Source organism: Gilliamella sp. B3127 (assembly GCF_026536935.1).
GTDB classification, from domain to species: domain Bacteria; phylum Pseudomonadota; class Gammaproteobacteria; order Enterobacterales; family Orbaceae; genus Gilliamella; species Gilliamella apicola_E.
This window is the reverse complement of the sequence record NZ_JAFNNI010000002.1, coordinates 170,526-285,868: the sequence shown is the minus strand read 5'-3', so window position 1 is coordinate 285,868 and position 115,343 is coordinate 170,526. Positions and strand designations below refer to the sequence as shown.

General features: G+C 34.7%; 103 protein-coding genes, 1 pseudogene and 2 riboswitches (2 of these 106 cut by a window edge). Of the genes and pseudogenes, 65 read left to right on the top strand and 39 right to left on the bottom strand.

The genetic code is table 11. The features are described from left to right. Together proP and dld are read left to right on the top strand one after the other, a co-directional pair. On the top strand, positions 1 to 313 hold the final stretch of the coding sequence (proP, locus tag J3U00_RS04410; RefSeq protein ID WP_267331695.1) for a glycine betaine/L-proline transporter ProP. 1,166 nt of this gene lie to the left of the window's left edge; only the last 313 of its 1,479 coding nucleotides appear in the window; the start codon falls outside the window, past its left edge; the stop codon is at positions 311 to 313. A 797-nt stretch (positions 314 to 1,110) separates the two neighbouring features. Continuing rightward, entirely contained in the window at positions 1,111 to 2,817 is a 1,707-nt protein-coding gene (dld, locus tag J3U00_RS04405; protein ID WP_267331694.1) for a D-lactate dehydrogenase, read from the top strand. A gap of 58 nt (positions 2,818 to 2,875) precedes the next feature. Here the strand turns inward: dld and mutS are convergent, their stop codons facing one another. After that, the gene (gene mutS / locus J3U00_RS04400; protein ID WP_267331693.1) at positions 2,876 to 5,428 is read right to left on the bottom strand and encodes a DNA mismatch repair protein MutS; all 2,553 of its coding nucleotides are present in this window, start codon (positions 5,426 to 5,428) and stop codon (positions 2,876 to 2,878) included. Between the two features lie 567 nt (positions 5,429 to 5,995). Here mutS and gapA point away from each other — a divergent pair. After that, positions 5,996 to 6,994: a glyceraldehyde-3-phosphate dehydrogenase gene (gene gapA / locus J3U00_RS04395; protein WP_065563148.1), complete on the top strand. Its 999-nt coding sequence runs from the start codon at positions 5,996 to 5,998 to the stop codon at positions 6,992 to 6,994. 135 nt (positions 6,995 to 7,129) lie between these two features. Here the strand turns inward: gapA and J3U00_RS04390 are convergent, their stop codons facing one another. The 3 genes from J3U00_RS04390 to yjgA form a co-directional block, all read right to left on the bottom strand. Further along, entirely contained in the window at positions 7,130 to 7,339 is a 210-nt protein-coding gene (locus J3U00_RS04390; RefSeq protein ID WP_025315032.1) for a cold shock domain-containing protein, read from the bottom strand. A gap of 391 nt (positions 7,340 to 7,730) precedes the next feature. Further along, a complete protein-coding gene (gene ppa, locus J3U00_RS04385) occupies positions 7,731 to 8,255 on the bottom strand; it encodes an inorganic diphosphatase (RefSeq protein ID WP_065563147.1) in 525 nt (174 codons plus the stop codon). A gap of 69 nt (positions 8,256 to 8,324) precedes the next feature. Then, entirely contained in the window at positions 8,325 to 8,861 is a 537-nt protein-coding gene (gene yjgA / locus J3U00_RS04380) for a ribosome biogenesis factor YjgA (RefSeq protein ID WP_065563146.1), read from the bottom strand. A 77-nt stretch (positions 8,862 to 8,938) separates the two neighbouring features. On the opposite strand from yjgA, the gene pmbA reads away from it, so the two are divergent. From pmbA to recG, 6 genes are all read left to right on the top strand, one after another. Continuing rightward, positions 8,939 to 10,291 carry a metalloprotease PmbA gene (gene pmbA / locus J3U00_RS04375; protein WP_267331692.1) on the top strand — a complete coding sequence of 451 codons (1,353 nt, stop codon included), beginning with the start codon at positions 8,939 to 8,941 and terminating at the stop codon, positions 10,289 to 10,291. Positions 10,292 to 10,297: 6 nt separating this feature from the next. Further along, positions 10,298 to 12,034: a SulP family inorganic anion transporter gene (locus J3U00_RS04370; RefSeq protein ID WP_267331691.1), complete on the top strand. Its 1,737-nt coding sequence runs from the start codon at positions 10,298 to 10,300 to the stop codon at positions 12,032 to 12,034. A gap of 35 nt (positions 12,035 to 12,069) precedes the next feature. Further along, on the top strand, positions 12,070 to 13,284 hold the full coding sequence (locus tag J3U00_RS04365) for a CinA family nicotinamide mononucleotide deamidase-related protein (RefSeq protein ID WP_267331690.1): 1,215 nt from the start codon (positions 12,070 to 12,072) through the stop codon (positions 13,282 to 13,284). 173 nt (positions 13,285 to 13,457) lie between these two features. Further along, complete coding sequence (gene rpoZ, locus J3U00_RS04360) at positions 13,458 to 13,748, top strand: DNA-directed RNA polymerase subunit omega (protein ID WP_065563143.1); 291 nt, start codon at positions 13,458 to 13,460, stop codon at positions 13,746 to 13,748. A gap of 19 nt (positions 13,749 to 13,767) precedes the next feature. Beyond that, complete coding sequence (gene spoT, locus J3U00_RS04355) at positions 13,768 to 15,876, top strand: bifunctional GTP diphosphokinase/guanosine-3',5'-bis pyrophosphate 3'-pyrophosphohydrolase (protein WP_267331689.1); 2,109 nt, start codon at positions 13,768 to 13,770, stop codon at positions 15,874 to 15,876. A 5-nt stretch (positions 15,877 to 15,881) separates the two neighbouring features. Continuing rightward, on the top strand, positions 15,882 to 17,975 hold the full coding sequence (gene recG, locus J3U00_RS04350; protein ID WP_267331688.1) for an ATP-dependent DNA helicase RecG: 2,094 nt from the start codon (positions 15,882 to 15,884) through the stop codon (positions 17,973 to 17,975). A 127-nt stretch (positions 17,976 to 18,102) separates the two neighbouring features. Here recG and ulaG read toward each other — a convergent pair whose 3' ends face one another. Both ulaG and ulaR read right to left on the bottom strand, forming a co-directional pair. Then, positions 18,103 to 19,170 carry an L-ascorbate 6-phosphate lactonase gene (gene ulaG / locus J3U00_RS04345; RefSeq protein ID WP_065733831.1) on the bottom strand — a complete coding sequence of 356 codons (1,068 nt, stop codon included), beginning with the start codon at positions 19,168 to 19,170 and terminating at the stop codon, positions 18,103 to 18,105. A 27-nt stretch (positions 19,171 to 19,197) separates the two neighbouring features. Next, complete coding sequence (ulaR, locus tag J3U00_RS04340) at positions 19,198 to 19,959, bottom strand: HTH-type transcriptional regulator UlaR (protein ID WP_065563139.1); 762 nt, start codon at positions 19,957 to 19,959, stop codon at positions 19,198 to 19,200. Between the two features lie 440 nt (positions 19,960 to 20,399). Between ulaR and J3U00_RS04335 the strand changes: the two genes are divergently transcribed. From J3U00_RS04335 to uvrD, 12 genes are all read left to right on the top strand, one after another. Continuing rightward, entirely contained in the window at positions 20,400 to 22,166 is a 1,767-nt protein-coding gene (locus J3U00_RS04335) for a PTS ascorbate-specific subunit IIBC (RefSeq protein ID WP_065733832.1), read from the top strand. Positions 22,167 to 22,201: 35 nt separating this feature from the next. Then, a complete protein-coding gene (locus J3U00_RS04330) occupies positions 22,202 to 22,675 on the top strand; it encodes a PTS sugar transporter subunit IIA (RefSeq protein WP_065563137.1) in 474 nt (157 codons plus the stop codon). A gap of 3 nt (positions 22,676 to 22,678) precedes the next feature. Continuing rightward, the gene (locus J3U00_RS04325; protein WP_065563136.1) at positions 22,679 to 23,371 is read left to right on the top strand and encodes an L-ribulose-5-phosphate 4-epimerase; all 693 of its coding nucleotides are present in this window, start codon (positions 22,679 to 22,681) and stop codon (positions 23,369 to 23,371) included. A gap of 20 nt (positions 23,372 to 23,391) precedes the next feature. After that, positions 23,392 to 24,036, top strand: a complete 645-nt coding sequence (locus J3U00_RS04320) for a 3-keto-L-gulonate-6-phosphate decarboxylase UlaD (protein WP_267331687.1) — start codon at positions 23,392 to 23,394, stop codon at positions 24,034 to 24,036. 65 nt (positions 24,037 to 24,101) lie between these two features. Next, the gene (locus tag J3U00_RS04315; protein WP_267331686.1) at positions 24,102 to 24,992 is read left to right on the top strand and encodes an L-ribulose-5-phosphate 3-epimerase; all 891 of its coding nucleotides are present in this window, start codon (positions 24,102 to 24,104) and stop codon (positions 24,990 to 24,992) included. A gap of 249 nt (positions 24,993 to 25,241) precedes the next feature. Further along, positions 25,242 to 25,382, top strand: a complete 141-nt coding sequence (lptM, locus tag J3U00_RS11645; protein WP_141673954.1) for an LPS translocon maturation chaperone LptM — start codon at positions 25,242 to 25,244, stop codon at positions 25,380 to 25,382. Positions 25,383 to 25,394: 12 nt separating this feature from the next. Continuing rightward, positions 25,395 to 26,648, top strand: a complete 1,254-nt coding sequence (gene lysA, locus J3U00_RS04310; protein WP_267331685.1) for a diaminopimelate decarboxylase — start codon at positions 25,395 to 25,397, stop codon at positions 26,646 to 26,648. A 106-nt stretch (positions 26,649 to 26,754) separates the two neighbouring features. Next, the gene (dapF, locus tag J3U00_RS04305) at positions 26,755 to 27,579 is read left to right on the top strand and encodes a diaminopimelate epimerase (RefSeq protein WP_065563132.1); all 825 of its coding nucleotides are present in this window, start codon (positions 26,755 to 26,757) and stop codon (positions 27,577 to 27,579) included. Positions 27,580 to 27,627: 48 nt separating this feature from the next. Further along, positions 27,628 to 28,362: a DUF484 family protein gene (locus J3U00_RS04300; protein ID WP_267331684.1), complete on the top strand. Its 735-nt coding sequence runs from the start codon at positions 27,628 to 27,630 to the stop codon at positions 28,360 to 28,362. Between the two features lie 9 nt (positions 28,363 to 28,371). After that, a complete protein-coding gene (xerC, locus tag J3U00_RS04295; RefSeq protein ID WP_267331683.1) occupies positions 28,372 to 29,295 on the top strand; it encodes a tyrosine recombinase XerC in 924 nt (307 codons plus the stop codon). After that, positions 29,295 to 30,008, top strand: coding sequence for a 5-amino-6-(5-phospho-D-ribitylamino)uracil phosphatase YigB (gene yigB, locus J3U00_RS04290; protein WP_267331682.1), 714 nt, complete (start codon positions 29,295 to 29,297; stop codon positions 30,006 to 30,008). Before xerC ends, yigB begins: the two co-directional genes overlap by 1 nt. A gap of 181 nt (positions 30,009 to 30,189) precedes the next feature. Further along, positions 30,190 to 32,418, top strand: coding sequence for a DNA helicase II (gene uvrD, locus J3U00_RS04285; protein ID WP_267331681.1), 2,229 nt, complete (start codon positions 30,190 to 30,192; stop codon positions 32,416 to 32,418). Positions 32,419 to 32,481: 63 nt separating this feature from the next. Here uvrD and cyaY read toward each other — a convergent pair whose 3' ends face one another. The 6 genes from cyaY to J3U00_RS04255 all read right to left on the bottom strand — a co-directional run bounded on the left by cyaY (position 32,482) and on the right by J3U00_RS04255 (position 35,718). After that, complete coding sequence (gene cyaY, locus J3U00_RS04280) at positions 32,482 to 32,790, bottom strand: iron donor protein CyaY (RefSeq protein ID WP_267331680.1); 309 nt, start codon at positions 32,788 to 32,790, stop codon at positions 32,482 to 32,484. A 91-nt stretch (positions 32,791 to 32,881) separates the two neighbouring features. Then, positions 32,882 to 33,400 carry a surface-adhesin E family protein gene (locus J3U00_RS04275; protein ID WP_267331679.1) on the bottom strand — a complete coding sequence of 173 codons (519 nt, stop codon included), beginning with the start codon at positions 33,398 to 33,400 and terminating at the stop codon, positions 32,882 to 32,884. Continuing rightward, positions 33,401 to 34,171, bottom strand: a complete 771-nt coding sequence (locus J3U00_RS04270) for a hypothetical protein (protein WP_267331678.1) — start codon at positions 34,169 to 34,171, stop codon at positions 33,401 to 33,403. Positions 34,172 to 34,250: 79 nt separating this feature from the next. After that, a complete protein-coding gene (locus J3U00_RS04265) occupies positions 34,251 to 34,865 on the bottom strand; it encodes a thiamine diphosphokinase (RefSeq protein WP_267331677.1) in 615 nt (204 codons plus the stop codon). A gap of 21 nt (positions 34,866 to 34,886) precedes the next feature. Further along, complete coding sequence (rimI, locus tag J3U00_RS04260) at positions 34,887 to 35,342, bottom strand: ribosomal protein S18-alanine N-acetyltransferase (RefSeq protein WP_267331676.1); 456 nt, start codon at positions 35,340 to 35,342, stop codon at positions 34,887 to 34,889. Beyond that, a complete protein-coding gene (locus tag J3U00_RS04255) occupies positions 35,317 to 35,718 on the bottom strand; it encodes a DNA polymerase III subunit psi (RefSeq protein WP_267331675.1) in 402 nt (133 codons plus the stop codon). Before J3U00_RS04255 ends, rimI begins: the two co-directional genes overlap by 26 nt. 93 nt (positions 35,719 to 35,811) lie before the next feature. Here J3U00_RS04255 and rsmC point away from each other — a divergent pair, with 93 nt between their 5' ends. Then, positions 35,812 to 36,846 carry a 16S rRNA (guanine(1207)-N(2))-methyltransferase RsmC gene (gene rsmC / locus J3U00_RS04250; protein ID WP_416379886.1) on the top strand — a complete coding sequence of 345 codons (1,035 nt, stop codon included), beginning with the start codon at positions 35,812 to 35,814 and terminating at the stop codon, positions 36,844 to 36,846. A gap of 41 nt (positions 36,847 to 36,887) precedes the next feature. Here rsmC and hemN read toward each other — a convergent pair whose 3' ends face one another. Beyond that, a complete protein-coding gene (gene hemN, locus J3U00_RS04245; protein ID WP_416379885.1) occupies positions 36,888 to 38,255 on the bottom strand; it encodes an oxygen-independent coproporphyrinogen III oxidase in 1,368 nt (455 codons plus the stop codon). A 243-nt stretch (positions 38,256 to 38,498) separates the two neighbouring features. Further along, positions 38,499 to 38,963, bottom strand: a complete 465-nt coding sequence (gene yihI / locus J3U00_RS04240) for a Der GTPase-activating protein YihI (RefSeq protein WP_267331673.1) — start codon at positions 38,961 to 38,963, stop codon at positions 38,499 to 38,501. Positions 38,964 to 39,125: 162 nt separating this feature from the next. On the opposite strand from yihI, the gene coaA reads away from it, so the two are divergent. The 8 genes from coaA (at position 39,126) to pbpC (ending at position 51,616) form a co-directional block, all read left to right on the top strand. Next, complete coding sequence (coaA, locus tag J3U00_RS04235; RefSeq protein ID WP_267330625.1) at positions 39,126 to 40,061, top strand: type I pantothenate kinase; 936 nt, start codon at positions 39,126 to 39,128, stop codon at positions 40,059 to 40,061. 16 nt (positions 40,062 to 40,077) lie between these two features. Further along, positions 40,078 to 40,533: a DUF1090 family protein gene (locus J3U00_RS04230; protein WP_267331672.1), complete on the top strand. Its 456-nt coding sequence runs from the start codon at positions 40,078 to 40,080 to the stop codon at positions 40,531 to 40,533. Between the two features lie 146 nt (positions 40,534 to 40,679). Next, positions 40,680 to 40,724, top strand: a riboswitch (PreQ1 riboswitch). Between the two features lie 4 nt (positions 40,725 to 40,728). Further along, a complete protein-coding gene (gene queF / locus J3U00_RS04225; protein WP_065563118.1) occupies positions 40,729 to 41,202 on the top strand; it encodes a preQ(1) synthase in 474 nt (157 codons plus the stop codon). A gap of 16 nt (positions 41,203 to 41,218) precedes the next feature. Further along, positions 41,219 to 41,899, top strand: a complete 681-nt coding sequence (queC, locus tag J3U00_RS04220) for a 7-cyano-7-deazaguanine synthase QueC (RefSeq protein WP_267331848.1) — start codon at positions 41,219 to 41,221, stop codon at positions 41,897 to 41,899. Between the two features lie 21 nt (positions 41,900 to 41,920). Next, positions 41,921 to 43,081 (top strand): acyltransferase family protein, encoded by a 1,161-nt coding sequence (locus J3U00_RS04215; protein WP_267331671.1) that lies wholly within the window; start codon positions 41,921 to 41,923, stop codon positions 43,079 to 43,081. A gap of 117 nt (positions 43,082 to 43,198) precedes the next feature. Next, on the top strand, positions 43,199 to 43,873 hold the full coding sequence (locus J3U00_RS04210; RefSeq protein ID WP_267331670.1) for a 7-cyano-7-deazaguanine/7-aminomethyl-7-deazaguanine transporter: 675 nt from the start codon (positions 43,199 to 43,201) through the stop codon (positions 43,871 to 43,873). Positions 43,874 to 44,133: 260 nt separating this feature from the next. After that, a complete protein-coding gene (locus J3U00_RS04205) occupies positions 44,134 to 49,224 on the top strand; it encodes an alpha-2-macroglobulin family protein (protein WP_267331669.1) in 5,091 nt (1,696 codons plus the stop codon). Between the two features lie 94 nt (positions 49,225 to 49,318). After that, positions 49,319 to 51,616 carry a penicillin-binding protein 1C gene (gene pbpC / locus J3U00_RS04200; RefSeq protein ID WP_370632588.1) on the top strand — a complete coding sequence of 766 codons (2,298 nt, stop codon included), beginning with the start codon at positions 49,319 to 49,321 and terminating at the stop codon, positions 51,614 to 51,616. Positions 51,617 to 51,897: 281 nt separating this feature from the next. Here pbpC and J3U00_RS04195 read toward each other — a convergent pair whose 3' ends face one another. The 3 genes from J3U00_RS04195 to dtnK are packed head-to-tail and all read right to left on the bottom strand — an operon-like array spanning position 51,898 to position 54,953. Further along, positions 51,898 to 52,659 carry a DeoR/GlpR family DNA-binding transcription regulator gene (locus tag J3U00_RS04195; RefSeq protein WP_141677452.1) on the bottom strand — a complete coding sequence of 254 codons (762 nt, stop codon included), beginning with the start codon at positions 52,657 to 52,659 and terminating at the stop codon, positions 51,898 to 51,900. Between the two features lie 23 nt (positions 52,660 to 52,682). Next, complete coding sequence (gene pdxA, locus J3U00_RS04190) at positions 52,683 to 53,666, bottom strand: 4-hydroxythreonine-4-phosphate dehydrogenase PdxA (RefSeq protein ID WP_267331668.1); 984 nt, start codon at positions 53,664 to 53,666, stop codon at positions 52,683 to 52,685. A gap of 12 nt (positions 53,667 to 53,678) precedes the next feature. Continuing rightward, positions 53,679 to 54,953, bottom strand: a complete 1,275-nt coding sequence (gene dtnK / locus J3U00_RS04185; RefSeq protein ID WP_267331667.1) for a D-threonate kinase — start codon at positions 54,951 to 54,953, stop codon at positions 53,679 to 53,681. Between the two features lie 227 nt (positions 54,954 to 55,180). Here dtnK and J3U00_RS04180 point away from each other — a divergent pair, with 227 nt between their 5' ends. The 11 genes from J3U00_RS04180 to pmrB all read left to right on the top strand — a co-directional run bounded on the left by J3U00_RS04180 (position 55,181) and on the right by pmrB (position 65,423). Beyond that, positions 55,181 to 56,317 (top strand): iron-containing alcohol dehydrogenase, encoded by a 1,137-nt coding sequence (locus J3U00_RS04180; protein ID WP_267331666.1) that lies wholly within the window; start codon positions 55,181 to 55,183, stop codon positions 56,315 to 56,317. Positions 56,318 to 56,344: 27 nt separating this feature from the next. After that, positions 56,345 to 57,223, top strand: a complete 879-nt coding sequence (locus tag J3U00_RS04175; RefSeq protein WP_267331665.1) for a dihydrodipicolinate synthase family protein — start codon at positions 56,345 to 56,347, stop codon at positions 57,221 to 57,223. A 43-nt stretch (positions 57,224 to 57,266) separates the two neighbouring features. After that, on the top strand, positions 57,267 to 58,670 hold the full coding sequence (locus J3U00_RS04170) for a sodium:solute symporter family protein (protein ID WP_267330616.1): 1,404 nt from the start codon (positions 57,267 to 57,269) through the stop codon (positions 58,668 to 58,670). 12 nt (positions 58,671 to 58,682) lie between these two features. Next, positions 58,683 to 59,879, top strand: a complete 1,197-nt coding sequence (locus tag J3U00_RS04165) for a sialidase family protein (RefSeq protein ID WP_267330615.1) — start codon at positions 58,683 to 58,685, stop codon at positions 59,877 to 59,879. 53 nt (positions 59,880 to 59,932) lie between these two features. Then, positions 59,933 to 60,397 (top strand): YhcH/YjgK/YiaL family protein, encoded by a 465-nt coding sequence (locus tag J3U00_RS04160; RefSeq protein WP_267330614.1) that lies wholly within the window; start codon positions 59,933 to 59,935, stop codon positions 60,395 to 60,397. Positions 60,398 to 60,627: 230 nt separating this feature from the next. Then, positions 60,628 to 61,455, top strand: a complete 828-nt coding sequence (locus tag J3U00_RS04155; RefSeq protein WP_267331664.1) for an ABC transporter substrate-binding protein — start codon at positions 60,628 to 60,630, stop codon at positions 61,453 to 61,455. Positions 61,456 to 61,458: 3 nt separating this feature from the next. Continuing rightward, positions 61,459 to 62,178, top strand: a complete 720-nt coding sequence (locus J3U00_RS04150; protein WP_065733860.1) for an amino acid ABC transporter permease — start codon at positions 61,459 to 61,461, stop codon at positions 62,176 to 62,178. 6 nt (positions 62,179 to 62,184) lie between these two features. Next, on the top strand, positions 62,185 to 62,877 hold the full coding sequence (locus J3U00_RS04145; RefSeq protein ID WP_065561858.1) for an amino acid ABC transporter permease: 693 nt from the start codon (positions 62,185 to 62,187) through the stop codon (positions 62,875 to 62,877). A gap of 105 nt (positions 62,878 to 62,982) precedes the next feature. Next, a complete protein-coding gene (locus tag J3U00_RS04140) occupies positions 62,983 to 63,507 on the top strand; it encodes a phosphatase PAP2 family protein (RefSeq protein WP_267331663.1) in 525 nt (174 codons plus the stop codon). 122 nt (positions 63,508 to 63,629) lie between these two features. Further along, positions 63,630 to 64,292, top strand: coding sequence for a two-component system response regulator PmrA (gene pmrA / locus J3U00_RS04135; protein WP_267331662.1), 663 nt, complete (start codon positions 63,630 to 63,632; stop codon positions 64,290 to 64,292). Positions 64,293 to 64,325: 33 nt separating this feature from the next. Further along, positions 64,326 to 65,423 carry a two-component system sensor histidine kinase PmrB gene (gene pmrB / locus J3U00_RS04130; RefSeq protein WP_267331661.1) on the top strand — a complete coding sequence of 366 codons (1,098 nt, stop codon included), beginning with the start codon at positions 64,326 to 64,328 and terminating at the stop codon, positions 65,421 to 65,423. Here pmrB and J3U00_RS04125 read toward each other — a convergent pair. Next, positions 65,395 to 66,015, bottom strand: a complete 621-nt coding sequence (locus tag J3U00_RS04125) for a YrbL family protein (protein ID WP_267331660.1) — start codon at positions 66,013 to 66,015, stop codon at positions 65,395 to 65,397. The genes pmrB and J3U00_RS04125 overlap by 29 nt on opposite strands. 275 nt (positions 66,016 to 66,290) lie before the next feature. Between J3U00_RS04125 and rplM the strand changes: the two genes are divergently transcribed. From rplM to J3U00_RS04085, 8 genes are all read left to right on the top strand, one after another. Then, on the top strand, positions 66,291 to 66,719 hold the full coding sequence (rplM, locus tag J3U00_RS04120) for a 50S ribosomal protein L13 (RefSeq protein WP_034901369.1): 429 nt from the start codon (positions 66,291 to 66,293) through the stop codon (positions 66,717 to 66,719). 11 nt (positions 66,720 to 66,730) lie between these two features. Then, positions 66,731 to 67,123, top strand: a complete 393-nt coding sequence (gene rpsI, locus J3U00_RS04115) for a 30S ribosomal protein S9 (RefSeq protein WP_065561853.1) — start codon at positions 66,731 to 66,733, stop codon at positions 67,121 to 67,123. 302 nt (positions 67,124 to 67,425) lie between these two features. Then, on the top strand, positions 67,426 to 68,058 hold the full coding sequence (locus tag J3U00_RS04110; protein WP_267331659.1) for a glutathione S-transferase N-terminal domain-containing protein: 633 nt from the start codon (positions 67,426 to 67,428) through the stop codon (positions 68,056 to 68,058). A 48-nt stretch (positions 68,059 to 68,106) separates the two neighbouring features. Further along, a complete protein-coding gene (locus tag J3U00_RS04105) occupies positions 68,107 to 68,511 on the top strand; it encodes a ClpXP protease specificity-enhancing factor (protein WP_267331658.1) in 405 nt (134 codons plus the stop codon). A gap of 371 nt (positions 68,512 to 68,882) precedes the next feature. Then, a complete protein-coding gene (locus J3U00_RS04100) occupies positions 68,883 to 69,800 on the top strand; it encodes an inorganic triphosphatase (protein ID WP_267331657.1) in 918 nt (305 codons plus the stop codon). Positions 69,801 to 71,159: 1,359 nt separating this feature from the next. Beyond that, positions 71,160 to 73,616, top strand: a complete 2,457-nt coding sequence (locus tag J3U00_RS04095) for an autotransporter outer membrane beta-barrel domain-containing protein (protein WP_267331656.1) — start codon at positions 71,160 to 71,162, stop codon at positions 73,614 to 73,616. A gap of 254 nt (positions 73,617 to 73,870) precedes the next feature. Continuing rightward, positions 73,871 to 76,711: a bifunctional [glutamate--ammonia ligase]-adenylyl-L-tyrosine phosphorylase/[glutamate--ammonia-ligase] adenylyltransferase gene (gene glnE / locus J3U00_RS04090; RefSeq protein ID WP_267331655.1), complete on the top strand. Its 2,841-nt coding sequence runs from the start codon at positions 73,871 to 73,873 to the stop codon at positions 76,709 to 76,711. Between the two features lie 75 nt (positions 76,712 to 76,786). Beyond that, positions 76,787 to 78,955 (top strand): extracellular solute-binding protein, encoded by a 2,169-nt coding sequence (locus J3U00_RS04085; protein ID WP_267331654.1) that lies wholly within the window; start codon positions 76,787 to 76,789, stop codon positions 78,953 to 78,955. 31 nt (positions 78,956 to 78,986) lie between these two features. On the opposite strand, the gene J3U00_RS04080 is transcribed toward J3U00_RS04085, so the two are convergent. From J3U00_RS04080 to yeiP, 4 genes are all read right to left on the bottom strand, one after another. Beyond that, a complete protein-coding gene (locus tag J3U00_RS04080; protein ID WP_267331653.1) occupies positions 78,987 to 80,213 on the bottom strand; it encodes an MFS transporter in 1,227 nt (408 codons plus the stop codon). A 13-nt stretch (positions 80,214 to 80,226) separates the two neighbouring features. After that, entirely contained in the window at positions 80,227 to 81,054 is an 828-nt protein-coding gene (locus J3U00_RS04075) for an MBL fold metallo-hydrolase (protein ID WP_267331652.1), read from the bottom strand. A 231-nt stretch (positions 81,055 to 81,285) separates the two neighbouring features. After that, a complete protein-coding gene (gene ttcA, locus J3U00_RS04070; RefSeq protein ID WP_267331651.1) occupies positions 81,286 to 82,182 on the bottom strand; it encodes a tRNA 2-thiocytidine(32) synthetase TtcA in 897 nt (298 codons plus the stop codon). A gap of 14 nt (positions 82,183 to 82,196) precedes the next feature. Then, the gene (gene yeiP / locus J3U00_RS04065; protein ID WP_267331650.1) at positions 82,197 to 82,769 is read right to left on the bottom strand and encodes an elongation factor P-like protein YeiP; all 573 of its coding nucleotides are present in this window, start codon (positions 82,767 to 82,769) and stop codon (positions 82,197 to 82,199) included. A gap of 103 nt (positions 82,770 to 82,872) precedes the next feature. Here yeiP and J3U00_RS04060 point away from each other — a divergent pair, with 103 nt between their 5' ends. Continuing rightward, the gene (locus tag J3U00_RS04060) at positions 82,873 to 83,139 is read left to right on the top strand and encodes a YkgJ family cysteine cluster protein (RefSeq protein ID WP_220225864.1); all 267 of its coding nucleotides are present in this window, start codon (positions 82,873 to 82,875) and stop codon (positions 83,137 to 83,139) included. Positions 83,140 to 83,316: 177 nt separating this feature from the next. Further along, entirely contained in the window at positions 83,317 to 84,780 is a 1,464-nt protein-coding gene (locus J3U00_RS04055) for an amino acid permease (protein WP_255561404.1), read from the top strand. 121 nt (positions 84,781 to 84,901) lie between these two features. Here the strand turns inward: J3U00_RS04055 and infA are convergent, their stop codons facing one another. The 5 genes from infA to leuS all read right to left on the bottom strand — a co-directional run bounded on the left by infA (position 84,902) and on the right by leuS (position 90,109). Continuing rightward, positions 84,902 to 85,120 carry a translation initiation factor IF-1 gene (infA, locus tag J3U00_RS04050; RefSeq protein WP_025315083.1) on the bottom strand — a complete coding sequence of 73 codons (219 nt, stop codon included), beginning with the start codon at positions 85,118 to 85,120 and terminating at the stop codon, positions 84,902 to 84,904. A 218-nt stretch (positions 85,121 to 85,338) separates the two neighbouring features. Then, positions 85,339 to 85,995, bottom strand: coding sequence for a nicotinate-nucleotide adenylyltransferase (gene nadD / locus J3U00_RS04045; RefSeq protein WP_267331649.1), 657 nt, complete (start codon positions 85,993 to 85,995; stop codon positions 85,339 to 85,341). After that, entirely contained in the window at positions 85,989 to 86,993 is a 1,005-nt protein-coding gene (gene holA, locus J3U00_RS04040) for a DNA polymerase III subunit delta (RefSeq protein ID WP_267331648.1), read from the bottom strand. Before holA ends, nadD begins: the two co-directional genes overlap by 7 nt. A gap of 2 nt (positions 86,994 to 86,995) precedes the next feature. Continuing rightward, the gene (lptE, locus tag J3U00_RS04035) at positions 86,996 to 87,490 is read right to left on the bottom strand and encodes an LPS assembly lipoprotein LptE (RefSeq protein ID WP_267331647.1); all 495 of its coding nucleotides are present in this window, start codon (positions 87,488 to 87,490) and stop codon (positions 86,996 to 86,998) included. Between the two features lie 36 nt (positions 87,491 to 87,526). Then, a complete protein-coding gene (gene leuS / locus J3U00_RS04030) occupies positions 87,527 to 90,109 on the bottom strand; it encodes a leucine--tRNA ligase (protein WP_267331646.1) in 2,583 nt (860 codons plus the stop codon). Between the two features lie 235 nt (positions 90,110 to 90,344). On the opposite strand from leuS, the gene J3U00_RS04025 reads away from it, so the two are divergent. Together J3U00_RS04025 and J3U00_RS04020 are read left to right on the top strand one after the other, a co-directional pair. After that, positions 90,345 to 90,974, top strand: coding sequence for a hypothetical protein (locus tag J3U00_RS04025; protein ID WP_267331645.1), 630 nt, complete (start codon positions 90,345 to 90,347; stop codon positions 90,972 to 90,974). Positions 90,975 to 91,448: 474 nt separating this feature from the next. Next, entirely contained in the window at positions 91,449 to 92,075 is a 627-nt protein-coding gene (locus J3U00_RS04020) for a hypothetical protein (RefSeq protein WP_267331644.1), read from the top strand. A gap of 161 nt (positions 92,076 to 92,236) precedes the next feature. On the opposite strand, the pseudogene bamD reads toward J3U00_RS04020, so the two are convergent. After that, positions 92,237 to 92,959, bottom strand: a pseudogene (bamD, locus tag J3U00_RS04015) (outer membrane protein assembly factor BamD); the annotation flags it as partial. Positions 92,960 to 93,051: 92 nt separating this feature from the next. Here bamD and rluD point away from each other — a divergent pair. Continuing rightward, the gene (gene rluD / locus J3U00_RS04010; protein ID WP_267331643.1) at positions 93,052 to 94,026 is read left to right on the top strand and encodes a 23S rRNA pseudouridine(1911/1915/1917) synthase RluD; all 975 of its coding nucleotides are present in this window, start codon (positions 93,052 to 93,054) and stop codon (positions 94,024 to 94,026) included. Positions 94,027 to 94,035: 9 nt separating this feature from the next. Then, positions 94,036 to 94,788: a peptidoglycan editing factor PgeF gene (gene pgeF, locus J3U00_RS04005; protein WP_416379884.1), complete on the top strand. Its 753-nt coding sequence runs from the start codon at positions 94,036 to 94,038 to the stop codon at positions 94,786 to 94,788. A gap of 36 nt (positions 94,789 to 94,824) precedes the next feature. On the opposite strand, the gene J3U00_RS04000 is transcribed toward pgeF, so the two are convergent. Both J3U00_RS04000 and queD read right to left on the bottom strand, forming a co-directional pair. Further along, complete coding sequence (locus tag J3U00_RS04000; protein WP_267331641.1) at positions 94,825 to 95,439, bottom strand: 7-carboxy-7-deazaguanine synthase QueE; 615 nt, start codon at positions 95,437 to 95,439, stop codon at positions 94,825 to 94,827. Further along, positions 95,436 to 95,864, bottom strand: coding sequence for a 6-carboxytetrahydropterin synthase QueD (gene queD, locus J3U00_RS03995; RefSeq protein WP_267331640.1), 429 nt, complete (start codon positions 95,862 to 95,864; stop codon positions 95,436 to 95,438). Before queD ends, J3U00_RS04000 begins: the two co-directional genes overlap by 4 nt. A gap of 2 nt (positions 95,865 to 95,866) precedes the next feature. Then, a riboswitch (PreQ1 riboswitch) is annotated at positions 95,867 to 95,912 on the bottom strand. A gap of 269 nt (positions 95,913 to 96,181) precedes the next feature. Between queD and clpB the strand changes: the two genes are divergently transcribed. Together clpB and J3U00_RS03985 are read left to right on the top strand one after the other, a co-directional pair. Beyond that, the gene (gene clpB, locus J3U00_RS03990; protein WP_065733886.1) at positions 96,182 to 98,752 is read left to right on the top strand and encodes an ATP-dependent chaperone ClpB; all 2,571 of its coding nucleotides are present in this window, start codon (positions 96,182 to 96,184) and stop codon (positions 98,750 to 98,752) included. Between the two features lie 454 nt (positions 98,753 to 99,206). Further along, entirely contained in the window at positions 99,207 to 100,004 is a 798-nt protein-coding gene (locus tag J3U00_RS03985; RefSeq protein WP_220225876.1) for a Cof-type HAD-IIB family hydrolase, read from the top strand. A 115-nt stretch (positions 100,005 to 100,119) separates the two neighbouring features. On the opposite strand, the gene J3U00_RS03980 is transcribed toward J3U00_RS03985, so the two are convergent. From J3U00_RS03980 to J3U00_RS03960, 5 genes are read right to left on the bottom strand one after another with little or no spacing between them, the layout of a single operon-like run. Then, entirely contained in the window at positions 100,120 to 101,472 is a 1,353-nt protein-coding gene (locus tag J3U00_RS03980) for an FAD-binding oxidoreductase (RefSeq protein ID WP_267331639.1), read from the bottom strand. 13 nt (positions 101,473 to 101,485) lie between these two features. After that, positions 101,486 to 102,157 carry a methionine ABC transporter permease gene (locus J3U00_RS03975; RefSeq protein WP_065562588.1) on the bottom strand — a complete coding sequence of 224 codons (672 nt, stop codon included), beginning with the start codon at positions 102,155 to 102,157 and terminating at the stop codon, positions 101,486 to 101,488. Beyond that, the gene (locus tag J3U00_RS03970; protein ID WP_220225878.1) at positions 102,157 to 103,170 is read right to left on the bottom strand and encodes a methionine ABC transporter ATP-binding protein; all 1,014 of its coding nucleotides are present in this window, start codon (positions 103,168 to 103,170) and stop codon (positions 102,157 to 102,159) included. The genes J3U00_RS03975 and J3U00_RS03970 overlap by 1 nt, the downstream gene beginning before the upstream one ends. Before the next feature lie 2 nt (positions 103,171 to 103,172). After that, entirely contained in the window at positions 103,173 to 103,985 is an 813-nt protein-coding gene (locus tag J3U00_RS03965) for a MetQ/NlpA family ABC transporter substrate-binding protein (protein WP_065733890.1), read from the bottom strand. Next, positions 103,970 to 105,145 (bottom strand): pyridoxal phosphate-dependent aminotransferase, encoded by a 1,176-nt coding sequence (locus J3U00_RS03960; RefSeq protein WP_267331638.1) that lies wholly within the window; start codon positions 105,143 to 105,145, stop codon positions 103,970 to 103,972. The genes J3U00_RS03965 and J3U00_RS03960 overlap by 16 nt, the downstream gene beginning before the upstream one ends. A gap of 647 nt (positions 105,146 to 105,792) precedes the next feature. Between J3U00_RS03960 and J3U00_RS03955 the strand changes: the two genes are divergently transcribed. Continuing rightward, positions 105,793 to 106,122: a Grx4 family monothiol glutaredoxin gene (locus J3U00_RS03955; RefSeq protein ID WP_065563338.1), complete on the top strand. Its 330-nt coding sequence runs from the start codon at positions 105,793 to 105,795 to the stop codon at positions 106,120 to 106,122. 46 nt (positions 106,123 to 106,168) lie between these two features. Here J3U00_RS03955 and rnt read toward each other — a convergent pair whose 3' ends face one another. After that, entirely contained in the window at positions 106,169 to 106,816 is a 648-nt protein-coding gene (rnt, locus tag J3U00_RS03950) for a ribonuclease T (protein WP_416379883.1), read from the bottom strand. Positions 106,817 to 106,924: 108 nt separating this feature from the next. After that, positions 106,925 to 107,677 carry a tetratricopeptide repeat protein gene (locus tag J3U00_RS03945; RefSeq protein ID WP_267331636.1) on the bottom strand — a complete coding sequence of 251 codons (753 nt, stop codon included), beginning with the start codon at positions 107,675 to 107,677 and terminating at the stop codon, positions 106,925 to 106,927. A gap of 434 nt (positions 107,678 to 108,111) precedes the next feature. On the opposite strand from J3U00_RS03945, the gene J3U00_RS03940 reads away from it, so the two are divergent. The 7 genes from J3U00_RS03940 to cysZ all read left to right on the top strand — a co-directional run bounded on the left by J3U00_RS03940 (position 108,112) and on the right by cysZ (position 114,793). Continuing rightward, the gene (locus tag J3U00_RS03940; protein WP_267331635.1) at positions 108,112 to 108,870 is read left to right on the top strand and encodes a Nif3-like dinuclear metal center hexameric protein; all 759 of its coding nucleotides are present in this window, start codon (positions 108,112 to 108,114) and stop codon (positions 108,868 to 108,870) included. Positions 108,871 to 108,966: 96 nt separating this feature from the next. Further along, positions 108,967 to 109,845, top strand: a complete 879-nt coding sequence (gene dapA, locus J3U00_RS03935) for a 4-hydroxy-tetrahydrodipicolinate synthase (protein WP_065563334.1) — start codon at positions 108,967 to 108,969, stop codon at positions 109,843 to 109,845. A 34-nt stretch (positions 109,846 to 109,879) separates the two neighbouring features. Then, entirely contained in the window at positions 109,880 to 110,629 is a 750-nt protein-coding gene (gene bamC / locus J3U00_RS03930) for an outer membrane protein assembly factor BamC (protein ID WP_267331634.1), read from the top strand. A gap of 238 nt (positions 110,630 to 110,867) precedes the next feature. After that, positions 110,868 to 111,578 carry a phosphoribosylaminoimidazolesuccinocarboxamide synthase gene (gene purC, locus J3U00_RS03925; protein ID WP_065733895.1) on the top strand — a complete coding sequence of 237 codons (711 nt, stop codon included), beginning with the start codon at positions 110,868 to 110,870 and terminating at the stop codon, positions 111,576 to 111,578. Next, the gene (locus J3U00_RS03920) at positions 111,578 to 112,033 is read left to right on the top strand and encodes a DUF441 domain-containing protein (RefSeq protein ID WP_065563331.1); all 456 of its coding nucleotides are present in this window, start codon (positions 111,578 to 111,580) and stop codon (positions 112,031 to 112,033) included. Before purC ends, J3U00_RS03920 begins: the two co-directional genes overlap by 1 nt. 3 nt (positions 112,034 to 112,036) lie before the next feature. Beyond that, positions 112,037 to 113,902, top strand: coding sequence for a tRNA(Met) cytidine acetyltransferase TmcA domain-containing protein (locus tag J3U00_RS03915; RefSeq protein WP_267331633.1), 1,866 nt, complete (start codon positions 112,037 to 112,039; stop codon positions 113,900 to 113,902). A 105-nt stretch (positions 113,903 to 114,007) separates the two neighbouring features. Beyond that, positions 114,008 to 114,793 carry a sulfate transporter CysZ gene (gene cysZ, locus J3U00_RS03910; protein WP_267331632.1) on the top strand — a complete coding sequence of 262 codons (786 nt, stop codon included), beginning with the start codon at positions 114,008 to 114,010 and terminating at the stop codon, positions 114,791 to 114,793. A 1-nt stretch (position 114,794) separates the two neighbouring features. Here cysZ and J3U00_RS03905 read toward each other — a convergent pair whose 3' ends face one another. Together J3U00_RS03905 and dapE are read right to left on the bottom strand one after the other, a co-directional pair. After that, on the bottom strand, positions 114,795 to 114,980 hold the full coding sequence (locus J3U00_RS03905) for a YpfN family protein (protein WP_065563328.1): 186 nt from the start codon (positions 114,978 to 114,980) through the stop codon (positions 114,795 to 114,797). Between the two features lie 48 nt (positions 114,981 to 115,028). Then, a protein-coding gene (gene dapE / locus J3U00_RS03900; protein ID WP_220225888.1) for a succinyl-diaminopimelate desuccinylase crosses the window boundary here: on the bottom strand, positions 115,029 to 115,343 show its end. Its footprint extends 813 nt past the window's final position; the window shows 315 of its 1,128 coding nt (coding positions 814-1,128); its start codon lies off the right edge, out of view — the gene reads right to left on this strand; it ends in the stop codon at positions 115,029 to 115,031.

Here is a 115,343-nt window from a genome sequence, read left to right as displayed (position 1 = left end):
CATTATTATTGCCGGGGTAACACCAACATTTGTGGCATGGCTTGTTGAATCAAGTGGTAATTTATATATGCCCGCTTACAATTTAATGTTAACAGGATTCATTGGTGTGATTACTGGGCTTGCTATGCATGAAACTGCAAATAAACCTTTACACGGCACTAATCCAACCGCAGCCAATCGAGACGAAGCGCAATCACTTCTATCTGAACATTTTAATTCCATTGAAGAGGAAGTTGAAGATATCGATGAGCAGATCGAGGCGCTACAAAATAAGCGACAAGAACTTGTCGATCAACATCCTAAATTGGATTAGTTAACTTTTTCCATCGCCTAAAATTAGTTTATAAAAGTTGAGGAAAGGGTGCTAAAGCTATTAAGCGCCCAACGTTTTACTCACTATTGGCTAAAATTGTTTAATATAAAATTATATTTTATACTGGATCGATTTTTTTACTTAGTAACGGCAAAGGAATGTTTAAAGTCACTTTTGAGCAATTTATTTATTTAAGGATTGTGGAATTAATCTTCGTATTGTTTTTTATAATGATTAATATACTCAATACTTTTGATGCCTATTTAAAAAAAAGAGAAAGTCAAAAGCGAAAGACGCCGAAAAAAATATTCAAAACCGATGTTCCATTAATTAAGTCTGTACAAGAATTTAAAAAATTAAAAAAGAGTAAATATCAACGCCACAAATTTAGTTTTCTGTGGAAGTGTTTCTATCGAATAAAGGATTTCTTTAGAAAAAAAAGTTGAGGAGCGGGGTTTTTGAAATATTAAAATCGCTCATTTTTATATCTTTTCTAATATCAAACCATGGTCATTTTATATAACTTTTTTTATTCTAAGCAAGTCTATTTTTAACTGGCTGTTCATCATTTTTTTATAAGCATGTTATTGAGAATTTATTCTAAAAACGTTAACTTTTTCGTCTGGAAAATAGGTTAACTATTTTTTCCTTTTTTTTGATTATTTTTAGCTTTTTGTGTCAGTTTTGATATTTAGCGCTATAAAGTTTACTCCCCTCTTTTCAATAGATTATATTGGTTATAATATACCCAAAATTGGTTGAATTTACTTATAATAATTCAAAGAAGGGAAGATAAAATGGTTGCAAATAGTACATCAGATCTGATAACAAAATTAAAAAATATTGTTGGTGATAAATATACCTTAACTGATCCAAATCGGACTTTACCTTATCGTCAAGGTGCGCGTTTTGGTGTAGGTGATGCATTAGCTGTTGTTATTCCAGGCACGCTTTTAGAACAGTGGGAAGTTTTAAAGGCTTGTGTTGAGGCGGATGTGATTGTCATTACACAGTCTGCCAATACGGGATTAACTGGTGGTTCTACTCCTGATGGTAATGATTATGACCGGCCAATTGTTATTGTTAGTACTCGTCGATTAGATGGGATTCAAGTGATTGAAAATGGTGATCAGGTGGTCTGTTTACCGGGTAGTACGTTATTCCATTTAGAAAAAGAGTTAAAGAAATATCACCGTGGTCCTCATTCTGTGATTGGCTCGTCTTGTATAGGTGCTTCGGTTTTAGGTGGCGTTTGCAACAATTCTGGCGGTGCTTTGATTCAACGTGGTCCTGCTTATACGCAAATGGCGGTATTTGCCCAGTTGGATGAGCAAGGTCAGCTACATTTAGTCAACCATTTAGGGATTGAATTGGGTGACACACCAGAAGCAATTTTAGAAAATTTACAAAAACGTGCTTATACCGATAACGATGTTAACCCTAATGCTGGTTTAGGCCATGATCACCATTATTGTGATCATGTACGACAAATCGATGCTGATACACCCGCTCGATATAATGCCGATCCAAGTCGTCATTATGAAGCGTCAGGTAGTGCTGGTCGATTGATGGTTTTTGCGGTGCGGTTAGATACTTTTCCTTTAGAAGAAAAGACCGCGGTATTTTATATTGGATCTAATGATACCAACGAGCTGGATGATATTCGTCGTCATATTTTAGGAACTTTTAAGCATCTGCCAATTTCAGGTGAATATATTCATCGTGATGCGTTTGATATTGCAGCGGTATATGGCAAACATCTATTTTTAGCTATTCAGAAATTGGGTACCGATACGATCCCTCGTTTGTATGCATTTAAGAATGTTGTCGATCGTATTGTGAGAAAAATTCCTTTCTTCCCTAACAGTTTTTCTGATTGGTTTGCGGTGAATGTGTGTAAGTTGTTACCTAAGCATTTGCCAAAATCGATGCGTGATTATCGTGATCGCTATGAGCATCATCTCATTTTGAAAATGTCTGATGACGGCATTGCCGAAGCTGAGGCATTTTTGAAGGAGTATTTTGCAGATAGTGAGAAACGTAGTGGTAGTTATTTCCGTTGTAATGATAAGGAAGCTGAGGCCGCTATGTTACACCGCTTTGCAACAGCCGGTGCTGCTACGGTTTATCGTAATGTTCATACTAAGACTGTTGAGGATTTGGTCGCTCTTGATATTGCTTTGCGTCGTAATGATAAGGAGTGGTTCGAAACGTTACCAGAAAGTATTAGTCAGCATTTTATTCATAAGCTGTATTATGGCCACTTTTTCTGTTCAGTGTTCCATCAAGACTATTTGGCCAAAAAAGGGACTGACTGTACTAAGATGAAAGAGGAGATGTTGGCGATACTTGATCAGCGTGGAGCACAATATCCGGCCGAACATAATGTTGGTCATTTGTATCATGCTAATTCTGATTTGAAAAATTTCTATCACGAGTTAGATCCAACTAATAGCTTTAATCCGGGTATTGGTAAAACATCTAAAAAGAAATTTTGGAAATGATTTGGAAACTAAACTGAACATTAAAACCGCCATTATTGAATTAATGGCGGTTTTTTATTTAGAGTAATTTTTTTAGTTGATAGATTGCTTCTAACGCTTGTTTTGGCGTTAATGCATCTGGATCGAGCTGTTGTAGAGCTAGCTCGACTTCTGATGGTTCAGTATCACTGATCAAGGTCAGTTGTGAGCTTTCAATATGGCTGTCAGCTGTTGAGAGAACTTCTAGCTCTTTTAGCTTCTGTTTGGCTCGTTTTAATATCGTTTTAGGCACACCGGCTAATCCTGCCACAGCTATACCAAAACTTTTGCTCGCTGCACCTTCGGATACTTCATGAATGAAAGCGACAGTATTGTCGTGTTCAATCGCGTCAAAATGGATGTTGTAGACACCTTGTATCTGTTGAGGTAGTTGCGTTAGTTCAAAATAGTGGGTTGCAAATAGTGTCATTGCTTTGATTTCGTTAGCCAAATTTTCAGCACACGCCCAAGCTAATGAGAGACCATCATAGGTTGATGTTCCTCGGCCAATTTCGTCCATTAAAACTAAGCTATTTGGTGTAGCGTTATGCATAATGTTGGCGGTTTCGGTCATTTCAACCATAAATGTCGAACGCCCAGATGCTAAATCGTCAGACGCGCCAATACGGGTAAAGATACGATCAACAGGGCCTATTATTGCTTTCGAAGCTGGGACAAAGCTACCAATGTAAGCAAGTAAGACGATCAACGCTGCTTGGCGCATGTAGGTGCTTTTTCCGCCCATATTAGGGCCAGTGATAATTAGCATTCTTCTATCTGATGATAGTGAGAGTGAGTTGGCGATAAATGGCTTTTGTAATACTTGCTCGATCACAACGTGCCGTCCATCTTTGATTTCAATCCCGGTTTTGTTGGTTAATGTTGGGCATTGGTAGTTGAGCGTTAGGGCTCGTTCAGCAAGATTCGTCAGTACATCAAGCTCGGCAATCGCATCCGCGCTGGTTTGCATATTAGCTAATTCTGGCATAAGTAGGTCGAACAGTTGTTCATAAAGCTGTTTCTCTAGTGCTAATGCACGACCTTTAGACGTTAAGACTTTGTCTTCGTACTCTTTTAACTCAGGAATGATGTAGCGTTCAACATTTTTAAGTGTTTGTCTTCGTGTGTAGTGCATTGGCGCTAGGTGGCTTTGACCTCGGCTAATTTGGATGTAGTAACCATGTACCGCATTAAAACCTACTTTTAAGGTGTCAATTCCTAAGGTTTCACGTTCTCGAATTTCAAGTTGTTCTAAGTAGTTAGTTGCACCATCTGCTAAATTGCGTAGTTCATCTAATTCTTGATGATAACCGGCAGCAATTACGCCTCCGTCTCGAATAATAACGGGTGGGGCTTCGACTATTGCACGATTTAAGATATCAGCAATTTGGTCAAAATGGTTAATTTTGGCGCGTAATGCAATTAGTGATGGCGCGTTGAATTCGGATAGCTGTTGTTGAAGCGTTGGCAATAGGTTATAGGCATCGCGTAGGCGAGCGAAATCTCGCGGGCGAGCACTTCTCAATGCTAATCTTGCTAAAATTCGTTCAAGATCACCAATCTGTTTTAATAGCGGTTGTAGGTCGGTGATATGGTTTTGCAGTTCTTGAATTGCTAGCTGTCGGTTTTGTAATATTGCTAGATTACGGATTGGCGAATGCAGCCAGCGTTTAAGCATTCGACTACCCATTGCAGTTTGGGTTTTATCTAAGATATCAGCTACAGTATGTTCTGTTCCACCTGATAGGTTTTCGGTAATTTCTAAGTTTCTGCGAGTGGATGCATCGAGCACGACAAAATCAACTGGCGATTCTTTAACTATTGAGCGAATATGTGGCATGGCTGTGCGTTGGGTATCTTTTACGTATTGTAATAAACAGCCTGCTGCACATAATGCATAATGGCACTCTTCTACCCCATATCCAATTAAATCATTAGTTCCAAATTGTAAATTGAGTTGTTGTTTGGCGGTTTCGAGATCGAAGTCCCAAATTGGTCGCCGTCTTAATCCGTGACGATTTTCAATTAGGTTCATTGATTGAAAATCTTCAGGGTAGAGTAACTCAACTGGGTTAGTTCGCTGTAATTCTGCTTGGATAGCTTCTGGATTATCGCATTCAAATACAAAAAAACGGCCTGAACTTATGTCTAAAGTGGCGTAACCAAAGTGCTCTTTTTGTTGCCATATGCACGCGAGTAAGTTGTCTTTGCGATCTTCTAATAGTGATTCATCACTCACTGTGCCTGGTGTAACAATTCGAACAATTTTACGTTCAACGGGGCCTTTGCTGGTTGCAGGATCACCTATTTGTTCACAAATTGCTACTGATTCGCCAAGCGATATAAGTTTAGCTAAGTAGCTTTCAACTGCATGATAAGGCACGCCAGCCATAGGAATTGGCTGTCCATTTGATGAGCCTCGTTTAGTCAGCGATATATCTAAGAGTTGCGAACCACGTTTGGCATCATCATAAAACATCTCATAAAAATCACCCATTCGATAAAACAGTAAAATATCCGGATTTTCAGCTTTCAATTTTAGGTATTGTCGCATCATTGGTGTGTGGTCGGTGAGGTTGTCGTATTCGGTCATATTATTAATTCTTTTTTATCTAAAACTCTGGCGATTATTATCTCTAACCTTGCTTGTATTTTGTACAATCTTCGATTTTGCTCTTTAAGTAACCCTGTTTTTAAAATGCTAAAAATTGGTTCAACTTATTATTTTATTCGATATTGTATATTTTGGGGTGATTGTATCATTTTATATGATGTAATGAAAATGAGCTGATTGTTTGTAAATAATAAAAACAATGAATAATGTAGAGTTTAAAGCGATGATTATATTTCATCTATCAACTTTTTAAGTCAATCGATATTATCGCTTTTGAGGTTGAAGTGAGTTTAAGTCATTATCAATAAAATGAGTGTTAGTGCATTATCATCCTTGATTTAAAATAAGTTTATATTGAAAATAAAATTAGCTTTTTGATTTATAATATGCCTATTTAGGCTGGCTATCATCGGATGATAATTAAGATGGTTTTCTGTTAAATTTATTCTTACCAATTATTTTAATTCAGCTTGAATAAACCACAAAAATTTGGTAGTTTATTGCCAATTATTTTATCATTTAACACAAATAAAGAAGGTAATTGTTATGACAATCAAAGTAGGTATTAATGGTTTTGGCCGTATCGGTCGTATTGTTTTCCGTGCTGCACAAAAACGTTCTGACATCGAAATTGTTGCAATCAACGATTTATTAGACGTTGATTATATGGCTTATATGCTTAAATATGATTCAACTCACGGTCGTTTTGACGGTACTGTTGAAGTTAAAGACGGTAAATTAATCGTTAATGGTAAAACAATCCGCGTTACTGCTGAAAGAGATCCTGCGAACTTAAAATGGAATGAAGTAGGTGTTGATGTTGTAGCTGAAGCAACTGGTTTATTCTTAACTGATGAAACTGCTCGTAAACATATCCAAGCTGGTGCTAAAAAAGTTGTTTTAACTGGTCCTTCAAAAGATAGCACACCAATGTTTGTAATGGGTGTTAATGATAAAGATTATGCTGGTCAAGATATCGTTTCTAACGCATCTTGTACTACTAACTGTTTAGCGCCTTTAGCTAAAGTAGTTAATGATAACTTCGGTATCGTTGAAGCGTTAATGACTACAGTTCACGCAACTACAGCAACTCAAAAAACTGTTGATGGTCCTTCTCATAAAGACTGGCGTGGTGGTCGTGGTGCTGCTCAAAACATCATCCCTTCATCAACTGGTGCTGCTAAAGCTGTAGGTAAAGTTATCCCTGAATTAAATGGTAAATTAACTGGTATGGCTTTCCGCGTTCCAACTCCAGACGTTTCTGTTGTTGACTTAACTGCACGTTTAGCTAAACCAGCTAAATACGAAGATATCTGTAAAGTTATCAAAGCAGCAGCTGAAGGTCCTATGAAAGGCGTTCTTGGTTATACTGAAGATGACGTTGTGTCTACAGATTTCTTAGGTGAAGTTTGTACTTCTGTATTTGATGCTAAAGCAGGTATCCAATTAAGCGATAACTTTGTTAAATTAGTATCTTGGTACGATAATGAAGTTGGTTATTCAAACAAAGTATTAGACTTAATCGCAGTTGTTTCTAAAAAATAAGAAGCATTGTAATTGATAAAAAAAGCGACCTTGAGTCGCTTTTTTTATTTCTGCTAAGAATGATTATTCGTAAGCATAAAAAACGCCTATTTGAAAAAATAGGCGTTTTACTTTTATTATTTAATTAAAATTTAATTAGATAACAACAACTTCAGCCGCTGCTGGTCCACGTGGGCTATCTTGGATCGCAAATTCGACTTGTTGTCCTTCAGCTAAGGTTTTAAAGCCGTCGCCTGAGATTGCAGAGAAGTGAACAAATACATCTTTGCTTCCATCGGCTGGGGTAATAAAACCAAAACCTTTACTTTCATTGAACCATTTTACTTGGCCTGTTTTTTTATTCATTTACTAGACATCCTAACAATAATTAATAATTTGCCTTATCGGCTGTTTAGGCTTAACAAAACATTGTTTACATCAACTCAAAAACTAATCTAACCAGTTTACCACTAAATTAAAAAGTTAATCGTTTCCATAAAAATGCTTCTTTTGTTCACCCACGACTATTACCTCATAAATCATAATCGAAAGCAAGAGTTTCATGACATTTTTTTCATCTTAGGATGAAGTTTTTTATATGATTTTTTGATAATTGATCGTTTTTTGATCTATAGCAAATTACTGATATTATAACTACTTGAAGTTATTTCGAAAGTCAAAAAAAGTCTAAAAATGCGAGTCATAAAAATTTTTCTTTATGACTCGGTAAAGCGATTACTTTTTTGTAAAGAAGGGTTTATTTTGCACGTTCAAATGATTCGATAATTTCTTTTCGAGCTGCTTCTGCGTTATCCCAACCTTCAACTTTTACCCATTTACCTTTTTCAAGGGCTTTGTATTGTTCAAAGAAGTGTTTGATTTGAGATTTTAATAATTCAGGTAAGTCATCTACATCTTTAATATGATCGTATTCTTTTGATAGTTTAGTGTGTGGTACTGCAACTAATTTAGCATCAGAACCCGCCTCATCAGTCATTTTTAATACACCAACTGGACGGCAACGAATTACTGAACCTGGTTGTAATGGGTATGGTGTTGGGACTAATACGTCAACAGGATCTCCATCTAGTGATAAAGTGTGGTTGATATAACCATAGTTACATGGATAGAACATTGCTGTTGCCATAAAACGATCGACAAATACTGCACCAGTGTCTTTATCAACTTCATATTTAATTGGGTCAGCATTCGCTGGGATTTCGATTACAACATAGATGTCGTCTGGTAATTCTTTACCTGCTGGTACATTTAATAGTCCCATTTTTGTGTCCTCTATCTTTTATTTGTTAATAGTGTTTAATGATAAATATAAAGCGAGCATTATAAAAATTTACTCTGTTTCGCTCAAATCTTTTAGATATTGAAAAATTTGTCTGGCTGTTTTTGGGGTTTTGTTTGCAGAGAGTTCTTTTTTGGCTAAACGCGCTAGTGTGCGTAGTTGCTGTCTATCTGCGGAAGGGAAAAGCCCCATTATTGATTCTGCATCACCCGTTTCTATAAGTTCGTCACGCAATTTTTCTAATCGATGAAATAGGGCGACTTGTTGGTTATGGCGATTTTTAAGTTTATCCAAAGCTAATGTTATAGGTTCAATATCACGACTTCGGAGTAGTTTACCAATGTATTGGATTTGCCTACGATAGCCTTCTTTTTTTATTTTTTGCGCTAATTCAATCGCATAAAGTAGATCTTCATCAAGGGGAATTTTAGCAATTTCATTTTTGCTTAAGTTGACAAGTTCGACACCTAACTTTTTAAGTGCTTCAGCATCACGTTTGATTTCACTTTTACTGACGTAAATAATGTCATCGTCTTGAGGATCAATGTTGAAGTCAGGTTCTAAATTTGGCTCTTGATTGTTATTCATGCTATTTCTTTTGTTAACTAAAATTGAATTCTGGCATATTATAACGTATCACTAGCAGAATTGTAGAAAATAATAAAATGAGTATTGAACAAATTAAAAAAGACGCGTTAAGCCAAAAGCAACATTTGTCAGCAATTGTTGCCGATGCTATTAACCAGGCAAAAGCTCGAGTTGATGCGGTTGAGGTATCGATTAATCAATCAACAGGGATTAGTGTTAGTACACGAGATGGTGAGGCTGAGAATGTTGAGTTTAATAGTGATGGTGCGTTAGGTATTACTGTTTATCAAAATCAGCGTAAGGGTAGTGCGTCAACCAGTGATTTGTCGCCACAGGCAATCAGTCAAACTGTGGATATGGCTATTAATATTATGCAATATACGTCAGCAGATCCTTGTTCTGGTCTTGGTGATCCCGATTTAATGGCTTTTGATGCGCCAGATTTAGATCTGTTTTATCCAAGTGATTTGAATGTTGATAATGCAATTGAACAGGCAAAACAGGCTGAACTAAGTGCGTTGGCAAGGTCTTCTTTAATAAGCTGTGACGGTGGTTATTTTAATAGTCGTTATGGTGTTTATGTTTATGGTAATAGTTTAGGGATGTTACAAGGTTACTGTGCAAGTTCGCATTCACTTTCTTGCTCTGTTATTGCTGAACAAAATGGGCAAATGGAGCGTAATTATGAATATACGTCATCCCGTGTTGCTAACCAATTAAAATCACCTGATTGGGTTGGTAATCATGCTGCTGAAAAGGCGGTTGCTCATTTAGGTGCTAAACAAATAAAGACTATGCAAGTTCCAGTTCTTTTTTGTGCAGAAGTTGCTGTTGGGTTGATTCGCCATTTAGTTGGAGCCATTAGTGGTGGTGCTATTTACCGAAAATCCTCTTTTTTATTAGATAGTGTGGGTAATGCGATTTTTCCTTCTTGGCTGACAATTTTAGAAGATCCTTATATTTTAAAAGGAGTTGGGTCATCACCTTTTGATAGTGAAGGAACCAAAACAGTTAAGCGCAATATTATTGAAGACGGTATTTTACAAACTTATTTGTTAAGTAACTATTCAGCCAGAAAATTAGGGCTTAAATCGACTGGACATGCTGGTGGTATACATAATTGGTTAGTTTCTCCAAGTCAAACTGATGCTGATTTTGATACAATGCTAAGAAAATTAGATAAAGGTGTTGTTATTACGTCATTAATGGGACAAGGTGTTAATAATGTTACGGGTGATTATTCGCGTGGCGCCTCTGGTTTTTGGGTGGAAAATGGTAAAATACAGTATCCAATCAATGAAATTACCGTCGCGGGTAACCTTAAGGATATTTACCAAAATATTGTGGCAATAGGCAGTGATATTGAGACAAGAAGTAATATTCAAACTGGATCAATATTAGTAGAAAATATGAGTGTAGCAGGGAAATAATCAAACATGGGAAAGTTTACCAGTAGCGCATTATTCCAAAAAATTATTTTTTGGATGCCAGGCCTGATGAGTTTATTGCGATATAAGCGCGAATATCTTAGTTTTGATATTAAAGCGGGATTATCAGTGGCAGCAGTTTCTTTGCCTGTTTCTATCGCTTATGCAGAGCTTACAGGCGTCGGTGCGATTGCGGGATTATATTCAACTATCTTGCCGCTTATTGTCTATGCGCTTTTTGGTTCATCCAGGCAATTGATTGTCGGTCCCGATACAGCTACCTGTGCTGTGGTTGCTGCTGTGGTATTTCCTTTAGCAGCTAATGATCCTGTTTTACGTTGGCAATTGGTGGTGCTGTTGACCATTATGATCGGTATTTGGTGCTTGATTGCCGGTAAACTCCATTTAGGTGCTTTGGCGGATTTATTAAGCCAGCCAATTTTGATTGGCCTACTTAATGGGATTTCAATTACTATTATGGTCGATCAGTTAGCTAAGATGTTTGGCTTTAAGTATGATTATTCTTATTTGATAGAACGCATTGCTTATCTACCTTTTAAAATATCTGAAATTCATGTGTTAACGGCATTTATATCTTTTTTTACACTTGCGATTTTGGTTGTATTGAAAAAATTCAAACCACGTTATCCAGCTCCTTTGTTTGCTGTAATTATTATGACGTTTCTCTCTTGGCTGTTTAATTTTGAACATTATAATGTTCGAATCATTGGTGGAGTAACGAGTGATTTTATTCCTGCTGAGTCATGGATTGATTTTGATAAGGGCTTGATGCGTAATTTAGTCGTTCCTTCGCTCAATATCGCCGTTATTTGTTTTGTAAGTATGATGATTACGGTACGAAGCTTTGCCTCTAAAAATAATTATGAGACTAATGCCGATGTTGAATTTAAAGCATTAGGTATGGCTAATATTGTTGCAGGTTTATCGCAAGGCTTTGTAGTCAGCGGTACCTCATCACGTACCGCGGTTAATGATGCCAATGGTGGTAAAACGCAATTAGTATCAATTATTGCGGCTGTTTTGATTGGCTTTGTCGTATTGTTCTTTTTGTCACCACTACAATATATTCCAACTTGTGTGTTGGCGGTGATTTTAATATATTCTTCTTTATCTCTTATCAATTTCCAAACTATTATCCGATTTTTTAAATTCGATCGTGATGCGTTTTATTTAAGCTTAACTACGTTAATTTCGGTGTTAGTTATTGGTATTATTCCCGGTATGGCGTTGGCCGTTTTATTAGGGCTGTTTTTATTTTTGCGTCGTGTGTTTAGGCCGAATGATCAATTATTAGGTGTTGATGAAAGTGGACGAATTCATTCAATTGGTTCGGATGTTAGTCCATTAAGTAACACTATGATTTATCGCTTTAATTCTCCATTAACTTATTTCAATATTGCATACTTTAAACGTAGGATTATTAATTATATAGATGAATCTCCTGAGACAATTAATTATGTGATTGTTGATGCTATTCCTTGCTTTACCTATAAAGATGTTAGTGTTTTGACCGGTATTGACGAGTTGGTTAAATCGTTGAAGGTTAGAAATGTGGTATTAATTCTATCTGGCCGACGTAAAACATTGAAGAATTGGTTTAAGCAGATGAATATTAAATTAGATACTGATTATATTGAGTTTGCTTATGATCTTTATTTTGCTGTTAGGTCAGTGCAGAGTAAAGAACATATGGAAAGCAAAAACGACGAGGATATAAATAATTAAATTTTTAATCATTTTTTAATTAGCTAGGGATAATTATGAATCAGATAAAAGATCCACTCAAAATTGAGATGCTTAGTACTGGAGATGAGGTTTTATATGGTCAAATTGTTGATACTAATGCAGCTTGGTTATCTGATTTTTTATTTGAAGAAGGCATTTCTATCACTTCGCGCCATACAGTAGGGGATGATTTGTTGACATTGGTTGATACTCTGCAAGAGCGTAGCTTGCACAATGATATTTTAATTGTGAATGGAGGGTTAGGACCAACAAGTGATGATCTAAGTGCAAAAGCAGCTGCACAGGCTAATAATGAGTCTTTGGTTTTACACGATGAGTGGCTTAAAGTGCTTGAACGCTACTTCCTGAATCGCGGTAGAAAAATGCCATCAAGCAATATCAAACAAGCAATGTTACCTCAAAGTGCAACGTTAATTGATAATCCAATTGGAACGGCATGTGGCTTTAAGATGGTGTTAAATAATTGTCTATTATTCTTTACGCCAGGCGTTCCTTCTGAATTTAAAGAAATGATTAGAACTTCAATTTTGCCTGACATTAAGATGATCTATCCTATAACCGAACGTAAACTCTGTTATCGATTAACCACCATGGGACGAACAGAAAGTGATTTAGGAATGGAGATCGAGACTTCATTAGATATTCCTGATTTTATTACAGTTGGTTATCGTGCAGCAATGCCTATTATTGAATTGAAATTAACTGGGCCAGAAAGTAAAAAAAGTGAAATGGATAGCGCATGGCACAAAATAAAGTCTATTGTTGTAGATAATTTACTTTGTGAAGGTGTTAATCAAGGTGTATCAGGTTTAGCTCAGGTTGTATCAAGGTTGTTAAATGAAATGAATCAATCTATTGTGGTCATTGAACAACAATCAGCTGGAGTAATTGGTTATCACCTATTAGAAGCCAATGCCCCTATGGTGAAATCAGAAGTGGTACCTTTTGTGATGGAAGAACCACTTAATTACTTTTCACAAGTATTGCAAAATCAAAAAGCTGATATTGCGCTAGGGGTAGTCAATTTTCAAGAAAAGAATACGGAATTTACTTTAGTTATTGTCACTAAAAATCAAGAATTGCATTTTAAATTGAAGTATACTGGTAGAGTTCAAAATAATAAGATTCAACAACAAATTTTATCTGCGATTGCTTTAGATGGTTTGCGTCGTTATCTTTTAAATCTGCCTATCATTGGGCCTAACGTCTGGTTAGAGTTATTGGTATAGTTTTATCGTATAGTTTTAATAAATAGTTTTATAATATTGCTTCCGCTTTTAGAACAATTTTACAGGGGGTTTTCATTTGTTAGTAATATTAGTTATGGACAATTCCCTACAAAATTAAGTAGAATAGCGGATCTTTCAATTGAAGCATATAAGTTAATATATTAGAGGTAAAAATGGCTCGTGTAACTGTCCAAGATGCAGTAGAAAAAATTGGTAATCGCTTTGATCTCGTTTTAGTTGCAGCAAGACGTGCTCGTCAATTACAAGTTGAAAACAAAACGCCACTAATTCCAGAAGAAAACGATAAAGAAACTGTAGTTGCTTTACGCGAAATTGAAGATGGGCTTGTAAATAAACAAATTCTTGATACTGCTGAATTCCAAGCTCGTCAAGATGAAGAATCAGAAGTGCGTAATGCTCTTCATGAAACGGTACTTTTAGAAAATACTCCCTCATACGAATAAACATTGCTGAGAATTGTCCATGCAATATTTTGAAAGCTTAAAAGAGGTTGTTGCATTTTATCTTCCAGCTAAACAAGTTGAATTAATTCAAAATGCCTACTTTTTTGCTAAACAAGCGCATGAAGGACAATTCCGTTGTAGCGGTGAGCCCTATATTACTCATCCGGTTGCTGTAGCAACCATTTTAGCCGATATGCGGCTGGATTATGAGACCATCATCGCTGCACTTTTGCATGACACCATCGAAGATACCCAAGTCACCTTTCAAGATATAACACAAAAATTTGGCAAACATGTAGCAATGTTAGTTGAAGGTGTCTCGAAACTTGATAAGTTAAAATTTAGAAACCGACAAGAAGCTCAAGCTGAAAATTTTCGCAAAATGGTTTTAGCCATGACCGAAGATGTCCGAGTGATTCTAATTAAGTTAGCTGATAGAACGCATAATATGCGTACTCTTGGGGCATTAAGACCGGATAAACGTCGACGTATTGCTAAAGAAACATTAGAGATTTATGCTCCTTTGGCTCATCGTTTAGGTATTCATCATATTAAAACTGAGCTTGAAATACTTGGTTTTACGGCGATGCATCCTAATCGGGCTAAAGTTCTTGAAAAAGTCGTTAAAATTGCTCGTGGCACCAGAAAAGAGCTTATTCAGCAAATTCTATCAGAAATTAAAGGGCGTTTAGCTGAAGCGAATATCAATGCCCAAGTGGAAGCGCTTGAAAAGAACATTTATGCTATTTATCAAAAGATGCAACTTCGTGAACAGCATTTCCACTCAATTATGGATATTTATGTTTTCCGAATTGTAGTTGATGATGTTGATACTTGTTATCGTGCACTTGGTTTAGTCCATAACTTATATAAACCTCGACTTAATCGTTTTAAAGATTATATTGCTATTCCTAAAGCGAATGGTTATCAATCGTTGCATTCATCATTGATTGGCCCACATGGTACGCCTGTGGAAGTGCAAATTCGAACCGAAGATATGGATCAAATGGCAGAAATGGGTGTTGCTGCACATTGGATTTATAATGAAAATGATGAGTTAAATAACACTACTACTCAGATTAAAGCCCAGCGTTGGATGCAGAGCTTGTTGGAACTTCAACAAAGTGTTGGTAATTCATTTGAGTTTATTGAAAATGTTAAATCTGACCTTTTTCCAAAAGAAATTTATGTTTTTACACCCAAAGGTCGAATTGTTCAATTACCTGAAGGTTCAACAGCAGTTGATTTAGCATATGCTGTGCATTCTGATATCGGTTTCCAGTGTATTGGGGCTTTAGTTGATCGTAAACCTTACCCGCTTTCTCAACCTTTAAGCAATGGTCAAACTGTTGAAATTATTACGTCTCCAGAAAGTCGTCCTAATGCAAGCTGGCTTAATTTTGTCGTTAGTGCTAAAGCAAGATCTCGCATTCGACAAGCATTGAAAACCTTGAAGCGCGAAGATGCTATTTTATTAGGTCGTAAATTGCTTAATTTAGCGCTTATTAAATCGGGTGGAATCGACTCGCTAACTGATAAGCAGAAAGATCGTATTGTTAGTTTGACTAAGTTGACTTCGTTTGAGGATGTATTAGCTGAAATAGGGCTAGGCAATATTATGAGCCATTTTATTGTCAAAGGTCTTGAACATAAAGCGCTTTTATTTAATCAATCTGAAGAAAATAAAACATTAGTTATAACGGGAAGTGAAGGGGTATTAGTTACTTTTTCAAAATGTTGTCATCCTATTCCTAATGATCCTATTGTCGGTCATGTTAGCCCTGAAAAAGGTTTAACTGTGCATCATGAATCTTGTCGCAATGTTAGTGGTTATCAGAATAATCCCGATAAATATATTTCGCTTAAATGGGCACCAGATATTGAGCAGTTTTTTGTAGCTGAAATTTGGGTAGATATTATTAATAATCAGGGTTCTTTAGGCCATGTTCTTTCTATCATTAATGATGAGAAAGCACATATTCAATGGTTAAACACGGAAGAAAAAGATAGGCAAATCTATACAATTATTTTGCAAATTGAAGTTAAGAATACTCAACAACTTAATGATTTAATCCGAAAATTATCACTACAACAAGATGTAGTGAGTGTGACACGTAATATTAATTAGTTATTATGGTTGATCGTTTGCTAAACCGAATACCGCTTGCAAAATTAGCTGGTATTGGGCCTAGTTTAGAAAAAAAATTCTTTGCACTTGGTATTAAATCTGTTCAAGATCTCTTATTACATTTTCCTTTACGTTATGAAGATCGTTCGACATCTTCAGCAATTAGTGATGTTGCTATTGGTGAAACGACCACAATTTTAGGTCAAATTATCAAAAGTGAAATAATTACAACTAAACGTAAAATGTTGCTCTGCTATATTCAGGATGATTCTGGTATCGCTATTTTACGTTTTCTCAATTTCAACATGGGTATGAAGACTGCCATGGCATCCGGTAAATGGGTGAGGGCTTACGGAGAAATAAAGAGGGGGAGCCATTATCCAGAAATGATTCACCCACAATTTAATATTCAATCAAAAAAAGAGGAGTCGCCTAGTTTTTCTGAACCAAACGAAGAGCGATTTACGCCGATTTATTCAACCACCTATGGGTTAACTCAGAATGTCATCCGTAAAGCAATACAATCGGCATTAATATTGTTAAAACGAAACCCACCAGCTGAAATCTTACCGGTTTCAATAACCAATGGTTATTTATCTGTTGTTGAATCATTAGATATTATTCATAATCCATCATTAACAACGAATGTAGATCAGCTTATTGATGGAGAACATCCAGCAATAAAGCGTTTTGTTTTTGAAGAGTTGCTTGCTTATCATTTAAGTATGTTGTTTATTAAGGTTGATAATCAAAAACAACATTCTTATCCAATGCATAGTAATAAGCGTTATTCTCAGCCTTTCCTTGCTTCTTTGCCATTTGAACCGACAAATGCGCAAAAAAGAGTCGTACAGGATATTTATCAAGATATGGCTAAGTCAGTTCCAATGATGCGATTAGTTCAGGGAGATGTGGGCTCAGGTAAAACGTTAGTGGCAGCTTTAGCCGCTCTAAATGCTATTGAAAATAATAAGCAAGTTGTTTTAATGGCGCCGACCGAAATATTAGCCGAACAACATTTTCATAATTTTTGTCGATGGTTTGAGCCACTAGGAATAAAGGTTGAGTTGTTAACTGGGCGATTAACCGCAAAAAATAAAAAACGACGATATGATGATATTGAATTAGGCGAAATTTCAATGTTAATTGGTACTCATGCCGTATTTGTTGAGAAAGTTAAGTTTTTTCAATTAGGATTGGTGATTATTGATGAACAACATCGCTTTGGTGTAAACCAGCGATTAAGTCTTTGGGAAAAAGGTATTAAAGATGAGTGTCATCCTCATCAATTAATAATGACAGCAACGCCAATTCCAAGAACCCTAGCGATGACAGTTTATGCAGATTTAGATGTATCAATCATAGATGAATTACCTCCAGGACGAACGCCAATATCGACGATAGTGATACCAAATTCTCGTCGTGATGAAATTATTGAACGTGTCAATCAAGCTTGCATTGATAATCGCCAAGTCTATTGGGTTTGTACTTTAGTTGAAGAATCTGAAACGCTTGATGCTCAAGCTGCAGAAATGTTAGTTGCAGAATTACAAGAACGCTTACCGCATCTTATTATTGCTTTAGTGCATGGCAAAATGAAATCAGATCAAAAACAATCTGTCATGCAGGATTTTAAAGACGGTAAAATTCAATTATTAGTTGCCACAACGGTTATTGAAGTCGGTGTTGATGTGCCTAATGCCAGCTTAATGATTATTGAAAATGCTGAACGTTTAGGCTTAGCACAACTGCACCAATTACGTGGGCGAGTAGGGAGAGGTACTGCAATATCTCATTGTGTTCTTATGTATCAAGCACCTTTAAGTAAAATAGCTCAAGCACGTATGAAGGTGATGCGAGAAAGTAATGACGGTTTTGTTATTGCCCAAAAAGATCTAGAGATTCGTGGTAGTGGCGAAATTCTAGGTACAAGGCAAATAGGGGTAGCTAACTTCAAAGTAGTTGATTTAATCCGTGATCAACATCTAATTAATGAAGTGCAAAAAGCCTCTTATTATTTACAGAAGAATTATCCCGAAAGTGCTAATCAGCTAATTGAATGTTGGCTACCTGATCGAGAAAAGTACATTAATGCTTAAATTATGATAGTAGTTGAGAACTGCAATAGCTTTTTTCCATATAATATTCAATAAAAGCAGAGCGTTATTCATAAAAAAGGACTTATAGCGATATCTATAAGTCCATAAATATTAGTGTTAATTTTATTTATAAGAATGAACGGTATGGTAATTCCGGCTCATCGGTAAAGATATCTCTGAATCCTCGATAGTGCTGATAATGCATTTTATTTTTATCAGTAGGATATGTATATTTACCACCAACTTGCCAGAAAAATGGTCTAAATTGATATTCTAGGCGGTCTTTTTTCATATCCCATAATACTTCTATTTCACGAGGATCACTTTGGAAATTAGACCAAATATCATGGTGGAATGGAATGACCACTTTAGTGTTGAGAGATTCTGCTGCGCGTAAAATATCTGACGAAGTCATTTTATCGGTTACACCACGTGGATTTTCACCATAAGATAAAAGAGCAACATCAATTTTATAATCATTACCGTGTTTTGCATAATAGTTTGAATAGTGAGAATCCCCGGAATGGTAGAGTGAACCACCGGTTGTTTCGAATAAATAATTGACTGCACGATCATTCATCCCATCTAAAATGGATTTATCTGTTGACGAAACACCTTTAGGTAAAGTTACAAGTGATGTTCTATCAAATGAATCTAAAACATGAATCGTAATATCGCCAACATGTAAGGTTTCACCTACTTTGGCAACAATACAGCGTTCTTCCGGTACACCCCAACTTTTCCACAATTCGACACAAGCTTTAGGACCAATAAATTTTACTTCTGGTGAGCAATTTTGAATAACTGCAGCTGCAACATTGACATCAATATGGTCCGCATGATCATGTGTTGCCATGACGGCATCAATTTGTTTAATAGCAAATGGATCTAAAACAAATGGGCTGGTTCTTAAATTAGGTTGTAATTCACGTACACCCCCCATGCGCATCATCTGGTGTTGTTTGTTCATTAAAGGATTGGCGTGGGTTTTTTTACCTGTACCACACCAGAAATCGACAGAAATATTGGTGTTACCAGCTGATTTCAACCAAATTCCCGTACAAGCAAGCCACCACATGGTAAACGTATTAGGTTTAACTTCCGTATTTTCTATCTCTTCATTAAGCCAAGTTCCCCACTCAGGAAAAGTGTTTAAAATCCAAGAGTCACGGGTAATTTCATTCACTTTACTCATACTATGTTCCTTTTCTTCATTTAATAGTTAAACTAATATTACTTCTACGCCTTGCTCTTTTATGCAATCGATTACTTCTTTATTCGCTTGTTTACCTGTAATTAAAATATCGATTTTATTTACAGGACAAAAAAGCATGCCGGAGTTGGCTTTAGTATCGATTTTGGAGCTATCTACCACCACAACTAATTTTTCAGCTTTTTCTAAAATTTGTTGTTCTGCAACTGCACCTAAGATCTCATTTTTATAAAGACCAGTTGGTGTTAATGTTTTGCCACTAGTAAACATCCATTTTGCTGCATAAGAATCAGTAAAGCTGGCAATAGGGTTGAGTATGATATTTTGTGTTTTGTTATATAACCCTCCCATAATGATGACGTTTTCATGATCGTGTTCAATTAAATAACAGGCTAATGGAAAGTAATTGGTAATAATTGAGACATTTTTACCACACAATTCACGCCCTAATAAAAATGCTGTTGAACCGCAATTAATCACAACGTTTTCATCACTTTCGCATAGTTTAGCTGCACGTATCGCGATGCGCGCTTTTTCATGATAGTGATCGGTGTTATTGATATCTATTGGTGCCCAAATAGGTTTTTGTTCTTCTAACCGTAAAATACCATTACGTACTTTTCGCACTCGACCATCTAAAGCAAGTTTAGTTATATCTCTTCTAGCTGTAGCCGGAGAAATGGAGAAAATTTCAATTAATTCGGTGACTTTTAACTCACCTTTTTCATTGACTAAAGCAACAATTTCGTTGTGTCGCACAATTTCATTCATTGATAACCTCTTATAACATCATGAGCTAATTTGATTATTTGTGATAATAATTATCATTGGATTTATTGTCAATCGCTGATCATGTCTTATTAAAGATGAAATAATTTAATCTATTGATTAATATAACTATAATTTGATTTGTTTGGTGTTTTTTTTAGCGATAATGTGATATCCATCACAGTTTTACAGTTGATTGTTATAGAAAAGTGATCTACGTCAAAATAATCATAAATAATCATTGAATGATTAATTGTGATTATGGAAGATGAATATCAGTTAATGAATCACGATTGATTAACTGAGTTAAGTTTTAAGAAAAAAACTAACCTCACACTAAACAACCATATAAGTGGCATCTGGATAGCGTTAATTATCCTGCATTGAAAAGTTAATAAGGATTTGTAATGCAAACAGTGTCCAATAACCAATGAGAGGGGCATATGGAAGTAATCTATAACATTTTCTATATTTTTTATAGTCAAGTCATGACGAAAGCACCTTTGTTACTAGGCTTGGTGACAATGCTTGGTTATTGTCTTTTACGCAAAGACATAACCACAATTTTAAAAGGAACAATTAAAACCATTGTTGGGTTTATGTTGTTACAAGTGGGTTCAAATGTGTTGGTTTCGACCTTTAAGCCGGTTATTGCCAAATTAGCTGAATATCATGGTATTAAAGGATCTATCATTGACACTTATGCATCAATGGTTGCTGTTGAAAACGGTATGGGTGATCAGTATTCGTGGGTAGGATATGCGGTTTTATTAGCACTAGCAATTAATATTGTTTTAGTCATTTTTCGTCGTATTACCGGTATTCGTACCATAATGTTAACAGGCCATATCATGTTCCAACAAGTAGGGTTGATTACTTTATTCTATTTCCTTTTCGGTTATGGCATGTGGGAAACAATAATCTATTCAGCAATCATTACAGCGTTATATTGGGGAATATTTTCCAATATGATGTTTAAGCCTACCGAAGCAGTGACTGGTGGTGCTGGTTTTTCAATTGGACACCAGCAACAACTTGGTTCTTGGATTGCTGTTAAATTGGCACCAAAATTAGGCGATAAAGCCAATTCTGTTGATAACCTTAAATTACCTAAATGGTTACATATCTTTCATGACAGTATCGCTGCTACAGCAATTGTTATGACATTCTTTTTTGGCATTATTTTGCTTTCTTTTGGTTTGGATAATTTGCAAACTATGGCTGGCTCTACTCATTGGACTATTTATATTCTTGAAACAGGATTGAAATTTGCTGTTGCCATACAAGTTATCGTTGGTGGGGTAAGAATGTTTGTAGCTGAATTATCTGAGGCATTTAAAGGTATTTCGGAAAAATTGATCCCTAATGCAGTATTAGCAATAGATTGTGCTGCGATTTATGCATTCTCACCTAATGCTATGGTATTTGGTTTTATTTGGGGGGCATTAGGACAATTTTTAGCGATTGCTTTATTACTTATTTTCAAATCACCGATTATGATTATTCCTGGTTTTATTCCAATGTTTTTCTCTAATGCGACAATTGGTGTTTTTGCAAACCATTTTGGTGGTTGGAAAGCGGTGATGAAACTCTGTTTTGTTATGGGCATGATTGAAGTATTTGGTTCAGCTTGGGTAATTCACATTTTTGCTCAAAATGGTACTCCTATTGACGCTTGGATGGGTATGGCTGATTGGGCAATTTTATTCCCACCAATTTTACAAGGCTTATCATTCTCTCATTTATTCATCTATTTATTAATTGCATTAGCTTTAGTTTATATGTTTTTTGCTGCAAAACAGCTTAAACAAGAAGAAGCAATGCAAAAAGATCATCCAGAATTTAACGATAATCAACAAGATGTTAATGAAGCTGTGGTAGATAAAATGGATGAAGTAGCCGTGGCTGAAGGTCGTCCGATACGTATCCTTGCGGTATGTGGAAGTGGGCAAGGTTCTTCAATGATGATGAAAATGAAAATAGCTAATTATCTAGATAAGAAAGGTATTGCAAATGTGATGGATTCATGCGCGGTAACTGATTACAAATCGCGTTTACCCAATGTTGACATTATTGTGGCTTCAAAACACTTGATTCACGAAATCGAAGTTAATGAAGGACAACATGCTTTAGGTGTACAAAATATGCTTAATCCAAACACATTCGGTGATGAGCTTATTGAGATTATTAAAAAAGTACTTGCTCAATAATCGATTAAATATAAAGAGAAGAAAGGAGTACAACGATGGCTTTGAAAGAATCATTAATTGAAAATAATTCAATATTATTAAAAGCAAATGCTGCTAATTGGCAAGAAGCTGTCAAATTAGGTACCGATATGTTAGTCGCTTCAAATGCAATTAAACCTTCTTATTATGACGCAATTATCCACTGCGTTAAAACAATGGGGCCTTATATTATTATTGCACCTAATTTTGCCATGCCTCATGCCAGACCAGAAGATGGAGTCAATCGTACTGCTTTTGCTTTAGTAACCCTTAATCAACCAGTTTATTTCGATGGCGAAGAAGAACCTGTTGATGTGCTTGTTACTTTAGCAGGAAGTACATCAGATCAACACATGGAAGGATTAATGGAGGTTACCCAGGTGTTAGATGATGAAACCAGTGAAACTGGAGTCAATCTTGATAAGTTAAGAGCTTGCAAAAACAAAGAAGATGTTTATGCGGTCATCGATAAGGCATTAAATGGAGGCTAATTTATGTATCAAGCATTAAAAGAAAGAGTATTAGCAGCTAATTTAACATTGCCTCAATATCATTTGGTGACATTTACATGGGGCAATGTGTCCGAGATTGATCGTGATAAAGGTGTTATTGCTATTAAGCCATCAGGTGTCGAGTATGACAAGATGAAAGTTGATGATATTGTAGTGGTTGCACTAAATGGTGACATTATCGAAGGTCATCTAAATCCATCAAGTGATACCGCTACTCATCTTGAGCTTTATAAAGCATTTAAAGATATTGGTGGTATTGTTCATACGCATTCTCGTTATGCGACTATTTGGGCACAAGCAGAGCTCGATGTACCTGCCTTAGGAACAACCCATGCTGACTATTTTTATGGTGATGTGCCATGTACGCGTCGATTAACCGATAGCGAAATAGCAAATGATTATGAAAAAAATACCGGACTTGTGATTATTGAAGAGTTTAAACGACGCGGGCTCGATCCTAAAGCGATGCCGGGTGCAGTTATTTCTGGTCATGCTCCATTTTGTTGGGGTAAAAATGCTTTAGATGCTGTGCATAATGCAGTCGTATTGGAAGAAGTCGCAATGATGGCTATTTCTACACGTCAACTTAATCAAACAATAAAAATTCAACAAGCTTTATCGGATAAGCACTATTTTCGTAAACATGGTGCGAATGCTTATTATGGTCAAAAATAGAATGCAAGAGGGCAAATAAAATGACAAAACCTAAACTACAAATCGCATTAGATCAAACAGAATTACAACCAGCTTTAGAAGTTGCAAAAAATGTTGCTGGTTTTGTGGATATTATCGAAGTGGGAACAATTCTTGCTTTTGGTGCAGGTATTGGTGGCGTTAAAACGTTAAGACAAAAATACCCTAACCATATCTTGGTTTGTGATTTAAAAACTACCGACGGTGGCGCGATTTTAGCCAAAATGGCTTTTTCTGCAGGTGCTAATTGGTTAACTGTTTCAGCGGCTGCACATATTGCAACTATTGAAGCCTGTAAAAAAGTTGCTGATGAATTTAATGGAGAAATTCAAATAGAGTTATATGGTCATTGGACTCTAGATGATGCCAAAGCCTGGCGAAAGTTAGGTATAAAGCAAGCTATTTATCATCGTTCTCGTGATGCAGAATTAGCTGGATTTGGATGGGGTGAAGAAGACTTAGTTAAAATGCGTCAACTTTCCGACTTAGGCCTTGAGCTCTCTATCACGGGCGGTATTGTACCTGAAGATATTCATCTTTTTGCAGGAATCAAAACGAAAGCCTTTATTGCTGGTCGTGCTCTTGCTAACCAAAATGGTCAACAAACTGCACAAGCTTTAAGAGAGCAGATAGCTAAATATTGGTAATTGGTATATTGCAGTTGTCAATTCAACTGCAATGCATATTGTTCCATTTTTATTAGGTTTAGATTATGACAAAAAGAGCAATAAATATCAAAAAAAACACGCCTCGTATTGGTATTTATGAAAAAGCATTACCAAATGATTTAACGTGGCAACAAAAATTTAATGAAGCAAAAGCATTAGGATTCGATTTTATTGAATTATCCATTGATGAGTCAGACGAACGTCGAGCAAGGCTGGATTGGTCTGATGATGAAATTTATTCATTACGTCATTTGTCAGAACAAATGGGCATAGCATTGCACTCTATTTGTTTAAGTGCTCATCGAAAATATCCATTCGGTTCCAATGATGAACATATTCGCGCACAAGCAAAAAACATAATGAACAAGGCAATAGTACTTGCTTATAAATTAGGTGTCAGAGTCATTCAGCTTGCAGGATATGATGTCTATTATGAACCAGCAAGTAATCAAACCCATCAACGCTTTATTGAAGGTATGCAGTGGAGTGCTAAACAAGCAGAAAAAGCAGGTATTATGCTAGCGGTAGAAATAATGGATACTGACTATCTTAATTCACTAAGTAAATTCGAGATTCTGAAAAGGGAAATACCGTCTTCATATTTTATGGCTTATCCGGATGTTGGTAATATTTCTGGTTGGAATTACGATGTGTGCACCGAACTTTTATTAAGTCGTGATCACATTGTGCAAATTCATCTCAAAGATACCAAAAAAGTTAAATCTAATTATTCTGGGCAATTTCGAGATTTAGTTATTGGTGAAGGCGAAGTTGATTTTCCGGCCATTTTTAATACATTAAAATTAATGGATTATTGTGCTCCTTTTGTGATTGAAATGTGGGCTAAAGATGATAATTGGAAGCAAAATATTATTACTGCTCAACAAAGCCTAAATGCTATGGCATCCCAAGCAGGATATGCACTATTCTCCTAATTTACATGTAATAAAAATGATATAAAGCTCAATTAATGTCTTATTTGGGCTTTATCTATTCAGTCGAATTAAAAAAATAGTCATCAGAACGCATCAGAATGACATGTTATTTTTAACCTTAAGATCATTATTAAACTCTTTTATAGCAACATATTAATATTAAGAGATTTTTATTTATTCTTTCCACTAATTGGCCTATCGTGTAATATAATGGTCATTATAAAAAAATGAAAGAATTGCGAATATTATATGAAATCAATGATCAAATTATTCTCCATATTATTAGCCATCTTGACATTAGTTGGTTGCGGTTTAAAAGGCCCATTATATTATCCTAATGAGCAGTCAAGCACATTTGTTCAATCTAATGATGTGAGTAACATAGCTTAAAGGAATAATTCAATGAAATTTTTACATTATTGTAATGGTCAGTTATTGGCAGATGAAGTCGCTATCTCTGATCTAGCAAAGCAATATGGAACTCCGTTATATGTCTATTCTGCTGCTCATATGACAAAACAATTTCTTGCTTATCAGCAAATTCTTCAAGATAAGAAACATCTAATTTGTTATGCAGTTAAGGCTAACAGTAATTTATCGGTTTTAAATTTGTTGGCTAAACTTGGTGCCGGTTTTGATATTGTCTCGCAGGGTGAATTAGAAAGGGTGCTAAAAGCAGGTGCCGAACCTAGAAAGATAGTTTTTTCTGGTGTCGCAAAATCTATTGAAGAAATCAAACGTGCGCTTGAAGTTGGTATTAAATGTTTCAACGTTGAGTCGGAGGCGGAATTATATCGTATCAACGAAATTGCTCAACAATTAGGTAAAATTGCAACAATTTCATTAAGAATTAATCCTGATGTGGATGCCAAAACCCATCCCTATATCTCAACAGGATTGCGTGAAAATAAATTCGGCATAAGTTATCAATTAGCCCTTGATGTATACCGCAAAGCGGCTAGCTTAAATCATATTAAGATAGTTGGTATTGATTGTCATATTGGTTCTCAATTAACAGAATTATCGCCATTTTTAGATGCTGCTGATAGGATTTTAATATTGGTTGATAAACTCAAAGCAGAAAATATTCACCTTGAACATATTGATTTAGGTGGTGGATTAGGGGTCTGTTATGATAATGAAACACCTATTTCTGCATCCACACTTGTTTCAGAGTTACTTGCGAAATTAACCAATTATGCTGATCTCGAAATTATTTTTGAACCGGGCCGCTCAATTGTGGCTAATGCTGGTTTATTAATTACTAAAGTTGAATACACTAAACATCAAGATGGTAACCATTTTGCTATTGTTGATGCGGGAATGAATGATTTAATTCGCCCCGCTCTTTATAAAGCTTGGATGCGAGTTTTACCAGTAAGAGAACCAAAAAGTTCTGATAAAAAAGAATGTTACAATATCGTTGGACCAATCTGCGAATCTAGCGATGTGTTAGCTTATCAACGAGAGTTGTCCGTTGAACAAAGTGATCTATTGGTTATTTGTAGTGCTGGTGCCTATGGTTTTAGTATGGCGTCAAATTATAATAGTCACCCACGTCCAGCTGAAGTTTTGCTTGAAGGAGGAAAACAACATAAGTTAATTCGGAAACGTGAGACGTTTGATGATTTATGGCGTGGTGAATTAGTATTATAATCTTTTAAAAGTTTGTGGTGCGATAGACTCATTCGTTTAACAAATAAAGTGCTTTATTAATTAAACTTAATTAGAGTAATAGGTAATTAAAAAAAGGTAAGCAAAGATGAACTTTTCTAAAATGCATGGATTAGGTAATGATTTTATGGTTATTGATGCACTAACGCAAAATGTTCATCTTTCGAGCGAATTGATTAAACGCATGTCAGATCGCTATACCGGTATTGGCTTTGATCAGTTACTTGTTGTTGAACCACCTTATTCGCCAGAAAGCGATTTCCACTATCGCATATTTAATGCAGATGGTTCAGAAGTGGAACAATGCGGTAATGGTGCACGTTGTTTTGCTCGTTTTGTTCGTTTGAAAGGGTTGACGAAAAAACGTGTTTTAAAAGTAAGTACTATGAAAGGTAATATTGTATTGACGGTTAATGATGATGAAACCGTACGTGTTAATATGGGAACCCCTATTTTTGAGCCGAGTAAAATTCCTTTCAAAGCCATTAAAGAAGAAAAAACTTATATTATTCGTGCACAAGAACAAACAGTTCTGTGTGGCGTTGCTTCAATGGGTAATCCGCATTGTGTTATTCAGGTTGACGATATATTAACAGCTCAAGTATCAACGCTTGGTCCACTGTTAGAGCAACATGAACGTTTTCCTGAAAAAGCAAATATTGGTTTTATGCATATTATCGATCGAAATAATATTAATTTGCGCGTATTTGAACGAGGTGTTGGTGAAACACAGGCTTGTGGTACTGGTGCTTGTGCGGCTGTCGCAGTTGGTATTAATCAAGGACTCTTAAATCCACGAGTAAATGTTAATTTACCTGGTGGCAAATTAATTATCGAATGGAAAGGCAATCAGCAACCCCTTTATATGACTGGACCAGCAACACATGTATATGATGGTTATATTTCAATTTAATAACTGATGTAATTTAGGATTTGATACTGAGTACGATAGAAATAAATTATGGTCATAAAAAAAGCACAGACAGTTAAATATAAGCCTCATCGTCGACAAAAAAACTTTGTCAAATTGAATGATGAAATGGTCAGTCAGTATATCATTGATAATCCTGATTTCTTCATTCGTAATGCTGCTCAGATTGAACGAATGCGTGTACCACATCCAGTTCGCGGAATTATTTCCTTACCTGAATGGCACATGGCTAGACAGCGTAATAAAATTAATCAGTTAGAGTCTGAAATTACCATGCTAATGGAGCATGCTAGTGCTAATGAGCTGCTTTTTAATCAGTTAATGAAATTGCAATTCGACTTAATTAAAGCAAAAGATATTGATGAATTAATTGTATCTTTAAAAAATTGGGCTAAAGATTTAGGGCTCAATGGTGCTTATTTATATCTTTTCGATGATAAATGGTTACTTAGTGCGCCATCTAGCTATCATCATTTAGCCTTAAATTCATTACAATTTGATTTTATTCGTGTTCGTCATCTACAGTATAGTCAATTTTATTTAGGTCAATTAAACACAACTGAATTAGATTTTTTATTACCGCAGCATGGTTATGTCGGATCAGTTGCATTATCATTATTTGGTCAATTTGGGGACCTCGGTCTTTTGATGTTTACTAGCCCAGATCCACAACATTATCAAGTTGGGCAAGGAACTTTGTTATTAGAGAAAGTTAGTGAGATATTACCTATTTTGATTGAAAAATGGATTATGCGAAGAAAGTAAGGAACGATGATGGCTAAAACTAATCCAAATTATTCCACTTTATTAGCTGAGCCGGTAGAGCATTTCTTAAACTATCTAAAATCAGAAAAACAACTTAGCCTAAACACACAAGTTAATTATCGCCGTCAACTTTATGCCATTATCGATTTAACCAAGGATCTGGATATTGAAAAATGGCAAGCTATTGATTCGTCAGCTGTACGATTATTAATTAGCAGAAGTCGGCAAACCGGTTTACAAGCAAGAAGTCTCTCCTTACGACTGTCTGCTCTGCGAAGTTTTTTCGATTGGATGGTGAAGAATGAAATGATTTCCGTCAATCCTGCTCGAGGTGTAGTTAATCCTAAATTAGGTCAGCATCTTCCTAAAAATATCGATATTGATGAGGTTAATCAATTACTAGATATTGAATATAACGATCCATTATCTGTGCGCGATAGAGCTATGCTAGAAGTTATGTATGGTTCTGGATTACGTCTTTCTGAATTAGTTAACATTAACTGTCGAGAGCTAAATTTAAGGGAAGGGGAAGTCCGGGTAATGGGAAAAGGTAATAAGGAACGGAAATTACCTTTAGGGCGAGAATCTGTAAAATGGATTGAATATTGGTTAACCATGCGAAATGAATTAAAACCGCAGGATGATGCACTATTTATTTCTAAATTGGGGAAACGAATTTCTCCTCGTAATGTGGAGAAACGATTTGCTCAATGGGGTATCAAACAAGGATTAAGTGCACATGTTCATCCTCATAAACTACGCCATTCATTTGCAACGCATATGCTTGAATCGAGTGGTGATTTGCGAGCAGTACAAGAATTACTAGGTCATGCTGATTTATCCACTACACAAGTTTATACTCATCTGGATTTTTCACATTTATCGGAAGTTTATGATTCTGCTCATCCACGAGCTAAAAGAGGGAAAAAATAATGCATTTTTATCGTTCAATTGACTGCATTAAAGCGATCACTTTCGATCTAGATGATACTCTATATGATAATAGTATGATAGTAGATAAAGCTGAAGAGGAAATGATAAAAAATTTACAGAAATATGAACAGTTTCAAAATTTAACATTAGATTTATATTTCCAAGAAAAAAGTTTGGTGCTATCAATCAATCCGGAAGTTTATCATGATGTGATAGTTTGGCGGATAGACACTATAAAATCTTTATTGAGTAGAACTAATATACCAGTATCTCAACATTCTCAGATAATTGATGATGCGGTAGATTGTTTCAATGTTTGGCGCCATAAGATGGTTGTTCCTCAATCAACACATACTTTATTAACTAAACTAGCAAAAAAATATCCATTAGCTGTAATTACTAATGGTAATGTCGATGTAAATAAAATCGGATTGGGAGACTATTTCCAATTTTCTTTACGCGGTGGACCGGATGGACGTTCAAAACCATTTCCAGAAATTTTTGATTTGGCTGCAAAAAAATTATCCATACCCAATAAATATATATTACATGTCGGCGACAATTTAGAGACTGATGTTAATGGCGCCATCAATAATGGTTATTTATCGTGTTGGATAAATATCTTTGAGCAAGATATTTATCATCTTACTGATGCAAGGTGCTTGCCTCATATTGAGATAAGCCGATTGATAGAATTAGATAATCTGTTATAATCATCGCATATGTGTATAAAAAGACAGTACAGTTAGATGTAAATAAGTTTGCATTTACTACCTGTCTTTATTTTTTTAATAGACTCACCAATAAATATTATAAAGAAAATGGCAATTTTAAAAAGATTCAATATATCAATAATTAATAGTGGTTTATGTAATCGGGATGGGTTAACACATAATGGACATTAAGCAATCATTATTAGAAGACCTTAACACAGAACAACAAACCGCAGTAGTTACAGATAATCAATACACTATTGTACTTGCAGGTGCCGGAAGTGGTAAGACTCGTGTACTTGTCCATCGAATTGCTTGGCTCTGTGTTGAGAAGAATTATTCATCCGGTTCGATTTTTGCAGTTACTTTCACCAATAAAGCTGCTGCTGAAATGCAGGAAAGAATTGAATCGTTAGTTGGTGAAAGATATTTAAATGGAATGTGGGTTGGTACCTTCCACGGTTTAACTCATCGCTTATTACGCATGTTTCCTCAACAAGCTAACCTTCCAGATAACTTTCAGCTTATTGATACAGAAGATCAGATTCGACTTATCAAGCGAATTTTCCGAGAACTTCAAGTAGATGAAAAGCAATGGTCAGCAAAAGAGTGTGCTAATTATATTTCTGCGCAAAAAGAGAAAGGATTACGCGCTAAAGACCTGCTGCCAGAAGATCCAAAACAAATAATGTGGCAAGTGATCTATCGTGATTATCAAGCAATTTGCGATAAAGTTGGCTACGTTGATTTTTCTGAGTTAATTCTGAGGGCTTATGAATTACTTTGTAGAGATGAGAATGTTTTAGATTATTGCCGTAATCGTTTCTCAAATATTCTCATTGATGAGTTTCAAGATACTAATAAAATTCAATATCGATTTGTACAAAAATTAGCGGGTAATACAGCTAATATCATGATTGTTGGTGATGATGACCAGTCAATTTATAGTTGGCGTGGTGCTAATGCCGATAATCTTCAATTATTTATCAATGATTATCCCGACACTGAAATTGTTCGCTTAGAGCAAAATTATCGATCCACCGGGTTTATTTTAGATTCAGCAAATAAATTGATTGCTAACAATAAAAATCGGTTAGGTAAAAATTTATGGACCGATAGTGGCGATGGTGAAAAAATCTTGCTTTACAGAAGTTTTAATGATGCTGATGAGGCAAGATTTGTTGTTGTTCAAATAAAAAAACTCCATGAGCAAGGTCAAAATTACTCTAGTTGCGCGATTTTGTATCGTAATAATGTTCAATCTCGGATTTTTGAAGATACATTAATGCAAAATGGCATACCTTTCCAAATTTATGGCTCGATTAGATTCTATGAAAGGCAAGAGGTTAAATTGGCTCTTGCTTATTTACGTCTATTACATGACCATAACAATGATATGGCATTTGAAGCAACTATAAATACTCCAACTCGTGGTATAGGCCAAGTTACTTTAGATAAAATTAGACATTTTGCTAAGCATAAAAATATGTCGTTATGGGATGCTTGCTTAACTTTAATTGAAAAGAAGGAACTTTCTGATAGACAACTTACAGACATAAATCGATTTATCCATTTAATGCAATCGATTCACGCTGAAGTTAATGACTTACCTTTTTATAAACAGTTAGAGAAGATTATTACATTATCAGGTGTCTTGCGAATGTATGAACAAGAGCCGGGTATTAAAGGTCAGGCAAGGTTAGAAAATCTTGAAGAGCTTGTTTCTGCAGCAGAGCAATTTTACCGTGTTAATCAAAATACCGTGATAGAGGATGCTGAAACAGGTAAACCATTAACAATTTTAGAATCATTCTTATCGGTTACATCGCTTGAAAGCCGTGATGTGGGTACTGACCAAGATTCTGTCCAACTGATGACGCTACATTCAGCAAAGGGATTAGAATTTGACAATGTCTTTATTGTAGGCTGGGAAGAGGGTATCTTCCCTACACAGCGTTCTATTCAAGAAGTCGATAAAATGGAAGAAGAAAGACGTTTAGCTTATGTTGGTATAACGCGAGCAAGAAAAAACTTAACACTTTCATTGACAGAACAAAGACGACTCTATGGTCGAGAAGAACGAAATTTACCTTCGCGTTTTTTAGATGAGTTGCCAGTTGAAAACTTAAATGAAACTTATTACCAAGGTAGTTTCTCTTCATTTGGAGGGCGATCTAGTTACCAAAATAAAGATGATGAGTTTTATCAAGAACGTAAAAAATCTTATTCTAAGAAGAAAAAGGAAGATGATGGTTATACGTTAGGTAGAAAGGTTAAACATAACCGTTTTGGTGAGGGATCAATTATCAATCTTGATGGTGAAGGTGAGCATAGACGAGTTCAAATCGCTTTCGTTGATGTTGGTATTAAATGGTTAGTAATAAAATTAGCAAATCTGACATTATTATAAATGCCATCTACCTAAATAAAATAGGCGCTAAATATTAATTTATCGCCTATTTTTTTATGAAAATTATTCAGCTTGTTCTTCTATGGCTTGGGTAAAAATATCTTCAAATGTTTGATCTGATCGATTACAAATCCATTTGTTGTTTATAAAGTCAAAATGATAACCTTGTTTTCTTGTTGCTAACCAAACTTGAAATAAGGGTTCTTGTGTATTAATGATAATTTTACTGTTATTTGGAAAGCTGATATTAATAACATTACTATTAGTTTCGTAATCTAAATCGATATCATGCTCATCAGCATAATCATCAAGGTATGATTCAATTTGGTTAAAAAGTTGATCAGTTAAAGTATGAAATTGAGTGACGTTCATATTGGTGTGATTATATTGAGCAATTAATATAGGAATAGTAGCATAAATAGAGAGACTCCGCCACAGCTAGGTGGCGAGAGCAAATTAAGTGTTACTGGTTGAGAGGTAATGAACAAGCCATTATTAATAATTTATAATTATCGTCATTTTTTTCGGCTCGCATCCAACGGCTTGGAATATTAATATTATTAATTAATTTACCCTCTGCAAAGTTTTTTTCAACAAGATCAAGTTGTCCTTTAGCAATTTCTTTTTTGTCACAATTAGCGTAATAGTTAATGACTATAGTGCGATAGGGTGTTTTCACATTATCTATGTTTTGGACTAATGCAGGAGTATAATTGATCACTTCTTTAAAGACACGAATTCGAGGATTATATGGGTGTGACTTTATCGATTTTTTATCAAGGAATGAATACCCAACCTTATTATCTTCGTCAGTTTTAGAAATAGGTGCAAATTGCTCACCGATTCTAGGATTGCTCAACATTTCCTTAACTTCTTTTGCTTGAGTGGCTTTCTCTTCTTCAGTAAGTTTTGGCTTTTCATCTGTTGCATGGCTTATAGTTGCAAAAGAAAAAAGAATTAAGACTAAGCATAATTTTTTCATTTAAATGTTATCTCCCTCTTTTGATCCCTTGCCTTCACTTGATTCTTGTGTTGCATTATTTTTCTCTTGTTCTTTTTTTAATTTAGAAGCTTCGATCTTTTCTTGCTGCTCTTTTCTTATTTGATCATCAAATAGCTTTATATCAGGACGATCTTTATAAAGCATATCTTTCTTTAAATCGCCTTGAATAGTACAAAGAACTCGATTTTGGTTGTTGTCTAGGTTTTCTAAATATAGTGATTTCTCAATTGTCCCAAGTTTTGGCACTACACCATCAATTGAATAGAGATTATCTGTCCACTCGGGGGATTTAGCATTACGATCATAAATTTTAGCATTAGCAATATAAACATTTTCATTATAATTTGACCATTTTATATTTTTTAATGCATTAATAATTTCTTCTTGGCTATTATCAAAAATAAAGCCCCAATAATAATATTTTCCAGATAAATTTGTTGGAATATATATGTCTTGGTATCCCGTAATAGTTAACCCACGATATTTAAGTGGTTTTTTAAAAATAACTTTATTTTTATCTTGTTGATAAATGGATTCTACAGGAATGAATGTCACATTATCTTTTGTGGTTAAATCAACATACTCGCTAAATGTTTCTTTATTTTCAGCTAGATTTTGGAAAAATTGATTATCACATGCAAGAAAAGTATCAACTATCTTATCTGTTACACTTGCTTTATTGTCTTGAGCAAAAGCTATGCAAGAAACGAGCGAAGAACAAGCAATCACAGTAAGTTTTTTGAAAAGCATGGGTTGTTCCTTTAAAAAAGCGCTAATAGAATGTAACCATATTGTAAAGCAATGTAAGTTGGTGTCAATCTAAACAGTTTTAATTTTGAACAAAAATCAGTAAATCACCAGCATTAAAAGAGATTTCGATAGTGTCATTAATCGCTTTATTACGTAAACTAGTAAAACTACCTAAAGATAGAGTTTGATTATGTAATGGGTATTCAAAACCGGTTATAGTCAACCCTGTAACTTTGGATAGAGGCATTAATGAAATAATATGGTATTTAACATGATGGATAATTTGATGGTTAGTTGCGAAGAAAAAGTGACAATAATCATCATAAAACAGCATTTTAAATTGTTGATGATATTGCATAGCAACCGATAAATTACCTAGAAAGTGGTCACTGGATCGTCCTGATGCACCATATATGGTAAATGATGTGACTCCTTTACTATTTAAAAACAACAACGCTTTTTCAAAGTCAGTTTTAGATTGATCTGGTGTATGAATGATTTGGGTTTTATCGGGAATTGTCATTGTGGAGTTAATGCTATCTAAATCACCGATTATAAAATCTGGTTTAATTGAAGATTTAGATAGATAACTATGATATGCACCGTCAGTACATGCGATATAATTATAATTACCTAAATGGGTAGGTAAATTTTTAGGTGGTTCGCCATTTACAAATAACAGTGCTGTGAACATTATTACTCCCATTAAAACATTTTATAACGCTAAAGTATAAGCCATAATAATTGCATCTTCTTTATTACCATCGGTGGTTGGGTAATAATTTTTTCTAATAGTTATTTGATTGAACCCTATTGAGTGATATAACTCAAGTGCTGGCGCATTTGATTTTCTTACTTCTAACCATATTGTCGAAATTTTATTTGGCATTGCCATTAAATCATCAATCAACTGGTTTAATAATGTTTTTGCTAACCCTCGATTCCGGTATTTAGGATGTATGGCAATATTAAATAAACTTGCTTCATCAGCTACCTGTTGGCAAATACAAAAGCCTACAATTTTATTATCAACGGTTATTTTAAGGTTTAAATAACGTTCTCCTTGATTTGAAAAGAAAGTCTCTTTAGACCAAGGAATAGGGTAGCATAATCGCTCTAACTCATAGGCTTCTGCTAGATCATTTTCATTTAGGATGGAAATCGTTTTCATATTCACATAATTGTAGCCAAAGCTGTCGCTTTTGTTGTGGATCTTTGGCTAGCGAAACTAAATCGCTGGTTTTAATCGTTAATTTATTTTGCCATTGTTCATAGCTTTTTATGTCAATAAACCAAGTTACAACTTTTACTTCATCTGCCGGTATTATTAATTGCGAAGGCGTAAGAAATAAAACTTGCTCTTCAGTTAACTCAATGGCTTTTAAAATATCATAATAAATTTTTTGTGTTGGTTGCTTTTTAGCAACGACGATTAAACGAATTTTATCGTCGATATGTGTAGCAACTTCACCTTGAAAAACGGCAGAATTGCGTAAAACATATTGGGTAATATCACATTGCTTTAGATACCAATCAGTTGCTGTCATTGTCGGATTACTGTTTTTATTAGGGATTAAAGAAAGTTAATTGTATAATCTTCGCTTCAATTTATAAAGGTTTTTCATTGAGGCATTATGGCAATATCCGCATTTACTCCTGCTAGCCAAGTACTTGAACGTCATCAATCCTTTTTTGATGATAAAAATATTCTTATTGCAGGTGATATCCAAGATAATTACCCAGCTGTTATATCAGCTAATTTGGTTAAGATTCACTGCTCGCAGTATCACACATTTTTAAATTTTAAACACTCGAAACGAGCTGAAAGCACCAATTTTTCGCTCTATCCTGACGAGTCTTTTTATAACAATGTTAACACACTCATATATTATTGGCCTAAAACTAAGAGTGAAGCACAATTTCAGTTATCATTTTTATTAAATAATATGCCTAAAGAGAGTGATATTTTTATTATTGGTGAAAATCGGACTGGTGTAAAAAGTGTTGAAGGATTATTGGCTGATTTTGGCTCTATACAAAAAATAGATAGTGCAAGGCGATGTGGTCTGTATCATTTTCGTGCTGATAGCCGTTTAGCTTTTGAATTAAAAGAGTGGTGGCTTAGTTATCATTTAACCATTGAAAACCAAGATATCGAAATTAAAAGCTTACCAGGTGTATTTAGCCAAAAAGGATTAGATGCGGGTAGTGAGCTTCTGTTAAATGCATTGATGGAACAGAGTGATATTATTAAAGGTAATATCCTAGATGTTGGCTGTGGCTCAGGCATATTATCAACAGTTTTAGGTAAGTTATATCAAGATATAAGTTTAACATTAACCGATGTCAGCAGTATGGCGTTAGAATCTAGCAAAGCTACGTTAGCTTGTAATAATCTTTCTGCAAATGTTATTGCTAGTGATGTATTTTCAGATATCAACGATAAATTTCACTTAATCATCTCTAATCCACCTTTTCATGATGGTAAAGAGACAAGTTATACTGCAGTAAACAAACTGATTAAAGAGGCTAAAAAACACTTAAAATTAAATGGTTATCTTTGTATTGTGGCAAATTCATTTTTGCCTTATCAATCGATTTTGGATGAAACCTTTAAAAGTGTTGAAATTATTGCCCAAACAACAAAATTTAAAGTCTATTTAGCCAGTCATTAATAAGTAATGATAATCAAATATTCATGCGTGAGTAGAGTGAACTAGATCACGCGTGAAAATTGATGTTGTCGAACCAATCGTCTCATATAAATATCAAAACACATACAAATATTTCGAATAAGCAAATGCCCTTTAGGTTGGACAACGATGCTATCTTTACCAACTAGGACTAAACCATCTTGTTCCAATGGTGCTAATAGTTTTAAATCTTCAGTAAAATAGTCATCAAATTTAATCGCATAAAGTTGTTCAATTTGTTTTTTATCAAGGTAAAAATGGCAAATAAGTTGCTTAATGATATCTCTTCTTATTTTGTCATCTTGATTTAAGGTAAATCCTTTCCATAAACCATTACCTTGTTGTTTAACTAAAGTTTGATAATTTTTTAGATTTTTATGGTTCTGTGCATAACTATCACCCAACATACTAATAGCTGACACACCAAGACCCAATAAATCTGAATCGCCTTTAGTTGTGTATCCTTGAAAGTTACGATGCAATTTTTTTTCTTGTTGAGCAATAGCCAACTCATCGGTTGGTTTGGCAAAATGATCCATACCGATAAATTGATAACCGGCTTGAGTTAATTTTTCTATACTAGTGTGTAAGATCTTTAATTTTTGATGAGCGTTAGGTAAATCATAATCTTTGATTTTACGTTGCGCAGCAAAACGACTAGGTAAATGGGCATAATTAAAAACGCTTAATCTATCAGGTGAAATATCAATAACTTTATTCAAAGTTTCGGTAAAACTTTCAACGGTCTGTTTAGGTAATCCATATATTAAATCGAGGCTAATTGATCGAAAATTATTTTTTCGTGCTTGAGCAATCAATGAGCGGATTAAATTTTCATCTTGTTCTCGGTTAATTAGATTCTGAATTTCATGATTGAAATCTTGAATTCCCATACTTAACCGATTAAAGCCTAGTTCAGAAAGATGATCGATTGTTTGTGTACTGATTTCTCTGGGGTCTATTTCAATTGATAATTCAGCATCTTGAGTAAAGTTAAAGTGTTGCCTGATTGATGTGATTAATCGTGTCATTTCATCATCAGTCAAAAAAGTAGGAGTGCCTCCGCCCCAATGCATTTGGCTTACAATACGATTTTTGAATAATTCTGACCGTTTAGCAATTTCAATATCTAGTATATCGAGATACTGGGTAACTTTATGGGTTTGCCGGGTAATAAGTTTATTACAACCGCAAAAGTAACAAAGTTTATGGCAAAACGGAATGTGCACATATAGTGATAATGAACGTTCAGGATAACGTGTGGCAGCTGAAAGAAAGTTTTGTTCAGTGAACTGCTCATTAAATTCAAGCGCAGTTGGATATGAAGTATATCTTGGGCCGGAATAGTTATACTTTTCTATTAACGCTTGGTCCCATAGCTGAGATTGAATCATATTGTGTTTATTTAATCCTGCTTTTGACATTGTTGTTTCCATCACATTTTGCTTTACTACGCTTTTTAATTTGCGCTTTAATTTTAATACGATTGATTTTTTTCAAATACAATAATGTGCAGATAAGTAATCCCAAATATAAACCGAGCATAATAAATATTGGCATGGTTAATGACTCTTTATTGACATTATTTGGAAAATGAAATTATAAATTTCTAGTTCATATTAAATAAATCTAACTTAATTACGTTTAAGTAAGCTGACAATATCTTCTTTAGGCTCTTCTAACTCGTCATCAAAATCATTATCTTCATAACCTAATTGTTTCATCAGTTGATCAATGCGATCTAGTTTATTATCAAGATAAGATTGTTGTTCATTAGTCAATGTTTTGCCTTGCTCAACTAAATCAAGTAAATAGTCAAGTTTAGTATCATTTTCAAGCTGGTCTAATTCTTGTTCTGGTGTTAATTTGACCTTTTTAGGTTGATTAACTTTTATAATTGGATCATCCGTTTGCACTAATGAAATTGGTTTTTTACTACCAATTCGCGGATCTTTAATGATATTTGACGTTTTTTTATTGTTTTGTTTGCCGTTAAAACGAGAACCACTAGGTAAACCTTTATGTTTACGTTTGCGCTTAAGTTCTCGAGACTCTTCATTAATCTCTTGACGGGTTTTTTTCGATTTATTTTTTAACATACAATCTCAATTTAATATCTGGTTATAAATTTACTTAAACATATTTTACCAGCAAGTCATTAATATAGCTATGAGCAGAAGTTAATGCGAATTTATGATTGTAAAAAAATAGATTTAGTATAATCTGAGCCAAATAATTTTTAAATATTGAGCAAATAAAACATGAAAAATCATTTGAGCCCTTATATGCAATTTACCCGACAAGAGTGGGCTGGCTTGCGTAATGCGGTACCGATGACTTTAACTGCTGAAGAATTAACCTCGTTACAAGGAATTAATGAAGATTTGTCTATGGATGAAGTAAGTGAAATTTACTTGCCTTTATCTCGATTACTCAATTATTATATAAGCAATAGTTTTAGCCGTCAGGCAGTCTTATCAAAGTTTCTAGGTAAAAGTCAGAAAATACCTTATGTTATCGGTATTGCTGGTAGTGTTGCTGTTGGTAAAAGCACCACAGCTCGTGTCTTACAAGCATTATTAACTCGTTGGCCGGAACATCGCAAAGTTGCGTTAGTAACGACCGATGGCTTTTTATATCCCAATCGTTATCTTGAAGAACGTGGTATCATGAATAAGAAAGGATTTCCTCAATCTTATGATATCAGAAAGTTAATTAATTTTGTTGCTGATGTAAAGTCAGGTCAGTCAGAAGTTAAAGCACCCGTTTATTCTCATTTGGTTTACGATATTGTTGAAGACGAACAGATTACTATCGACAGTCCAGATATTTTAATTCTTGAAGGATTAAATGTTTTACAAGGCACCATAAATTATACACAGGCTAACAATCGGGTGTTTGTTTCCGATTATGTAGACTTTTCAATATATGTCGATGCACAATTACCCTTATTACACGATTGGTATGTGAATCGATTTTTAAAATTTAGAGCTGGGGCATTTAGTGATCCTAACTCTTACTTTAACCACTATTCTAAGCTTCCCGAGGAAGAGGCTGTGAATATTGCTAACCGCCTTTGGCGAGAAATTAATGAATTGAATTTGATCGAAAATATCCTGCCAACACGGGAACGAGCAAGTTTGATTTTAACCAAAGGTAAAGATCATAAAGTAGATTGTGTTCAATTAAGAAAATAAACTTAGGGGAATCAATATGAAATCAGCAATTAGGTTATTAAGTAAGTTAAGCATTATCACTTTAGTTACTGCATTTTCTGTAAACAGTTATGCAACAAATAATGATGAATACGAAGGGTTAAATTGTGACGGAAAAAAACAAGCAATCCAAACTAAAATAGATCAAGCTAAGAATGCCAATAATGCTAATGAAGTTGCAGGTCTTGAAAAAGCACTTCAAGAAGTTAATACCAATTGTAAAGATGAAACATTAGAAGAAAAATATAAAAGATTAGTGGTTGAAAAAACTAAAGATGTTACTGATAAAACTAAAGAATTAGCAGAAAAGACTAAAGAATATGCAAAAGACAAACTCAATGCAAATCAAGATAAAATTGATGCATTAAAAGCTAAATTAAATGATGCTGAAAAAGAGTTATCTGATGCTAAAGATAAACTTGCTGATTATTACAAACAAATGACTAGCAAATAGAGTAAAGTTAAACGCAAAAAAGTGCCTTCCTCAACTTTTTTGTTAGATAAGCACCATTAATCGAGCGTTAATGGTGCTTTTTTATTGATAAAAGATAATGTGCTTAAACTAGACTTTTCTGCCTAAAAAGAGTAAGGTGTGCGCCTTATTACGTGGTTCGTGAACCTCCCACGCTAAAAAACTAAGGAAAATTTAATGAGCAACATTACACTACTTGGCGACCAATCTGTTCGCTATCCAACTGACTATTGTCCTAATATTTTAGAAACCTTTGATAATAAACACCCCGGTAATGATTATTTCGTTAAATTTAATTGCCCGGAATTTACCAGCCTTTGTCCTATCACTGGTCAACCTGATTTTGCCACGATTTATATTTCGTATGTCCCCAATATAAAGATGGTGGAAAGTAAATCGCTCAAACTCTATTTATTTAGCTTTCGTAATCATGGTGATTATCATGAAGATTGCATTAATATCATTATGAAAGATCTGATTAAATTAATGGATCCTAAATATATTGAGGTCTGGGGGAAATTTACACCACGTGGTGGTATCTCTATCGACCCTTATGCTAATTACGGTAAACCTGGTACTAACTGGGAACAAATTGCGCTTAATCGTTTAGCTAATCACGATCTTTATCCTGAAAAAGTCGATAATCGTTAATTTTTTTCGTACACAAATTAAATCGGAACCGTTAAAAATGCAAAATCGTAAAGCTCTAGTGATATTTTCTGGTGGGCAAGATTCTACTACCTGTTTACTGCAAGCCATTGCTGATTATGGGCGTGAAAACGTTGAAACAATCAGCTTTCAATATGGTCAACGCCATGCCATTGAGCTTGAAAAAGCCAAATGGATTGCTGACGATCTTGGTGTAAAGCAAACCCTCATTGATACTTCAGTGATCAAACAAACGACCAATAATGCCTTGATTGATGACTCACAAGAAATCAAAGCCGCTCAAGAAGGGAATTATCCGAATACCTTTGTTGACGGGCGTAATATGCTATTTTTATTGTTAGCGGGGTGTTATGCAAAACAACATGCTATTCAAGATATCATTATTGGCGTATGTGAAACCGATTTTAGTGGTTATCCGGATTGTCGAGATATCTTTATTAAATCCATGAATGTTTCGATGAATTTAGCCTTGGATTACACGTTTAACATCATCACCCCATTAATGTATCTAACTAAAGCGCAAACATGGGAAATGGCTGATAAACTCGGTTATCTTGATTATATCCGGCAACACACTCACACTTGTTATTATGGGGTTGACGGCGGATGTGGTCATTGCCCTAGTTGCGAGTTACGTGAAAAAGGGTTAAATGAGTATCTAACCCATAGCACTAGATAGCATTATTTAAAGGGGAAATGCATGTCTGACAATCATCAACGATTAGTCTCATTGGATGTATTGCGAGGAATGACCATTGCAGGAATGATTTTAGTGAATAATCCCGGGTCGCCAAATGCTATTTATCCTTTACTTAGGCATGCTAAATGGAACGGGCTGACTTTTGCCGATCTCATCTTTCCATTATTTATGTTTATTATGGGAGTGTCGACTTATATTTCCTTAAATAAATTAGAATTTAAGCTTAATAAGATTCTGCTAATTAAAATTTTGAAAAGAACGCTGATCATTTTTGCTATTGGATTATTGATTGCTTGGTTTTCGGGTTTTCTTGCTTTGTATAAGCATTTTAATTGGCTGCCGTTTCATGAGCGGATGGTTGAATCTTTGTCTTGCATAGATCAAATCCGAATTATGGGCATTTTACAACGTTTAGCGATCTGTTATTTGTTTTCTTCTCTTATTATTTTATGTTTTGATAGAAAATATTTGCCTGTTCTGATCGTTCAAATACTACTGTTTTATTTTTTCATCTTATATTTGGGCGACGGGTTTGAGCAAAAAAATAACAACATTATTGCTAAAGTCGATAGAATGATTTTGGGTCAAGAGCGTATGTATCTGGATAATGGTATGTATTTTGAACCGGAAGGGGTATTAAGTACTTTTCCGGCCATTGCTCAAGTCCTTATCGGCTTTTGTATAGCCAAACAAATATTTGCGACTAATGTCAATGTCGACAAAATAAAAATCTTGATTAAATACGGAATAATTTTTTCAATAATAGGGTTTATTTTGAGTTTTATTTGCCCAATTAATAAAAAAATCTGGTCACCGTCATTTGTATTGGTGACTTGTGCTATAGGTTGTGTCTTATTTGCCTTATTAATTTGGTTGATTGATATCAAAAAATACAAAAACGCCGTTCATTGTTTTATCCCCTTTGGCATGAATTCGTTATTCATTTTTGTTATCGCCGGTATTATTTCGATTATAACGCGTAGAATGACGCTGGTTTTTCATTCTGATTCACTCAGTTTGCGACAATTTCTGTATTCAAAAGTTTTAGCGCAATATTTTGGAAACTATCCCAGCTCTTTTATCTATGCCTTATTCATTGTCGTGATTTGTTGGTTGATTGCTTTTATTTTATATAAAAAGCATTTTTTTATAACAATTTAAAAATATTAGATATCGATGTAATTAAATTCGGCTTATCCGACATTTTTAACCTTAATTACATCATTTTTACGTTAAAGATTATGGGTTCTCTCACCCCATTTAAAAAAGGAAACGAATATGTATTTGAATATTCACTCTGAAACACTTCAGAACAAATTTAATTCAGCTCAGCAGCGCAAGGCGCTTTGCTGGCTCTCTTTTTTTCATATTTTAGTTATTGCTTCGAGCAATTATCTGGTACAAATCCCATTTGATATATTCGGTTTTCATACCACATGGGGAGCATTTACCTTTCCATTTATCTTTTTAACCACCGATTTAACCATTCGGGTATTTGGTGCTAGTCTTGCCAGAAAAATTATCTTTGTCGTTATGATACCGGCATTACTGTTCTCTTATTCCATTTCGGTTGTGTTTTTTGAAGGACATTGGCTGGGATTTTCAGCTTTATCTGATTTTAACAGTTTTGTTTTCCGTATTGCTTTAGCCAGTTTTGCCGCTTATTTAGTTGGGCAATTGATGGATATCACTGTGTTTAATTATTTACGTAAGAATAAAGCATGGTGGGTTGCGCCTTCGGCGTCAGCGGTGTTAGGTAATGGTATTGATACTATTGTCTTTTTTGCCATTGCCTTTTATCAAAGTAGTGACGAATTTATGGCCAATCATTGGATCGAGATTGCCGCAATTGACTATAGTTTTAAAATTTTGATTTGTGGATTATTCTTCTTACCGCTTTATGGCATTATTTTGAATTTTATTTTAAAAAAACTGCTTGTAAAGCCACTGTAACTAACTGATCAATCACTTAATTATTCAGAATAATCGTTAATATTTAGAGCTTATCAGCGTTATGATAAGTTCTAAATGCCAAAACCCCTCTCAAAAACCCCGTTCCTCAACTTTTTTTACCAATTTAAAAAATTTAATTATCTCAAAATAAATTAAAAATCTTAATAAAGATTCTTTGCTAAAGTTTTTGTGAAAGTGCATAATATGAACAAAAAAATAAGTAGTATTTTTATCAGGAATAGAAAGGATTAGGTGAAACAATGAGATTGATAAAACACTTAGCTGTGTTGGGTTTGTTTTTGACGTTATGCGCTTGTGATAATCAAAAAGATAAATCGACAGATTCAGTAAGTAATAATAAAACCGAGTTAACTACAAATAATACCAGTAATACCAGTAATACAACGCATGATTCGAGTACAAATTCGCAATCTCATAACCCATTTAATCCAACGCCTGAATTAATCGAAAAATATAAAGGTAAAAATCTAAAAGTTCTCGATAGTTCAGAATTAATCATTGATGGTTCAAGCACATTAGTCGTGACATTTTCCGTTCCTCTCAATCCGAAATTGAATTTTTCAAATTTATTAAGATTGGTTGACAAAGAGAGTGGTGTGGTTGATGGCGCGTGGGAGTTGTCTGATAATGGCCTTGAATTAAAACTTCGCTACCTTCAGCCAAATCGTAAATTGGTTTTAACTATTGATAAGATGTTATCAGCGATTAATGATAGCCATTTGTCATCTGTTTATGAAGCTCAAATAACCACCCAAGATCGCCAACCTATGGTTGGTTTTGCTAGTACTGGATTTTTATTACCAAGTAAATCCATGAGTGGATTGCCGATTAATACGCTCAATGTTGATAAAGTTGATATAAACTTTTTCAAAATTAAGCCAGAAAAATTACCTATTTTACTTGATAATTATGGTTTTATTGATATGTTGTCAATTTGGCGTTCGCAAAGTATGAGTGAATATACTGATTTAGTTTATTCTTCAAGATTTGATCTTAATCCTAGACCGAATGCTCAAGAAACCATTATCGTTAACCTTTCTACAGTTTCTGAACTTAATCAAGAAGGTGTTTATATTGCGGTAATGAATGAAGCGGGTACTTATAATGAATCAAATCCTGCAACAATATTTTCAATAAGTAATATCGGGGTTTCATATCATCGTTATGATAATGGTAAATTAGCGGTAACGACTCATGCGTTAGATAACGGTAAGCCACTAGCTAATATTAATTTAACATTATTATGCGAATCTAATAATAAGCAGTGTAAGAATATTAAGGCAACGACAGATAAAGATGGCTATGTTGAAATCGATGGCAACAACAAGGCATATAGCGTATTGACTGCAACCGATGGCGAGCAAACTTCATTTTTGATGGTTAATCGTGCTGCGCTTAATTTAACTGATTTCAATTTATCGGGCAAACCTTTCTACCAAAAACAATTATTTGTTTTTGGCCCTCGAGACCTTTATCGACCGAACGAAACCGTCTATTTTAATGCACTATTACGTGATGCAGATGGACAGCCATTACCTGATCAACCAATCGTCGCTGAAGTGTTTTCTTCTAATGGTCGAGTTGTCAAAACTTATCAACTAAAAAGCAGTGTGAATACCAATGGTTTATATCAACAACAATTTGTTATCCCCGCTGATGCAGCAACAGGTAATTGGTTAATTCGTTTCAATTTAGGTGATGATAACTATCGTCAGTGGAATTTTAAAGTTGAAGAATTTTTGCCAGAACGTATGGCGATGGAAATACACAGTTCATCTGATGGTCCAATTTTAAAGAGTGAAGATGTTTCTTTTGATATAAAAGGTTGGTATTTATATGGTGCGCCAGCATCTGGTAATCGCTTAGATGCTAATCTTTATTTAAAGAAAGTTGATACCATTGCAGGATTAGATGACTTCAAAATTGGATCAGCTACTGAAGAAAATCCATATCGCGAACTTGATTCTTTAGAGTTAAAGTTAGATAGCGATGGTTTAACTGAAATTAATATTGAGAATAATTATTGGTCAGGAAGCTCATCACCTCTAAAAGTCGTTTTACAAGCTAGTTTGCTAGATTCTGGTGGTAGACCAGTTACGCGTTATGCAACACAAACTATTTGGCCTGCACCTAAATTGCCGGCAATCCGAGCATTATTTGAAAACTCAGAATATTATGATTGGAATAGCGATAATTATTTTGAGCGTCCAACTGTAGACATAAATAGTAATGCTGAATTCGAAATCGCTTATGTTGATTTGGATGGGGAAAAATTAGGTACAAAATCATTAAAAGCTAGACTAGTTCGTGAGCGTAATGATTACTATTGGGTTTGGTCTGAGGAAGATGGTTGGCGTCAAAGTTCCAACTCGAAGGAATTTGTGGTTTCTGAAGATCAGTTATCTATTGAGGCAGGCAGTACCACAAAAATAACCTATCAACCTACTGATTATGGTGCTTACCGAATTGAAGTGGTAGATACAAACAGTAAAGTCGTATCAAGTCTCAGATTCTGGGTTGGTTATGATTGGGAAGATAATACTCATGGTACTAAATCAGTACGTCCAGACCAAGTTAAGTTAAGTATTGATAAACCATCTTATAATCCTGGCGATGTCGCTAAAGTTAATGTTCAAGCACCGGTAGCGGGTTCTGGTTATATTTCTCTCGAAACCAATGATGGGACGATTTGGAAAAAAGCAATTACGGTGGGTGAAGAAGGTTTAGATGTCGAAATTCCTATTGAAAAATGGGGGCGACATGATGTCTATATTAGTGCTATGATTATTCGCCCTTCGACTGATGCTTCCGTGCAAACAGTTAAACGAGCAATTGGTTTACTTTATTTACCAATTGATACGTCTAATCGTCAATTAAATGTGACAATTGATACACCGGTACAAGTAGAACCTGAAACTGTTGTGCCAATTAAAATTAAAATGGATAAGCCATCTGTCCAAAAAGATAAAAAAGTGACTGTATTGGTTTCAGCTGTTGATTCAGGTGTTTTAAATATCACTGATTATGTCACACCAGATCCTTATGCTTGGTTTTTAGGACGTAAACGTTTTAATGTAGATATTAACGATGTCTATGGCAGCTTAATTGAAGCTACTGGTCGTAATGTAAATATGAGCTTTGGTGGTGATGCGATGGGTGCTGGCGGTAAAAAACCGTCAAATGAAGTTCTAATTGTTGCACAACAACTCAAAACCATTCAATTAGATGACAATGGCGAAGGTGTTATTAATTTACCTTTACCTAATTTTAATGGTGAGCTACGTATAATGGCTCAAGCATGGGATGATAATCGTTTTGGTAAAGCTGATAAAAAAATGAAAGTTTCAGCTCCGGTTATAGCTGAATTATCAACTCCTCGATTCTTATCTGGTGGTGATCGCGCTGTATTAGCGTTAGATCTTCATAATTTGACAGATAAAACACAAAATATGAAAGTTGAAGTATCGACTAATGGTTTGATTCATCAAAATGAAGCCAAAACGATATCAGTCAAACTTGATAGTAAACAAAAAGATATCATTCAAATCCCTGTTATTGCAGATTATGGTTATGGTACTGGTTCGGTAACAATAGCGGTCAAAGGTATTTTACTTGAAGATAATTCTGACACTAAAATTGAAAGATCATGGTCAATTGGCGTAAGGCCTGCATATGCCGGAACAACGAGATCTTATGTGTTAGCACTAGATGCCAATGATAATTGGGAATTACCAAACGATGCATTAACAGGATTAATTGATAACACTGTTGAAGGGCAATTGGTCATTTCTAATCAGCCGCCGTTAAATATTGCTCAATATATCAAAGATTTATTTGCATATCCTTACGGTTGCTTGGAACAAACAACGAGTGGTTTATTCCCATCATTATATGCCAATAGTAAACAACTCGCAGAACTAGGTATTAAAACTGATTCAGATGAGATGCGTCGTAAAAAAGTGCAATTAGGTATTTCACGTATCTTATCAATGCAACGAAATAATGGTAGCTTTGGGCTATGGAATAGTCATAGTGAAGAAGAGCATTGGTTGACAGTTTATGCAACAGATTTCTTGTTGCAAGCTAAAGAACGAGGTTATCAAGTTAGTGATAAAGCGCTTGATTCAGCAATGACACGCCTAGGTCAATATATCTATGATACGTCTGCATATAATAATCTTGATTATTATGGAGATTCACGTAGTTTTGAGTTTTCTAAGTTGTCAATTAAAGCCTATGCATTAATGGTTTTAACTAAACAAAATAAAGTTACCTCAGCAATGCGTAACGAGATAAATTATTTATCAGACAAGATAAGTAATGATAAGTCATTTATCTATTCGCCATTACCTATAGCTCAACTAGCGGTTGCTGCTAAATTAAATGGTAATCAAAATGTTTATGAAAAATTATTACCTTTAGTTTTTAGCACTTCGTATCAATACAATAATCACTGGTTTGGTAATTACGGTAGTGAAATACGTGATGAAGCATTAATTCTATCTTTATTAATAGAAAACAAAATAGCTCAGAATAAACAAGGTACTTATCTGTATAATTTATCAGATTTATTAAACAGTAAACGATATTTCTCAACACAAGAATTAAATTCATTGTTTATTGCTGGTTGGTCATTAGAACAGCATAAAAGTGGTAATAAATTTAAGGTATCAGTGAATGGAAAAGTTAATGAAGTTGATTCAGTATTTTCACATTCATATGATTTTGATAAATTAACCCAAGGGTTATCGATTGATAATTCAGAATCAGATGAGCCACTATATGTTAAGTTCTCTGTAACAGGTTATTCTAAAACACCTCCAGCGCCAACCTCAGCTGATGGTTTCTTTAACATCAGTCGTACGTATTATGATTTGCAGGGTAATAAAATATCACCAGCAGATTTAGATGTAGGTTCTATGATGGTTGTGGTTTTAGATGTAATAGCTAAAGAACAAGTTCATGATGCGTTGGTTGTTGATTTCTTACCAGCTGGTCTAGAGCTTGAAAATCAAAACCTTTCTAATAGTAGTGTGAATTTATCATCAATTCCTAGTATAGCTAAATTAATGGGAGATGATGATGCTAGTAATATTAAATATCAAGAATATAGAGATGATAGATATGTTGCCGCTGTTAATATTAATAATTATGTGGGGCGCAATAATAAATATCGAAAACGTTTAGTGTATTTAGTTAGAGCAGTAACTACTGGCGATTACATGATTCCTTATCCTTATGTAGAATCTATGTATCGTCCAGACCGTTTTGCTATAGGACAATCACCTGATTTCATGACTATTTCAAATCCTAAGCAGGAAGAAAATTAATTAGATATTAATATACGTTACTAATTATTCCGCCAATATATTTGGCGGAATTTTTATTTATAAATACATTTGGCTGGGTCACATAATAAAGATAATGAAAAAATGCTTTTATAAAATATTTAAATTTTTTTTGATATTATTAGTTTTATTGAGCAGTAGTTTTTTTATTGCTGACTCTCTTTTTCCTTTATCTATCTCACAAAATAAAACTACCCAAACCGTTGTTGCAGCAGATGAAACTCCATTATGGCGATTTGCTGATCAAAATGGTGTTTGGCGTTATTCGGTCAGTCTTGATGAAGTGCCAGACTATTATCTTGAAGTTTTATTAAATTATGAAGATCGCTATTTTTATGAACATATTGGTATTAATCCGATTTCTTTATTTCGTGCAGCTTGGCAAAATATATCAAATGATAAAATCGTTTCCGGTGGTAGTACTATATCTATGCAAGTGGCAAGATTATTATATCCACACGATCGAACGCTAACGGGTAAGCTAAAACAGATCTTTCGAACCCTCCAGCTTGAATTACATTATAGTAAAGATGAGATCTTAACTTTATATATTAACCACGCACCCTATGGCGGCACAATAGAAGGTATTGGGGCGGCAAGTTGGTCTTATTTTGGTAAACAGCCTAAAGAGTTAACAAGAAGTGAGGCAGTATTATTAGCTGTGTTACCTCAAGCTCCAAGCCGGTTACGACCCGACCGATTTCCTGAAAGAGCCAAACAAGCTCGTGATAAAGTATTAGACCGATTGGCAGAATATAAAGTATGGTCAAATGATTTAATCGAAACCGTTCGACGCGATGAGGTTTGGGTATATCCACGAAAAGCACCACAAGTGGCTCCCTTACTGGCTTATCGTTTAAAAAATAAATACCCTAATGAGGATATTATTCATTCCACTATTGATGTTTCAATTCAATATAATTTAGAAGATTTAGCCATCAATCGTGTGAAACAACTACCTCCTAAAACATCATTGGCTATTTTAGTAGTCGATCATACTGATATGACAGTAAAAGGCTATGTCGGTTCAGCTGATTTTAATGACAATGAACGCTTTGGCCAAGTTGATATGATTAGTGCGTTACGTTCTCCTGGCTCTACACTAAAACCTTTTATTTATGCGCTTGCTCTTGATGAAGGTATGATTCATTCTGAATCGCTGTTGCAAGATGTTCCTCGTATTACTACCGATTATCGTCCGACCAATTTCGATGATGGTTTCTATGGGCCGGTTAGTGTATCTGACGCATTAAGTAAATCATTAAATTTACCTGCGGTTCAATTAATTGAGTTATATGGCCCCAAACGATTTGCAGGTAAATTGGCTGGTATTGGGTTACCTTTATCTTCGATAGGCAACGAGCCTAATATCTCCTATATATTAGGTGGCGCTTCATTAAGGATGGATAATCTTGTTAGTGCATATAGTGCATTTGCTAGGCATGGCGAAGTGAGTCCATTGCGCTTTACTCAAAAAGAGCCATTGATTAATAAACCCTTTATTTCAGATGGTAGTGCTTGGATAACAAGACAAATGTTAATTAATAGTAATCTATTAGCTTATAAAACAGGAACCAGTTATGGCTATCGGGATGCTTGGGCAGTTGGTATCAATCCAAGATATTTAATTGGTGTTTGGGTAGGGCGTCCTGATGGCACTCCCGTTGTTGGGCAATATGGTTCAATGTCTGCCATGCCAATTTTACAACATGTTAATTCAATTTTATTAAATAGAGAAAATCGTTTAAATCGTCCACTCACTACTTATGAAAAACCAGCATCAGTATCTTCTATGAAAATTTGTTGGCCATTAGGGCAACCTCTTCCGGAATCTGATGTAAATTGTCACCGTCAAAAGACCGCATGGGTTTTAAATAATATGACACCGCCAACACTAAGTACCTATGGTGAACTAAAAAATAATATCTATCGTTCTGGGTGGATAACGATTTGGGTAAATGAACGAGGTGAACGTGTTGCTGCTGATTGTCCCGGAGCACAAAAAAAACAACTTGCCCTATGGCCAGTATCATTAGAAAACTTTCTGTTAACAAAAGAGAAAAGGCGGACTCTATTACCACCAATTGATAAAAGTTGCCCTGTAATGGGACAAGATGTTTTTGCTTCACTCAATATCGTAGGTTTACGTGATAAACAATTGATTAGAGCATTACCAGGAAGTCATCAAGTTACAGTTGATTTAACTCCAGAGGGTGGATATGGGGAAAAATGGTGGTTTTTAGATGGAAACTTAGTTGCTAATTCTAAAGATAATGAAAAAGTGGCCTTAACTATTGCTAAAAAAGGTGTTCATCGTTTGCTATTATTAGATGAAAGCGGACAAATATTTCGATTAAAGTTTATGTCAGATTAATTAAGTAACAAACTCAGTGGTTAAATTATTGCCCATTAAATTTGTAACGGATCGTTATCTGAGGTTTATTTTAATCGGGATTAACAGAAATATCTAATGTGGCGGAAACAGTTAGCATTTACACTTTATGTCAGTGTTCAATGTGCTTGTAAGATAAGTTTAACAAAAGTTAGATAATCAATGTAGACGAAAATATAGTGATCAGTGGGATAATTATTTTCAATAAAGCTAATACTACAAATAAAGTCAGTCCATTGTTGATCTCTTATTAGTGGAAGATATTATTTGGCAATATGTAATTTAAATGTTTGATTTTGAAGAGCTTGTACGGATTCTGTATCAAGATGATTATCAGTAATAATGTCAGTAAAGCGGTTTAGTGGTATAGACGTAAATAAAGAATAAGTATTATATTTACTACTATCTGCAACAAGAACAACTTTATCTGCCTTCTCGGCAAAGCTAGATTTTATTAATGCTTTATCTTCAGTTGGTGCTGTTACACCTTTACTTAAGCTCCAAGAGTTACAACTAACAAAGGATATGTCAGGATTAATTTGTAAAAGCAAAGAGCGACCATGTTCACCGATGCAAGATTGGCTACTGTCATCAATTTTCCCACCAATTATTGTGACTTCAATTTGTTTAAATTCAGACAAAAATAGCGCGATATGTAAGTCAGATGTAATGACCCTAACTGGCATTTGCGTAATTCTTTTTGCTATTTCTAATGTCGTAGTACCGGCATCAAGAGCGATTGAGTCACCAGGTTTTATTAGCTTTGCAGCTACATCTGCTATAAGTTGTTTTTCATTAAAATTTTTGTGAATTTTTTCGAAAGTAGTGGGTTGATTTGGAATAAAACGGTTTAGTGTCACGCCTCCATGTGTTCGACTAATGACACCTTGTTGATCTAATTTGATTAAGTCACGACGAATAGTCGCTGGAGAGGCTTCAGTAGCAATAACTAAATCTTCGACTGTCACTAGATTATGAATTTTTAAATAATCCATGATTTGATCTAGTCGATTGTATTTTCCCACTGAAAACTCCTCTTTTATTTTACTTAATTAGATAACAGTTCCGCTAATCGGATTGATTCTATCATACTATCTGGTTTTGCGACACCTTGCCAAGCAATATCATAGGCGGTTCCGTGGTCAGCGGATGTGCGAATGAAAGGTAAACCAGCTGCAATATTTACACCATCATAAAATCCTAATAACTTAAGTGGAATATGACCTTGATCGTGATACATAGCAACGACTATATCAAATTTGCCTTGGTGTGCTTGTAAAAATACAGTATCTGGTGCACATGGTCCAATGGCGTCAATTCCGTATTGGCGCATTTTTTCGATAGCGGGAGTAACAATTTTAATCTCTTCATCACCAAACAAACCATGTTCACCAGCATGAGGATTAACGCCTGCAACGGCAATTCTAGGGTGCTTAATCCCAATTTTTTTAAGGAAATTATCAGCAATTTTAATTACTTTTTCAATGCGTTCACTGTTTAAGGTATCTAAGAATTTACGTAATGAGACATGGGTTGTGACATGGATGACTTTAAGTGAATCGGTATAAAGCACCATTGCTACATCTTTGCTATCAGTTAATTTTGCTAATAATTCGGTATGTCCTGGATACATATGCCCAGCAGAATGTAAGGCTTCTTTATTTAATGGTGCGGTGGCAATAGCTGAAACTTCGCCGCTTAAAGCAAGCTCAGTCGCCTTTTTCACACAATGGTAAGCCAAATCACCAGCTTGCGGTTGAATGATACCAGGTTTTAGAGAATCAATATCATCTAACTTTATATCAATGACATTAATAATATTAGGTTGAAAAATAGCATTACTAACTTGTTCAATCACATTAATTGAAACATTAGTAAATAACCCCATTTTTAATTGCTTTTTCAGAACTTCAGCAGAACCAACTACAACAGAATGTATATTTTTAAGTACTTCTGATTGTAGAGCTTTTACAATAATTTCTGGTCCAATACCAGCTGGATCCCCCATTGTTATCGCTACGATTTTTGACATCGTACTTCTCCTTTAAATAAATTCTAATGTTTTTAAAAAAATATCATTTGAACCAAAGCCTCCAGCTTTGGTAAATACACGATATTTTATAGGTTTGTTACTTATTAATTGACCATAAGGTACACCAGGACTTACTTGTCCTTCAATTCTAAACCCTATAGCTCCTAAAGACTTGGCTATAGCTATCGCTACATCTCCACCAGTCAAAAATAGATTTTTAAACTGTAGCCGATTGACTAATTGACCTAAAGATTGACAGATATGTTCACCAAGTTGTTCTCGAGTTAAGTTATATTCCTTACAATAATCTTCAACTTTATAACGATCGTCTATATTAGAACTTGTTCTGACTATGCAATGTTTTTGATAATCTAGTTGTGATTGAATCTTTTTTGTTAATTGGGTTAATGTAAATAATGATATATTTGGTAATAATTCGGTAATATTTATATCAAAAATTACCCAATTATCATTCTGATTAACCGTATAATTTATTTGTTGTTGTGTCTTTTCACTCATTGAACCCGCTATGACTAATAATGGATGAGTACTTATCCTGGGCTTAGTTGTATTTTTTTCTTGATGAATTATTGGTAAAAAATCAATCAAACCAGCTGATCCAACTAGTAATAATTTCTCTTGTAATGGTAAGATTTGTTCAACTATACATTGCAAATCACCGTTTGTTTCAGCATCAACAACAATCATTTTTTTACCATTATTGATAGCATTTTCAATATGTTCTTTTAACTTATAATTTCTTACTTGATCTAAATTGACCTCTACACATGAATAGTTTGTTTGTTGTTCAATACAATCTTTTATATTTGATGAGTAAACAGGCGTTTTAGGGTCACTAGCAAATTCAGTATTAATTAATTCAATTCCATTTATGTAACAATTTCCATTTATTGTCGTACGATTCATATTGGGATATGCAGGAACAACCAACGCAACTTTATTTTTAAAATTATCCAATAGCGTGGCTATTTCAGTACCAATATTTCCTCGTAAAGTAGAATCAATTTTCTTATAAATTTGCTTAACGTCAGGATTATTAATAATAACTTTTTGTATTCTTCTTTGGGCTTCTTTATTTGTAACGGCGCGACTTTCAGTATTCACGACTATAACATTATTATTTTTACTTTCTTGAAAACTATGTTTTTCTGATAAGTTGGCTTCTTCCCAATTGAAAATTACATCAACAACCAATCCTTTGTTTACTAATTGAACTCCAGCGTCATTAGAACCGGTGAAGTCATCAGCAATAATCAACTTAATCATTAAGAACTCTTAATTATAAATAATTCCAGTTTTCTGATTATACATATTCTTTATTAAAAAAAACAATTATTATGATTAAAATAAATCAAAAATTGCATTATGTGATCTTGATCATAGTTTTTCATATTCAATTTGATCAAAATGCAAACATAAATTAACATTTAGTGATTAAATGAAATCAATATGATTTTTAATTGTCATTTTTGGGGCGTTTGTTGGAGATGATTATGCATATAAATAGCACAATTCTTAGTGGACAAGGAGTTTTAAAAGATCTTCATTTTTTATTTAAAGATCGTAAGCATGTTCTGTTTATAACAGATCAAAATATTATTAATTTATCCGTAACAAAAGAACTCATTAAAAAAGTGCAAGAAAATGTTGCTTTAGTAACCATAGTTGATGATATTCCGCCGGAACCAAGCCATCAAGATGTAACTAACTTACTTAATAAAATGAAGGTATCTAACGCCGATCTCGTAATAGGTGTAGGTGGTGGAAGTGTACTTGATGTAGCTAAATTGATTTCTGTTTTATGCGTTAAAGATTCCAATATTACTCTTGAACAATTATTAGATGGGCAAAAACCAATTAAGCGGTGCACTTCTGTATTGATACCGACTACAGCCGGTACAGGATCAGAAGCAACACCAAATGCGATTCTAGCTATACCTGAAAAAATGACCAAGCAGGGTATTATTTCTCCCGTCATGTTACCTGATTATGTTTGTTTAGCACCTGAATTAACAACGTCAATGCCAAAGCATATTGCTGCTTCAACAGGTATAGATGCATTATGCCACCTAATAGAGTGTTTTACAGCCAGTATCTCTAATTCGGTTGGTGATAATTATGCTTTGATAGGTATGGAAAAGCTATTCAATTCACTCGAAAAATCAGTTAATGATATCACTGATATAGAAGCAAAATTAAATATGCTTTGGGCTTCTTATTGTGGTGGTGCCGCTATTGCTCATGCTGGTACTCATTTAGTTCATGCTATGTCTTACCCACTTGGTGGTAAATACCATATCCCTCATGGAGTTGCTAATGCAATTTTACTTGTACCTTGTATGGAATTTATTCGAGATGCAGTCGTTGATAAATTTGCTCAAGCCTATGATCTTTTACCTGATGCCGTTCTAACCTTAACCGCAGAAGAAAAATCGCATGCTTTAGTTAACTACTTTAGAGAATTAGTAAAACGTTTAGCATTACCTAGTAAATTACAAGAACTTAATATTTCACCAGATGACTTACCTTATTTAGTTGATGCAGCTCTTGATGTGAAACGTTTAATGAATAACGTGCCAAAGCAAGTTTCCAAAGAAGATGTATTAGCTATTTATCAATCGCTTTTATAGAAACTTTGGCTATTAGGAGTAAATATTATGAGAAAAAAAATAGAAGGGATTTTAACTGCTATCGTGACTACATTTGATGATAACGGTGATTTTTGTCCAAAACGAATGCGTAAACAAGTTCAACGTCAATTAACTAATGGTAACAGTGTTTTTTGTAATGGTACTAATGGTGAGTTTTTTGTATTAAGTACTCAAGAAAAAATTAAAGTGACTGAAGTTTGTGTTGATGAAGTTGCTGGCCGTTCACCAGTTATGGCTCATATTGGGGAAATCTCAACACGTGAAACAATCAAATTAGGCAAAGAGATAGAGAAATTAGGTGTTGATGCTGTATCAGTCATAGCACCTTATTTTATACCAGTTAAACAAGAAGAGCTAATCTATCACTACACGGCTATTGCTGACGCTCTTACTGTTCCCGTCTTTTTATACAATATCCCCGTCAGAACTGGTAACACAATTCAACCTGAAACAGCAGCCAAATTAGCTGAACATCCCAATATTTTAGGTATTAAAGATAGTGCAGGTAGTGCAGAAAGCTTACAAGCTTTTCTTGATGTAGCTAACAACATAAATGGATTTGATGTATTAACAGGGCCAGATTCGCTCATTTATCAAGGTTTTGTTGGTGGGGCAGTTGGATCAATTTCAGGACTCGCAAATGTAGCTCCGGGTTATATCAATGCCATTTGGAGAAATTTTAAAGAGGGTGATTTAGCTAAGTCTAAAGCTGCTCAAGATGCCGTTGGAAATTTAAGAAAAAATTTGTATGCAACAGTATTTTCACCAGCAGCTGTGAAGAAAGCATTAACTCTAATGGGCGAAGATGTTGGTGTAAGTCGTTATCCAGTTATGTTCTCTGATGAACATATAGCAACAATTAAAAATATTATTAAAAAACTATAACAAATATTTACATTGTAATTATATTAAAGATGAAAGGTGATTTATGCATTATTTTGGAACGATGGACACAATAATAATAATTAGTATTGTGGTTCTCTACATATTAGCTACCTCATGGATGACTTATTTTTTAAGAAGTAAAAACAATAGTGATTTCATGGAAGGTTCTCGAGCTGTACCTGCAATTGTTGTAGGTATTTTATTGATGACTGAGTATATTGGTGCGAAGTCAACTATAGGAACAGCTCAGTCTGCATTTGATAATGGTATTGCAGCGTCATGGTCAGTTATAGGTGCTGCAATAGGGTTTCCATTATTTGGCTTGATATTAGTTAAAAAAATTTATAACACTGGAGAAATCACTATTTCTGGTGCTATTGCACAAAAATATGGTAACTCAACTAAGAATTTAATTTCTCTAATAATGATTTATGCATTAACACTAGTAAATGTTGGAAATTATATTAGTGGAGCTGCAGCTATTTCTACTGTGCTCCAAATCTCTTTACCTGTTGCTGCTCTTATTACTGCAGTGGTAAGTACATTTTATTTCGCTTTTGGTGGATTGAAAGGTGTGGCTTATGTAACAATTATTCATAGCGCCGTTAAATATTTTGGTGTGTTATTTATTTTAGGAACGGCGCTTTATCTTACCGGTGGTTTTGGTCCTATGATTGAACAAATGCCACCTCATTATTGGACTTGGGATGGTTCAATCGGTGCAAGTACAATTTTCGCCTGGTTAATTGGTACTATAGGTTCAATATTCTGTACACAATTTGTTATTCAAGCTATATCATCAACTAAAGATGCTAAATCAGCTAAAAGAGCTTGTTGGTATGCTTTCTTTTTCTGCTTACCAATTGCGATAGCAATAGCTATTATCGGTGTTTGTGCAAAATTCCTTCACCCTGAAATCAAAAGTTTATATGCATTACCTGTATTTATTCAAGATATGAATCCTATCATGGCAGGCATTATTACTACATCATTAGTTGCTTCAATTTTTATCAGTGTTAGTACAGTGGCATTAGCAATAGCTTCTTTAATTGTTAAAGATTTCTATGTTCCTTACTGTAAGCCAACAGCAGAAAAAGAATTTAAAGCAACAAAAATTATTTCGGTTATTGTTGGTTTTGCTCCATTATTACTTGTACTTGCTTTCCCTGAAGTTCTGAAATTATCATTCTTCACAAGAGCAATTCGATTATCAATTACCATTGTGGCAATGATAGCCTTCTATCTACCATTTTTAAATAGTACTCGAGCTGCAAATATGGCTTTAGTTGGTGCTGCAATTATAACGTCTCTTTGGTTCTACTGCGGTGATCCGTTTGGTATTAATAACATGTATGTAGCATTAATTTCACCTGCATTAATTATGTTATTAGACAAAGTGCTAATCAGTCCTTTTGTAAAAACTAAAGTGAAAGCGGATAATTTATAAGGAGATAACGGAATGACAAAAGTAAGATTAGATTGTTCAGGCCGATTATGTAAAAACACTGATGATACAAAACGTGTTGATGCATATTTGCCGACCGAATGTGTGCAAAATCATGCAGCAAATTTGTTGCAATTGCCAAACGGTGATCTACTTTGCACTTGGTTTGGAGGAACACAAGAAGGGATTCCTGACATTTCTGCGTATTATTCTAGATTGAAAAAAGGAAGTGATACATGGACAAAAGCGGTTAAACTTTCAGATGATCCAACACGATCTGAACAAAATCCATTATTCTTTTTAGATCCTGATAATGTTCTATGGATTTTGTATACTGCGCAAATTTCAGGAAACCAAGATACTGCGATTGTCCGTTATCGAAAATCACTAGATTATGGAGAAACCTGGGGGCCGATTGAAACATTATTGGAAGACCCCAATAAAGGTATTTTTATTCGCCAGCCTATTACTGTTATGCCAAACGGGGATTGGTTATTGCCAGTTTTTTACTGTATTGCAAAGCCCGGTGAAAAGTGGGTTGGAAGTTATGACACTAGCGGTGTGATGATTTCTAAAGATAAAGGTAAGACATGGTCAAATATTGATGTTCCTGAAAGCCTAGGCTGTGTGCATATGAATATCTTAATGCTAAAAGATAACTCTTTGTATGCTATTTTTCGAAGTCGTTGGGCTGATTATATTTATGAAAGTAGATCAACAGATGGTGGCTATACGTGGACAAAACCAATTGCTACCATTTTACCTAATAATAATTCATCAATTCAAGCCACTGTATTAGATAATGGACATATTGCCTTAGTGTTTAATAATTCAAGTGCCAAAGATGCCAAAGAAAGGCGAGTGTCTCTTTATGATGAAATAGAAGATGAAAGCAGTGCACATAAAGAAGAAGCAAAAATTCTTGATGGGCAAAAAAATGCTTTCTGGGGTGCTCCTAGAGCGCCTATGTCGTTAGCAATTTCCACTGATAATGGTAAAACATGGCCCTATATTCGAAATTTGGATGAAGGTGATGGTTACTGTATGTCAAATAATTCAAAAGACAATCTTAATCGAGAGTTTTCATATCCAAGTATCAAACAAGGCTTAGATGGTAAGTTACACATTGCCTATACCTATTTTAGAATGGCAATTAAATATGTTTTGGTTGAAGAGGATTGGGTTAAGTCCACTATTAATAATAAGTTCTAGCAAATTTAAAGGGCTTAAATTTTAAAAAGTAAACTGGCAAAGGGAGATTGGAAATGATTGCTGGTAATACAAAATTTCTACATTTAGCAACACTACCTAAGTCGTTATATAGTATTTTAGCTCGACCAGAGGCTAGCTTTGAATATCTAAAGACTTTACCTGATGGTAAATATCAACTAAAAGGAGAAAGGTGGTTTTATAATGTCGGTGATTCTTATACTTCGCCTGAGCAAGAGCGACATACAGAGTTCCATAAGCTATTTTTAGATATTCAAATGATCTTAGAAGGTGAAGAAATCATTCGTTACAGTTTGATTGATTCTAGTAATGAACCTTGCTATGAGAAAAAACCTGATTTGTATATTTTGGAAAATCCTAAGATAAATAATGCTATTTATTTAACTGAAGGAGATTTTGTTACTTTTGCACCTGGTGAAGCCCATCAGGCTTTGTGTATGATTAATGTTCCACAAAAAGTACGAAAAGCTGTATTTAAAGTTCCCATAGATATTATTTAAATTCAATTATCATTTACTAAAACATCCAACAAGTAAGCCAAAGCAAGTTCAGTTACTGAGCTTGCTTTTTTAGTTAAAACTTTTATGTATTTTCAACGTATCTGATATGTATCATAATTCAATATAACTATAAGTTATAACCATGTAAACATTTGTTATTTATCCATACGATTCTTTATTGATAGACTTGATATATATATAAACCAGTCCTTCATTTTTTGGGAGTCGATATGAAATTTTTAACTAAATCATTAACAGCTGCAGCACTATTTACGGTCTTGTTAGGTATCAATTCAGCCTACGCCGATCGTTTGGATGATATTGAAAAACGAGGGGAGATCAAGATTGCTGTTTTTGATAGTAATCCTCCGTTTGGATTTATTGATGAAAAAACTAATAAAATTGCTGGGCTTGATGTTGATTATGCTAATGAAATTGCTAAAGCATTGAATGTAAAAGTCGAACTTGTTCCAACTAATCCAGCCAACCGTATTCCTTTACTAACCTCACAAAAAGCAGATCTGATTGTTGCAAACTTTACGGTTACTGATGAACGATCTAAAACAGTCGATTTTAGTTTGCCTTATTTTGCTACTGGCCAGAAGTTTGTAGCTAAAAAAGGATTCCTAAAAACAGCAGATGATCTTAAAAATCTTCGTATAGGTGCCGATAAAGGTACAGTGATGGAAATTACTCTACGTGAGAAGTACCCAACTGCTAAAGTAATCTCATATGATGATACACCTTTTGCTTTTGCAGCATTACGCAATGGTGTTGTACAAGCTATTACTCAAGATGACGCAAAGTTAATTGGTTTACTTGCTAATGTTCCAGAAGAACAACGAGCTGCTTTTGAAATATCTCCATTTAGTATAACTCAAGAATATCAAGCTGTAGGTATTCCAAAAGGGGAAACCCGCTTGAAAGAAAAAGTTGACCAAATATTATTAAAGCTTGAAAATGATGGTGAAGCGTTAACTATCTATAACCGTTGGTTTGGACCTGATACAAATTCAGCCATGCCTCGTGGTGATTTCAAAATAGGTAAAGGTCAATAAATAATGTATGAGCAATTACTGGAACCCCGTTATTTATGGTGGTTGTGGGATGGTTTTTTAGTCACTATCGCTATTTCAGTTTTAACAATCATTCTCTCTACAATATTTGGTTTTTTGCTAGTTATTGCTCAACAAAGTCATATCAAAATTATCAAAGGCGTTGTAATTAGTTATAACGCTATTTTTCGTTATTCTCCATTGTTACCGCAGCTTTTTTTCTGGTATTTTGGTATAGGTAATTTGTTACCAGTAGAATTTAAAATGTGGCTATTTGATGAACCGCAAATCCAGCTGTTTTTTTTCTCTTTAAAAATGCCTTCTTTTGAATTTATTATTGGTTTAATTGGATTAACATGTTACTCCAGCGCTTTTATTGCTGAAGAATTTCGAGCAGGAATTTTGGGAATAAGCAATGGTCAAGAACAAGCATCATTAGCTTTAGGTCTTACACGTTGGCAAAGTATGCGGTTTATTATTTTACCTCAGAGCATTCGTATCGCATTTCCTCCGTTAATTGGTCAATATATGAATATCATCAAAAATTCCTCTTTAACAATGGCTATTGGGGTGTTGGAACTATCTTATGTTTCACGTCAAGTTGAAACCGAATCGCTGAAAACATTTCAGGATTTTGCGATAGCAACATTTTTATATATTTTAGCCATTGTTATTGTTGGGACACTAGGCAATATTTACCAATCAAAGCGATTAAACAGGGTCTAATTTTTTATGGATTTTAAAGGTTTTGAAGTAATTTGGAATAATTTAGATTACCTAATGTGGGGTAATTTCCCAGGCGGTATTGTGTTGACTCTTTTGATGAGCTTAGCTGCTATTATCTTTTCGTCTATTTTAGGTATTTTCGCTGGTATTGGTCTAACTGTTTGCAAAGGATTTTTACGTCAACTTTTAGTTGTCGTATTAGGATTTTTAAGAGCGATTCCCGTTATTATGCTGATATTTTGGACTTATTTTTTGTTGCCAGTGCTATTGAATGTTGATGTGCCAGCTATTACAACAGTTATTTTTGCTTTATCTTTAATTGGTGGCGCATATATTGGTCATTCCGTATATGCGGGAATGGTAGCTATTGCTAAAGAACAGTGGCAAGCGGCTTTTTCGTTAGGTTTAAATAAAAGACAAGTCATCATTTTTGTTATTCTTCCTCAAGCATTAAAAATGATGCTGCCTTCATTTGTTAATCAATGGGTATCATTAATTAAAGATACGTCTTTAGCTTATATAGTGGGTGTTGCAGAATTTACATTCATTGCTACCCAAATTAATAATCGTAGTATGGTTTATCCTACTGAAATATTTTTATTTGTGATTGTTGTTTATTTTATTATTTGTGCTGCACTTGATTTTACTGTCTCTTTATTGCCGAAATACCATTTGATTACTCGAAAAAATAAACGATAAATATCATTTATTAAATGTTCAAAATCCTTTTTAAGGTTCTTTTAAGCTTTATTGATTAAATTACAACTAAATATTGTTTTTATAGGTCGTTGTATGTTGCTTGATATGAACACTCATCTTTTTTTATTAATTAATGCTCAAGAACAAGCCTCCAAATTATTTATTCTTTTTGCCATATTTTGTGCAAATTATTTAATCTTTGTTCCTATAGTCATATTGGGAATATGTTTTTTATTCAAACCTGTTTATAGACAATTAATCATAAAAATTGCTTTAGGTTTGGCTGTAGCCTTGTTTGTAACCTTTGTTATTCGACATCTATTTTATTCTCCACGTCCATTTGTTCTTAATATTGGTACGAACTATTTGAATCACGATAAAACGAGTTCTCTTCCTAGTCAGCACGCTGTTTTTATTTGGACTATTTGCTTCTCACTTTATCTAAATTATAAAAAGCAATTTAAAGCATTAACTTATCTATGTACGATTGTTGCATTACTTGTTTGTTGGAGTCGAATCTACTTAGGTGTTCATTGGCCACTGGATATTCTGGTTGGTATGTTGTTAAGTTTTATCTCTGTTTATTTAGTCAAAAAGATATGGTTTATGCGCTCAAAAAGTTTTAAATAATTATTCGCTAAATTATAACTATCAAAATGAACTTAAATTTTTAAAGCATTGGGAAATAAATAGTAAAGCGTATAATAGTTGTAAATGTTACATTTCTTAAATCAAAATTAGGTAACACTATAATGAAAATTCTTATAGTAGAAGATGATAGTTTATTACAAAAAGGTTTATATGACGCGATAACGTCTAATGGCTATGTTTGTGAAGTCGCATCTAATGGCAAGCAAGCTGAGGATCTTATTGAGTTTGCACAGTTTAGTTTAATTATTCTTGATTTAGGTTTGCCTGATTGTGATGGCTTAGAGTTACTCACCCGATGGCGCAAAAAAAATATCGATATTCCTGTACTAATTTTAACCGCTCGCGATACTATCGAAGATAGAGTTGAAGGTTTAGATCTTGGTGCAGATGATTATTTAATAAAACCCTTCGCCTTAACCGAATTGCTAGCCAGAATAAGAGCGTTAATTCGTCGAAATCAAGGAACTGCCGATAATATTGTTAACTATGGTCCAATTTCAATAGATATTAAACTTCAAAAAGCTACTTTAAATAATCAAGAAGTGATATTGACGCCAAAAGAATTTATTTTACTATCTAGATTGATGTTGAAAGCTGGTAAAAAAGTGCATCGAAGTTTATTACAAAATGATCTATATGATTGGCAGAGTGATCCAAGTTCAAATGTGCTTGAAGTTTATATTCACGCCTTAAGGAATAAATTAGGAAAAGATTTAATTAAGACTGTGCGTGGGTATGGCTATCAACTCAATATTAATAATTAGTTATTATTTTAAAATTAATTGAATGGCAAATTTATGATTGAACAGTCTTTGAATAATATTCGACATAGTATCCGTTGGAATCTATTTTTTACTTTGGGTGCAATAATGCTAATTTGCCAAATTATTACGGTATTTTGGTTATGGCATGAGAGTAAAGAGCAAATTGATGTTTTAGTTAACTTAACGTTAAGTCAAAATAAAATAGATGAAGTGGTTGAACATGAAGAATTAGAAGCAATTTTTGCATTATTTTGCTCAGCATTTTCCATGATGGTTGTAACTTTATTTTTGGCCTATAAGGCGATTAAATGGATTACTAAACCCCTTGAGATACTTGAAAAAGATTTAAATAAAAGAACTGAAGATAATCTTAAGCCAATAAAACCAATCAGTAATATGCGTGAAATTAAGTCAATTACTACGGTATTAAATAATTTATTTGAAAGGCTTACTAATACATTATCTCAAGAACGTTTATTTACAGCAGATGTAGCTCACGAGATGAGAACACCTTTAGCAGGTATTCGATTACATCTAGAACTATTAGAAAGTAAAGATAAAATAGATTCCCATGAGTTAATTGAACGAATAGATCGTTTAGTAAATACCGTAGAACAACTATTAATGCTTGCTCGAGCAAGTCAAAAATTTACTCTAGGCCAGTATCAAAAAATTAATTTTCTAGATGATATTCAAATTCCCCTTTTTGATGAATTGACAGAGTTAACAGTACAAAAACAACAAAGTATTGATTGGGAAATTACGGGTAATAATATAATTTTTAATGGTGATGCGACTTTGATTCGTTTACTGATTCGTAATTTGGTTGAAAACAGTTATCGGTATAGTCCAAATGAAAGTAAAATTACTATTAGTTTTTATAAAGATGCTGAAGAAATTGTGATAGCCGTTAAAGATGAAGGGAGCGGTATTGATGAGTCAAAAACAGAAAAGTTAACCCAAGCTTTTTTCAGAATGGATCGTAAACATGATGGAATAGGGCTCGGTTTGAGTATTGTTAATCGTATTACTAAATTACATCATGGCCAATTTACATTAAGAAATCGGCAAGACCAAAAGGGTACGATTGCCGAAGTCAGACTTAATGATTCACATCATCAATTAACTTAGTGATTAATGAATTATGCTTATTTTCTCGAATTAGTGATAATAAAAATCGTTGCCATGTGCGTTCAATTTTGGCTTTTGCAAAAAAGCCTACATAGTTAGCGATAGGAATAAATGTCGAATTACCAATGTTATCAATAATAATTAAGCGATTTTCCTCTGGTGACAAATGCTGAAATAAAATATTTTTACTCTTGATTGTCATAGTAATGATTCTATCTTTCAGCAAGGCTGTTTTTAATGCTTTGAGTGATACAACTAACGCATCATAATTTTGATTAGTTGCTTGTTCGTCGAACAGATATTTTTCTAATGGAATAGAAATTTTTCCATCATAGTCACGAATAAGTTCAAAAACATGACCTTGACCAAAATTAGTCATTACAGGACCATAATATTTTGCTAGCACATCCCATGAGATATTGCGATTTATAAGGTGCTTATAATAGGCAATTTCACGGTTTGTTTCTTCTTCTGCTCCTTCATTATAATTGACTTTGATACATTTATTAGGATCATCGGGATGATGATAGCATTTGCGGTGTAAACCTTTACTTATATAATCTTTTTCAGCAAGTTGAATTAAGTTTTCCATCAATTTTTATCGTGTTATTTACTATTAGTTAAAAGTGTAGCAGTTACTGTTTTTTCTCGCTACGCTTTTTTTATCATAAATCCTAGCGCTTTTTTAATATTTCTGTATAATATTGCCACCCACGTTACAACAGTGTTTTTCCCAACGCTGTTTTCGGTTGTCAGTATTAGTATAACGACTCGAAGGGGTTAGTTAGTTAATAGTTGCAATCAAAAAGTGTAAATAAATCAAATGATTTATTAACGTGAGATTAATTAAAATTTGGATAAATACAAATGAGTACTTTTTCAGCTAAACCAGAAACAGTTAAACGCGACTGGTATGTTGTAGATGCAGCAGGTAAAACGTTAGGTCGTTTAGCTACTGAAATCGCAAGCCGTTTGCGTGGTAAACACAAAGCAGAATATACACCACATGTTGATACAGGTGACTATATTATCGTTATCAATGCAGAAAAAGTTGCTGTAACAGGCAAAAAACGCACTGATAAAATCTATTATCGTCATACTGGTTACATCGGTGGACTTAAAGAAGCGACTTTTAAAGAAATGATTGAACGTCATCCTGAACAAGTCATCGAAATTGCTGTAAAAGGCATGTTACCGAAAGGTCCTCTTGGTCGTGCAATGTACCGTAAACTAAAAGTTTATGCTGGTAGTGAGCACAATCATGCGGCACAACAACCGCAAGTATTAGATATTTAAGGGGATAGAAGATGGCTGATAATCAATATTACGGTACAGGTCGCCGCAAAAGTTCTGCTGCTCGCGTGTTTATTAAACCAGGTAGTGGAAATATCATTATTAACAAACGTTCATTAGAGCAATACTTTGGTCGTGATACTGCTCGTATGGTTGTTATGCAACCTTTAGAGTTAGTTGAAATGACTGACAAACTTGATCTTTACATCACAGTTAAAGGTGGTGGTATTTCAGGTCAAGCGGGTGCGATTCGTCACGGTATTACTCGTGCATTAATGGAATATGATGAAACTTTACGCTCTTCATTACGTCAAGCGGGATTTGTTACTCGTGATGCACGTCAAGTTGAACGTAAAAAAGTGGGTCTACGCAAAGCACGTCGTCGTCCACAATTCAGCAAACGTTAATTGCAACGTTACAAATTTGTTTCGAAACCCAGCCTATGCTGGGTTTTTTTTATCGCTATATAATTCTAAACTAACTGCAGTAATATTTATTTTATTTTTATTAAATTATAATTTATTCAAATAGATAATAATAATCTTTGTTATCTTTCTCTTACTTTATTGAAATTAATAAACGTACAAAAATGATTATTCTTCGAAAAAACAAAAAGAAAATATATTTTTTTTAACAAATTTGTTATTCAATTTGCTAGAATAGTAACCATATTAAAACTTAGTTAAAATTTCGCATATTTGGAGTGAACATGGTTGTTGCTGTTAATAAACGTTCTGTGATGACATTATTTTGTGATACAACTGACATTTACGGCCATCAGATTCGTTTTGTGCTGGCAGAAAAAGGGGTAACAGCTGAGATCGAGTTTGTTACATCAAATACTTTACCTCAAGAATTATTGGATCTTAATCCGTATGGTTCAATCCCTACCTTAATCGATCGTGATCTAACTCTTTATGAAACACATATTGCATTAGAGTATTTAGATGAACGTTTTCCTCACCCGCCATTGATGCCGGTATACCCAATTGTTAGAGCTAATTCCCGCTTAACAATGTATCGCATTAAAAAAGAATGGTATAGCGCCTACGAAACGATCTTAAAAGATCCTGATAGTAGTAAAGCTAAAGAGGCTCGTAAAAACTTACTTGATGACTTAGTTTCTATTTCTGTCATGTTTAAAGAAAAAGATTACTTTATGAGTGATGATTTTACTTTGTGTGATTGCTATTTTGCTCCTTTACTATGGCGTTTACCATTGATTGGTATTGAATTGCCAAAAGTTGCAGAGAAAAACTATCTTTCTTATATGGCACGTGTATTTGAACGACCTGCTTTCATATATTCTTTAACTGAAGATGAAAGAAAGATTAGAGCGTAAAATTTATTTTATCTAATGACAGATTAGCAATTAAACAAGGTAGCCGTTATGGAACTTGATGACATGACTCCTAGACGCCCTTATATATTTAGGGCATTTTATGACTGGATTTTAGATAATGATTTAACTCCTTATGTTGTGGTGAATACGTCTATTGATGGCGTATTAGTTCCACAAGAGTTTGTGAAGGATAATCAGATAGTACTCAATATTGCACCACAATCAGTAGGACAGTATTTGGCCAATAATGATCAAATTGAATTTAATGCTAGATTTTCTGGTGTTCCTCAACATATTGTTGTGCCAATGGCTGCTATTGAAGCTATTTATGCTCGTGAAAACGGAGTAGGGATGGGGTTTGAAGATGAACTACACTACAAAGCATTAAGACAAAGTGCAACTAAGCAATCCGAAAATGTTAAACCTGCTAATCCTTTTAGGGTTGTTAAATAGCTATTCTTAATTATTTTTTTATTATCCTATTTAAAATTTAACTAATAAATAGGATATATTCCTACCTATTGGAATACCCATGCTAAAACTAGCTAACCTAAATCACAAAATTTAAACAAGATTGTTATCTTGTGATGTTTAAAATTAAGAATGAGTTTTATAAAAAAGTGTTTAGTTAATTAATTTATATAATTCCACTTTTTTACTGCTTTTTCTATACACTTTTACCTATAAAGTATTAATTATTTTATCTTGTTTATTTATCATCCCGAATGTCGCTATAGCTTTAATCATATTATAGTTGATGATAGCCTATATTTGTTAGCCTAATCGGTATATCATATGGCAAAATAAATAATGAAAACAGACAAATGAGTAACGAAATTGAATTAAAGTTTCAAATCAATCAAAGTGATATAGAACACTTGCAAAGTTATTTAAATCAATGGGTTTATTGTGATGAAGTAGAATTTTCATCACAAAAAAATTTAACCAATCAACTAAAATTAACTAATACTTATTATGATACCGAAGATCATTTATTGAGACAAAATGGTTGTGGTTTGCGTATTCGAAGTACTGAAGATGGCCAAAATAAGTGTTATGAAATTACCGTGAAATCAAAGGGTAATTCTGTGAGTGGCTTACACGAACGAATTGAAATTAATCGGCCTTTACCTAATGACAAATTAGATTTAAGTGTGCTGCCCAAAGATGCATTACCTGATGGTTTAATCCAGTTAAATCCACTTTTTACGACTAATTTTAAACGTCAAACTTGGTTGATATCATTTGCCAATAGTGAAATAGAAGTTGCTTTAGATATAGGCAGCATTACCTCAAACAGACAATCTAAACCAATACAAGAAGTTGAGCTCGAGATAAAACAGGGTAATAAACAAGATTTGATTAACTTTGCGATTGAATTAAGTCGCTTTAGCTTACATCTGTTTTCTCAGAGTAAGGCTTCGAGAGGATATCGCTTATTTCTCAATGTACCTATAACTCCTAGTGTTTATTCTCCACAAATAGAGCAGGATTTGCCAAGCCTACTAAACTTTTGGCAACAAAATGAAGAATATGCTTTAGAAAATAATGATTTAACTTATTATAAACAGTTACTTATTCAAATAAATGAAATATTAATAAATAAGAATTTTGAAATTGAGCCAGAATTTCAGCAGTGGCAAATGGCAATGCAACGTATTAACTCGATTAAAAATTTTGCTTATAGCGAGGTAAACACAAAATTCAAACTTAGGCTAATTTCAGAAATAAATAAAATATAGGTATAAAAATGAAATTGGAAAGGACTTTTTTTAAATTACCACTATTATTAGTTTTATTTTATTGGTTATTTAATATTTTATATATTGTTGTCTATTTCACTGGATTTGATGATTATTTTTTACTGTCAAATATGACAAGTAATCAACTTATTAAAAATTTAACTAAGCAAGTATTAATCAACTTCTATTACCAAATACCAAGCTCAATTGTTGTATTTGTATTTTCCATAGTATTATTTTATAAATATTCAATTAATCAGGTCAATTCGAGAAATATTACTAATACGTTACTTGTTGCTTTGTTAATTACATCAATGGATATTGCAGGGCGATGGTTTCTTTACAACAGTATTAATTCATGGGTTGAATCTAAAATTAGTTACCTTTTCTTTGATAGCAATTATTCTCTATTCAATGAGCTTATTAATTTTATTAAGATAATAACTATTTATATTTTTGTAACACTATGGACTTATTTTAGTATTAGATTGTTGAATAGAAATTTTATTCATGACAGTAACGAATTAACTCAATCAGAGAGTCAGCGGTTACATCTTGGAGTATTCATTTCGCTTTATAATTGTTATTTTAACAGCCTGTTTTTTCCTATTATTTTGTTTGATGGTGTACATTTCAGTTTCGCAGGTATTATTATTAATATAGTTGGATTAGCTATATTTTTATTAATTACTAATTTAATCGGCTATTTTTTGTTAAGAAAATGTTTTACAGGTGTAACAGAAGTTTTAAACTTAAAAAAGCTTATATTTAGTTCGATAAGTATATTCATCTTCAACTGTATATTGGTTGCAATAATTTTTTGGGTATCAATTTCTCTGTATGAATATTTAAAAGTATATTATAGATTATCCAAAAATTTTTCATTGTGTTATACGTGGGTCATTATAGGAATAGTGTTTATTCTAAGTTCTATAATGGTTAGAATTATGACCAAACTGCTATTTTATTCAGAAAAAAATAGAATCAATATCACACAATAGTACAAGTTGTATATATGTATTGGTAAAGCGATTTATAAATTAGCTTCCAATACATAATCATCTTGAAAACTTACTCAAGATCTATGCCTTTAAAACTCAAATCAAAAACTCCTCATTTCAAAGTAAAGAAACTAACACTTAATCGAAATTTATATTCGACATTTTTTATTGTCAGACAATAAAAGAACATTTAGTTAAATCATTAAATAACCGATATAGACATTAACTATTTTTTTTGATAATTTGTTATTTTAGATAAATTTTATAAATTATAACAATAAGTTAACTTTTGTTGGGTTTGTTAAAATTTAAGTTAATTAATGTAATGATTGGTAAATACCAAATAAATGGAGTTTATGTGTTCAAAAGTAATTTAAATAAAATTGATCTCTTGATCAAATTAACACTGGGTACTTGTCTAGTTACACCTCATTTTGCAAGTGCTTTAACTATTATAGATGCATCTAATATTGGAACTCATACTAATAGTGGTATTGCAGTTTCTTCAACCGATGATATTATTATTCAAAATATAACAGGTGTTCCTGCACCTCATATCAACATTACTGGCAACCAAAGTTACGGTATTAAATCAGGATATAATGGTAAAACTTTAACCATTGATACCGGAACGGATGAATTTGTAATTCAAACTAATGCAACAGGTAATTATAATAAAATAAGTAATATCCATGTTCTTTCAAATGGGAAAGTCAATGCTTTAAGTGACATTCGCCTAAATGTTAAAGATGGTACCGGTATTTATTTTGCTAATAGGGGGAAAGCTGATTTTGATAAAAAGGTAACTATAATAGGGACCGGTACATCAAATGGCAGTTTCATTGGAATTCGAGCTTATAACGGTTCAAATTCATCAAAAACTGAAGGCAACTTCAATGGTGAAGTTAACATACAGTCAGTAGGAAATGGTAGTTATGGTATTTTATCCTTACTGAATAACGCACCAGATTCACTTGGTATAAATCTAAACTTTAACGAAAAAGTAACGATTAATATGAGTGGCACTAATTCGACTGGTGTTGCGTTCCAGGAATATGCTGGTGCTAATCCAAATGCAGACAGTGTTATTAAATTTAATAATGGATTAGATTTAACAACGGCTAATGGAACCGCTGTCTACATGGACCAAAAAGCAGGAAAATTATTCATTAATAGTGGCTCAAATGTTAATAACATTGTTTCAACTAGTTATAACAATTATAACGCAATACAGTCGACTGCTGGTGAAATAACTGTTAATGGTAAATCGAATATTAAGGGTGATATTTATGCAGCCAGTTCAGGACAGATTAATCTTGATTTAACTGATGGCTCGACATTATTAACTTCAATTGATAATACATCTTCATCTGCGAATAAAGGTACTATCAATGTCAAGATAGATGGTAGTCAAAGCCAATGGAATATGACCAATAGCTCATCTGTTGATTCCCTTACGTTAACTAATTATGCCAAAGTAAGTTTTGGTCATGATTATGCGACATCAAATACGATTCTTGATGGTTCAAATAACATGATTTTAAAGGCAAATTCATTATCTGGAAATGGGCTATTTGAATTGCGCACTTCCATCGGTAGTGGTTTTGCTAATGATTTACTTAAAATTACTGGCTCTTCACAAGCAACTGGTAATCACAATATCTCAATTAGAGATGACAATAATGGTTCAGCAACAGTTACAGGTAATGAAAAATTTACTTTAGTTGAAACTGAAGGTGGTGGTGCTAATTTTAATTTGACTTCACCATCAGTTGATATTGGTGCATACCAATTTAATACTCTAACTAAAGTCACTGATGAACGTAATAGTGGTTCAGAAGATTGGGTATTATCAGCTCAAAAGAAAACAGTAAATCCAACTAAGCCTAATTTAACCAATACAGCTCAAAATGCGGCAAATATTCTAAACTCTAGTTACTTGATTAGTTACATTGAAACACAAACTTTAATGCAAAGAATGGGTAAACTTCGTCAAGGCGAAACATCTGATGGTGATGCTTGGGGTCGTATTTATGGTGGTAAATTAAGTTCATTCAACGATAAACGTTTATCGAATTTTGATATGGATTATTATGGCTTACAACTTGGTGTGGATCGAAAAGTTGAAAATACAAATGGTGATATCTATTATGGTATCATGGGTGGTTTAAGCCGAGGAAATATAGATCATCATGTAGGTGATGGAAACACTAAAGGCTACTATGCAGCACTTTACGGCACATACCTAAACCAATCAGGGTTTTATATCGACGGTTTAATTAAATATATGAGAATGTCGAATAAATTTAATACTCGTACCGGTGGGGGTTATTTCGTAAAAGGTGATGGTAATACTAATGGTTTTTCAATAGGGACTGAATTAGGTCAACGATTCTATTTCAATTCATTACCAAATCAAGGTTGGTATTTTGAACCTCAAGCTCAATTAACTTATTCTCATCAAGGAAGTGCAGTCATCAATGCAACCAATGGATTAAGAACTAAATTGGACAGTTATAATTCATTACTCGGTAGAGCAAGTGTTGTCCTAGGCAACAGCTTTACCCAAGATGATAATATAGTTGATGTATACCTAAAAACTGGTTATGTGAAAGAGTTTGATGGTGAAACATCTTATGTCTTTAACCATGTTGCAAAAGAAAAATATGATTTCGGTGGCAATTGGTGGGATAACGGTATTGGTGTAGATGTACAGTTTAACAAACAACACCATATTTATACAGATGTTGTTTATTCATTCGGTAATAAATTTGACCAAAAACAAGTTAACTTAGGTTACCGTTATAGTTTCTAATAATTAGAGACTATCTAATAATTTAAAAAATAGACATTAACTTAAAGTGACGACCCTGCGTAGTCACTTTATTCAATAAACAAGTCTCAACTCGTCTTTCAAATCGTTTTCATTAATTATCAGCTAATCTACTATTGAAATGATATCAATACTCTTTTTTACAATTTGTTTAATAAAAAGATATGTGAAGTTAAAAAGTCATTTATAATAGTTAATTAGGTGATTTTATCAACAAGTTTAAGTGAGTGCTTATTATGTCTCAGCCTATATCGCTAGTTTCACCATTAATTGCAGAGCAAAAACAGAAAATTACATCGCAATTATCACAATGTGATTCAATTGCGGTACAAAATAATCTTGATATTTTGGTACAAAGTGATTTTATTGTTGATGCTTTTTATCGGTTTCCAGATTGGTTGACAGACATTATTAAAAATCCTCCTCAAGCTGATGAAAGAAGTTACTATCAACAATGGTTAAATGAAAAGTTAGCATCGGTATTTGATGAGTTGGAACTAATGAAAACTTTAAGATTATTCAGACGCTACATTTTAGTAAGGCTTGAATGGTCACAATTAACGCAAACAAGTAGCGATGAACAAATTTTATTACAACTTACTGAGCTAGCTGAGGTGATTATTGTCACTGCACGAGATTGGCTATATGAGCTTAGTTGTAAAGAGTGGGGAACCCCTTGTAATATGCAAGGAGAGGCGCAACCTTTACTTATTCTAGGCATGGGGAAACTCGGTGGAGGAGAACTTAATTTTTCATCTGATATTGACCTTATTTTTACTTATCCTGAACATGGGCAAACACAAGGTGGTCGTCGCGAATTAGATAACGCGGTCTTTTTCACACGTTTAGGACAGCGTTTAATTAAAGCTTTAGATCAAATTACTGAAGATGGTTTTGTCTACCGAGTTGACATGCGTTTACGTCCTCTAGGTGATGGTGGTCCACTTGTTTTAAGTTTTTCAGCGATGGAAGACTACTACCAAGAGCAAGGAAGAGACTGGGAACGTTACGCCATGGTAAAAGCGAAAATACTCGGTGATCAACAAGATCCATACACTAAAGAGCTTTACCAAATGTTAAAACCATTTGTATACCGCCGTTATATTGATTTTAGTGTCTTACAATCATTGCGAAACATGAAAGGTATGATTGAACGTGAAGTTCGTCGTCGTGGCCTAACCAACAATATTAAACTTGGTGCAGGAGGTATCCGAGAAATAGAATTCATCGTACAAGTATTTCAACTTATACGGGGTGGACGTGTGATTGGCCTACAAACACGTTCCTTATTAAGTGCTTTACAAGTTATAGAACAAGAATCCCTACTTAATGCTAATGAAGTAGATACTCTACGTGAAAATTACTTCTTTTTACGTCGTTGTGAAAACCTATTGCAGGCTATACATGATGAACAAACACAAACACTACCAGAAGATGAATTAGACCAAATACGTATAGCAATAGGCATGAATTTTAGAAGCTGGAATGAATTTGTATCTGAACTTACAAAAAGAATGCAATTTACTCGGCAAATATTTAATCAACTTATTGGTGATGAATCAACTGAATCAACACAAAATACGAACAACGATCACTATAATGACCTTTGGGTGCTTGATTTACAATTAAGTGATGTTACTTCAGTATTATTGAACTATTCACCTGATGATGCCAAACAGCTTTATCAAATGCTTTGTCAATTTCGTGATGATATCAGTAAACGGACCATTGGTGTTAGAGGGCGTGAAATACTCGATCAGCTAATGCCGAAATTATTAGAATTAATTTGTAATGATAAGCATGCATTAACAATACTATCACGAATTTTACCATTATTAGTCAACATTGTTAGCAGAACAACTTATTTAGAGTTACTGCTTGAATACCCAACGGCATTAAAACAACTAATTCGATTATGTAGTGCTTCACCAATGATTAGTGAGCAACTGGCACATTATCCAATCTTATTAGATGAGCTTATTGATATTCACTCACTTTATCAAACTGTTTCCCCTAATGAATATAAAAGTGAACTTTATCAATACTTACTTCGAATTCAGGTTGATGATGAAGAACAACAACTTGAGGCATTAAGACAATTCAAACAAATGCAACTCCTACATATAGCAGCTGCTGATGTTGAACATGTATTAAATACCATGAAAGTAAGTGATCATTTAACATATGTTGCAGAATCGCTTCTTGATTTTGTTGTTCAAATGGCGTGGAATCAGATGATTGCTCGTTATGGAAAGCCAGCACATCTAACCGATAATCAAAAAGGGTTAGTTATTATTGCTTATGGTAAATTGGGCGGTTGGGAACTGGGATATGGTTCAGATTTAGATCTCGTATTTCTTCATGACTGCCCTGTTGATAGCATAACCGATGGTGACAAACAAATTGATAGTCGCCAATTTTATTTACGACTGGTACAACGAATAATTCACTTATTCAATGTACGTACAAGCTTTGGGATTCTTTATGAAGTTGATGTTCGCTTACGTCCACAGGGTGATGCTGGACTATTAGCTTGTAGTTTGAACGCATTTTATGACTACCAAATGAACGAAGCATGGACTTGGGAACATCAAGCATTAGTTAGAGCAAGAGCCGTTTATGGTGAAATTGATCTTATTAAACGTTTTATCGAAATTAGACATGCTGTTTTATGTAAAAAACGAGAGGAAAGGGTATTAAAAACCGAAGTTCGAGAGATGCGTGAAAAGATGCGGGCACATTTAGGCACAACTAAGCCACATCAATTTAATTTAAAAATAGATGAAGGCGGTATTGGTGATATTGAATTCTTATCACAATATCTGGTACTCAACTATGCACATCAATATCCAAAAATGACTACATGGAGTGACAACGTGCGAATCTTGGAGCGTGCAGCGAACTATCAAATCATGGACAGCCTAGAAGCTCAGCAACTTACTAAAGCTTATATCGATATGCGAAATGAAATTCATCAATTATCGTTACAACTTTTACCAAGCCTTGTTGATGATTCATGTTTCAAATCAGAAAAAGAGATCGTGAATCAAAGCTGGCTAAAATGGCTTAAAGACTAATTAGTTCAAATATACTTATGATTGTTTAATAAAGTTGATTTGATTGAAGTGAAAATTTATGGAGTGTAATACCTAATGGCGACGATCAAAGATATAGCAAAACTTGCTGGCGTATCTCATGGTACTGTCTCAAATGTACTCAATGATCGTGGAAACGTTAGTGTAAAAAAAATCAAATTAGTTGAACAAGCGATTCAACAATTAGGTTATCAAATCAATTTATCTGCCAAAATTTTAAAAGAAGGTTCAAATAAGTCTATTTCGGTTATACTACCAAATATCACTTCCGAACAATATACTAATTTATATGATGGCTTGTTTAGTCAAGCCAACCGACTTGGTTATGAGCTTTCGCTTTATTTAACTTATGACTCTAAAGAACTGGAATTACAATTAATCCAAAAGGTAGCTGTAAAACGGGATCATGCAGTTATCGTTGTTAGTTCATTATCAGATGCTAACTCCTATTACCAAAAAATTAAATTACCAAAAGAAAAAATTATTTTTGTCTATCGAAAGCCTATCTCAGCATTGCAATTCATATCTCTTGATTATGAGAAAGCTGGACGGGATATTGCTAATGAATTAATCAAAAAAACGTATCGAAGGATTGGCTTATTTTGTAATTCAGAGCATCACACTCATACTAAAAACTTGAAAAAAGGTTTACTTAACACGTTCAAAAAGCATCATTATGATGTGACATTGAATAGTATTGCATCTAAACCTTCTAATGGTACCTACAATTTAGCTTTTAGTTTTTTTGAAGATGAACAGGTTAATTATGATGCGCTAATTACCATGGATATGGAGCGAGCACATTTTATTCGTAATGCTAATTATTTTGGAAGTTTAAAATCTTGCCCACCCATTTATACATTAACCAATAACAGTTTTTTTTATGAAGATAACATTTATCAATACCATATGAACTATGGCATATTAAGTGAACAAATTATCAAACTAGTAGAAGGCAAAAAAACAACCAATCTTGATAATAAAGGTTTTTCATTATTGCCTGATTTGAATTCAGAAAATATAACTAAATCTTCAAAAACTATTAACTTTTTAATCTTACCCAGCCCATCAACGCAGGCGGTAAAAAAACTATTACCACATTTCAAAAAGACGAGCGGCATTGATGTAAATTTAATTATAAAACCTTTCGACGAAATATATTATATTCTTAATCAATTTGAACAACATCAGCAAATTGATATTATACGAATTGATATGGCTGGATTACCTTGGTTTGCACCATCGATATTCAAACCTTTATCAGAATTAGATATTAACTTGAATCAACTGTTTGCGAAATATCCACAAGAAATTGTAGAACGCTTTAGCTATGTAGATAATTCTGCTTATGCTATTCCTTTTGATCCTAGTGTTCAAATGCTTTTTTATCGCAAAGACTTATTTAATGATCCATTAATTAAGCGTGCTTATTTTGAAGCATATCGACAACATCTTAATGTTCCTAAAAACTTCAAAGAGTTCGATCAAATTGCGACCTTTTTTAATCAACAGCAAAATACGGAATCCCCAGTAGAGTTCGGTAGTTGTATTACGCTCGGTAATTATGAACTTATCGCATCTGAATTTTTAGTTCGCTATTATTCTCAAGGAGGAAAACTAATTAATGGCAATAAATTTGGTTTAAATACCACAATTGCTATAACTACTTTAAATCATTTGCAATCATACATTAGCGTTGCCAAAAATATACAATCAGCTTGGTGGCAAGAATCAGTAAATTTATTTGAACAAGGCAAGCTAGCTATGTTAATTGTTTATATGAATTTATTTGGCTATATTAATCATCGTAATATATTGCCTTTGGTTGGATACGCTAAAGTACCGGGAAAAAAATCACTATTTGGTGGAGGTTCCCTTGGTATGTCAAAATATAGTCAAAAAAATGAACAAGTAAAAACCTTTTTTAATTGGCTTTACTCCAACGAAATCAGCGAACAAATAGCATTACTTGGTGGAGCAACCGCACAAAACACTATTTTCCAAAATCATCGAATTATAAATAGTTATCCATGGTTACCAGTGGCGCAACAACAATATGCCAATGGCATTCGAGAAAATAGCATGACAGGTAGTGCTATTAATTTAAGACTGATTGAAAATATTATTGGAAAGTATTTAACACAGTGGATAACTAACCAATATAGTTCAAAACAAGTCATAGAGATGATTAATAGTGAGATAGAAAAAAGTATGGCTAATAAATAATTATTAGCCATATTAAAGTAAGAGTAAGAAATTAATCTGATTCTACTTTTTTAGGTGCCATGATGACATCTTTATCTTTAAAGAAATACCAGAAACCTACAGCAACAATTGCAGCAACTACCGCAGGATAGATCCAGAACTCTTGCCATTGTGGACCAGCATTAGGTAATGTCTTCTCTGTAACAACGCGGTTATTGATAAAGCCACATACTGATGCAGCCATAAATACACCAAAGCCATTAGAAACAATAAAACGTAGGCCTTGAGCTTGCGCTTTAATTTCTGGACCTGCTTTCTTATCAACATAGATATCACCAGCAGTAAAGAAGAAGTCCCAACAAATACCTTGTAACAATAGCGTACCAATAATATAGAAGAACATATTACCTTCTGATGTTGCGGCTAGTGATAACATCATGCTACGAATTACCCAACAAATTGCGCCGAATAAAATGATTTTTTTGAAACCAAAACGACCTAATAAGAAAGATAGAAGGAACATAAATAACACTTCTGTAGCGATAGCAATTTGCATCATTGAAGCAGGCTCTAAACCTAATACAGGTAAATATACTGGTAAATAAGCACTATATGCAGTTTTAGTTATCATTAGTACAAAAGTAGACAGCATAAAAATAGTGAAATACTTATCTTTGAAAAGTGATAATGCATCTAAACACATTGCATCACGGATTGAAAATTTCTTATTTCGACTTGTAGGTGGTGTATTAGGTAAAGTAAAACAATAAATCCCATAAACCACAGATGCACCAGAAGCAAGTAAAAAAGAGTTAATGGAGCTTGAAAAACCAGTATAACCAAGAATTAATCCTACAATCATAAAACCAATGGTGCCAAATACACGAATAATTGGGAACCAGCGCACACCATCTATATGCCTAAAACTAACGCTATTAGCTAATGCTGTTGTTGGATAAAATAATAAACCAACGATAAAAATCATGATTAAAAAGCCAGCAATATTGCCACTTTCAACAAAATTAGGAATGATAAATAAAACAACTGCATTGAGAATATGTAATATGCCCATCACTTTTTGTGATGCAATGAACCTATCAGCGATCATTCCAATGAAAAGTGGAGAGATAATAGTTGCGATTCCTAAAACTGAATAAGTCGAACCAACAATTTCTTTCAATCCATAAGCAGCAAGTACTGCCCCAATAACCATATTCCATGCACCTTGCACAAAATATTGTAAAAACATCATTACCAATAAACGTGGTATTTTAAACATATAAAGCTCCGTATTAAATCGTCTTCGTCAAGCCATCATAGGCTACTTCAATATTGTAAGGTTTAAATATTTCAACTAATTCATCATGCATAAAACCACTGCTATGAGAGTGGTGAGACGTGATAAGTTGAGTGTTTGAACTAAAAATACCATCATCCAACATGCGTTTTTGAGTAGCGATAACAGTTTCAATACTCATATGATTATTGGTCTTATCATTTTGTTTATATCCATAAGTACACTCAAAAATAGCCATATCAATTTTTTTGCTACTATCTTTTAGCCATTGCCATGTGAGTTCAGGAAAATAGCCAGAGTCATGTCCGTATAGAAACGTTTTTCCATCTTTCTCAATCAAATAAATAAAGCAAAATTCCCATTTAGCATGATTAGCTAACAAAGCTGTAACGGTATAACCAGCTGAGGTTACAACAGTTTGAAATGGAACTAATAAATTAAATACAAAACGTTCAGGACTATAGCCAGGTACCACATTCAAACAGCCATTTATGGCAATATCGTTTCCATAAACGTAAAGAGGGTGGTCAATATTAAAACCATAATCCACCATACGACTAAATAGATCTCCCACATTGAAATGGTCAGGATGAGTATGAGTAAATAATAAGTCCTTTATTTTAGTAACATCAATGTTTTCTCTCATTGCTTGATAGCTAAATTCTGGAGCAAAATCGATTTGCACAATATCATCAATAAGAATCGAACTTCGAGTTCTTATATTTTTACCTTTTTGAATACGAGATTTTTCACAAATCTGACATTTACAAAAAGGATTTGGGATACCTTCTGATGCAGCAGTACCCAAAAAATGTATTTTCACATTGTTCTCCTGTGTTTATTTATTTTTCATACATCATTATTTTATGAAAATTGGAACGTTTCAATTTTATTTTAATGTCATCGTAACCTCAATAAAAAAGGAATTTTTTTTTGATAATTCGTGAGCTAGATCAAAGTTTATATACAATCGATTATTGTTTTAATATCAGAAAGGATTATCGACGATATAGATTATCGCCGATAAAAAAAAGAAATTAAATTGAAGTTTTTTTTAGTTGGCTTCTTTCCAAAGAATCAGATTTTTATCATCTAGTTCCGATGTATCAAATCCGACCATAGCTGGTAACTCTTCATGATCAAATGCCAAATCACCACCATTAACATCAATATCACCTTTCTTAATACCTTTGAAATCATATAAATTGGTATCACATAAATGAGAAAGAGTAATATTCTGCGTGGCTCTGAACATGGTTTCTATACGACCAGGAAACTTCTTATCCCAATCATTTAACATCTCTTTGATCACTTGACGTTGTAAATTAGGTTGTGAACCACAAAGATTACATGGAATGATAGGGAATTGTTTAATTTCAGCATATTTTGCAATATCCTTTTCTTTGCAGTACGCAAGCGGTCGAATAATAATATGCTCACCTGAATCATTCATTAATTTTGGAGGCATCGCTTTAAGTTTTCCGCCATAAAACATATTTAAAAATAATGTTTCCAAAATATCATCACGATGATGCCCAAGTGCAATTTTTGTCGCGCCGAGCTCAGTTGCTGTGCGATATAAAATACCTCGTCGAAGCCTAGAACAGAGTGAACACGTGGTCTTGCCTTCAGGTATCTTTTCTTTAACAATACCATAGGTATTTTCTTGAACAATTTTATACTCAATACCTAAAGATTCGAGGTACTCAGGTAAAACGTGTTCAGGAAATCCTGGCTGCTTTTGATCTAAATTGACTGCAACTAATTCAAATTGCACTGGTGCACTGATTTTTAAATTAATTAAAATGTCTAGCAATGTATAACTATCTTTACCGCCAGATAGACAGACCATTATACGATCGCCTTCTTCAATCATATTGAAATCAGCGATTGCTTCGCCTGTTAGGCGACGCAATCGTTTATGTAATTTATTTTGATTGTATGTATTCATCACGATTTAATAGATTATTCCGCTCGGCTCATATATCGGCGTTCAGCAATATGAATTTTAACTTTTTCGTGGTTATCAATATATTCAGGTATTTGAATTACAAGGCCTGTAGACAATGTTGCAGGTTTAGTACGTGCGCTTGCCGATGCACCTTTTATACTTGGCGAGGTTTCAATAATTTCAAGTTCAACTGTTTGTGGTAATTCTAATGCGACAACTTCATTTTCAGCCATCAAAACTTGAATTCCATCCATTCCGCCTTCTGGGATAAAAAGAAGTTCTTCTTCAATTTGATCTTTCTTGAAAATAAACGGAGTATAGTCTTCATTATCCATGAATACATATTCATCCCCATCAATATAAGAAAAGCTCACAGGACGTCGAAATAGTTCGATAGTGTCTAAAACATCATCACCCTTAAAACGTTCTTCAACTTTACCTCCAGATTTAACATCGGTAAAACGCATTTTATAAAGTGTACTTGCGCCACGAGCACTAGGGCTTTGTACATCAATTTCTTTTACAAGTAACAACTTACCGTTATAGGTGACTGCATCACCACGTTTAATTTCATTAGCTTTAGCCATAATAGATTCTTCATAATAAATAGAGTTAAAAATTAGCTCGCTATTTTACCCTTAACTTGCTATTGTCACCAATAAAATTTATAAAACAATCTCATCTAATCTCATGACTGAATCATTCCAATGTCGAAGAAACTGTGGGGCATGTTGTATTGCACCGTCGATCTCATCTGCTATGCCTGGTATGCCTAAGGGAAAACCAGCAGGTGTTGCATGTATCCATTTGGATGAAAATTTATTATGCAAATTATTTGGCAAATCAACTAGACCAAAAGTTTGTAGTCACCTAAGGCCATGTTATGAAATGTGTGGAATAAATCGTAGCCAGGCATTAGATTATTTAACGCAATTAGAACAGCTTACAAGCAACTAAGTATTGCTAATATTTAACATATCGGCTGTATTATTAGAATTATTTATCTCGCACATAAATTTTTTTGATACACTTCACGCACTTTAATTAGCTAATGATAAATATTTAAATAAATTAGCTTAAATCAGTTACTAAGCTACATCATATTAGGTGTAGTTAAAATAATTAGTAAATTTAATTAACAAGAAGAAAATTGATATGACGAAAAAATTAAAGCGTGATTTGAAAGCTCGCCATTTAGCAATGATTGCTATTGGTGGCTCAATTGGTACAGGGCTATTTGTCGCTTCTGGTGCAACAGTTGCACAAGCAGGTCCAGGAGGCGCATTACTATCTTATGCTATTATCGGCATAATGGTTTATTTTTTAATGACTAGTCTTGGAGAGCTAGCTGCTTATCTTCCCGTTTCGGGAACCTTTGCAACTTATGGAGCTCGTTATGTAGATGAAGCATTTGGTTTTGCCATTGGTTGGAACTATTGGTATAACTGGGCAATTACTGTTGCTGTTGACTTAGTTGCAGCACAATTAGTTATTTCCTATTGGTTTGATGCTGGTGCCTATAGTTGGTTATGGAGCCTATTGTTCCTAAGCATTATTTTTTGCTTAAACTATATTTCTGTAAAAGGATTTGGTGAAGCAGAATTTTGGTTTTCATTAATCAAAGTGGTCACCGTTATTTTATTTATTGTTGTTGGCTTATTAATGATAATTGGCATTTTAAAAGGTGCTGAAAATGCTGGTTGGCAAAATTGGGAAATAGAGGGGGCTCCATTTGTCGGTGGATTCTCATCAATGATCGGTGTGGCGATGGTTGTTGGATTCTCATTCCAAGGTACTGAGCTAATTGGTATTGCGGCGGGCGAATCTAAAGATCCAGAAAAAAATATACCAAAAGCAATGAAACAAGTTTTTTGGCGAATACTGCTATTTTATATCTTTGCCATCTTAGTAATTAGTTTAATTATTCCATACACTGATCCTAACTTACTTCGTAATGATGAAACGGATATCAGCGTTAGTCCATTTACCTTAGTTTTCCAACATGCAGGACTATTATCCGCAGCGGCTATCATGAATGCGGTAATTTTAACATCGGTTCTTTCTGCTGGTAACTCTGGTTTATATGCTTCAACTCGTATGTTATATGCATTAGCAAAAGAAGGTAAAGCGCCTAAGATTTTCAGTCGATTATCTTCAACAGGCGTGCCTGATATGGCATTATTTGCAACTACATTAGTGGCTATGCTCTGTTTCTTAACGTCGTTATACAAAGATCAAGTGGTCTATTTATGGCTACTAAATATGTCAGGTATGACAGGATTTATTGCATGGCTTGGTATTGCAATTAGCCACTATCGTTTTAGAAAAGGCTACGTCTCACAAGGACGAGATCTCAATAAATTACCTTACCGATCAAGTTGTTTCCCATTTGGTCCTATTTTTGCTTTTGTGCTTTGTTTGATTATTACACTCGGTCAAAATTATGAAGCATTTTTACAAGATACCATTGATTGGAATGGCGTTATAGCAACTTATATAGGTATTCCATTATTTCTTTCAATTTATTTTGGTTATAAGATTGTTAAAAAGACAAAATGGATAAAATACGATCAGATGGATTTTTCTCAAATGGACTAAACAAGTCCCATCTAGATTAGATTGCACTTCCGTCGACATCTGTCGACGGAATTGTATTAAGAAAGAGAAAATAACCAATAAACTGGTTAATAATACAAAAACAACAAGTGCGATAACGATATTAGCGACTACGGAATATGATACGTGCTTTTGAAAGATCGTAAGGTGTCATTTCAACAGTTACTTTATCGCCAGTAAGAATACGAATATAGTTCTTTCTCATCTTTCCAGAAATATGTGCAGTAACAACATGACCGTTTTCAAGTTCAACTCGGAACATCGTATTCGGAAGAGTATCAAGAATAGTACCTTGCATTTCAATGTTATCTTCTTTTGCCATTGGGGCCTCTTAAAATTAAATACAAATTAAATATACTCAAATCAATATTCCGATTTTCTTTATGTTTAATTAGAAAAGCGAATTTATCAACTAAATCACCAATTTTTGGTGTGTGCAAATTCATTGAATATGAGTATAGACACAGAACAGCTATAATCAGATTATCTAAATATAGCGGCAAAATAATGCCGAAAAAACTCACAGATGTAAAGTCATTTCTAACATTTCTTTGAATTATAAATTCCATGTTCATGTATGTAGTGCCAAACTTTGCTCGGTAACAACTTTTCACAGCATTGTTGATTATCGATATTTAGCCTTATTTCTGTCGCTGAAATCGATTCAAGTGGTGTATTAGCAAAATAGATATAACCATTTGGATAATGATGTAACGCTTGGCTATCTTTTGTTTGATGTTGATTAATCCATGCTTGCAAATTGCTATCATCGGTAGTTTGGGGATAACCTGGCCTTTTACAAATAAGCAAATGACAATAATCGAGCAACTTTTGCCACTCTTTCCAAGTGGGTAAATTAAGCAAAGAGTCTTGCCCTATAATAAAAGCCAAGCCTGATAGGGTACCATTTTGTTCACGCCATGCCCTAAGCGTATCAACAGTAAAAGAGGGTTGATTGATTAGCTGTGGTTCTAATTCTCGTGTATCGATGGAAAAAAGCGAATAATCAGATATAGCTAATTTTAACATAGCTAAACGTTGTTCTGTTGTGGCTTCTGGCTGTGGTTTATGAGCAGGGATTCGATTTGGCAATAAACTAATATTATTCAATCCAACCTCTTTGGCTAAGGCTAGAGCAGGGCGCAAATGCCCATAATGGATTGGATCAAAGGTGCCACCAAAGAGTGCTGTTAACAATTATCTAATCCCATAAACTGCATAGTTAAATTCAACAGAGCATCCCAAATAGGTAAATCATTATTATGTTTTAAGCTAATCTCGATTTCAGTTAAAGTGGCCAATAGAGCAAATAGATGCTTGATATCGAATCGACTTAAATAATCACTATACATCTTTCTTTTATTTTGCCAAATTCGATATTCGTCAAAAACTTGGCGCGGGGATTTTTCTGCTAAAGCCAATTTTAAATTGATCAACAAAATCAACTCACGTTGAATAATACGCAATAATATCAATGGCTCGAAATCATTCATTTTAAGCTGGTGTAACACATGCATTGCCCGCTTAGATTTATTGTAAACCATTGCATCAACCCAATGATAAGGCGAGAATATTGCTGAATCATTAATATTTGATTCTACTTGCTCATAATTAATAGTCTGATTAGGGTAAAGTAACTTTAATTGCTCAATAATTTGCGTTAAGGCCAACAAATTACCTTCATAATAATAACTAAGCAATTCAATTCCAGGTTGCTCAATTGTCATTTGCATTTGTTGCAAATAGGTTTTTATCCATGATGGTAATTGTGCTACTTCTGGCGTTGAACAATTCACAACCACTAAATTATCAGACAAGGCCTTATACCATGCTGAATTTTCTTGAGTCTTGGTAATCTTAACTAAGCTGATTATCAACCCGATATCAGGGGTTAACATTTCACATAACGTATTTAATTTTGTAGCAACTGAAACATTAAGCACACCTTCACCAATTTCTAAACAGAGCAGGGTTTTATTAGAAAACAAATTCATTGCCTGACAACTATCATACATTGCAGGCCAATCAGTCTGAGCGTTTATCGTGAAAGAAAGTTGCTCGTCATATCCTGCTTGTTTAAAAGCTTTACGTAACTCAGTTTGCGCATAATGTTGCAAGTAAGGATCACTACCTAAAATTAAATAATAGGGTGATCCTAACTGATGGATGATTTTTTCTGCACTAATTTTTTTCATCGTTAATTAGGTGTATCAACCGATTTTAATTTACGGATGATCTGTTTTGCAGCCTGCTTATACATTTCGTCTTCAATTAGATTTTGCTCGACTGTTTTCGCAAGAGCTGCGGCTGGATTATCAAAGAACGTACGGAAAACACGAACATTAATTGGATGAATTTGTTCACCCGCAATTACTACTTGAGCTTGAATCGTTAGTACTAATTGATATTCTGCTGCTTTACCATCTTGATAAATGGATATGGTGCTTTTACTCAATGAATCACCCACTATTCTGAGTGATGGGTAATTGGCCGGATCATTAATATTAGCCAAAGTTACTTTATTATCGCGTAGCAACTCTTTAATATTTCTCGATAAACGACCATAAGGATCACCACTAACATATGAAAGCGTTTTAAATCGAGCAGGGACTTCAGTTTCATACTGCAAATGAAATCCACATCCCGTTAGGGATATCGCCAAAAACATCAGTAAAGCTAAATATTTTTTCATTGGTATTACCACCTATATCCAAGTTATCCAACAATATTAACTTACAACCAGATTCAATAATTTACCTGGTACATAAATCACTTTGCGAATTGTGGCATCAGCTAAGTATTTTTCAATATTTGGCTCTTGTTTAGCTTGCTCTACAACATAATCTTGCTGAGCATCAGCAGGTACAGTAAATTTACCACGCACTTTACCATTGATTTGCACAACAATTAATTTTTCGTCTTCAATCATAGCTGACTCATCAGCAACTGGCCATGAAGAATTATCAATTGTTTCATTATGACCTAATGCTTGCCACATAACAAAACAAGCGTGTGGCATCATAGGATAAAGTAATCGAACTACTGCATTTAAAGACTCATCCATCAATGCGCGATCTTGATCAGTGTCTTGTGGTGCTTTTTGTAAGCGATTCATAAACTCCATCACCGCAGCAATAGCTGTATTGAAAGTTTGACGACGACCAATATCATCACTCACTTTAGCAATTGTTTTATGTAATTCACGACGTAAAGCTTTCTGATCAGCATTCAATTTAGCGATATCGAGCGCAGCAGTTTTACCAAGTTGAGAATGCTCAAAAACTAAACGCCAAACACGTTTAATAAATCGATTAGCCCCCTCAACACCGGATTCTTGCCATTCAAGCGTCATATCAGCTGGGGATGCGAACATCATAAATAAACGAACAGTATCAGCTCCGTATTTTTCTACCATCTCTTGTGGATCAATACCGTTGTTTTTCGATTTTGACATCTTAGTCATACCAGCATGAACAAGTTCATTGCCTTTACTATCTATTGCTTTAGCAATACGGCCTTTATCATCACGTTCAATGGTCACCTCGGTTGGTGAAACCCAAATACGCTCGTTAGTTGGGCTGGTATAATAAAAAGCATCAGCTAAAACCATACCTTGGCAAAGTAAACGTTTAGCAGGCTCATCTGATTTAACCAAACCGAAATCACGCATCAATTTATGGAAGAATCGGAAATAAAGTAAATGCATAATCGCATGTTCGATACCACCTACATACTGATCAACAGGTAACCAATAATTAGCTGCTTTTTCATCTAACATACCTTTGTCATAATGCGGGCAAGTATAACGAGCATAATACCAAGATGACTCCATAAAGGTATCAAAAGTATCTGTTTCTCGAAGGGCTGGTTGACCATTAACAGTTGTTTTTGCCCACTCGGGATCGGCTTTAATAGGACTGGTTATCCCATTCATTTCAACATTTTCAGGTAAAATGACGGGAATTTGATCTTCAGGTGTTGGGATCGTTGTACCATCTTCAAGCGTCACCATTGGAATCGGCGCCCCCCAATAACGTTGGCGAGAAACACCCCAATCGCGTAAACGATAATTCACTTTACGGTTACCAATACCTAACGCAATAAGTTTATCGGCGATAGCATTGAAAGCTTGATCAAAATCAAGACCATCAAACTCACCTGAATTAAATAATTTACCGTGCTCAGTATAAGCTTGTTCAGAAAGGTCAGGAGCTTGCCCATCTTGATTCAAGATAACTGCTTTAATTGGTAAATTATATTTTGATGCAAATTCATAATCGCGTTCATCGTGACCCGGTACAGCCATCACAGCACCAGTACCATATTCAATTAATACAAAATTAGCGATCCAAACTGGAACCTTATTACCGTTTAATGGATGGATGGCAAAAAATCCAGTCGCCATACCTTTCTTTTCCATTGTAGCCATATCAGCTTCAGCGGTTTTCGTGGTTTTACATTCAGCAATAAACTCAGCAATTTTAGGATTGTTTTGCGCAGCTAATTGAGCAAGAGGATGCTCAGCCGCCACAGATACAAAACTCACACCCATTAACGTATCCGGGCGAGTAGTATAAACACGTAACTTATCGTTATAATTTTCAACAGCAAAGTCAAATTCCACCCCTTCAGAACGACCAATCCAGTTACGTTGCATGGTCTTAACTTGTTCTGGCCAACTCTCAAGAGTATCTAAATCATTCAATAACTCATCGGCATAATCAGTGATTTTAATAAACCATTGTGGAATCTCTTTACGCTCAACCGGAGTATTACAACGCCAACAACAACCTTCAACTACCTGCTCATTAGCTAGAACAGTTTGATCGTTAGGGCACCAGTTAACAGCTGAAGTCTTTTTATAAACTAAACCTTTCTCAAATAATTTAGTAAAAAACCATTGCTCCCATTTATAATACTCAGGACGACAAGTAGTAACCTCACGGTCCCAATCATAACCAAAACCAAGTAATTGCAACTGCTTCTTCATATAAGCAATATTTTCATAAGTCCATTTAGCTGGTGCTGTATTATTTTTAACGGCTGCGCCTTCTGCTGGCAAACCAAATGCATCCCAACCGATTGGCTGTAAAACATTCTTGCCGTTTAAGCGTTGATAACGTGAGATCGTATCACCGATTGTATAATTACGGACATGACCAAGATGCAAACGACCTGAAGGATAAGGAAGCATCGACAAACAATAATACTTCTCTTTAGATGGATCTTCAGTAACGTGGAAAGTTTTCTCTTCTTGCCAATGTTGTTGTACTTTGGCTTCAATTTCATCTGGGCGATATTGTTCTTGCATGACGAATTAATGTCCTATCTATTATTGCTAATAAAAAATAATCTGCTAATTGTATTGGTTATTGGCACGTTTTACAAACGATATATGAAACAAGGAGGATGATTTGATACCAATATTGATATGAATTAAAATCAATAAAGTTAACAATAAAAATAAAAAAAGAAATAAATCTTTGCTTCCCAGTATATATTAAAAAAACTTAAGATATATTTCTAAAAAATATCAGGAATAGTTTATGGAAAATCGTACATTTGAATTTCGCTGTTTAACTCGTCGCTCATTTATTGTTTTACTTATATCAGTTATTAGCTTTGCTTTATTTGTCACAGGTTGTCTCATTTTTTTATTTACCTCTGATGCTGTCATGCCATTGATCCCCAAACAATATTTTATGGTGATTTTTTTTGGTGGAATCATTGTGTTGAGCTTACTTTCTGGTGTTTTGTTTGCTATAAGTATTGTGAGTTTATTCCGTAAAAAAATGACGTTTAATGCCAATTCATATTCGATTAATATTGATGACCATAAAAAATTGAATCAAATGTTTCAATTTTCAGCATTACAAAAAGTAATAATGATTAAACTCGAAAAACCTATTTGGGTTAATCAAACACTTATACTGGAATTTGACAATGAGCGTATTAAGATGCTGACAGTAAAGGGAATAATTCCACTGTTATCCAAAAAAGATATCGGGCAATTTTACGAATTTATACAATATCTTCATGAACAAGTTCTCAAGCCAGATTTTACATTATTTTCGGTGGATAAAACCTTATCATCTAAAATAGATGAATTAATAGCCCCACTCGTATTACATGTTGAAGTAGTACCAGAATATCGTTACCTTTATATCAGAAAGTAGCTAATGCGCATATGTTGTTTATAAATTAGTGATAAAACAATGGCTATTGAATGGTTAAATAGCCATCAACTGTTTTGATAAACGTTAACTGTCTTTTAATTGGTCAATATATTAACCACCATTAAACACACTTAAGATGCTAGAATGAATGATTTTTCTCTTCAACCAGTATATTTTCGATATCGGCTTAAATAAATTCATCGACTTTTTGGGCTTCAATCTCATCTAGGCGATATTGTTCTTACGTGATGAATATATGTCCTATCTATTATTGCTAATAAAAAATAATTTGCTAACTTTATTGGCACGTTTTACAAACGATAGATGAAATAAAGAGAATGATTTGATACCAATATTTATATGAATTAAACACAATAAAGTTAACAATATAAATAAAAAGAAATAAATCTTTTCTTCTCAAAGTATTTAAAAAAAACTTAAGATATATTTCTAAAAAAATATAAGGAATAGTTTATGGAAAATCGTACATTTGAATTTCGCTGTTTCACTCGGCGCTCATTTATAAGTTTAATGATACTCATTTGTTGCTTTGGTGTTTTAGTCCTTGGTTGTCTCATGTATTTATTTGTATTTTTCTTTGATGCGATCATGCCGATGATTCCCAACCAATACTTTGAGGTTATTTTTATTGTTGGACTCCTTGTTCCGGAATTATTTTCTGTCTTTCTGTTTGCTATATGTATTGCTCGCTTGTTCCGTAAAAAAATGACGATTAATGTCAATTCATATTCGATTAATATTGATGACCATAAAAAATTGAATCAAACGTTTCAATGGTCAGCATTACAAACAGTAATAATGTTTAAAAGTACCGTAGTGCTATATCACACGATTATTTTGGAGTTTGACAATAAGCTTATTAATATGATGGTGGCAAAAACTATCTATTTATCCAAAAAAGATATTGATCAATTTCTTCAATTTATACAATATGTCGATGAACAAATTATAAAACCAGATTTTACATTATCTTCATCGGATACAACGTTATCAACTAAACTTACCCAAGAACTAACAAAAGCATTAACAAATACAAATTATAATCATGGAGAATACCGTTATTTATATGTTAGAAAGTAACTCATGGGCATTTATCGTTTATAAATTAATGATAAAAAAATGGCTATTTAAATGATTAAATAGCCATTATTTTTTAGAACTGAACTAAATTAACCACCATTAAATACACTTAAGAAGCGAGAAAAGTAAGATTTTTTCTCTTCAACTGGCATATTTTCAAGATTAGCTTGTATAAGTTTATCGACTTTTTGGCTTTCGTCAGTCAAACCTAATTCATTATAAGCATTACTCAATAACGATAATGCTGTTTTTGTTGAATCAGTATCAGGAAATAACGCTAACATTTGAATGACTCGATTAACCACGGCAACATAGGCGCCACGGTTAGTATAATATTGAGCCACTTTTAACTCATAGCGAGCGATACGGTTCTTTAAATACACTAAACGTTTTTTTGCATCAGCGGCATAACTACTAGTTGGAAAACTAGAAACCAAATAAGTAAAATCTTTAAATGCTGCCATCGCAAATTCAGGATCACGATCTGAACGATCAACATTAAACCAACCCTGAATAGTATTATCATTTTGCGCCATATTGTTAATACCGCGCATATAAATCACCCAATCGATATTCGGATGGGTTGGATTCAATTTCAAAAAGCGGTCAATTGACGCAATGGCCATAGGATAATCCGCATTTTTATAATAAGCGTAAATCAAATCGAGTTGGACTTGTTGTGAATAAGGTCCAAAAGGATAATTTTTATCAATCGTTTCTAAAACAGTAATACTCGATTTTAAATTTCCACCTTCAAGCTCAGTTTTGGCTTTATTGTGTAACTCAATTTCTGATACATTTTCAACATCAGGCTTTGTACTCGTACAACCAATTAGTGCGCTACTTAAAGCGATGGCTAACAAAGTATTTAAACGAAGTTTCATTCAGTTTTAATCCAAAATATAATTAAACATTAAAGGCAATGATTAGTATATAATACTCTAAATTATAACAGCTTAAAATAGATAAATTACACATGCACAAGTTAAAACTTTCATCAGAAATAGAACCAACACAACTTGGAATGCGTCTGGATCAAGCTTTATCAGAGCTTTTCCCTGATTACTCAAGATCTAGAATTAAAGAATGGATCGTCAATAATCACGTGTTAGTTAATAATAATATTGTAAATAAACCTAAAGAAAAAGTGCTCGGTGGAGAAAAAATAACTATAGAGGTTGAAATCGAAGAAGAAACGTATCACCAACCTGAAAATATCGAACTCAATATTGTTTATGAAGATGATGATATTTTGGTTATCAACAAACCTCGAGATCTTGTTGTTCACCCCGGCGCAGGTAACCCAAATGGTACAGTGCTAAACGCATTACTTTATCACTATCCAGATATTTCAAGAGTACCAAGAGCGGGTATCGTTCATCGCTTAGATAAAGACACAACTGGGCTAATGGTCGTTGCTAAAACCATCGAGGCACAAACCCACCTAGTTGAATCGCTACAACATCGTGAAATCACACGTGAATATGAAGCGGTAGCGATGGGAATAATTACAGCAGGTGGCACAATCGATCAACCGATCACTCGCCATCCTACTAAACGAACGCATATGGCCGTATTCCCGACAGGAAAGCCAGCGGTAACCCATTATCGAGTCATGGAAAAATATCGACTTCATACTCGACTACGGCTAAGGCTAGAAACTGGCCGAACTCACCAAATTCGTGTACATATGGCTCATATCGCGCACCCACTCGTTGGTGATCCACTTTATGGCGGACGACCAAGACCACCAAAAGGCGCGAGTGAATCCTTCATCAAAACTCTACGCGATTTTGATCGTCAAGCTTTACATGCAACAATGCTACGTTTATATCATCCAATTACAGGTGAACTAATGGAATGGAATGCGCCAATACCGGATGATATGTTAACACTAATTCATGCGTTACAAGAAGATACAGAACTTCATAAAGATGAACTTGATTGGTAAATAAAAATGATTAAATCAATATATCCTTATTGGCCTGCACCGAGTAATGTTCACGCTTTCACTTCCACTCGTATTGGAGGGGTAAGCCTTCCCCCTTTTGACAGCTTAAATTTAGGCAGTCGAACAGGGGATGACTTAAATAATATCGTAGAAAATAGAAATCGCTTAATACAAGCTGAAAAAGTGCCGAGTGAACCTTACTGGTTAAATCAAACGCATAGTACAACTGTCCTGGATATCACAAAAGTAAAACAAGCAATCCATACGGCACGATTTGAAGCTGATGGCTCCTACACTAAGCAAGCTAATCAGGTCAGTGTAGTCTTAACTGCTGATTGTATGCCGGTACTATTTTGCTCAGTTAAAGGCGATCAAGTTGCTGCTGCTCATGCGGGTTGGCGAGGACTATGCCATGGCATTTTAGAAAAAACCGCAAAAAAATTTCAATGCAACACCAATGAAATTCTAGTCTGGCTAGGACCAGCAATCAGTGCACAAAAATTTGAAGTAGGTATTGAAGTTAAAGAACAATTTGAAGAGTATGACAAAAATGCTCACCATGCATTCAAATTTATTGAAGGCAAAAAATATCTGGCCGACCTTTACATGATAGCTAAACAGCGATTAAACGCGATCGGAATTACTCAAATTTATGGTGGTAATTATTGCACGTATACCGAGCGTGATCTGTTTTACTCCTATCGAAGAGAAAACAAAACAGGAAGAATGGCGACAATGATATGGTTTGGAGAAAAATGCTAAATCACTAGTGACTAATCAATAGTCGTTAATAAAAAACTACTCAATATTAGCAAACTTATGAGTCTGCAAACTTAACAGCCATTTATTATCGATACGATTATGGTTAATCTGACCTAACAACTCAATGGTATCAAACATATTCATCTCACCATTTATCTCGCAAGGAGACAAATAGTAACGCTTAGCTTCAATATGCTGCTCAATGAAGTGACAAAAATCGATAAAGCCCGCTTGTTTTTCAGCGACGATTCGAACTTCATTGGCAGTTGATTGCAGAATGTTTTGGTAACGGCTTTGATAACAAAATTTAGGACTCAGTGCAACATAATCAATTAATGGATCAACCTTACCCAGCCCATTACTCTCAATAGCAATATAATAACCAGCCTGCTTCAAATGGGACAACAATATAGGTAAATCTCTAACCATAGTAGGCTCACCACCAGTGATAATAATATTAGTACTCTTATATTGCCCGACCATCGCCAGTAATTGCTCTAACGAAAAGCGCTTAAAATGACGAAAATTAGTATCGCACCAACTACAATTCAAATTACAACCAGCAAACCGAATAAAAATAGCAGGCATACCCGTATTATAACCTTCGCCCTGTAAAGATTCGAAGATTTCAACAATGCGATACTCAATCATTTTTCGCTCCGATGATACTCACAATAAGAAGAGGGGGTCTCCCAAAGCTTAATCATCGACACCGGCAAAAACTGAGACAAACGTTCGAAAATAAATTGGCTCATTCCTTCCGCCGTAGTACGGCAAGGAAAAGCAAAAACTTTACGCTCCATTTGTTCTAAAAGCATAGCTATTTGGCGTTCATTAGCATTATCTTGATGATAAAGATAAGCATGATCCAATTGATCAACAATCTGCTGTTTTACAATCAACTTAAGATCAGCATAATCCATTACCATATTAGCGCTGGATCCACTGGAAATAAGATCATCGCTGATCTCGACTAACAAACGGTAGGTATGACCATGAAGGTTATGACATTTTCCATTATGCCCATCAAGCATATGACAAGCATCAAATTGAAACTCTTTAGCAATTTTAAACATATAATTTCCTAGTTTTTTTACGTGGGATGGATCACGAACCACGGTTGGCTAACTTAAAAGCGAGGCTAATATAAAGGATAAAAACCCATGTGTCACCCAAATTTTCTCAACCTTATTGATTAATCGATGATTTTTCAAGCTACTTTATCTTTCGCAAAGAAACGAGTAATATATATACAGCTTTGTTTCAAAAAATCGTCAAAAATATTGTTAATCAGCTCTTGAAATTTATTCTTCCACACTTATTTAGTGAATATGCAAATGGATTGAATGTTTTAAACATTTAAACCAAATCTATTGCTTAGGAGATAAATAATATGAGGTTAGATAAACTCACAAACAAGTTTCAACAAGCTTTAGCTGATGCTCAATCAATAGCATTAGGTAAGGACAATCAATACATAGAGCCTATACATGTGCTATCAGCCATGTTAAACCAAGAAGGAAGCAGTATAAATCCATTACTCGCTGCTTCAGGCGCGAATGTTGCGACATTACAACAAGAACTAAATCAAGCAATCGAACGCTTACCACAAGTTCAAGGTATCGGTGGTGAAGTTATACCATCACAAGAATTTATTAAAATCTTAAATTTATGCGATAAATTATCCCAAAAAAATGGCGATAGCTACATCTCGTCTGAACTATTTATATTAGCGGCATTAGATGAAAAAGGAAGCCTAGCAGATATCTTAAAAAAAGCAGGCGTTACTAAAGAAAAATTTAGCCAAGCTGTTAACCAAGTGAGAGGAAGTGATAACGTGAACGATCCTAATGCTGAAGATCAACGTGGTGCATTAAAAAAATACACCATTGACCTAACTGAACGCGCAGAACAAGGAAAACTTGACCCAGTAATCGGTCGTGATGAAGAAATTCGTCGCACAATACAAGTATTACAACGTAGAACTAAAAACAACCCAGTACTCATTGGTGAACCAGGTGTTGGTAAAACCGCTATTGTTGAAGGACTTGCACAACGAATTGTTAACCGAGAAGTACCAGAAGGATTACGCAACAAACGCGTATTATCATTAGATATGGGGGCATTAATTGCTGGTGCTAAATATCGTGGTGAATTTGAAGAACGCTTAAAAGCGGTATTAAAAGATATTGCCAAAGCGGAAGGCAGCATAATTTTATTTATTGATGAAATTCACACCATGGTTGGTGCAGGTAAAAGTGACGGGGCGATGGATGCTGGAAACATGTTAAAACCAGCATTAGCTCGAGGTGAACTACACTGCGTAGGGGCAACTACACTTGATGAATATCGTCAATACATAGAAAAAGATCCAGCATTAGAACGTCGATTCCAAAAAGTCTATGTAGCAGAACCAACAGTTGAAGACACGATCGCAATCTTACGTGGCTTAAAAGAGCGCTATGAACTGCATCACCACGTACAAATTACTGATCCAGCCATTGTCGCTGCTGCAACTTTATCGCATCGTTACATCTCTGATCGAATGTTACCCGATAAAGCGATCGACTTAATCGACGAAGCAGCATCAAGCATCCGTATGCAAATGGATTCAAAACCAGAATCATTGGATCGACTTGAAAGACGTATTATCCAACTCAAACTTGAACAACAAGCGCTCAAGAAAGAGTCTGACGATGCAAGTAAAAAACGACTAGAGATGTTAAACGATGAACTTGCTGAAAAAGAAAAGGATTATGCATCACTTGAAGAAGAGTGGAAGTCAGAGAAGGCTGCACTTTCGGGCACTCAAAATATCAAGGCGGAGCTGGAAAAAGCGCGTACCGAGATAGAACAAGCTCGCCGAATGGGTGACTTGAACAAAATGTCCGAATTACAATATGGCAAAATTCCAGAGTTAGAAAAGAAACTGGCTTCTGCAACGCAATTAGAAGGCAAAACCATGAAGTTATTGCGTAACAAAGTCACCGATAACGAAATTGCCGAAGTACTATCTAAAGCAACGGGTATTCCTGTATCAAGAATGCTTGAAAGCGAAAAAGATAAACTACTTCACATGGAAGAAGCCTTACACAAACGTGTAATCGGTCAAGACGAAGCGGTTGTTGCCGTTGCTAATGCGATTCGTCGCAGTCGAGCAGGGCTATCTGACCCTAACAAACCGATTGGATCCTTCCTATTTTTAGGACCAACAGGGGTAGGTAAAACTGAACTTTGTAAAGCCTTAGCTAACTTCATGTTTGACAGTGAAGATGCAATGGTTCGAATTGACATGTCCGAATTCATGGAAAAACATTCCGTGGCTCGATTAATTGGTGCGCCTCCTGGATATGTTGGTTATGAAGAAGGTGGCTATTTAACTGAAGCAGTAAGACGTCGACCATACTCCGTCATCCTACTTGATGAAGTTGAAAAAGCGCACCCAGATGTATTTAATATTTTATTACAAGTGCTTGATGATGGCCGATTAACTGATGGACAAGGCAGAACTGTGGATTTTAGAAACACAGTCATTATCATGACATCTAACTTAGGTTCAGACCTAATTCAAGGTCACGTCGAACTAAGTTATGACGAAATGAAAGCTTTAGTTATGACAGTGGTAACCCAACATTTCAGACCGGAATTTATTAACCGAATTGATGAAACAGTGGTATTCCACCCACTAGGCCAAGAAAACATCAAAGCAATTGCAAAAATACAACTCGCTCATGTTGAAAAACGCCTAGAAGAACGTGGATATGAAATGGATATCTCTGATAGTGCACTAGAACAACTTGCCAAAGTTGGCTTCGACCCAATTTATGGTGCAAGACCATTGAAACGTGCAATACAGCAAGAGATTGAAAACCCACTAGCTCAACAAATTTTATCGGGTAAATTAGTGCCTGGTAAAAAGATTCATCTAGACGTAGATGATGGAAATATTGTTGCAAAACAATAAGGTTACTTACTTATTGCGTCGAATAGGCAACAATATAAATAAGCCAAAAAGCCTGAAAAGAAATTTTCAGGCTTTTTTTATCACTAAAACTGCCGCCATGAACATCTCAATTAAATAAAAAAAGTTGAGGAGCTGGGTTTTTGAGGTGTTAATTGCAGAAATAATTAGAAAATAAAAATCCTGAAAGTTTCTTGTCAGACTTTTTTGTAGAAAATCTTAAAACTTAAAATTGACAGTTCAACTAATTAGAAAAAATTCTTGTCTTAAATTTATAACCTAAATAACCGCCTTATTGACTATAAAAATTGGTAATATTTTGGGTTTAATCCTTTCAATTAATAAAAAAGATGGAATTAAATGTTCATCTCTATTTCGGCTTTATCATATTGTTTCTCTATAGAGAATTTGGCAAAATGAATAAAGAGCCAGTTAATTCATTCTAAAGGACGCAAATATGATCAAGTTAATCATCACTGATTTAGATGGAACATTCTTAAATAGCCAAGGCGACTATGACCGAACATTATTCACTCAAGTCTATGACCTTATGGCAAAACAAAACGTCCAATTTGTTGCATGTACTGGAAAACAGTGTGAACGAGTAGAAGAACTCTTTGCCGATTATCTCGATAAAATTTGGATAGTAGGCGATAGTGCCACCACAATCAAACATAAAGGTGAATTTATCTATCGCTCTTTTATCGAAAATCAACTTGGTCAACGTATCATCAAAACCCTTGAACAAGCCAGTCAAGAGCATGTCATCATTGCATGTACTGCAAAAGGTGCAATAATCAAATCTAATTTGCCTGCACACCTAAAACAAAAAGTCCGAGGATCGTATGCAACAATCATCGAAGTGGATGATTTTAAAACTGTCGCTGACGACTTTATCAAAATTACCGTGTATGACGAAAAAGAACAATGCCCACAAACACGCAAGCATTTAACACCGTATGATAATGACGTTTACATCGTCGTATCAGAAGCCGCATGGATAGATATTACTGAACACAACGTCCACAAAGGCAACACCATCAAAAAACTACAACAAATCTTAAATATTACCTATCAGGAAACAATGGCATTTGGTGATGGGCTCAACGACATAGAACTACTCGAACAAGCCAATTACAGCTTCGCAATGCGTAATGCTTTCGACGAAACTAAAGCAGTAGCTAAATTTATTACTGGTTCAAATAATGAAAGTGCAGTAATGACAACAATACAACTTATGTTAGCACTTCAATAAAAAATTGAGGAGCGGGGTTTTTAAGACTTCAAAAACCCCGCTCCTCAACTTTATTTATTCTCAATTTGCCACTGATTTATCTCATCTAAAAGCAATCATTAAAATACTACTCAGATTAAATCATAGTCATATAAACCTGATTATTGAGTAAATTCTTCGGATCAAACTGCTGCTTGATAGCGTGCATAAGTTGGCGATTGGCTTTGGGAATAGCATCATTATAATAGCTCACTTTCGCTGTACCAATGCCATGTTCTGCCGAAGGTAATCCACCAAGTTCAAGGCATTTTTGATAAAGAGCTTGATGAACTTGCTGTAGATCGGTATCCCACTGTTTATCATCACGATCATCACGCAAAATGCACAGATGAATATTTCCATCACCAGCGTGACCAAAGGCTAACATGCGTACCTTGGTTTTTGCTTCAAGCTGTTTGGTGAAGTGAATAAAATCGGCAATACGATTTATTGGAACCACAATATCAATCGGATCTTGTTCGGTCACTGCCTCAACCGCTCGCACCAATGAACCGCGAATCGTCCAAATTTGACTAGCCTGATTGCTATCTTCAGCAACAAAATAGTCACAATCACCTAAATTCACTAATAATTGCTTTCGTTGCTGTTCGATGGATTGTTGATCTAATCCATCAAGCATAATAATCAAATAAGCTTGGCTATGAGGTAGTGGGAATTGAAATCCTGAATACTTCTCGCCCCATTGTGCAACTTTACGTTCCACAAACTCTAGCGCGGTTGGCGTTAGGGTATGTAAAATGGTTGTGATACTGGCAATAGCCTGCTCAATAGTATTAAAACCAACAACAAATGTTTGAGATACTTTCGGCTTGGCGATCAGTTTTAACGTACATTGGGTAATGATGCCTAAAGTACCTTCACTGCCAATAAACAGATGCTTCAAAGTAAGCCCAGTATTGTCCTTAACATTTTTACTGCCAATATTTAACACACTCCCATCTGCCATCACCACCTCAAGTGCTTGCACATAATCACGAGTGACCCCATATTTTACCGCACGCATCCCTCCTGCATTAGTACTGATATTTCCGCCAATAGTGGAGGTTTTAGCACCCGGATCAGGTGGATAAAAAAGATCATACTGCTCAACAAACTGTTGTAAATCCTGCAATAAAATGCCGGGCTGTACCGTAATAGTGAAAGTTTCCTTGTCTAACTCAACAATCTCATTCATCAATGATAAATCAAGAATAATGCCACCATTAGGAATGGTTGAACCCACTAAATTCGTCCCAGCACCGCGAGTGGTAATATTCAGATTATTGGCATTGGCAAATTTCACCACATCCGCTACTTCTTCGGTCGTTTTAGGATAAACTAATATATCAGCCTGCCCATATTTAAGCTTTAAACCATCGGTCAAGTAGGATTGTGGGATGGCATCTGCCAAAACAATGCGTTTTGAATCTTTAATGATAAGATTGTTCATACTAAATTACCCACTATTTATAGCTTCTATCAAAGTGATTGGCTAACTTGTCACCGAGGTATTGAATCACCATCACAATAAAAATAAGAATAACAATACACAAAATAAGCACCTCGGTTACATAGCGTTGATAACCATAACTGATCGCCAAATCACCAATACCACCGCCACCAACAACCCCAGCCATTGAGCTAAAGCTGATAAGTGAAATTGTGGTAACTGTTGCGTGTCGTATTAATTGCGCCATTGCCTCAGGAAACAATATCCCAAAAATAATACGCATATGTGATGCACCACTTGCTACCGCAGCTTCGATCACGCCTTTATCAATTTGGCTAAAAGCGTTTTCAGCTAACCGTGCATAAAATGCAATAGCGGCAAGTGAAAGCGGTAAAATTACCGCTTTAGGACCCACTGCGGTATCAACCAACAGCGCGCCTAAAGGTAACACCGTAACCATCAGAATTAAAAATGGAATTGAACGGGTTGCATTGACGATAAAATTCGCAATACTGTTAATGATTCTATTTTTAAAGAAGAATTGATTTGACATTAAAAACAGCAATAATCCGATTAATGTGCCGAAGATCAAACCAGCTAATAATGACCAACTTACCATAATGAATGTCTCGTAAGCGGCTTTCCATAACATTTGCGCTATTTCGTTAATGGTGAGTTTAATCATTAGTTTATTTCCTCAATAATAACTTCTTGATCGGCCAATTTGGTGATTAAATTTTGGATATTAGTCGATTCACCAATCAGCTCGATCACCAAATTACCTAAAGCTTGATTGTCGAAATATTCAATAAACCCATGCAAAATATTAAATGACACACCGGTTTCAATCGCTGATTGATACAGAATTGGCTGGGTAGTGTTTTCGTTAATGTAACGCAAACGGACCAATTTTCCTTTTACATTTTGCTTTATAATATCTGGCAAATGGGTATTTTCATCGATATTAAGAAATTCTTGTGTGAATGGCTGTTTAGGGCAGGCAAAAAGGTTAAACGTGGTATTCATTTCGACAATTTCACCTTGTGACATTACTGCAACTCGGTGGCAGATTTTTTTAACCACATCAATTTCATGGGTGATTAAAACAATAGTTAAACCAAATTTTTGATTAAGCTGTTTTAACAAATCAAGAATCGCGCTGGTAGTGGTTGGATCTAAAGCACTGGTGGCTTCATCACACAACAAAATTTTGGCGTCATTAGCCAGTGCTCTGGCAATACCGACTCGTTGCTTTTGCCCACCACTGAGTTCAGCAGGGTAGGCATTCGCTTTATCACTTAACCCAACTAAAGCAAGCAATTCGTTGACTCTATTTTTAACCGCATCGCCTTTTTTACCCGCGGCTTTAAGCACAAAAGCAATATTTTCATAAACGGTTTTTGATGATGCTAAATTAAAGTTCTGAAAAATCATCCCAACATGAAAACGAAACGCTTGCAATTCACGCCCACGTAAGGTTTGTATATCAACACCATTAATAATAACTTGCCCGGACGAAGGTTCAGCAAGCCGATTAAGCGTCCTTACTAAAGTACTTTTTCCCGCACCGCTCGAACCAATGATCCCGAAGATCTCGCCTTGATTGACATCAAACGAGACCTTTTTAACCGCTTCAACAACTTGATCTTTGGCTTTAAATCTTACAGAAACATCTTTTACTTGAATTAAAGTCTGCATAATTAAAATAACTGATAATCAGGTTTTTGGAAGGTATAGAAAATACCGTTTTTATCATTAATGACTTGAGCAAACTCAGGTGATTTAAGCACGTCGATAATGTCTTTACCTAATGTATCTTTTGATTCAGTGCGAATCGCAATAACATTTTTATGATCTTTATCTAACACTTCATGATAAAGCGCCTTAGAAAGATCTAAACCCGCACCAATTGCATAATTACCATTAACTACTGATAACGCAACATTGTCAAGCGAACGTGGAGTTTGTGGTGCTTCAATTGGTACAATCTCTAAACCATAACGGTTTTCGATAATGTTTTTAGGGGTTAAATTGTTTTTATCCACATTTGGATCAAGCTTAATCAACCCAGCTGCTTCTAAAATGCGTAACGCGCGAGCTTCGTTAGTCACATCACTTGAAATAGTCACTTGATCGCCTTGTTTTAATTGCGAAAAGTCAGTAATTTTATTTGAATAAATTCCCGCGCCAGCTGTTGGTACAAAACCAATCGCCATAATATCTAAATTACGCGCTTGCTTAAAATTATTAAGATAAGTTAAATGTTGAAATAAATTAACATCAATATCTCTATTTGCTAATGCTAAGTTTGGTTGAACATAATCGCTAAATTCACGAATTTCGATATGGTAACCTTTCTTTTCTAATCCAGGCGCAATAGCTTGTTTAAACATGTCGCCATAAGGACCAGCTGCAACACCAACAGTAATTTGATTCTCTTTTTTAGCATTATCACAACCAGTTAATACTGAAGTTAAAATGACTAAACTTGCCACAATTAATTTTTTAAACATAATAATTTTTCCTTAAGTTTGGATAATCTTTCTAAAGCTGCAATCAGCGTTGGTTCTTGTTTAGCAAAATGGAAACGAATATAACGATATTCAGGATGTTTAAAAAAGGCCGACCCCGGTACAGCCGCTACGCCGACTTCTTTAATTAACCATTCGCAAAATTCAAAATCGGTTTTAAATGGATTAAACGCCGAAATATCCACTAAAACATAATACGCACCTTGAGGCTCATAATAAGCAAGGCCTAACTCATCTAATCCGTTCAAAAATAAACGGCGCTTAGCGGTGTAAGTTTCGGTCAATTGTTGATAATAATCATCCCCTAAAGCTAACCCTGCACAAGCTGCTTTTTGTAGTGGGGCAGCAGCGCCAACGGTAAGAAAATCATGGATCATCTTACAACCATCTATAATCCTTTTATCAGCAATAATATAACCAAGGCGCCAACCGGTTATCGAATAGGTTTTCGACAACGAGCTACAACAAATAGTCCGCTCTTTCATATTTGGAAAACTTGCCAAATAAAGATGCTTATGCGGAGCGTAAACCATATGCTCATATACTTCATCGGTAATAATGTAAGCATCAAACTCAATCGCCAATTGACTGATATAATCAAGCTCATCCTTAGTAAATACCTTGCCACAAGGATTGCTAGGATTACATAAAATCAGCGCCTTAGCGCCTTGCTCAAACGCTTCACGAAGTTGCTGTTTATCAAATTCAAATGTCGGCGGGATCAAAGGCACATAAATTGGGGTGGCATCAGAAAGAATGGCGTCCGCTCCGTAATTCTCATAAAACGGCGAAAAGATAATAACTTTATCTTTTGGATTACAAACCGTCATTACCGCACACATCATCGCCTCGGTGCTACCACAAGTTACCAACACGTTTTCGTCTGGGTTGATATCAATTTGCATTAACTTTTGTTGCTTTTTAGCTAACAGACGCCGAAACTCAGCTGATCCCCAAGTGATCTCATATTGATGAGGACCACAATCGGCAGCTTGTTTTAACGCATCGATTAAAGGTTTCGGCGGATCAAAATCTGGAAACCCCTGTGACAAATTGATAGCTTGATATTGATTAGCGATCCGAGTCATCCGACGGATAACCGAATCGGAAAAGTGATCGAGTCGATTGGCTAGTTTATGCATTGTTTTTTATATATTAAAATTATGAAGTCGGAGATTATAATATAAAATCTTTCTATGACGGTTAAATAATATATTTATATATAGTTATACTTTTTTCTTATAACGCAGTCGAAAATAGCGACTAGATTTAAAAAAATTTGAGGAGCGGGGTTTTTTAATCCCCAAAAAATATTATTTTTATAACCCTTTTTTTAATCAAAAAATAAAATAATTAAAAATCATAACGTTAAAAAGATATTAAAAAAAAGGGTTTTTAAAACTCCAAATGCCCTTTGCCTTTTTGCAAACAACGATTATAGTATGTCTTGTTCTAGGTTTATGCCGAGTAGGCAGTTTATAAAGGATATTATCGAGTCGCTAGACTTTGAAGTATGGTTTATGCCGAGTAGGCAGTTTATAAAATAAAATTTTCGAATCAATCAATACCAGTCCGTTTATTCAGTGCAGATAATATCCCGTTTCTTAAAAAGTTGAGGAGCGGGGTTTTTGAATTATCATTTTTATTAAAAATCCCCCTCAATCTGAAATATCTAATTTATCTATTAGAGTGAAAGCTGAAATCTATATAACCTAGTTAACTTTCTACGTTAAAATAACTAACTTTATTTTTTATCGCAAATTAAAGGATAAACCTAATGACAACCGAATTGACAACGCTTGATAAGATTAAACGCCAAATTGCCGAAAATCCGATTATTCTTTATATGAAAGGTTCGCCAAAATTGCCAAGTTGTGGTTTTTCAGCTCAAGCTGTGCAGGTGTTATCGCAATGTGGTGTGCCGTTTGCGTATGTTGATATTCTACAAAATCCAGATATTCGTGCTGAATTGCCAAAATTTGCTAACTGGCCAACCTTTCCACAACTTTGGGTTGAAGGGGAGTTGATTGGTGGTTGTGATATTATGTTAGAGATGTTTCAAACAGGTGAACTGCAAACCTTGATCAAAGAGACGGCAGAAAATCATAAAAACGATTAATAATGTTGAGAAAGAGAGCGCTAAGCTCTCTTTTTTTATATTTTGACTATTGTTCTGTTTTCGACTCGACTAAAGGCCAGCCACCTAATCGTTTAAAACGGTTAACGATTTCACAAAATAAAATAGCAGTCTTTTCGGTATCATAAAGAGCTGAATGTGCTTGTTTATGATCGAACGGGATATTTGCCGTTTCGCAGGCTTTAGCCAGAACTGTTTGCCCAAAGACTAAACCACAAAGTGATGCCGTATCAAAAGTCGCAAAAGGGTGGAAAGGGTTGCGTTTAATACCCGCTCTTTCAGCCGCAGTCATCAAAAAACTGTGATCAAAATGCGCATTATGTGCCACTATTACAGCACGGGTACAGTCATTGGCTTTGATTCCGGTGCGAACTAATTTAAAGATTGCCTCAATTGCCTCTTTCTCATCAACCGCGCCTCGTAACGGATTATTGGGATCAATGCCGTTAAAAGCTAACGCTGTTGGCTCTAAAATAGCATTGGCAAAGGGATTGACATTAAATTGCAATGTTTTATCAGGCTCGAGCCAGCCGTCATCTGTCATTTTAAGTGTAATGGCTGCGATTTCTAAAATAGCATTGAGTTTTGGATCAAATCCGGAGGTTTCTATATCGATAACCACGGGATAAAATCCTCGAAAGCGTTCACAAAGTTTTGGCACAATAGTTAGTCTTATCTATCTAAAATGAGAGGTATTATGCCAGTTTTTACTTTTTTCGCCTAGTTTTAACTGAATTACATTAGCTTTTAAGCATTGATTTAATCATTGCTTAAATCCGATAAATCAATCTGTTAATTGTTTTTTTGATTGTTCAATCTCTTTAATCCATTGTGAATTAATTCGTTTAGAATGTTTAGGCATATGTCTTAAGCGTTGTTCAATAGTTTGTAGTACGTCTTTCGCTTGGTTAATTTGATGCCATTTGATTAATGTTTGTAAATAGTAGGAAATGGCTTCTAAATTTGGGTAGTAACTAATTAGTGAAGCAAACTCTTGGTTTGCTTGAGCTTTATCATCCAACGAAACCAAGATTTTAGTGTAAAGTAAGTGACCTTCATCACTATAATAATCTGGATTTTTTTCTCTTAGATAATCAAGTGTTTGTTTTGCTTTAGCAAATTGTTTATCTTCATAAAGAGCATTAGCGTATAGCAACAATATATCTGGTGCCGTTTGATAAATGCCTGTTAATGCTTTTTCATAGAAAGGCAAAGCTTCATTAGCACGATTGCTATCGACCAGTGCTTTGGCTAAGCTTAATTGTGCATCAACAGTGGGTGATAAATCATAATTTTTCTGTGCTTCACGTAGTTCTCGCTGTGGATCGAGTGCTTTTCGCAATTTGGATTCAAGATGGTAACCCAAGTGGCTTGTGCGGATATCAGGAAGGTAAATGGCAAAAAAATAGACAACACTACCTAAAAACGGGAAAATAAATAGAATATAAAGCCATTTTTGATCTTGACCATTTTTTACTGCATGAACAGCAAAAAATAATGCAATAATTGTGCTTATTACTATTCCAGCTATAGGCATAATACATCCTTAGGATTTTTCTAAAAGTAAAAATTTATCATAATAATTTGTTTAAATAAATAGTTATGCTTAATTTTTGAACTAAAAAACAGCGTGTAAGACCTTTCTCTTTTTTGTGCCCGATATAATCATTTTTTTATCATTTTGACTCAATATAGACATTAAAAATCAGCCATTTCGCATGATAAATTGCACTATTAACAGCGCATTTATACTATTTTTTAGAATTGATAAAAATTAAGATAAGGTATTTTTAGTCTAAAAGTTAAAACGCGTAGTATGAAATGGATGGGGCAATTTGGTTGGTCAATATAATATTAGGTGAGATATTTTAAGAAAGCGTCTATAATCAGCGCCTGACAAAATGGTTAAAAAAACATCGTTCGATAAATCAGTTTTAGATTGATGTTTAGTATTACGTAGCGAGGGGCATTGTGCATAATTTCGAACTTCAACACATCATTGATACACATCTGCAAGTGACACGATATCGTGACTATGCGCCAAATGGTTTGCAAGTTCAAGGTCGTCCGGAAATTAACAAAATTGTGACAGGGGTAACGGCTTGTCAGTTATTGTTAGATAAAGCGGTCGAGTTAAATGCTGATGCGATTCTTGTTCATCATGGCTATTTTTGGAAAAATGAGCCAGAGACGATTACTGGCATTAAGTATCATCGAATGAAGACGTTACTTAGCCATGATATCAATTTATATAGTTATCATCTTCCATTAGATGGTCATCCAGTATTGGGTAATAATGTGTTGCTTGGGCAAATGTTTGATATTACGGTTGATGCGCGTGATGATATTACCGATTTGCTTTTTAAAGGCACGTTAGCCAATCCATTAACCGCAATTGAATTTAAACAGCTACTTGAACAGAAGCTACATAATGGTCGCCACTCAGTTTTATTTTGTGGTGATAATGCCCCAGCAGTGATTAAGCGAATTGCATGGTGTAGTGGTGGAGGTCAAGATTTTCTTGAATCAGCCGCTCAGCAAGGCTTTGATGCTTTTTTTACTGGAGAAGTATCGGAACGAACCATTCACATTGCCCGTGAATACGGTATCAATTTTTATGCTTGCGGACATCATGCCACAGAGCGATATGGTATAAAAACATTAGGAGAATGGTTATCGACTAACCATGGCTTAGAAACTATTTTTATCGATATTGATAATCCTGCATAACAAAAGTTGAATTTAAATAAGAAATATCGCATACTTATTCGCAGTTTTTTTAATCTTTAAGTTGTTTTATAAACACAGAATATGAGAGGTCGCTTTATGTTTACAGGAAGTCTGGTCGCACTTGTTACTCCAATGGATACGAAAGGAAATGTGGACCATGTAAGCCTAAAAAAAATGGTCGAATATCATATTGAAAATGGCACATCTGCTATTGTATCAGTAGGAACTACTGGCGAATCAGCAACGCTTGATCATCATGAGCACATTGATGTTATTAAACGCACTATTGATTATGCAGATGGTCGAATTGATATTATTGCTGGCACAGGTTCAAATGCCACCAAAGAAGCGATCGAATTAACTCGTCAAGTTGAAAATATCGGTGTAGTTGGTTGCTTAACGGTAGCGCCTTACTACAATAAACCAACGCAAGAAGGTTTATACCAACACTTCAAAGCTATTGCAGAAAGTTCTCCATTACCTCAAATTATTTATAATGTTCCTGGTCGTACTTGTAGTGACATTAAACCAGAAACTGTCGGTCGATTAGCTAAAATTAAAAACATTGTTGCGTTAAAAGATGCAACGGGTGATCTGTCTCGCGTTTACAAAACTCGTAAATTAGTTGGCGAAGATTTTAAGCTATTAAGTGGTGATGATGCGACTTTCTTAGACTTTATCATTTTAGGTGGTGATGGTGTTATCTCGGTAACCGCTAACGTAGCAGCGAAACAAGTTGCAACCGTTTGTGAATTGGCATTTAATAACCAAATCCAACAAGCACGCACGTTAAACGATACTTTAATGGGTCTTCATACTCATCTATTTATTGAACCAAACCCAACGCCAGCAAAATGGGCATGTACTCGTTTAGGTTTAATGGCAAACGGCACTATACGTTTACCATTAGTGCCATTGAGTGATGCTTCTATTCCTGTAGTTGAACAAGCATTAAAAGATGCTAAATTAATTTAAAATTGACTATAACCTTACTTAAAAGCAGAAATCTATGTTGAATAAAACTGAATTGAAAAGCAATGCCTTTAAAAAACTAGCTGTTTTATCGGTTATTACATCGATGTTTATGGTTGGATGTAGTAGCGATCAAAATTATAAACGAGAGGTTGATGGCAATGAAGATTACCTCAATTCGCCCGCTTTAAAAGCGTTAATTATTCCGGAAGGTGTTTCTGTACCAGTTGAATCTGGTGATTTTTATGTGGACAACAACAAAATTGATGGTGCTGTTGGTAAACAACTTGATATTCGTCCACCAACATTAGCTATTGCAACTATCCCAGAATCTTTTGTACATCATGAACAGAACACTGTTACCTTTAATGTGCCAGTAAGTTATGGTGTATGGAATAGTATTCCAAATACGTTAAATAAACAAAATATACTGGTTAGTTCAAGCGATAGTAAAACCATTAAAACGAATAATGCAATTATTTCTCGCCAAGATGAACAACAACCGGTTGAGGCTTCTTTTGTCTTTACCCGCCATAATTTAGGCGCAACAGAAACTATCACTATCGTATTAAGTTCATTAACGCGTAGTGGTGAAAACCTTATGTCACAACCGATCGAAGTTCAGCGTTATGTAGTTGGATTATTTAATCAAATAATGGATGATGTCGCACCTGAATCGCTACGAACTGTGCCGGTTAAAACAGATGAAAAAGAATCAGATCCTAATAAAGAGCTGAAAGAAGATCTTAAAGACAGTATCAGAGATAGCATCAGAAATGATCGCTAATTTAACGATCAGATAGTCTTTCATCTAAACGAGTTAAAACCGCGTAAAGCCGATTTTAACCCAATAGCGGAGTAACTTACCTTTGCTATATAAATGAATGTTTATAAATACAGTTTATGACTACAGTTTATAAATACGGTTTATAGCTAACACTTATAACGGCAAGGTACTTGATTTGAAATTAAGGGGCGAATAGCTCCTTAATTATTTATTGGCAATTTGATATAAGGTTATAAACATGAAAAAGTTGGCTGAGCTTTATCGTGGTAAAGCAAAAACGGTTTACACTACTGACAACCCAGATCTATTAATCCTTGAATTTCGTAACGACACCTCGGCATTTGATGGACTGCGCATTGAGCAGTTAGATCGAAAGGGGATGGTCAATAATAAATTTAACTATTTTATTATGACCAAGTTACGTGAAGCAGGTATTCCAACTCAAGTTGAAGCCCTATTATCAGATAATGAAGTTTTAGTTAAAAAACTTGATATGGTGCCAGTTGAGTGCGTCGTTCGTAATCGAGCTGCTGGTTCATTAGTAAAACGTTTAGGCGTTGAAGAAGGCAAAATCCTTAATCCTCCAACATTTGAACTTTTCTTAAAAAATGATGCTCTGCATGACCCTATGGTCAATGAGTCACACTGTAAAGCATTTGGCTGGGCAACGGATGAGCAGTTAGCAACGATGAAGGAACTTAGCTTTAAAATCAATACCGTGCTAACGGAGCTTTTTGATAAAGCCGGATTAATTTTAGTTGATTACAAATTAGAGTTTGGTCTATTTCATGGCGAAATCACATTAGGCGATGAGTTTTCACCAGATGGTTGCCGTTTATGGGAAAAAGAGACCTTGAAAAAAATGGATAAAGATCGCTTCCGTCAAGGTTTAGGTGGTGTGATTGAGGCCTACGAAGAGGTAGCCAAACGTATTGGTGTTCCACTTTAATGTTTGCCCAATTTGATATCTCCTTTTTTTTATTATTAGGTTTAGCTGCACTGTGTTATATCACGCATAATAACACAGTGACCTTTGCAGTATTGCTACTGTTGTTATTCAAATTAACACCGCTAGCAACCTATTTTCCGTTCTTAAATCAATATGGATTAACCATTGGCATTGTCATTTTAACGGCGGCTATGATGGTTCCCTTAGCGGATGGCTCGTTAAAAATTACCGATATTGTAAAATCATTCACCACCTGGCAATCGTTACTGGCTATTTTAGTTGGCATATTAGTCTCATGGTTAGGCACGCGTGGCATATCCTTAATTGGTGCTCATCCAACTATAATTAATGGCTTAATTATTGGTACACTTATTGGTGTTGCCTTTTTCAAAGGGATACCGGTTGGTCCATTGATTGCAGCAGGAATTTTATCCTTATTGATTGGAAAAAGTTAATCAATGATTAATAGCACCAGAAAGCTATGGGTGTTAAACGGTTCGCATCCCCAATTATTTAATCAAGTCAGCGCTATTATTCAACAGCACCCGGGCGATTGGCTTACAGTTACCACAAAAACAGATTTGCCCGAAGCGATTAGCCATCATATTCATCCCAATCAAACCAAATCATTACTTGGCAAAGAGTTTAAACATGCTATTTTCGATTCCACCGAAGGTTTTAATTTAGATGCTTTTGCGATGCTAGCCGGCACTTTAATCAAAGGTAGTGTGCTAATTTTATTACTGCCCGATGATTTGACCAATTGGGTGGACCAAGATAGTTTGCGTTGGAATGAATCTACAAAGCCGATTCGTGTGCCCAATTTTGTTCAACATTTACAACAAACCTTATCAAAATTTGCCACAGAAAAGCCACCAGAGTTTACGCAGCAAGATGATGGGCAAAAGGATTTAACCGAGCAACAGTTAGTGCTAAACCAACTCCTAAAAAGCAATAGTCGTTTAAATATCTTAATAGCTAAACGAGGGCGCGGTAAATCAGCATTAGCTGGGCAATTTACTCATTATCATGAATGCTGGGTAACAGCACCGAATAAAAGTGCGCTAACGACTTTTTTTCAGTTTGCTAAACCAGGAACACCGTTTTATGCGCCAGATCAACTAATTGAAATGGTTGATCATCCATTTCCTGAGTGGTTGATCATTGATGAAGCGGCGATGATACCATTGCCAATGTTGGAGCAACTGCTAAAGCTGTCACCATCGACTAAAATCCTATTGATCACAACGGTAGAAGGTTACGAAGGAACAGGGCAGGGGTTTTTATTAAAATTACTGGACAGGCAAATTTGCCAGCGATTTTATCTTAATTCGCCTATTCGTTGGCAAGATAACGATCAACTCGAACAACTTTGCGATAACTTATTGCTTAATGGCGTCATAAAATCGCAAACCAATGAGCAAGCTACCGTCTATTCTCTTAACGAAAGAACAGATATCGACCTACTTAAGTCTATCTACAATTTATTAAAAACGGCTCATTATCAAACAACCTTGGTTGATTTAAGACGACTATTTGATGCACAAAACTTAGCTGTTTGGCAGGCCAAAAAAGGTGATCAACTTATTGCTGGCGCAATTACGATTGATGAAGGTAATTTGACTGATGACTTAATCGATGCCGTTTGGAAAGGCACACGCCGACCAAAAGGCAATCTTGTCGCGCAATCATTGGTTGCACATGCTGGTGATAAACTAGCGGCAAAACTAAAATCGGTCAGAATTAACCGTATTGCGGTTATAGAGCCTTATCGACGTCAACATATTGCCCTGAAGTTGGTCGAACATATCTATCAACAAGCAATGAAAAATCACAACGATTTTGTCTCTGTCAGTTTTGCTTACAGCGCTGTTAATTATCAATTTTGGCATAATTGTGGCTTTACCTTAGTCCATATTGCCAGCCATAAACAAGCCAATTCTGGTAGTTATTCAATGATGGCAATCAAACCCATCACTCAGCAAGGTTATGAACTAAGCCAACGTTTAGCGGAAAATTTAAGGCGTAATAGCTATTGGCTTAATGCCATTATCGATTTACCGTTCAGTCAACTCATCACCATTGATGATCAGCAGGCATTAACTCATCAAGATCTTCAGGATCTGCAAGGATTTTGTAATTATTATCGACCGTTTGAAGCAACTTATCCGGCACTGTGTCGTCTAAAACAGGCAACAAATGGTAAAATACCTTCACTATTATTACAAAGTAGTGAATCGATAAATAAACTACCAAGTCGAAATGAGATGATCCAAGCTATCAAACAAGAAGTAAAAACATGGCTTGAAAAATTATCAAACTGACCAAATAAAGATCAGCTAATTTACGATCAAAAAATGAAAAGTCAGTTGCCGTCAGATTAAAACTACGTTTAAAATGACGCCGATTTTAAATAAAAGGATCCTATTGTGTTAGAAAATAAATCACAACATTCCAATTCTAAATCAGGTATAGAATACTTTTTCCAAGGCTGGTCTTTAGCATTTAGTCCTGGTTTAAAACGCTTTGTATTTTTACCGTTGCTGGCTAATATCATTATTATGTCAGCGCTATTTTATTGGTTTTTTGTTTCAATCACTGGCATGGTGGATTGGGGCTTATCATTTATGCCAAGTTGGTTGCACTGGTTGGGCTACATCATTAGTGCTATTGTCATTTTAACTTTAACAATTTTATTTTGTTATTTTTTCAGTACGATAACCAACGTTATAGCTGCGCCTTTCAATGGTCTGCTGGCCGAACAGGTAGAAGCACAGCTCACCGGTGTACCTGCGCCTGATACCTCTTGGTTGAGTTTAATAAAAGACTTACCTCGCATCTTAAAGCGCGAGCTACAAAAATTTGGCTATTATTTATTATGGGCGATTCCGATATTGCTAACCTACTTGATTCCCATCATAGGGCAATCGGTTACTCCGATAGTGTGGTTTTTATTTACTGCTTGGCAGATTAACATCCAATATGCGGATTACGCCTTTGATAACCACAAAATCTCTTTTGAGCGTATGCGCCAATTATTAAGACAAGATCGCGCTGACAATCTGCTATTTGGTATGTTAATCAGCTTCTTTACCATGGTGCCATTATTGAATTTAATTATTATGCCAATTGCGGTTTGTGGCGCGACAGCGATGTGGGTTGATCGCTATCGTCACCAAGCTATTTTTGCAAGTAAAAGTCAGGACTTTCGATAATTTATTTTTGTTTAGGACGACTTGGCCAATCGTCGTCCTCATCATCAGAATAAGGGATAGGTTTTATCCCTTTCTTTTTTTCTAAATAGTGCTTATAGCTTAGTTTATTCAGTGCTTTAATTGTATTAATAAAGATCCCCACCAAAATAATAAGAATCACCCACCAATAATCTTTAAGCCACTCCATTTAAATCCCCTTGAGTTTTTAGCACAAAGCATGATCTCATATTAAAATCTATAGTAACTTTTCTAAAATATCGATATAGATAGCTTGTAATGTAATGACATCTTGGCAATTTACATTTTCATTCACTTTATGAATAGTTTTATTTAACACACCAAGCTCAATCACCTGACAACCTAACTTAGCAATAAAACGCCCGTCGGATGTTCCGCCACTGGTTGATAACTTGGTATCAATTTGTGTAAAGGCCTTAATTGCACTTGCTGCTGCATCAGTTAGCTCGCCTTGTGGTGTTAAAAATGGATGGCCGGACAAACGCCAATTTAACGTATAGTTTAAATGATGTTTTTGCAAAATTGCCTCGAC

What these genes read in the sequence shown, in the direction of transcription:
- dld (WP_267331694.1), top strand. Translation starts at nt 1,111, where the DNA reads ATGGTTGCAAATAGTACATCAGATCTGATAACAAAATTAAAAAATATT.
- mutS (WP_267331693.1), bottom strand. Translation starts at nt 5,428, where the DNA reads ATGACCGAATACGACAACCTCACCGACCACACACCAATGATGCGACAA.
- gapA (WP_065563148.1), top strand. Translation starts at nt 5,996, where the DNA reads ATGACAATCAAAGTAGGTATTAATGGTTTTGGCCGTATCGGTCGTATT.
- J3U00_RS04390 (WP_025315032.1), bottom strand. Translation starts at nt 7,339, where the DNA reads ATGAATAAAAAAACAGGCCAAGTAAAATGGTTCAATGAAAGTAAAGGT.
- ppa (WP_065563147.1), bottom strand. Translation starts at nt 8,255, where the DNA reads ATGGGACTATTAAATGTACCAGCAGGTAAAGAATTACCAGACGACATC.
- yjgA (WP_065563146.1), bottom strand. Translation starts at nt 8,861, where the DNA reads ATGAATAACAATCAAGAGCCAAATTTAGAACCTGACTTCAACATTGAT.
- pmbA (WP_267331692.1), top strand. Translation starts at nt 8,939, where the DNA reads ATGAGTATTGAACAAATTAAAAAAGACGCGTTAAGCCAAAAGCAACAT.
- J3U00_RS04370 (WP_267331691.1), top strand. Translation starts at nt 10,298, where the DNA reads ATGGGAAAGTTTACCAGTAGCGCATTATTCCAAAAAATTATTTTTTGG.
- J3U00_RS04365 (WP_267331690.1), top strand. Translation starts at nt 12,070, where the DNA reads ATGAATCAGATAAAAGATCCACTCAAAATTGAGATGCTTAGTACTGGA.
- rpoZ (WP_065563143.1), top strand. Translation starts at nt 13,458, where the DNA reads ATGGCTCGTGTAACTGTCCAAGATGCAGTAGAAAAAATTGGTAATCGC.
- spoT (WP_267331689.1), top strand. Translation starts at nt 13,768, where the DNA reads ATGCAATATTTTGAAAGCTTAAAAGAGGTTGTTGCATTTTATCTTCCA.
- recG (WP_267331688.1), top strand. Translation starts at nt 15,882, where the DNA reads ATGGTTGATCGTTTGCTAAACCGAATACCGCTTGCAAAATTAGCTGGT.
- ulaG (WP_065733831.1), bottom strand. Translation starts at nt 19,170, where the DNA reads ATGAGTAAAGTGAATGAAATTACCCGTGACTCTTGGATTTTAAACACT.
- ulaR (WP_065563139.1), bottom strand. Translation starts at nt 19,959, where the DNA reads ATGAATGAAATTGTGCGACACAACGAAATTGTTGCTTTAGTCAATGAA.
- J3U00_RS04335 (WP_065733832.1), top strand. Translation starts at nt 20,400, where the DNA reads ATGGAAGTAATCTATAACATTTTCTATATTTTTTATAGTCAAGTCATG.
- J3U00_RS04330 (WP_065563137.1), top strand. Translation starts at nt 22,202, where the DNA reads ATGGCTTTGAAAGAATCATTAATTGAAAATAATTCAATATTATTAAAA.
- J3U00_RS04325 (WP_065563136.1), top strand. Translation starts at nt 22,679, where the DNA reads ATGTATCAAGCATTAAAAGAAAGAGTATTAGCAGCTAATTTAACATTG.
- J3U00_RS04320 (WP_267331687.1), top strand. Translation starts at nt 23,392, where the DNA reads ATGACAAAACCTAAACTACAAATCGCATTAGATCAAACAGAATTACAA.
- J3U00_RS04315 (WP_267331686.1), top strand. Translation starts at nt 24,102, where the DNA reads ATGACAAAAAGAGCAATAAATATCAAAAAAAACACGCCTCGTATTGGT.
- lptM (WP_141673954.1), top strand. Translation starts at nt 25,242, where the DNA reads ATGAAATCAATGATCAAATTATTCTCCATATTATTAGCCATCTTGACA.
- lysA (WP_267331685.1), top strand. Translation starts at nt 25,395, where the DNA reads ATGAAATTTTTACATTATTGTAATGGTCAGTTATTGGCAGATGAAGTC.
- dapF (WP_065563132.1), top strand. Translation starts at nt 26,755, where the DNA reads ATGAACTTTTCTAAAATGCATGGATTAGGTAATGATTTTATGGTTATT.
- J3U00_RS04300 (WP_267331684.1), top strand. Translation starts at nt 27,628, where the DNA reads ATGGTCATAAAAAAAGCACAGACAGTTAAATATAAGCCTCATCGTCGA.
- xerC (WP_267331683.1), top strand. Translation starts at nt 28,372, where the DNA reads ATGGCTAAAACTAATCCAAATTATTCCACTTTATTAGCTGAGCCGGTA.
- yigB (WP_267331682.1), top strand. Translation starts at nt 29,295, where the DNA reads ATGCATTTTTATCGTTCAATTGACTGCATTAAAGCGATCACTTTCGAT.
- uvrD (WP_267331681.1), top strand. Translation starts at nt 30,190, where the DNA reads ATGGACATTAAGCAATCATTATTAGAAGACCTTAACACAGAACAACAA.
- cyaY (WP_267331680.1), bottom strand. Translation starts at nt 32,790, where the DNA reads ATGAACGTCACTCAATTTCATACTTTAACTGATCAACTTTTTAACCAA.
- J3U00_RS04275 (WP_267331679.1), bottom strand. Translation starts at nt 33,400, where the DNA reads ATGAAAAAATTATGCTTAGTCTTAATTCTTTTTTCTTTTGCAACTATA.
- J3U00_RS04270 (WP_267331678.1), bottom strand. Translation starts at nt 34,171, where the DNA reads ATGCTTTTCAAAAAACTTACTGTGATTGCTTGTTCTTCGCTCGTTTCT.
- J3U00_RS04265 (WP_267331677.1), bottom strand. Translation starts at nt 34,865, where the DNA reads ATGTTCACAGCACTGTTATTTGTAAATGGCGAACCACCTAAAAATTTA.
- rimI (WP_267331676.1), bottom strand. Translation starts at nt 35,342, where the DNA reads ATGAAAACGATTTCCATCCTAAATGAAAATGATCTAGCAGAAGCCTAT.
- J3U00_RS04255 (WP_267331675.1), bottom strand. Translation starts at nt 35,718, where the DNA reads ATGACAGCAACTGATTGGTATCTAAAGCAATGTGATATTACCCAATAT.
- yihI (WP_267331673.1), bottom strand. Translation starts at nt 38,963, where the DNA reads ATGTTAAAAAATAAATCGAAAAAAACCCGTCAAGAGATTAATGAAGAG.
- coaA (WP_267330625.1), top strand. Translation starts at nt 39,126, where the DNA reads ATGAAAAATCATTTGAGCCCTTATATGCAATTTACCCGACAAGAGTGG.
- J3U00_RS04230 (WP_267331672.1), top strand. Translation starts at nt 40,078, where the DNA reads ATGAAATCAGCAATTAGGTTATTAAGTAAGTTAAGCATTATCACTTTA.
- queF (WP_065563118.1), top strand. Translation starts at nt 40,729, where the DNA reads ATGAGCAACATTACACTACTTGGCGACCAATCTGTTCGCTATCCAACT.
- J3U00_RS04215 (WP_267331671.1), top strand. Translation starts at nt 41,921, where the DNA reads ATGTCTGACAATCATCAACGATTAGTCTCATTGGATGTATTGCGAGGA.
- J3U00_RS04210 (WP_267331670.1), top strand. Translation starts at nt 43,199, where the DNA reads ATGTATTTGAATATTCACTCTGAAACACTTCAGAACAAATTTAATTCA.
- J3U00_RS04205 (WP_267331669.1), top strand. Translation starts at nt 44,134, where the DNA reads ATGAGATTGATAAAACACTTAGCTGTGTTGGGTTTGTTTTTGACGTTA.
- pbpC (WP_370632588.1), top strand. Translation starts at nt 49,319, where the DNA reads ATGAAAAAATGCTTTTATAAAATATTTAAATTTTTTTTGATATTATTA.
- pdxA (WP_267331668.1), bottom strand. Translation starts at nt 53,666, where the DNA reads ATGTCAAAAATCGTAGCGATAACAATGGGGGATCCAGCTGGTATTGGA.
- dtnK (WP_267331667.1), bottom strand. Translation starts at nt 54,953, where the DNA reads ATGATTAAGTTGATTATTGCTGATGACTTCACCGGTTCTAATGACGCT.
- J3U00_RS04180 (WP_267331666.1), top strand. Translation starts at nt 55,181, where the DNA reads ATGCATATAAATAGCACAATTCTTAGTGGACAAGGAGTTTTAAAAGAT.
- J3U00_RS04175 (WP_267331665.1), top strand. Translation starts at nt 56,345, where the DNA reads ATGAGAAAAAAAATAGAAGGGATTTTAACTGCTATCGTGACTACATTT.
- J3U00_RS04170 (WP_267330616.1), top strand. Translation starts at nt 57,267, where the DNA reads ATGCATTATTTTGGAACGATGGACACAATAATAATAATTAGTATTGTG.
- J3U00_RS04165 (WP_267330615.1), top strand. Translation starts at nt 58,683, where the DNA reads ATGACAAAAGTAAGATTAGATTGTTCAGGCCGATTATGTAAAAACACT.
- J3U00_RS04160 (WP_267330614.1), top strand. Translation starts at nt 59,933, where the DNA reads ATGATTGCTGGTAATACAAAATTTCTACATTTAGCAACACTACCTAAG.
- J3U00_RS04155 (WP_267331664.1), top strand. Translation starts at nt 60,628, where the DNA reads ATGAAATTTTTAACTAAATCATTAACAGCTGCAGCACTATTTACGGTC.
- J3U00_RS04150 (WP_065733860.1), top strand. Translation starts at nt 61,459, where the DNA reads ATGTATGAGCAATTACTGGAACCCCGTTATTTATGGTGGTTGTGGGAT.
- J3U00_RS04145 (WP_065561858.1), top strand. Translation starts at nt 62,185, where the DNA reads ATGGATTTTAAAGGTTTTGAAGTAATTTGGAATAATTTAGATTACCTA.
- J3U00_RS04140 (WP_267331663.1), top strand. Translation starts at nt 62,983, where the DNA reads ATGAACACTCATCTTTTTTTATTAATTAATGCTCAAGAACAAGCCTCC.
- pmrA (WP_267331662.1), top strand. Translation starts at nt 63,630, where the DNA reads ATGAAAATTCTTATAGTAGAAGATGATAGTTTATTACAAAAAGGTTTA.
- pmrB (WP_267331661.1), top strand. Translation starts at nt 64,326, where the DNA reads ATGATTGAACAGTCTTTGAATAATATTCGACATAGTATCCGTTGGAAT.
- J3U00_RS04125 (WP_267331660.1), bottom strand. Translation starts at nt 66,015, where the DNA reads ATGGAAAACTTAATTCAACTTGCTGAAAAAGATTATATAAGTAAAGGT.
- rplM (WP_034901369.1), top strand. Translation starts at nt 66,291, where the DNA reads ATGAGTACTTTTTCAGCTAAACCAGAAACAGTTAAACGCGACTGGTAT.
- rpsI (WP_065561853.1), top strand. Translation starts at nt 66,731, where the DNA reads ATGGCTGATAATCAATATTACGGTACAGGTCGCCGCAAAAGTTCTGCT.
- J3U00_RS04110 (WP_267331659.1), top strand. Translation starts at nt 67,426, where the DNA reads ATGGTTGTTGCTGTTAATAAACGTTCTGTGATGACATTATTTTGTGAT.
- J3U00_RS04105 (WP_267331658.1), top strand. Translation starts at nt 68,107, where the DNA reads ATGGAACTTGATGACATGACTCCTAGACGCCCTTATATATTTAGGGCA.
- J3U00_RS04100 (WP_267331657.1), top strand. Translation starts at nt 68,883, where the DNA reads ATGAGTAACGAAATTGAATTAAAGTTTCAAATCAATCAAAGTGATATA.
- glnE (WP_267331655.1), top strand. Translation starts at nt 73,871, where the DNA reads ATGTCTCAGCCTATATCGCTAGTTTCACCATTAATTGCAGAGCAAAAA.
- J3U00_RS04085 (WP_267331654.1), top strand. Translation starts at nt 76,787, where the DNA reads ATGGCGACGATCAAAGATATAGCAAAACTTGCTGGCGTATCTCATGGT.
- J3U00_RS04080 (WP_267331653.1), bottom strand. Translation starts at nt 80,213, where the DNA reads ATGTTTAAAATACCACGTTTATTGGTAATGATGTTTTTACAATATTTT.
- ttcA (WP_267331651.1), bottom strand. Translation starts at nt 82,182, where the DNA reads ATGAATACATACAATCAAAATAAATTACATAAACGATTGCGTCGCCTA.
- yeiP (WP_267331650.1), bottom strand. Translation starts at nt 82,769, where the DNA reads ATGGCTAAAGCTAATGAAATTAAACGTGGTGATGCAGTCACCTATAAC.
- J3U00_RS04060 (WP_220225864.1), top strand. Translation starts at nt 82,873, where the DNA reads ATGACTGAATCATTCCAATGTCGAAGAAACTGTGGGGCATGTTGTATT.
- infA (WP_025315083.1), bottom strand. Translation starts at nt 85,120, where the DNA reads ATGGCAAAAGAAGATAACATTGAAATGCAAGGTACTATTCTTGATACT.
- holA (WP_267331648.1), bottom strand. Translation starts at nt 86,993, where the DNA reads ATGAAAAAAATTAGTGCAGAAAAAATCATCCATCAGTTAGGATCACCC.
- lptE (WP_267331647.1), bottom strand. Translation starts at nt 87,490, where the DNA reads ATGAAAAAATATTTAGCTTTACTGATGTTTTTGGCGATATCCCTAACG.
- leuS (WP_267331646.1), bottom strand. Translation starts at nt 90,109, where the DNA reads ATGCAAGAACAATATCGCCCAGATGAAATTGAAGCCAAAGTACAACAA.
- J3U00_RS04025 (WP_267331645.1), top strand. Translation starts at nt 90,345, where the DNA reads ATGGAAAATCGTACATTTGAATTTCGCTGTTTAACTCGTCGCTCATTT.
- J3U00_RS04020 (WP_267331644.1), top strand. Translation starts at nt 91,449, where the DNA reads ATGGAAAATCGTACATTTGAATTTCGCTGTTTCACTCGGCGCTCATTT.
- rluD (WP_267331643.1), top strand. Translation starts at nt 93,052, where the DNA reads ATGCACAAGTTAAAACTTTCATCAGAAATAGAACCAACACAACTTGGA.
- J3U00_RS04000 (WP_267331641.1), bottom strand. Translation starts at nt 95,439, where the DNA reads ATGATTGAGTATCGCATTGTTGAAATCTTCGAATCTTTACAGGGCGAA.
- queD (WP_267331640.1), bottom strand. Translation starts at nt 95,864, where the DNA reads ATGTTTAAAATTGCTAAAGAGTTTCAATTTGATGCTTGTCATATGCTT.
- clpB (WP_065733886.1), top strand. Translation starts at nt 96,182, where the DNA reads ATGAGGTTAGATAAACTCACAAACAAGTTTCAACAAGCTTTAGCTGAT.
- J3U00_RS03985 (WP_220225876.1), top strand. Translation starts at nt 99,207, where the DNA reads ATGATCAAGTTAATCATCACTGATTTAGATGGAACATTCTTAAATAGC.
- J3U00_RS03980 (WP_267331639.1), bottom strand. Translation starts at nt 101,472, where the DNA reads ATGAACAATCTTATCATTAAAGATTCAAAACGCATTGTTTTGGCAGAT.
- J3U00_RS03975 (WP_065562588.1), bottom strand. Translation starts at nt 102,157, where the DNA reads ATGATTAAACTCACCATTAACGAAATAGCGCAAATGTTATGGAAAGCC.
- J3U00_RS03970 (WP_220225878.1), bottom strand. Translation starts at nt 103,170, where the DNA reads ATGCAGACTTTAATTCAAGTAAAAGATGTTTCTGTAAGATTTAAAGCC.
- J3U00_RS03965 (WP_065733890.1), bottom strand. Translation starts at nt 103,985, where the DNA reads ATGTTTAAAAAATTAATTGTGGCAAGTTTAGTCATTTTAACTTCAGTA.
- J3U00_RS03960 (WP_267331638.1), bottom strand. Translation starts at nt 105,145, where the DNA reads ATGCATAAACTAGCCAATCGACTCGATCACTTTTCCGATTCGGTTATC.
- J3U00_RS03945 (WP_267331636.1), bottom strand. Translation starts at nt 107,677, where the DNA reads ATGCCTATAGCTGGAATAGTAATAAGCACAATTATTGCATTATTTTTT.
- dapA (WP_065563334.1), top strand. Translation starts at nt 108,967, where the DNA reads ATGTTTACAGGAAGTCTGGTCGCACTTGTTACTCCAATGGATACGAAA.
- bamC (WP_267331634.1), top strand. Translation starts at nt 109,880, where the DNA reads ATGTTGAATAAAACTGAATTGAAAAGCAATGCCTTTAAAAAACTAGCT.
- purC (WP_065733895.1), top strand. Translation starts at nt 110,868, where the DNA reads ATGAAAAAGTTGGCTGAGCTTTATCGTGGTAAAGCAAAAACGGTTTAC.
- J3U00_RS03920 (WP_065563331.1), top strand. Translation starts at nt 111,578, where the DNA reads ATGTTTGCCCAATTTGATATCTCCTTTTTTTTATTATTAGGTTTAGCT.
- J3U00_RS03915 (WP_267331633.1), top strand. Translation starts at nt 112,037, where the DNA reads ATGATTAATAGCACCAGAAAGCTATGGGTGTTAAACGGTTCGCATCCC.
- J3U00_RS03905 (WP_065563328.1), bottom strand. Translation starts at nt 114,980, where the DNA reads ATGGAGTGGCTTAAAGATTATTGGTGGGTGATTCTTATTATTTTGGTG.